Annotated in this window: 83 protein-coding genes and 1 pseudogene (1 of these 84 only partly in view); 47 read left to right on the forward strand and 37 right to left on the reverse strand. The window is 71.8% G+C overall.

Annotated features, from left to right (window positions below; translation table 11 throughout):
• The 3 genes from trpS to ACZ6JS_RS21005 form a co-directional block, all read left to right on the forward strand.
• A protein-coding gene (trpS, locus tag ACZ6JS_RS20995) for a tryptophan--tRNA ligase (protein ID WP_469299799.1) crosses the window boundary here: on the forward strand, window positions 1-876 show its 3' portion. Its footprint begins 138 nt before the window's first position; 876 of the gene's 1,014 nt are visible here — the last part of the coding sequence; its start codon lies off the left edge, out of view; its stop codon occupies window positions 874-876.
• A 96-nt stretch (window positions 877-972) separates the two neighbouring features.
• On the forward strand, window positions 973-1,578 hold the full coding sequence (locus tag ACZ6JS_RS21000; RefSeq protein WP_469299801.1) for a 2'-5' RNA ligase family protein: 606 nt from the start codon (window positions 973-975) through the stop codon (window positions 1,576-1,578).
• A gap of 178 nt (window positions 1,579-1,756) precedes the next feature.
• Window positions 1,757-2,686, forward strand: a complete 930-nt coding sequence (locus ACZ6JS_RS21005) for a YihY/virulence factor BrkB family protein (RefSeq protein ID WP_469299802.1) — start codon at window positions 1,757-1,759, stop codon at window positions 2,684-2,686.
• A gap of 115 nt (window positions 2,687-2,801) precedes the next feature.
• Here ACZ6JS_RS21005 and ACZ6JS_RS21010 read toward each other — a convergent pair whose 3' ends face one another.
• Window positions 2,802-4,052 carry a D-alanyl-D-alanine carboxypeptidase family protein gene (locus ACZ6JS_RS21010; RefSeq protein WP_469299804.1) on the reverse strand — a complete coding sequence of 417 codons (1,251 nt, stop codon included), beginning with the start codon at window positions 4,050-4,052 and terminating at the stop codon, window positions 2,802-2,804.
• A 121-nt stretch (window positions 4,053-4,173) separates the two neighbouring features.
• Here ACZ6JS_RS21010 and ACZ6JS_RS21015 point away from each other — a divergent pair, with 121 nt between their 5' ends.
• The 3 genes from ACZ6JS_RS21015 (at window position 4,174) to ACZ6JS_RS21025 (ending at window position 7,439) form a co-directional block, all read left to right on the forward strand.
• Window positions 4,174-4,443, forward strand: a complete 270-nt coding sequence (locus ACZ6JS_RS21015) for an SCO4848 family membrane protein (protein WP_351001639.1) — start codon at window positions 4,174-4,176, stop codon at window positions 4,441-4,443.
• Window positions 4,440-5,759, forward strand: a complete 1,320-nt coding sequence (locus tag ACZ6JS_RS21020; protein WP_469299805.1) for a metallophosphoesterase — start codon at window positions 4,440-4,442, stop codon at window positions 5,757-5,759. The genes ACZ6JS_RS21015 and ACZ6JS_RS21020 overlap by 4 nt, the downstream gene beginning before the upstream one ends.
• Before the next feature lie 123 nt (window positions 5,760-5,882).
• Window positions 5,883-7,439, forward strand: coding sequence for an ABC transporter substrate-binding protein (locus ACZ6JS_RS21025; protein WP_469299808.1), 1,557 nt, complete (start codon window positions 5,883-5,885; stop codon window positions 7,437-7,439).
• Here the strand turns inward: ACZ6JS_RS21025 and ACZ6JS_RS21030 are convergent.
• From ACZ6JS_RS21030 to ACZ6JS_RS21070, 9 genes are all read right to left on the reverse strand, one after another.
• Window positions 7,436-8,164: a TetR/AcrR family transcriptional regulator gene (locus ACZ6JS_RS21030; protein WP_469299810.1), complete on the reverse strand. Its 729-nt coding sequence runs from the start codon at window positions 8,162-8,164 to the stop codon at window positions 7,436-7,438. The genes ACZ6JS_RS21025 and ACZ6JS_RS21030 overlap by 4 nt on opposite strands.
• 11 nt (window positions 8,165-8,175) lie before the next feature.
• Window positions 8,176-8,604: a thiol-disulfide oxidoreductase DCC family protein gene (locus ACZ6JS_RS21035; protein ID WP_469299812.1), complete on the reverse strand. Its 429-nt coding sequence runs from the start codon at window positions 8,602-8,604 to the stop codon at window positions 8,176-8,178.
• A 3-nt stretch (window positions 8,605-8,607) separates the two neighbouring features.
• The gene (locus ACZ6JS_RS21040) at window positions 8,608-9,012 is read right to left on the reverse strand and encodes a hypothetical protein (RefSeq protein ID WP_469299814.1); all 405 of its coding nucleotides are present in this window, start codon (window positions 9,010-9,012) and stop codon (window positions 8,608-8,610) included.
• A gap of 159 nt (window positions 9,013-9,171) precedes the next feature.
• Window positions 9,172-9,723 (reverse strand): hypothetical protein, encoded by a 552-nt coding sequence (locus ACZ6JS_RS21045; RefSeq protein WP_469299816.1) that lies wholly within the window; start codon window positions 9,721-9,723, stop codon window positions 9,172-9,174.
• 438 nt (window positions 9,724-10,161) lie between these two features.
• On the reverse strand, window positions 10,162-10,920 hold the full coding sequence (locus ACZ6JS_RS21050; RefSeq protein ID WP_030663937.1) for a succinate dehydrogenase iron-sulfur subunit: 759 nt from the start codon (window positions 10,918-10,920) through the stop codon (window positions 10,162-10,164).
• A complete protein-coding gene (sdhA, locus tag ACZ6JS_RS21055) occupies window positions 10,920-12,674 on the reverse strand; it encodes a succinate dehydrogenase flavoprotein subunit (protein ID WP_075970877.1) in 1,755 nt (584 codons plus the stop codon). Before sdhA ends, ACZ6JS_RS21050 begins: the two co-directional genes overlap by 1 nt.
• A gap of 23 nt (window positions 12,675-12,697) precedes the next feature.
• The gene (locus tag ACZ6JS_RS21060; RefSeq protein WP_030663932.1) at window positions 12,698-13,180 is read right to left on the reverse strand and encodes a succinate dehydrogenase hydrophobic membrane anchor subunit; all 483 of its coding nucleotides are present in this window, start codon (window positions 13,178-13,180) and stop codon (window positions 12,698-12,700) included.
• 5 nt (window positions 13,181-13,185) lie between these two features.
• Complete coding sequence (gene sdhC / locus ACZ6JS_RS21065) at window positions 13,186-13,566, reverse strand: succinate dehydrogenase, cytochrome b556 subunit (RefSeq protein WP_075970878.1); 381 nt, start codon at window positions 13,564-13,566, stop codon at window positions 13,186-13,188.
• Window positions 13,567-13,718: 152 nt separating this feature from the next.
• Complete coding sequence (locus ACZ6JS_RS21070; protein ID WP_469299817.1) at window positions 13,719-14,324, reverse strand: 2-oxo-4-hydroxy-4-carboxy-5-ureidoimidazoline decarboxylase; 606 nt, start codon at window positions 14,322-14,324, stop codon at window positions 13,719-13,721.
• 333 nt (window positions 14,325-14,657) lie between these two features.
• Here ACZ6JS_RS21070 and ACZ6JS_RS21075 point away from each other — a divergent pair, with 333 nt between their 5' ends.
• Together ACZ6JS_RS21075 and ACZ6JS_RS21080 are read left to right on the forward strand one after the other, a co-directional pair.
• On the forward strand, window positions 14,658-15,410 hold the full coding sequence (locus tag ACZ6JS_RS21075; RefSeq protein ID WP_469299819.1) for an RNA polymerase sigma factor: 753 nt from the start codon (window positions 14,658-14,660) through the stop codon (window positions 15,408-15,410).
• Window positions 15,410-16,426, forward strand: a complete 1,017-nt coding sequence (locus tag ACZ6JS_RS21080; RefSeq protein ID WP_469299820.1) for a hypothetical protein — start codon at window positions 15,410-15,412, stop codon at window positions 16,424-16,426. The genes ACZ6JS_RS21075 and ACZ6JS_RS21080 overlap by 1 nt, the downstream gene beginning before the upstream one ends.
• 330 nt (window positions 16,427-16,756) lie before the next feature.
• Here the strand turns inward: ACZ6JS_RS21080 and ACZ6JS_RS21085 are convergent, their stop codons facing one another.
• Window positions 16,757-17,629, reverse strand: a complete 873-nt coding sequence (locus tag ACZ6JS_RS21085; RefSeq protein ID WP_469299821.1) for a L,D-transpeptidase family protein — start codon at window positions 17,627-17,629, stop codon at window positions 16,757-16,759.
• A gap of 179 nt (window positions 17,630-17,808) precedes the next feature.
• Between ACZ6JS_RS21085 and ACZ6JS_RS21090 the strand changes: the two genes are divergently transcribed.
• Both ACZ6JS_RS21090 and leuE read left to right on the forward strand, forming a co-directional pair.
• On the forward strand, window positions 17,809-19,389 hold the full coding sequence (locus ACZ6JS_RS21090) for an acyl-CoA mutase large subunit family protein (protein ID WP_469299823.1): 1,581 nt from the start codon (window positions 17,809-17,811) through the stop codon (window positions 19,387-19,389).
• A gap of 61 nt (window positions 19,390-19,450) precedes the next feature.
• Window positions 19,451-20,101 (forward strand): leucine efflux protein LeuE, encoded by a 651-nt coding sequence (gene leuE / locus ACZ6JS_RS21095; protein ID WP_469299825.1) that lies wholly within the window; start codon window positions 19,451-19,453, stop codon window positions 20,099-20,101.
• Window positions 20,102-20,127: 26 nt separating this feature from the next.
• On the opposite strand, the gene ACZ6JS_RS21100 is transcribed toward leuE, so the two are convergent.
• Both ACZ6JS_RS21100 and ACZ6JS_RS21105 read right to left on the reverse strand, forming a co-directional pair.
• Window positions 20,128-21,462, reverse strand: coding sequence for a polysialyltransferase family glycosyltransferase (locus ACZ6JS_RS21100; protein ID WP_469299826.1), 1,335 nt, complete (start codon window positions 21,460-21,462; stop codon window positions 20,128-20,130).
• The gene (locus ACZ6JS_RS21105; protein WP_469299828.1) at window positions 21,462-22,442 is read right to left on the reverse strand and encodes a glycosyltransferase family 2 protein; all 981 of its coding nucleotides are present in this window, start codon (window positions 22,440-22,442) and stop codon (window positions 21,462-21,464) included. The genes ACZ6JS_RS21100 and ACZ6JS_RS21105 overlap by 1 nt, the downstream gene beginning before the upstream one ends.
• Before the next feature lie 176 nt (window positions 22,443-22,618).
• On the opposite strand from ACZ6JS_RS21105, the gene ACZ6JS_RS21110 reads away from it, so the two are divergent.
• The 12 genes and pseudogenes from ACZ6JS_RS21110 (at window position 22,619) to ACZ6JS_RS21165 (ending at window position 36,431) form a co-directional block, all read left to right on the forward strand.
• Entirely contained in the window at window positions 22,619-23,992 is a 1,374-nt protein-coding gene (locus ACZ6JS_RS21110; protein ID WP_469299829.1) for a DUF6716 putative glycosyltransferase, read from the forward strand.
• Window positions 23,989-24,357 (forward strand): annotated as a pseudogene (locus ACZ6JS_RS21115) (acylneuraminate cytidylyltransferase family protein); the annotation flags it as partial. The gene ACZ6JS_RS21110 and the pseudogene ACZ6JS_RS21115, both read left to right, overlap by 4 nt.
• Window positions 24,358-24,786: 429 nt before the next feature.
• Complete coding sequence (locus ACZ6JS_RS21120) at window positions 24,787-25,686, forward strand: N-acetylneuraminate synthase family protein (protein ID WP_469299929.1); 900 nt, start codon at window positions 24,787-24,789, stop codon at window positions 25,684-25,686.
• Between the two features lie 367 nt (window positions 25,687-26,053).
• The gene (locus ACZ6JS_RS21125; RefSeq protein ID WP_469299831.1) at window positions 26,054-27,229 is read left to right on the forward strand and encodes a hypothetical protein; all 1,176 of its coding nucleotides are present in this window, start codon (window positions 26,054-26,056) and stop codon (window positions 27,227-27,229) included.
• A gap of 137 nt (window positions 27,230-27,366) precedes the next feature.
• Complete coding sequence (locus tag ACZ6JS_RS21130; RefSeq protein ID WP_469299931.1) at window positions 27,367-28,611, forward strand: amidohydrolase; 1,245 nt, start codon at window positions 27,367-27,369, stop codon at window positions 28,609-28,611.
• 229 nt (window positions 28,612-28,840) lie between these two features.
• Complete coding sequence (locus tag ACZ6JS_RS21135; protein ID WP_183066844.1) at window positions 28,841-29,902, forward strand: BMP family lipoprotein; 1,062 nt, start codon at window positions 28,841-28,843, stop codon at window positions 29,900-29,902.
• 231 nt (window positions 29,903-30,133) lie between these two features.
• The gene (locus ACZ6JS_RS21140; protein WP_469299933.1) at window positions 30,134-31,792 is read left to right on the forward strand and encodes an ABC transporter ATP-binding protein; all 1,659 of its coding nucleotides are present in this window, start codon (window positions 30,134-30,136) and stop codon (window positions 31,790-31,792) included.
• On the forward strand, window positions 31,789-32,904 hold the full coding sequence (locus ACZ6JS_RS21145) for an ABC transporter permease (RefSeq protein ID WP_469299833.1): 1,116 nt from the start codon (window positions 31,789-31,791) through the stop codon (window positions 32,902-32,904). The genes ACZ6JS_RS21140 and ACZ6JS_RS21145 overlap by 4 nt, the downstream gene beginning before the upstream one ends.
• Window positions 32,901-34,163: an ABC transporter permease gene (locus tag ACZ6JS_RS21150; protein WP_469299834.1), complete on the forward strand. Its 1,263-nt coding sequence runs from the start codon at window positions 32,901-32,903 to the stop codon at window positions 34,161-34,163. The genes ACZ6JS_RS21145 and ACZ6JS_RS21150 overlap by 4 nt, the downstream gene beginning before the upstream one ends.
• The gene (locus tag ACZ6JS_RS21155) at window positions 34,160-34,558 is read left to right on the forward strand and encodes a cytidine deaminase (protein ID WP_469299836.1); all 399 of its coding nucleotides are present in this window, start codon (window positions 34,160-34,162) and stop codon (window positions 34,556-34,558) included. The genes ACZ6JS_RS21150 and ACZ6JS_RS21155 overlap by 4 nt, the downstream gene beginning before the upstream one ends.
• A gap of 104 nt (window positions 34,559-34,662) precedes the next feature.
• Window positions 34,663-35,940, forward strand: a complete 1,278-nt coding sequence (locus ACZ6JS_RS21160; RefSeq protein WP_469299838.1) for a thymidine phosphorylase — start codon at window positions 34,663-34,665, stop codon at window positions 35,938-35,940.
• A gap of 122 nt (window positions 35,941-36,062) precedes the next feature.
• A complete protein-coding gene (locus ACZ6JS_RS21165; protein ID WP_469299935.1) occupies window positions 36,063-36,431 on the forward strand; it encodes an STAS domain-containing protein in 369 nt (122 codons plus the stop codon).
• Here ACZ6JS_RS21165 and ACZ6JS_RS21170 read toward each other — a convergent pair.
• Window positions 36,318-37,328 (reverse strand): sigma-70 family RNA polymerase sigma factor, encoded by a 1,011-nt coding sequence (locus ACZ6JS_RS21170; RefSeq protein WP_469299840.1) that lies wholly within the window; start codon window positions 37,326-37,328, stop codon window positions 36,318-36,320. The genes ACZ6JS_RS21165 and ACZ6JS_RS21170 overlap by 114 nt on opposite strands.
• A gap of 189 nt (window positions 37,329-37,517) precedes the next feature.
• Between ACZ6JS_RS21170 and ACZ6JS_RS21175 the strand changes: the two genes are divergently transcribed.
• The gene (locus ACZ6JS_RS21175) at window positions 37,518-38,873 is read left to right on the forward strand and encodes an MFS transporter (protein WP_469299841.1); all 1,356 of its coding nucleotides are present in this window, start codon (window positions 37,518-37,520) and stop codon (window positions 38,871-38,873) included.
• A gap of 2 nt (window positions 38,874-38,875) precedes the next feature.
• Here the strand turns inward: ACZ6JS_RS21175 and ACZ6JS_RS21180 are convergent, their stop codons facing one another.
• Both ACZ6JS_RS21180 and ACZ6JS_RS21185 read right to left on the reverse strand, forming a co-directional pair.
• Window positions 38,876-39,589 (reverse strand): L,D-transpeptidase, encoded by a 714-nt coding sequence (locus tag ACZ6JS_RS21180; protein WP_469299843.1) that lies wholly within the window; start codon window positions 39,587-39,589, stop codon window positions 38,876-38,878.
• A gap of 89 nt (window positions 39,590-39,678) precedes the next feature.
• The gene (locus ACZ6JS_RS21185) at window positions 39,679-40,962 is read right to left on the reverse strand and encodes an MFS transporter (protein WP_469299844.1); all 1,284 of its coding nucleotides are present in this window, start codon (window positions 40,960-40,962) and stop codon (window positions 39,679-39,681) included.
• 63 nt (window positions 40,963-41,025) lie between these two features.
• Here ACZ6JS_RS21185 and ACZ6JS_RS21190 point away from each other — a divergent pair, with 63 nt between their 5' ends.
• Together ACZ6JS_RS21190 and ACZ6JS_RS21195 are read left to right on the forward strand one after the other, a co-directional pair.
• Window positions 41,026-42,027, forward strand: coding sequence for a LysR family transcriptional regulator (locus ACZ6JS_RS21190; RefSeq protein WP_469299937.1), 1,002 nt, complete (start codon window positions 41,026-41,028; stop codon window positions 42,025-42,027).
• 69 nt (window positions 42,028-42,096) lie between these two features.
• On the forward strand, window positions 42,097-43,125 hold the full coding sequence (locus ACZ6JS_RS21195; protein ID WP_469299939.1) for a hypothetical protein: 1,029 nt from the start codon (window positions 42,097-42,099) through the stop codon (window positions 43,123-43,125).
• A 164-nt stretch (window positions 43,126-43,289) separates the two neighbouring features.
• Here the strand turns inward: ACZ6JS_RS21195 and ACZ6JS_RS21200 are convergent, their stop codons facing one another.
• The 3 genes from ACZ6JS_RS21200 to ACZ6JS_RS21210 all read right to left on the reverse strand — a co-directional run bounded on the left by ACZ6JS_RS21200 (window position 43,290) and on the right by ACZ6JS_RS21210 (window position 45,779).
• Window positions 43,290-44,354 carry a helix-turn-helix transcriptional regulator gene (locus ACZ6JS_RS21200; protein ID WP_469299845.1) on the reverse strand — a complete coding sequence of 355 codons (1,065 nt, stop codon included), beginning with the start codon at window positions 44,352-44,354 and terminating at the stop codon, window positions 43,290-43,292.
• A 228-nt stretch (window positions 44,355-44,582) separates the two neighbouring features.
• Entirely contained in the window at window positions 44,583-44,951 is a 369-nt protein-coding gene (locus tag ACZ6JS_RS21205; RefSeq protein ID WP_469299847.1) for a cupin domain-containing protein, read from the reverse strand.
• 93 nt (window positions 44,952-45,044) lie between these two features.
• A complete protein-coding gene (locus tag ACZ6JS_RS21210; protein WP_469299848.1) occupies window positions 45,045-45,779 on the reverse strand; it encodes an alpha/beta hydrolase in 735 nt (244 codons plus the stop codon).
• Window positions 45,780-45,892: 113 nt separating this feature from the next.
• Between ACZ6JS_RS21210 and ACZ6JS_RS21215 the strand changes: the two genes are divergently transcribed.
• From ACZ6JS_RS21215 to ACZ6JS_RS21225, 3 genes are all read left to right on the forward strand, one after another.
• Window positions 45,893-47,041 (forward strand): adenosine deaminase, encoded by a 1,149-nt coding sequence (locus ACZ6JS_RS21215; protein WP_469299850.1) that lies wholly within the window; start codon window positions 45,893-45,895, stop codon window positions 47,039-47,041.
• A gap of 139 nt (window positions 47,042-47,180) precedes the next feature.
• Window positions 47,181-47,429: a hypothetical protein gene (locus ACZ6JS_RS21220; protein WP_030964396.1), complete on the forward strand. Its 249-nt coding sequence runs from the start codon at window positions 47,181-47,183 to the stop codon at window positions 47,427-47,429.
• A gap of 131 nt (window positions 47,430-47,560) precedes the next feature.
• Window positions 47,561-48,328, forward strand: coding sequence for a hypothetical protein (locus tag ACZ6JS_RS21225; protein WP_469299852.1), 768 nt, complete (start codon window positions 47,561-47,563; stop codon window positions 48,326-48,328).
• Between the two features lie 7 nt (window positions 48,329-48,335).
• On the opposite strand, the gene ACZ6JS_RS21230 is transcribed toward ACZ6JS_RS21225, so the two are convergent.
• From ACZ6JS_RS21230 to ACZ6JS_RS21245, 4 genes are all read right to left on the reverse strand, one after another.
• Entirely contained in the window at window positions 48,336-48,536 is a 201-nt protein-coding gene (locus tag ACZ6JS_RS21230; RefSeq protein ID WP_469299853.1) for a PspC domain-containing protein, read from the reverse strand.
• Window positions 48,537-48,574: 38 nt separating this feature from the next.
• Entirely contained in the window at window positions 48,575-49,144 is a 570-nt protein-coding gene (locus ACZ6JS_RS21235) for a VanZ family protein (protein ID WP_469299941.1), read from the reverse strand.
• Window positions 49,145-49,244: 100 nt separating this feature from the next.
• Entirely contained in the window at window positions 49,245-49,880 is a 636-nt protein-coding gene (locus tag ACZ6JS_RS21240) for a PH domain-containing protein (RefSeq protein WP_469299855.1), read from the reverse strand.
• 465 nt (window positions 49,881-50,345) lie between these two features.
• The gene (locus tag ACZ6JS_RS21245) at window positions 50,346-51,350 is read right to left on the reverse strand and encodes a hypothetical protein (protein ID WP_469299857.1); all 1,005 of its coding nucleotides are present in this window, start codon (window positions 51,348-51,350) and stop codon (window positions 50,346-50,348) included.
• Window positions 51,351-51,601: 251 nt separating this feature from the next.
• Here ACZ6JS_RS21245 and deoC point away from each other — a divergent pair, with 251 nt between their 5' ends.
• From deoC to ACZ6JS_RS21260, 3 genes are read left to right on the forward strand one after another with little or no spacing between them, the layout of a single operon-like run.
• Entirely contained in the window at window positions 51,602-52,564 is a 963-nt protein-coding gene (gene deoC / locus ACZ6JS_RS21250) for a deoxyribose-phosphate aldolase (protein WP_030964387.1), read from the forward strand.
• 5 nt (window positions 52,565-52,569) lie between these two features.
• The gene (locus ACZ6JS_RS21255; RefSeq protein WP_469299858.1) at window positions 52,570-54,006 is read left to right on the forward strand and encodes an aldehyde dehydrogenase family protein; all 1,437 of its coding nucleotides are present in this window, start codon (window positions 52,570-52,572) and stop codon (window positions 54,004-54,006) included.
• Entirely contained in the window at window positions 53,999-54,895 is an 897-nt protein-coding gene (locus ACZ6JS_RS21260; RefSeq protein ID WP_469299860.1) for an aldehyde dehydrogenase family protein, read from the forward strand. Before ACZ6JS_RS21255 ends, ACZ6JS_RS21260 begins: the two co-directional genes overlap by 8 nt.
• 157 nt (window positions 54,896-55,052) lie before the next feature.
• Here ACZ6JS_RS21260 and ACZ6JS_RS21265 read toward each other — a convergent pair whose 3' ends face one another.
• The gene (locus ACZ6JS_RS21265) at window positions 55,053-55,400 is read right to left on the reverse strand and encodes a hypothetical protein (RefSeq protein ID WP_469299862.1); all 348 of its coding nucleotides are present in this window, start codon (window positions 55,398-55,400) and stop codon (window positions 55,053-55,055) included.
• A 51-nt stretch (window positions 55,401-55,451) separates the two neighbouring features.
• Here ACZ6JS_RS21265 and ACZ6JS_RS21270 point away from each other — a divergent pair, with 51 nt between their 5' ends.
• Entirely contained in the window at window positions 55,452-56,156 is a 705-nt protein-coding gene (locus ACZ6JS_RS21270) for a uridine kinase family protein (RefSeq protein WP_469299864.1), read from the forward strand.
• Between the two features lie 150 nt (window positions 56,157-56,306).
• Here ACZ6JS_RS21270 and ACZ6JS_RS21275 read toward each other — a convergent pair whose 3' ends face one another.
• On the reverse strand, window positions 56,307-57,005 hold the full coding sequence (locus ACZ6JS_RS21275; protein ID WP_469299866.1) for a SigE family RNA polymerase sigma factor: 699 nt from the start codon (window positions 57,003-57,005) through the stop codon (window positions 56,307-56,309).
• 199 nt (window positions 57,006-57,204) lie between these two features.
• Between ACZ6JS_RS21275 and afsQ1 the strand changes: the two genes are divergently transcribed.
• Genes afsQ1 through ACZ6JS_RS21290 form a run of 3 tightly spaced genes read left to right on the forward strand, consistent with a single transcriptional unit; the run spans window position 57,205 to window position 60,000 of the window.
• Window positions 57,205-57,882: a two-component system response regulator AfsQ1 gene (afsQ1, locus tag ACZ6JS_RS21280; RefSeq protein ID WP_063754818.1), complete on the forward strand. Its 678-nt coding sequence runs from the start codon at window positions 57,205-57,207 to the stop codon at window positions 57,880-57,882.
• Complete coding sequence (locus tag ACZ6JS_RS21285) at window positions 57,780-59,366, forward strand: sensor histidine kinase (protein WP_469299943.1); 1,587 nt, start codon at window positions 57,780-57,782, stop codon at window positions 59,364-59,366. The genes afsQ1 and ACZ6JS_RS21285 overlap by 103 nt, the downstream gene beginning before the upstream one ends.
• Window positions 59,359-60,000, forward strand: a complete 642-nt coding sequence (locus tag ACZ6JS_RS21290) for a hypothetical protein (protein ID WP_469299944.1) — start codon at window positions 59,359-59,361, stop codon at window positions 59,998-60,000. The genes ACZ6JS_RS21285 and ACZ6JS_RS21290 overlap by 8 nt, the downstream gene beginning before the upstream one ends.
• Before the next feature lie 355 nt (window positions 60,001-60,355).
• Here ACZ6JS_RS21290 and ACZ6JS_RS21295 read toward each other — a convergent pair whose 3' ends face one another.
• The 3 genes from ACZ6JS_RS21295 to ACZ6JS_RS21305 all read right to left on the reverse strand — a co-directional run bounded on the left by ACZ6JS_RS21295 (window position 60,356) and on the right by ACZ6JS_RS21305 (window position 63,450).
• Window positions 60,356-62,002: a phospho-sugar mutase gene (locus tag ACZ6JS_RS21295; RefSeq protein ID WP_469299868.1), complete on the reverse strand. Its 1,647-nt coding sequence runs from the start codon at window positions 62,000-62,002 to the stop codon at window positions 60,356-60,358.
• Between the two features lie 35 nt (window positions 62,003-62,037).
• Window positions 62,038-62,844 (reverse strand): purine-nucleoside phosphorylase, encoded by an 807-nt coding sequence (locus ACZ6JS_RS21300; protein ID WP_469299869.1) that lies wholly within the window; start codon window positions 62,842-62,844, stop codon window positions 62,038-62,040.
• Window positions 62,845-63,012: 168 nt separating this feature from the next.
• On the reverse strand, window positions 63,013-63,450 hold the full coding sequence (locus tag ACZ6JS_RS21305; protein ID WP_037919211.1) for a gamma-glutamylcyclotransferase family protein: 438 nt from the start codon (window positions 63,448-63,450) through the stop codon (window positions 63,013-63,015).
• 199 nt (window positions 63,451-63,649) lie between these two features.
• On the opposite strand from ACZ6JS_RS21305, the gene ACZ6JS_RS21310 reads away from it, so the two are divergent.
• Together ACZ6JS_RS21310 and ACZ6JS_RS21315 are read left to right on the forward strand one after the other, a co-directional pair.
• On the forward strand, window positions 63,650-65,089 hold the full coding sequence (locus ACZ6JS_RS21310) for an NAD(P)H-quinone dehydrogenase (protein ID WP_076043842.1): 1,440 nt from the start codon (window positions 63,650-63,652) through the stop codon (window positions 65,087-65,089).
• A 175-nt stretch (window positions 65,090-65,264) separates the two neighbouring features.
• Window positions 65,265-66,221 carry a DeoR/GlpR family DNA-binding transcription regulator gene (locus ACZ6JS_RS21315; protein ID WP_469299871.1) on the forward strand — a complete coding sequence of 319 codons (957 nt, stop codon included), beginning with the start codon at window positions 65,265-65,267 and terminating at the stop codon, window positions 66,219-66,221.
• A 90-nt stretch (window positions 66,222-66,311) separates the two neighbouring features.
• On the opposite strand, the gene ACZ6JS_RS21320 is transcribed toward ACZ6JS_RS21315, so the two are convergent.
• Window positions 66,312-66,782, reverse strand: coding sequence for a hypothetical protein (locus ACZ6JS_RS21320; RefSeq protein WP_469299873.1), 471 nt, complete (start codon window positions 66,780-66,782; stop codon window positions 66,312-66,314).
• Between the two features lie 345 nt (window positions 66,783-67,127).
• Window positions 67,128-68,891, reverse strand: coding sequence for an acetyl/propionyl/methylcrotonyl-CoA carboxylase subunit alpha (locus tag ACZ6JS_RS21325; RefSeq protein ID WP_469299875.1), 1,764 nt, complete (start codon window positions 68,889-68,891; stop codon window positions 67,128-67,130).
• A 492-nt stretch (window positions 68,892-69,383) separates the two neighbouring features.
• Between ACZ6JS_RS21325 and ACZ6JS_RS21330 the strand changes: the two genes are divergently transcribed.
• The gene (locus ACZ6JS_RS21330) at window positions 69,384-69,854 is read left to right on the forward strand and encodes a hypothetical protein (protein WP_469299877.1); all 471 of its coding nucleotides are present in this window, start codon (window positions 69,384-69,386) and stop codon (window positions 69,852-69,854) included.
• Here the strand turns inward: ACZ6JS_RS21330 and ACZ6JS_RS21335 are convergent.
• The 4 genes from ACZ6JS_RS21335 to ACZ6JS_RS21350 all read right to left on the reverse strand — a co-directional run bounded on the left by ACZ6JS_RS21335 (window position 69,835) and on the right by ACZ6JS_RS21350 (window position 72,543).
• A complete protein-coding gene (locus tag ACZ6JS_RS21335) occupies window positions 69,835-70,464 on the reverse strand; it encodes a Maf family protein (RefSeq protein ID WP_469299879.1) in 630 nt (209 codons plus the stop codon). The two genes, ACZ6JS_RS21330 and ACZ6JS_RS21335, sit on opposite strands and share 20 nt — an antisense overlap.
• Window positions 70,465-70,486: 22 nt before the next feature.
• The gene (gene mmpB, locus ACZ6JS_RS21340; RefSeq protein WP_257856429.1) at window positions 70,487-70,621 is read right to left on the reverse strand and encodes a morphogenic membrane protein MmpB; all 135 of its coding nucleotides are present in this window, start codon (window positions 70,619-70,621) and stop codon (window positions 70,487-70,489) included.
• 98 nt (window positions 70,622-70,719) lie between these two features.
• Complete coding sequence (locus tag ACZ6JS_RS21345) at window positions 70,720-70,932, reverse strand: acyl-CoA carboxylase epsilon subunit (RefSeq protein WP_469299881.1); 213 nt, start codon at window positions 70,930-70,932, stop codon at window positions 70,720-70,722.
• A gap of 18 nt (window positions 70,933-70,950) precedes the next feature.
• Window positions 70,951-72,543, reverse strand: a complete 1,593-nt coding sequence (locus tag ACZ6JS_RS21350) for an acyl-CoA carboxylase subunit beta (protein ID WP_469299882.1) — start codon at window positions 72,541-72,543, stop codon at window positions 70,951-70,953.
• A 379-nt stretch (window positions 72,544-72,922) separates the two neighbouring features.
• Between ACZ6JS_RS21350 and ACZ6JS_RS21355 the strand changes: the two genes are divergently transcribed.
• The 5 genes from ACZ6JS_RS21355 (at window position 72,923) to hutH (ending at window position 79,046) form a co-directional block, all read left to right on the forward strand.
• Window positions 72,923-73,786 carry a biotin--[acetyl-CoA-carboxylase] ligase gene (locus ACZ6JS_RS21355; RefSeq protein ID WP_469299884.1) on the forward strand — a complete coding sequence of 288 codons (864 nt, stop codon included), beginning with the start codon at window positions 72,923-72,925 and terminating at the stop codon, window positions 73,784-73,786.
• Window positions 73,787-74,007: 221 nt separating this feature from the next.
• Window positions 74,008-75,156: an adenylate/guanylate cyclase domain-containing protein gene (locus ACZ6JS_RS21360; protein WP_469299886.1), complete on the forward strand. Its 1,149-nt coding sequence runs from the start codon at window positions 74,008-74,010 to the stop codon at window positions 75,154-75,156.
• Window positions 75,157-75,338: 182 nt separating this feature from the next.
• Complete coding sequence (locus ACZ6JS_RS21365) at window positions 75,339-76,136, forward strand: enoyl-CoA hydratase/isomerase family protein (RefSeq protein ID WP_469299887.1); 798 nt, start codon at window positions 75,339-75,341, stop codon at window positions 76,134-76,136.
• A gap of 137 nt (window positions 76,137-76,273) precedes the next feature.
• Window positions 76,274-77,389 carry a GGDEF domain-containing protein gene (locus ACZ6JS_RS21370; RefSeq protein WP_469299889.1) on the forward strand — a complete coding sequence of 372 codons (1,116 nt, stop codon included), beginning with the start codon at window positions 76,274-76,276 and terminating at the stop codon, window positions 77,387-77,389.
• Window positions 77,390-77,504: 115 nt separating this feature from the next.
• Entirely contained in the window at window positions 77,505-79,046 is a 1,542-nt protein-coding gene (gene hutH / locus ACZ6JS_RS21375; protein WP_469299946.1) for a histidine ammonia-lyase, read from the forward strand.
• 82 nt (window positions 79,047-79,128) lie between these two features.
• On the opposite strand, the gene ACZ6JS_RS21380 is transcribed toward hutH, so the two are convergent.
• Window positions 79,129-79,467 carry a hypothetical protein gene (locus ACZ6JS_RS21380; RefSeq protein ID WP_469299891.1) on the reverse strand — a complete coding sequence of 113 codons (339 nt, stop codon included), beginning with the start codon at window positions 79,465-79,467 and terminating at the stop codon, window positions 79,129-79,131.
• A 155-nt stretch (window positions 79,468-79,622) separates the two neighbouring features.
• Here ACZ6JS_RS21380 and ACZ6JS_RS21385 point away from each other — a divergent pair, with 155 nt between their 5' ends.
• The 3 genes from ACZ6JS_RS21385 (at window position 79,623) to ACZ6JS_RS21395 (ending at window position 82,511) form a co-directional block, all read left to right on the forward strand.
• Window positions 79,623-79,916, forward strand: a complete 294-nt coding sequence (locus tag ACZ6JS_RS21385) for a hypothetical protein (RefSeq protein WP_031149761.1) — start codon at window positions 79,623-79,625, stop codon at window positions 79,914-79,916.
• A 132-nt stretch (window positions 79,917-80,048) separates the two neighbouring features.
• Window positions 80,049-81,326 (forward strand): L,D-transpeptidase, encoded by a 1,278-nt coding sequence (locus ACZ6JS_RS21390; protein WP_469299893.1) that lies wholly within the window; start codon window positions 80,049-80,051, stop codon window positions 81,324-81,326.
• A 192-nt stretch (window positions 81,327-81,518) separates the two neighbouring features.
• Window positions 81,519-82,511, forward strand: coding sequence for a GNAT family N-acetyltransferase (locus ACZ6JS_RS21395; RefSeq protein ID WP_469299895.1), 993 nt, complete (start codon window positions 81,519-81,521; stop codon window positions 82,509-82,511).
• A 31-nt stretch (window positions 82,512-82,542) separates the two neighbouring features.
• On the opposite strand, the gene ACZ6JS_RS21400 is transcribed toward ACZ6JS_RS21395, so the two are convergent.
• Window positions 82,543-83,469: a helix-turn-helix transcriptional regulator gene (locus ACZ6JS_RS21400; RefSeq protein WP_469299897.1), complete on the reverse strand. Its 927-nt coding sequence runs from the start codon at window positions 83,467-83,469 to the stop codon at window positions 82,543-82,545.
• A 161-nt stretch (window positions 83,470-83,630) separates the two neighbouring features.
• Here ACZ6JS_RS21400 and ACZ6JS_RS21405 point away from each other — a divergent pair, with 161 nt between their 5' ends.
• The gene (locus tag ACZ6JS_RS21405) at window positions 83,631-84,710 is read left to right on the forward strand and encodes an NAD(P)-dependent alcohol dehydrogenase (RefSeq protein ID WP_469299899.1); all 1,080 of its coding nucleotides are present in this window, start codon (window positions 83,631-83,633) and stop codon (window positions 84,708-84,710) included.
• A gap of 255 nt (window positions 84,711-84,965) precedes the next feature.
• Here the strand turns inward: ACZ6JS_RS21405 and msrA are convergent, their stop codons facing one another.
• Entirely contained in the window at window positions 84,966-85,634 is a 669-nt protein-coding gene (gene msrA / locus ACZ6JS_RS21410) for a peptide-methionine (S)-S-oxide reductase MsrA (protein WP_469299901.1), read from the reverse strand.
• Window positions 85,635-85,780: the final 146 nt, after the last annotated feature.

Below are 85,780 nucleotides of genomic sequence, written 5' to 3' on the forward strand. Positions count from 1 at the left end.
CTGCACGCGATCACCATGCCCCAGGATCCGAAGGACCTGCGCGCGAACACCCGCCTCTCCGCCGCGCAGCTGCTGGCCGCCGGCCTGGACCCCGAGCGCTGCACGCTGTTCGTCCAGAGCCACGTCCCCGAGCACGCGCAGCTCGGCTGGGTGATGAACTGCATCACCGGCTTCGGCGAGGCCAGCCGGATGACCCAGTTCAAGGACAAGTCCGCCAAGGGCGGCGTCAACAGCGCCAGCGTCGGCCTGTTCACGTACCCGATCCTCCAGGTCGCCGACATCCTGCTCTACCAGGCGAACGCCGTCCCGGTCGGTGAGGACCAGCGCCAGCACATCGAGCTGACCCGCGACCTCGCCGAGCGCTTCAACAGCCGGTTCGGCCAGACCTTCACGCTGCCCGCCGCGCACATCGTCAAGGAGGTCGCGAAGATCTACGACCTCCAGGACCCGGCGATCAAGATGTCGAAGTCGGCGTCGTCGCCCAAGGGCCTGATCAACCTGCTCGACGAGGCCAAGGTCACCGAGAAGAAGATCAAGAGTGCGGTCACCGACACCGAGGCCGAGATCCGGTTCGACACCGAGAAGAAGCCCGGCGTCAGCAACCTGCTCACGATCTACTCCACCCTCACGGGCGAGTCGATCCCCGCCCTGGAGGAGAAGTACGTCGGCAAGGGCTACGGCGCGCTGAAGACGGACCTGGCCGCCGTGATGGTCGATTTCGTCACACCCTTCAAGCAGCGCACCCAGGAGTACCTGGACGACCCGGAGACGCTGGACTCCATCCTGGCCAAGGGCGCGGAGAAGGCCCGCGCCGTCGCCGCGGAGACCCTCGCGCAGGCGTACGACCGCCTGGGTCTGCTGCCCGCCAAGCACTGACGAACGCAACTACGGAAAGACCGCTCTGGCACGAAGAGGGGTCCTGGCCCCACACTGGGGCGGCAGGAGTCACCAGGACAAGCGGAGGAGAGATTCGTGGGGACCGTAACGCTCGGCGTTTCGATCGCGGTCCCGGAGCCGTACGGCAGCCAGCTCCAGGAGCTGCGCGCGGGCTTCGGGGACGCCGCCGCGCACGGCATCCCCACGCACGTCACCCTCGTACCGCCGACCGAGGTGGAGGCGGACCGGCTCCCGGCGATCCGGGCCCACCTCACCGAGGTCGCCGCCCGCTTCCCGGCCTTCCCGATGCGGCTGAGCGGGACGGGAACCTTCCGGCCCGTCTCGCCGGTCGTGTTCGTGCAGATCGCCGAGGGCGCCGCGGGCTGCACCCGGCTCCAGGGCGAGGTACGCGACCCCGCCGGGCCGCTCAGCCGGGAGCTGGCCTTCCCGTACCACCCCCACGTCACCGTCGCCCACGGGATCTCCGAAGAAGCGATGGACGTGGCGTTCGCGACGCTCGCCGAGTACGCCGCCGAGTGGCTCTGCGAGGGATTCGCCCTCTACGAACAGGGCTCCGACGGGGTATGGCGCAAGCTGCGTGAATACCCTTTCGGGAGCGGGCCCATAGGCGTTCCGGCGCAGCCGGGCTCCCCCGTCGACCAGACCGCCGAGGCGGCGGGGAGGACCGTACGTCCTTCCTGACGGAGGGGACGCAGGGTCAGCCGGGCGGTGCGCCGGGCGCGGAACCTCAGCCTTCGCAGTACCAGGGTGTGGAACGGACGTCCCGTCGAGGGCGGTGGGCGAAAAGTCACAATCGACGACCGTAGTGCCTGAAAGCGGCAATCCTGGCTATTTCCGGTGCCTCATTTACGGTGACCCCATGGACTGGCTGACGAAACTCCCGGTGATCGGGCCGCTGGCGGGCCGTCTGATGCGGACGCACGCATGGCGCTCGTACGAACGCCTCGACCGCGTGCACTGGGCCCGGCTCGCCGCCGCCATCACCTTCATCAGCTTCCTCGCGCTCTTCCCGCTGATCACCGTGGCCGCGGCGGTCGGTGCGGCGCTGCTCAGCCAGGAGCAGCTGGACCGGCTGGAGAAGACCCTCGCCGAACAGGTCCCCGGCATCTCCGACCAGCTCGACATCAACGGGCTCGTCGCGAACGCGGCGACGATCGGCCTCGTCGCCGGCGCCCTCCTCCTCTTCACCGGCATCGGCTGGGTGGGCTCGATGCGGGACTGTCTGCGCGCGGTGTGGGACAAGGACGACGAGGACGAGGGGAATCCGATCGTCCGCAAGGGCAAGGACGGGCTCGTCCTGCTCGGCCTCGGCGCGGTGGGCCTGCTCTCCGCCGCGGCCTCGATCCTCGGCTCCAGCGCGGTCGGGAAGACCGCCGACTGGCTGGGCATCCCGCGCGAGGGCCCGGGCGGCGCGCTGCTGCGCTCCTTCGCCTTCCTGGTGGGTGTCGTGGCGGCCTTCCTGGTGCTGCTCTACCTCCTGACCCTGCTCCCCGGGGTCGAACCGCCGAAGGGCCGCCTGATCCAGGCGGCATTGATCGGCGCGGCCGGCTTCGAGCTGCTGAAGCTGCTGCTCAGCGGCTACATGAGGGAAGTCGCGGCAAAGAGCATGTACGGGGCCTTCGGCGTGCCGATCGCCCTGCTGCTCTGGATCAACCTCATGGCGAAGCTGCTGCTGTACGTCTCCGCCTGGACGGCCACCCGCGACGGCGAAGGCGGCGGGGACGGTGACGGCGCCGAGGGGTCCCCGGCGGGCGGCGGGGTGCGCGAAACCCCGGGTGAGGGCGCATAGGACCCTCGACCTCACCACCCCGTCCGCCGGGCGACCCGGCGCGACCGGACCGCGTTCCGACCGTCCGCGTCGCCGACCCCGCTCGCGCGGGGTCAGCGACGGCGCAGGACACGAGCTAGACGAGCTCCTCGTCACGGCCGCGGCTGCGGCGGCCGCGGGGCCAGCGGCGGTTGACCACATAGGCGCCGCCCGCGAGCACCACGAGCGCCCCGACCGCGACGCCCAGCGCGGTGCCCATGCCGCCGCCCGGGACCAGGCCGTCCGCCGACGGGTTGTTCTCGTGCGACTGGGCCGGCGAGCCGTGGGGGGAGGTGTCCGCGCTCTTCGGCGGCACCAGCTCACCCACCGGCTTGACCTTCCCGGCCGCGGCGAAGCCCCAGTCGAAGAGCGCGGCGGTCTCCTCGTAGACCGAGTTCGCGCCGCCCGCTCCCGGGTTCATCACGGTGACCAGCAGCTTGCGGGAGCCCTGCTGCGCCGCGCCCGTGAAAGTGGAGCCGGCCATGGTCGTGTTGCCGTTCTTCACCCCGGCGATGCCCTTGTAGGGGGAGAGCCCGCCCGCGCCCGTCATCAGCCGGTTGGTGTTCTGGATCTCGAAGTGGTCCCGCGGCTTCCCGGGTTCCTGCAGGCCGGGGAACTTCGCGCTCGCCGTGCCGCAGTACTCCCGGAAGTCCTGCTTCTGCAGCCCGGAGCGGGCGATCAGCGTGAGGTCGTACGCGCTGGACACCTGCTCCGGTGCGTCGTACCCGTCGGGCGACACCACATGGGTGTCCAGTGCCTGGAGCTCCTCCGCGTGCGCCTGCATGTCCTTGACGGTCTTCTCGACGCCGCCGTTCATGGCCGAGAGCACGTGCACGGCATCGTTGCCCGACCGCAGGAACACCCCGAGCCACAGGTCGTGGACGGAGTACTCGTGGTCCTCCTTGACGCCGACCAGGCTGCTGCCCGGGCCCACGCCCTCCATGTCCTTGTCGGTGACCTTGTGCACCTGCTCCTTGGGCAGGCCCGGCAGCAGGGTGTCCGCGAAGAGCATCTTCATCGTCGACGCGGGAGGCAGCCGCCAGTGCGCGTTGTACGCCGCCAGGACCTCGCCCGACTCGGCGTCCGCGACGATCCACGACCGGCCCGTGAGGTTCGTCGGCAGGGCGGGCGCGCCGGGCAGCAGGTTCACCTGCGTCCCCGGTTGGCCGAGCAGGGATCCGCCGACCGTGGACATCGACGCGGGCGGTGCGGGCGCCGCCGGAGCCTTGGCGGGCCGGCCCTTCCCGTCGGCCGGCGGGGTCGGCGCGGCGTGTGCGGGAGCCACCAGCACGGAGGGCACCAGCAACGCGGCGGTAAGGACCGTCAGAGCGGTCGTCTTGGCAGACACGCAGGTGAAAGTACATCCCGATGAGCTGGATGGCGTCGCGGACCGGCCATTTCGCCGCAACCAACCCCGGGACAGCCCACCCCGGCGCGTCCGTCCCGGGGACGAAACCGATACTGGGGACATGAAACTCAGCCGTGCCGCCTCCTGGTTCCTGCTCGCCTTCGGGGTGTGGACCTGGTTCATCTGGGTGTCTTTCGTCCGGAACCTGTGGAAGAACGGCAGTGGCCTGGCCTTCGACACCGCGGGCGACCCCACTGCCTACTTCTGGGTCCACCTGACGCTCGCGGTGACGTCCTTTCTCCTGGGGACGGCGGTCGGTGTGATCGGGTTGCGCGGGGTCCTGGCCCTGCGGCGAGCATCACGTTCCGGCGCCGAGGGCGGTGCGGCATGACGATCCTGGTCTTCGCGCTGGTCGCCCTGGCGGTCTGCGCCCTGCTCGTCGCGGTACACCGGTGGCTGTGGATCCGCCTGGTGAGGGACACCACCGCCCCCGGCGGCCTGCCCCGCCGCATCGGCACCGCGTCCGCCATCGCCCTGCCCCTCCTCTCCGTGGCCGCCCTGACCGCGGGCCGCGCCGGGGCCCCCTTCTGGCTTCAGCAGACGGTGTCCTGGCCGGGGTACCTGTGGCTCGCGGTGCTCCTGTACCTGACCCTGACGATGCTCGTCGCGGAGCCGATCCGCGCGCTGTTGCTCCGCCGTCTGGCCCACCGCGGCCCCTCCGGGGCGGTAGCCGCACCACCCGCGGCGCGATCCGGCGCCGGAACCGAGACGGCCGCGCCCACCGAGCCGTCCTCCACCGACGGCACCGAGCCGGAGCCCGGCGCGGTGATCGCCGCTGACGCTGCGCCCGGGGAGCCGGCCGCGGCCGCACCGGACGGCGGGCTCAGCCGGCGCACCTTCGTCGCCCGCGCCGTGGGCGGGGCGGCGGCCGCCGTCGCTGTCGCCACCGTCGGGGGCGGCGCGTACGGAGTGCTGCGCGGGCCGAGCGTGCGGCGCGTACAGGTCCCCCTGGCCAAACTGCCGCGCGCGGCGCACGGTTTCCGGATCGCCGTCGTCAGCGACGTCCACCTCGGCCCGGTGCTCGGCCGCGCCCACGCCCAGCGCATCGTCGACACGGTCAACCGCACCCAGCCCGACCTCATCGCGATCGTCGGCGACCTCGTCGACGGCAGCGTCCCCGACCTCGGTTCCGCGGCAGAGCCCCTGCGCGGCCTGACCGCCCGCCACGGCTCCTTCTTCGTGACCGGCAACCACGAGTACTTCTCCGGCGCCGAGCAGTGGGTCGGCCACGTCCGCGAGCTCGGCCTGACCCCGCTGGAGAACGCCCGTCGGGCCCTGCCGTACTTCGACCTCGCCGGCGTCAACGACATCCAGGGGGAGCGGGAGGGGAGCGGCCCCGACTTCCAGGCGGCCCTCGGCGACCGCGACCGGTCGCGGGCCGCCGTGCTCCTCGCCCACCAGCCGGTGGTCATCCACGACGCCGTCAAGCACGGCGTCGACCTCCAGCTCTCCGGCCACACCCACGGCGGCCAGCTCTGGCCCGGCAACTACCTCGCCGAGCTCGCCAACCCCACCGTCGCCGGCCTGGAGCGCTACGGCGACACCCAGCTCTACGTCTCCCGCGGGGCGGGCGCCTGGGGACCGCCGGTCAGGGTGGGGGCGCCGTCCGACATCACAGTCGTCGAACTCGCCTCATACCAGGCCTGAACCGCCCCAACCGCCGACCGGCCGCCCCCGAAACGATCTTCCGGTGGCTGATATTCCGTGATGGGATATCCGGTAATCGGACAGCGGGTCGCTGTCTCCGGTACAAGGGGTGGGGTTCACGGGATGCGGTCTGTCCGCTGGAAGATCATCGCGGCCGGGCTCGTCCTCGGCACGGCCGGCGCCGCCGCCTGGCAGCTGCTGCCCGAGGACGCCGAGAGCCGCGGCCCCATCCGCGTCGGAACCAGTGACGTCGTGTCCTCCCTCGACCCGGCGGGGGCGTACGACGCGGGCTCCTGGGCCCTGTTCAGCAACGTCTACCAGTCGCTGCTGACCATGAAGCCCGGCTCCGACACCCCCGTGCCGGACGCCGCGTCCTCCTGCGGGTTCGTGGGCCCGAAACTCACCGTCTACCGGTGCGAGCTGCGTGCCGACGTGACCTTCGGCGGCGGCCGCGCGATCACCGCCGAGGACGTCAAGCACTCCTTCGACCGCATCAAGGCGATCAACTCCGACCAGGGGCCGGCCCCGCTCCTCAACACCCTGGAGTCGGTCGAGGCCGAGGGCCGTACGGTCACCTTCAACCTGTCCGCGCGCGACGCCACCTTCCCCTTCAAGATCGCGACGGGTGCCGGCTCGATCGTCGACAAGGACAAGTACCCGGCCAGGTCGCTGCGCGAGGACGGCAAGGTCAACGGCTCCGGCCCGTACACGCTGAGCGCCTACAGGGCCGGTACGAGCGCCGAGCTCAAGCCGAACCCCGCCTACAGGGGGCAGGGCAGGCCCGCCCGCGCCGCCGTCACGGTCAGGTACTTCAGGGGCTCCGAACAGCTCGACCAGGCCTGGAACGACCGCCGGATCGAGGTCGCCCACCGGGAGATGCCCCCGGCGGTGCTCGCCGGCCTCAACCCCGGCATGAAGGACACCCGGTACCAGGCCTCCGGCGGCAGTGAGATCCGCTCGATCGTCTTCAACGTCCGCCCCGGCTCCGCCGCGGCCCCGCTCGCCGTCCGCCAGGCCGTCGCCGCCGTCCTGGACCGCGCCAAGGTCGCCGGCGACGTCTACCGGGGCACCGTCACCCCGCTGTACTCCCTGGTCCCGGCGGGCATCGCCGGACACAGCACGCCGTTCTTCGACGCCTACCCCGCCCCCGACGGGGCCACCGCCAAGAAGCTCCTCAAGGAGGCCGGGATCAACGGCCCTGTGCAGCTCAGGCTCGGCGTGAACGTGCGCGGCGCGAACACGCCCGAGGCCGAGGAGATCAAGCGGCAACTGGAGGCCACCGGCCTCTTCCAGGTGACGCTCAAGCCGGTGGAGGAGTGGAACGACTTCCAGAAGGGTTACGCGGCGGGGGAGTTCGACGCCTACACGATCGGGTGGATCGCGGACTTCCCGGACGCGGACAACTTCCTCGCCCCGCTCGTCGGCGCCGACTCCTCCATGAACAACGGCTTCTCGGACAAGCGCGTCGACGAGCTGATCACCCGTACCCAGTCCCACTCGGAGCGGTCCGAGGCCGCCGCCGAGTTCCGGGACCTGCAGAAGGCGGTCGCCCAGCAGGTCCCGATGGTGCCGATCTGGCAGAAGAAGGACTACGTGATGTCCCGCGAGGCCGTCACCGGTGCCCAGAACCTGTCCGACGGCACCGGCGTCTGGCGGCTCTGGGAGCTCAACTGGCTCTAGTCCTGCTCGGGAATCGGGTCCGAGGCCTTGCGCCGGCCCGCCGCCGTCTGCGCCATGCCCGGCAGGAAGTCCGCGAACAGCTCGTGGACTTCGCGCACCAGCGGCCGCAGCACCCGGAAGCGGGCCAGCACGATGCCCCGCGTCGTGAGCTGCGCGCCGCGCTCGGCGAGCCGCCGCGACTTCTCGCTGTCCGGGGAGCGGTCGAATACCCAGTAGAGCACCAGGCCCATCTGCGAGAGCCACATCAGCTCCGGCAGTACGTCGGCCAGCTCGGCCGGCACCTTGGTCTTCGCTCCGGCCAGCACCTCGCGGTGGATGTCGATCGCGGCCTTCCGGGCCGGCTCCGACTCCGGTGAGAAGGGGCTGAGCGGGCTCTCGGGGTCCGCCGCGTTCTTGAAGAACTGGGAGGCGAACTCGTGGTAGGGGGCGCCGATGTCCAGCCAGCTGGTCAGCACGCCCGCGAGCCGCTTCTGCAGGTCGGTCTCGTTGTCCAGGATGGGCCGGACCGCCGCCTGGTGGGCGGCGCTGATCCGGTCGTAGAACCCCTGGACCAGGTGTTCCTTCGACTCGAAGTAGTAATAGGCGTTGCCGACCGAGACACCGGCTTCCTTCGCGATGCCCCGCATGGTCGTCTTGTCGAAGCCGCGCTCCTGGAAGAGGCGGAGCGCGGTTTCGAGGATGAGCGTGCGGGTCTGCTCGCTCTTGGGAGCCTTCTGATCAGTCACGGTGTATGAGCCTATCGGGGCACGGGGCACTGGTCGTCACAGGCCGGTCCCTCGGCGGCCCCGGGCTGTCCTTCGGTGCGTACGGCCTGCCGCCAGGCGGAGGCCGTGAACATGGCGGCCCGGGCGAACGGGCGGCCGGCCGGCGTCGCCAGCCAGTTCGCCTTCGGCCGGTGTTCGGCCAGTGCCCACAGGCACACGATGAAGGCGTCGGTCCCGGTCCACACCTGCCCGGAGTCCCCGACGACGGTGATCTCCCGGAGCGTCGAAGCGTGGTCGAGCCGCGGGAACCGCCGCCGCGCCTCCCAGGACGCGGCGGGGACCAGGGCCATCGGGACGAGGCAGCGCTGCGCCAGCAGCCAGTGCCGGATGTGCACGCAGAGCGGGCAGTCGGCGTCGTAGAGGACGGTCAGCCGGTGCACGGCCCCGGTCGCGGGTGCCACGGCTCAGGCTCCGAGCGGCGCGGTCCACCCCTGCGGGGGGACGGGCGGGGTCTGCTGGCGCTCCATGATCCCGCGGCGGCGCATCCGGTTCAGCACCCACACGTTGCCGAGGTGCATGACACCCAGGACCAGCAGGACGACACCGAGCTTGACCGAGAGCGCCTCGAAGAGCGCGCGGGCGGTGCCGACCTCCTCGCTCGAGCGCAGGTAGAGGGTCACGAAGCCGATGTTGACGAGGTAGAAGCCGACCACGAGGAGCTGGTTGACGGCATCGGCGAGCTTCTCGTTGCCGTGGAGGACGTCCCCGATGAAGACACGGCCGTTGCGGCTGAGCGTGCGGGCCACCCAGACGGTGAGGCCCATGCTGATGAGCAGGTAGATGACGTATGCGACCACGGTGAGGTCCATCGCCCCAGCCCCCTTGAACGTGTTCAAATGCTGACGTCGATGACTCTAGAGAGTTTTTTGAACAAGTTCAAGCGAGTGGCTCCGCCCGGCATCGGCACCCCGGAAACACACGCGGGCCCCGGCCGTTCGGCCGGGGCCCGTCCGCGTCGCGCCGGATCCTCACATGCTCAGCGAACGCGCGTGACCGAGCTGCGACATCACCCAGTGGTAGGTGTTCGCGTCCACCGCCGGGATCATCGTGGAGTGGTGGCGGCCGCCGCTGGTCACCGTGACCTGGATGTAGCCGGTCGTGGTCTTCTCCTTCATCAGGAGGAAGAGCAGGCCGAGCAGGCAGAACAGGAAGAAGACGATCGCCAGCACGATCGCGTGGGGCGGGATCTTCTCCTCGGTGCGCGAGAAGTCCGTCGCGTTCCACATCGCGCCCCTGAGCGGCATGGCGCCCGACGGGGTCATGATCTGATCGCCTGCGATGGTGATGTCGCCGAGGGCGAAACCGGCACCGCCGACCGGGGCGGCGGGGTATCCGCCGGGGACGGACAGGCCCGCGCCGCCGATGGTCGGCTGGTAGGCCGGGGCCGCCGGGTAGGGCTGGGGGTACCCGTAACTGGCCTCACCGGGGCCCCACTTGTAGTCGCCCTGGCCGGGCGCGCCGGGCGGACCGCCCTGACCGGCGGGGTCGCTCGCGTACGGGTTCGGCTGCTGCTCGCTCATATGGCCGATCCTTCCACAGGCACCCCCGCTCTGTATCCCGGGTCCCGCAGCTCGGTGTCCCCCTTCGGAGGGCGGCGTCCGGCAGCCGTTCGATGTGCGTCCCCATCAACTCCCGTTCCCTGCTCGCCGGCAGGAGGCGGTGGACGACGGTGCGGCGGCCGCCCTCGGTGGCGAACGCCCACTGGTGGACGCGTCCCTGGAGCCGGTCCTGCCCCGCACGACGCCGGCGCCACCTCGGCGCGGCCGGTGGGCGGCCGAGAGGGACGAGGGGCACCCTCTTCGTCCTCCTCCCCGAGGAGGTGCTCCTCGCGGAGGACAGGCAGATCTCCGACCCTGCGGTCACCAGCCGGCCGAGCCGCCGCAAGGCCGCCGACGCACGAGGGCCCCGCCCCCGGAAGAACCGGGGACGGGGCCCTCGTACCGGCAGGGACCGGAAGGTCAGAAGCGGCGCGTGATCAGCGCACGCTTGACCTCCTGGATCGCCTTGGTGACCTCGATGCCGCGCGGGCACGCGTCGGTGCAGTTGAAGGTCGTGCGGCAGCGCCACACGCCGTCCTTGTCGTTGAGGATCTCCAGCCGCTGCTCGCCCGCCTCGTCACGCGAGTCGAAGATGAAGCGGTGCGCGTTGACGATCGCCGCCGGGCCGAAGTACTGACCGTCGTTCCAGAACACCGGGCACGAGGACGTGCACGCGGCGCACAGGATGCACTTGGTGGTGTCGTCGAAGCGTTCGCGGTCCTCGGCGGACTGCAGGCGCTCGCGCGTCGGCTCGTTGCCCTTGGTGACCAGGAACGGCATGACGTCCCGGTACGCCTGGAAGAAGGGCTCCATGTCGACCACGAGGTCCTTCATCACCGTGAGGCCCTTGATGGCCTCGACGGTGATCGGCTTCTCCGGGTTGATGTCCTTGATCAGCGTCTTGCAGGCGAGCCTGTTCTTGCCGTTGATCCGCATCGCGTCCGAGCCGCAGATGCCGTGCGCGCACGAGCGGCGGAAGGTGAGCGTGCCGTCCAGGTCCCACTTGATCTTGTGGAGACCGTCGAGCACGCGCTCCTTCGGGTCGATCTCGATCTGGAAGTCCTGCCACTGCGACTCGTCCGAGATCTCGGGGTTGAAGCGGCGGATCCGGAAGGTGACCGTGATGTACGGGGAGGCCGCGGCCGCCTCTTCCATCTTGTCCAGGGTGGGGGTAGCCATCAGTACTTACGCTCCATCGGCTGGTAGCGGGTCGTGACGACCGGCTTGTAGTCGAGCCGGACCGAGTCCGAGCCGTCGGCTCCGACCTCGCGGTACGCCATGGTGTGGCGCATGAAGTTGACGTCGTCGCGGTTGGGGTAGTCCTCGCGGTAGTGACCGCCGCGGGACTCCTTGCGCGCCAGGGCGGACACGGCCATGACCTCGGCCAGGTCGAGCAGGTTGCCCAGCTCGATGGCCTCCAGCAGGTCCGTGTTGAAGCGCTTGCCCTTGTCCTGGACGGACACGTTCTTGTAGCGCTCGCGCAGTTCCGCGATCTTCTCGACCGCGGTCTTGATGGTCTGCTCCGTGCGGAACACCATCACGTTCGCGTCCATCGTCTCCTGGAGCTCCAGGCGCAGGTCGGCGACCCGCTCCTTGCCCGTGGAGTTGCGCAGGTGCTCGACCAGGTCGGCCACCTGCTGCGCCGGGTTCTCGGGGAGCTCGACGAAGTCGTTCTCCTGCGAGTACTTGGCGGCCGCGATGCCGGAGCGCTTGCCGAAGACGTTGATGTCCAGCAGCGAGTTGGTGCCCAGGCGGTTCGCGCCGTGCACCGACACGCACGCGACCTCGCCGGCCGCGTACAGGCCCGGGACGACGGTGGTGTTGTCCGCCAGGACCTCACCCTCGACGTTCGTCGGGATGCCGCCCATGGCGTAGTGCGCGGTGGGCTGGATCGGGATCGGGTCCGTGTACGGCTCGATGCCCAGGTAGGTACGCGCGAACTCGGTGATGTCCGGGAGCTTCGCGTCGAGCTGCTCCGGCGGGAGGTGGGTGAGGTCCAGGTACACGTGGTCACCGGCCGGACCGCAGCCGCGGCCCTCGCGGATCTCGGTGTAGATGGAGCGCGAGACCACGTCACGGGACGCGAGGTCCTTCATGACCGGCGCGTACTTCTCCATGAAGCGCTCGCCGTCCTTGTTGCGGAGGATGCCGCCCTCACCGCGGGCGCCCTCCGTCAGCAGGATGCCCATGCGCCAGATGCCCGTCGGGTGGAACTGGAAGAACTCCATGTCCTCCAGCGGCAGGCCGCGGCGGTAGCAGGCCGCCTGACCGTCACCCGTGAGGGTGTGCGCGTTGGAGGTCACCTTGAAGAACTTGCCGGTGCCGCCGGAGGCGTAGATGACGGCCTTGGCCTGGAACACGTGGATCTCGCCGGTGGCGAGCTCGTACGCGACCACACCGGCCGACTTCTTGACGCCGTCCTCCTCGACCAGGAGCTGGTCCAGGACGTAGAACTCGTTGAAGAACTCCACGCCCTCCTTGACGCAGTTCTGGTACAGCGTCTGGAGGATCATGTGACCGGTGCGGTCCGCGGCGTAGCAGGACCGGCGGACCGGCGCCTCGCCGTGGTTGCGGGAGTGGCCGCCGAAGCGGCGCTGGTCGATGGTGCCGTCCGGGGTGCGGTTGAACGGCAGGCCCATCTTCTCCAGGTCGAGGACCGCGTCGATGGCCTCCTTCGCCAGGATCTCGGCGGCGTCCTGGTCGACCAGGTAGTCACCGCCCTTGACCGTGTCGAAGGTGTGCCACTCCCAGTTGTCCTCCTCCACGTTGGCCAGCGCGGCGGCCATGCCGCCCTGCGCGGCGCCCGTGTGGGAGCGGGTGGGGTAGAGCTTCGTCAGCACCGCGGTGCGGCTGCGCTTCGTCGACTCGATGGCGGCGCGCATGCCGGCGCCACCTGCGCCGACGATGACGGTGTCGTACTTGTGGATCTTCATTGGTTTCGCCTCAGCCCCGTTGCCTAGCGGATGTTCGGGTCGAAGGTGAAGATCACCAGCGTGCCCAGAAGGATGGTGAACACCGTGGCGGTGTAGAGCAGGCCCTTCAGCCACAGCCGCGTGTTGGCACGCTCCGCGTAGTCGTTGATGACGGTACGCAGGCCGTTCGCGCCGTGCAGCATCGCCAGCCACAGCATCAGCAGGTCCCAGACCTGCCAGAACGGGGACGCCCACCGGCCGGCCACGAAGGCGAAGCCGATCTTGGAGACGCCGCCGTCGAGGACCAGCTGGATCAGCAGGTGGCCGATGACGAGGACGACGAGCACGATGCCCGAGAGGCGCATGAAGAGCCACGCGACCATCTCGAAGTTGCCGCGCGTCGAGCGGGGCGTCTTGCCCGTGCGCTTGCGCGGGGCCTCGATGTACGGCGCGGGGTTGTCGACGTCGTAGAGGGAAACGCCCTCCACGTCGCCGATGACCTTGGCGGAAGAAGTGTCAGAGGACATGCGCGTCACTTCCCGAACAGTTCGAGGTAGGCGTGGCCGAGCACGGGGTAGAGAGCCCCGACCATCAGCACGACCCAGATGCCCACGACCCACCAGAGCATCGTCTTCTGGTGGCGCGGGCCCTTGGACCAGAAGTCCACGGCGATGACACGGAGACCGTTGAGCGCGTGGAACAGGATGGCGGCGACGAGGCCGTACTCCAGCAGCGCGACGATCGGAGTCTTGTAGGTAGCCACGACATCGTCGTACGCCTCGGGGGAGACGCGGACGAGAGCGGTGTCGAGGACGTGTACGAACAGGAAGAAGAAGATGAGGACGCCGGTGACTCGATGAGCCACCCAGGACCACATTCCTTCCCGGCCGCGGTACAACGTTCCAGCCGGCACGGAAAACCCTCCGGAAGCGGGGCGGGGGCCAGCCGGCTTCTTTGTCGGTCGGGCCCGGCCGGGTACGGTCCACCGGCCCCGGACATCGTAGCGACGAGTTGTCGGTTCCCTCGCCCGGGGTCCGGCTGTGTGATCAAACAGGCACGTACGGGCTATCCCACAGGGGCGAATAGCCCGATTTCAGCCGCGGACGCCCCCTCGGGGCGGGCCAGTCGGCGCGTCAGGTCCAGCAGCCGGGACTGTGCGACGCGGCGCAGCTCGTCCGCGGAGATCGAGCGCTCCTCGTCCACCTCGTGCCCCATCCTGCGGCGGATCGCCCCCAGCAGCTGGTCGGCCTGCTCCTCCGGCGGATGCGCGTCCAGGCAGATCACGAACGCGTGGCCGAACTTCCGTTCGTACTCCGCGTGGGCCGCGTCGAGCGCCAGCAGCGCGGCGTACGGCGCCCCGTGGTCCAGCTCCGCCGAGTGCTCCGCGGCCAGAGCTTCGCTCAGATCGGCCTGCGAGAGGTCGTACGAGGCCTCGTCCGCGGCGGCGAGCAGGGCTCCGGCGTCGGGGTAGGGGCGGTGGGCCGCCACCCGGTGCGCCCAGCGGCGGCTTCCGCAGCAGTGCAGCAGGACGACCCGCGCGACCTCGGGGGACAGGGCGTTGAACCGCGTCAGCCCCGGGCCGTGGGAGGGGTCGGAGCTGCCGCGGGCCTGTGCCGGAAGATGGCTGGACAGCAGGGGGCTCCTCGGGGCGTGGCGCGGGTGTGTCGCCACGCTATCGACGCAGGGTGGCGTGTGGCGTACTCATGCGGGTATTTCACCCGGAAGAGAGCCGAAAGGATGACGTGAGCGCCACGGGCAGGCATGGTGGGATGCCCGAAAGGGGGAGGGCGACCGAGGCCGCCACCCCCCACAGGAGAGGCCCCGGCCGCCATCCGTCACGGGCTCGTGCGACAAGCCCGTATCCCTGTCAGCGCCGCGGGTGCGTTTTGTGTCACACCTCGCTCCGCGCAGGATTGGTTGCACGTTGTATCACTCGTGGACGGGAGGTGCTTGAAAGCCGTAACGTGCTGATTTGCGCCACACGTACAGGACAGGTTGGGGACTTTGCTGGGGGACGACGCGGAGCTGACCGCCGCGGTGCTCGAGGCACAGGACGGCGACGAGAACGCGTTCCGTGCTGTGTACCGTGCCGTGCACCCACGCCTGCTCGGATACGTACGCACGCTCGTCGGGGACGGCGATGCCGAGGACGTGACCTCCGAGGCCTGGCTGCAGATAGCCCGCGACCTCGACTCCTTCACCGGTGACGCCGACCGCTTCCGCGGCTGGGCCGCCCGCATCGCCCGCAACCGGGCCCTCGACCACATCCGCATGCGCGGACGCCGGCCCGCCATCGGCGGAGACGACACCGAGCTGACGAGCTGGGCCGCCGAGTGCGACACCGCCGGGGCGGCGATGGAGTCCCTCGACACCGGGCGCACCATGGCGCTCATAGCCCAGCTGCCGCAGGACCAGGCCGAGGCCGTCGTCCTGCGGGTCGTCGTCGGCCTGGACGCCAAGAGCGCCGCCGAAACCCTGGGCAAGCGGCCCGGCGCCGTCCGCACCGCCGCCCACCGCGGCCTGAAGAAGCTGGCGGAGCTGCTCGCAGCGCAAGGTGCGGACGGCGGCTTCGAGGCAGGTCAGGGCACCGGCTCCAGGACGGGCGCCGCGGTCGGCCATAATGCCGATGGCCATGCGTGGGACGGCGGGGGCGGGAGGGATCTCGACGCCGTACCGGCACAGCGTGGCAGGGGCGGCAGCTATGCGGAAAAAACCGGTGTGACGCATTCACGTTGGCGGACGCAGAAGGACATGTGATGGCCGACGAGCGCGACAGGTGGCTGGACGAGGCCGCGGCGGAAGCATTCCTGCGCGGCGGGGCGACGGAACCTGTGGGGCCCGCCGCCGACACGCGTGCCGCGAGGGAGGCCGCCCGGCTGCGGGCCGCCCTGGACGCCCTGGCCGCGGTGGCGGCGGCGCCCAGCGAAACGGAACTGCCCGGTGAGGCTGCCGCTATGGACGCCTACCGCGCGGCGCGCGTCGCCGAACGCCGCGCCGGCGTGCCGTCCGGGGCCGGCGGATCCGCTGAACCCCTGGTCGACCTCGGCCGTGCCGTCCCCGCGCCCCTGGCCGCCCGCCGGCGCGCCCGGACCGTGAGCTTCGGCCTGGCCGCGGCCCTCGCGAGCGTCGCCGCCGGCGGACTGGCCGCCGCCGCGGGCGCCGGGCTGCTGGACCGGTCCCGGCACGACACGGCCGGACCCGGACCGGCGATGTCCGTCAGTGCCGGCGAGAGCCCGGTGCCGGGCATCGGCACCAGTGCCCCGACGCTCGCCCCGAAGCTGCTGCCCACCCCGCAGCCCGACGGCTCCGGCCCGGCGTCGGCTCCCATGGTGCCGTCGCCGAGCGCGGACGGGCGTACGGCCCCCGGGACCACAGCGGGCTCCGGCACCTCCTCGGGCACTTCGACGAGCGGCGGCTCGGGCAAGCACACTCCGGACGACCGGAGCGGTCCGGGAGACGGCGAAGGCGGCCGGGACACCCTGGGCACCGGGGAACTCGGCAAGGACCGCCAGCGCGAGCTGGACAGCCGGCTCAAGGCCGACCTCTGCGAGGAGTACCGCAAGGGCCGGCTCGACGACGACCGGCGCGAGCGGCTTTCGCGGCTGGCCGACGGGCTCCTGCGGATACCGGCCTACTGCGCCTCGGTGCTGGAGGGGGACTCCGACGGCACCACGCGCCGCGACTCACCGCTCGGGGGCGGCGGGATGCTCAGGGCGCCGAGCCTGACGCCCGCCGTTCCGGAGGGCTCCGCACCTTTGCGCGCCGGTCGCTGACACATGCGCTGACCCGCCTGTAACACTTTTCGAACCGGCGACGCAGTACGTAGCGAGCCGACTGGTCATCGGCCGCGCATGAGCCGGGGTTCCCCCCGTACCCCTGGGCTCTGCGCAACCGGCGCGGGCGGGGCACGTTCCCCCGGCCCTGCCCGCGCCCATTACTCGACCCGTTCGACGGGACGGCCGCTCAACGCGACAGGCCGCCCTTTTCGCAGCACGCCGGCGCGGTGTGCTGCGAAAAGGGCGGCCTGTCGGGTTTCACCGGCTCGAGGCCGGCTGCGCGGTCGGGGCCCGGAACCCGGGCCCCCGGCATCACCCTCTGCGGGCTCACCAGTAGACGACGACCTTGTCGCCGACCTTCACGTCGTCGAAGAGCTTCGACAGCTTGCCCTTGTCGCGGACGTTCACGCAGCCGTGCGAGGCCCCGTTGTAGCCGCGGGCCGCGAAGTCGGCGGAGTAGTGGACCGCCTGGCCGCCGCTGAAGAACATCGCGTACGGCATCGGCGTGTGGTAGATCGTCGACGTCCAGTCCTTGGCCTTCCAACCCACGTTGAAGACGCCTTCGCGGGTCGGGGTGTTCTCCGAGCCGAAGCGGACGTCCATCGTCGAGACGACCTTGCCGTCGATCATCCAGGCGAGGGTGCGGCTCTCCTTGCTGATGCACATGACGCGGCCGGTCATGCACCGCGGGTCCGGTGCCGCGACCTCGTTGGTGGTCGGCGGGCGCAGCTCGTCGGCAGTGGGCTTCTTGCTGGAGCTCTGGATCTTCTTCCAGGTCTTCTCGTCGACCCCGCCGGTCGCGTCCAGGCCGTTCTTCGACTGGAACGACTTCACCGCGGCCGTGGTCTTCGAGCCGTAGAAACCGGTCGGCGCGACCGTCATCAGCTTGAGCTGCTTCAGCCGTGCCTGGAGCTCGCGGACCTGCTCGCTCTCGTCGCCGTTGGCCATGATCTGCTTCACCGAGGGCGACGGCGAGGCCGACGCGGAGGCGGAGGCGGACGCCGAGGCCGACGGCGAGGGCTCGCCGGGCTTGTTGTCGGTGGACGGGGAGGCTTCGGGGGTGGCGCCCGCCGTGGGCGAGGACGGTGCCGCGGAGGAGGAGCCGGCGGACTCCGTCTTCTGCGGACCGCAGGCGGTCGCGGCGAGCGCGACGGCGGTGGCCACCCCGATCGTGCGGATTATGACTCTCTGGCGCTGCATTGCAGTCCCCCGGTTTCTACGTCGTGTATCTAGGTGATGCCTGGCGCGCGTGGAGAGTTGCACAGGGTTCCGGGATGTTGCGCCATTGTGACCAGCAACCGTCCGCGGTCCCGAGAAGCGACGCGCGGGCAAGGTTGTACCAGCCCCGGACCCGGTTGCTCCACGGAGGACTTCGTCACATGGCAAGCACGGAGAGCGGAATCCCGGTCGAACCGGTCTACGGACCGGGCGATCTGACGGAATGGGACCCCGAGGTCCAATTGGGTGTACCTGGTGACTTCCCCTACACCCGGGGGATTTATCCAAATATGTACACCGGTCGGCCGTGGACCATGCGGCAGTACGCCGGCTTCGGCACGGCCACCGAGTCCAACGCCCGCTACCGGCAGCTCATCGCAGGCGGCGGCACCGGTCTGTCCGTCGCCTTCGACCTGCCCACCCAGATGGGCCACGACTCCGACGCGCCCCTCGCCCACGGCGAGGTCGGAAAGGTCGGGGTGGCCGTCGACTCGCTCGACGACATGCGGACCCTGTTCGACGGGATCCCCCTCGACCGGGTCTCCACCTCGATGACGATCAACGCGCCCGCCGCGCTGCTCCTGGTGCTCTACCAACTGGTCGCGGAGGAACAGGGTATTTCGGGCGCGCAGCTGACGGGGACGATCCAGAACGACGTCCTGAAGGAGTACATCGCCCGGGGGACGTACATCTTCCCGCCCGAGCCCTCGCTGCGCCTGACGGCCGACACCTTCCGCTACTGCCGGGCCGAGATCCCCCGGTGGAACACCATCTCCATCTCCGGCTACCACATGGCCGAAGCCGGCGCCTCGCCCGCGCAGGAGGTGGCATTCACCCTCGCCGACGGCATCGCCTACGTCCGTACCGCCCTCGCGGCCGGGATGGCCGTCGACGAGTTCGCGCCCCGGCTCTCCTTCTTCTTCGTCGCCCGCACCACCCTGCTGGAGGAGGTCGCGAAGTTCCGTGCCGCCCGGCGGATCTGGGCCCGCGTCATGCGGGAGGAGTTCGGGGCGCGGGATCCGAAGTCGATGATGCTGCGCTTCCACACCCAGACCGCCGGCGTCCAGCTCACCGCGCAGCAGCCCGAGCTGAACCTCGTACGCGTCGCCGTGCAGGCCCTGGCCGCGGTGCTGGGCGGCACCCAGTCGCTGCACACCAACTCCTTCGACGAGGCGATCGCCCTGCCCACGGAGAAGTCGGCCCGCCTCGCGCTGCGCACGCAGCAGGTGCTCGCACACGAAACGGACGTACCGCACACCGTGGACCCCTTCGCCGGTTCGTACGCGATGGAGCGGATGACCGACGAACTGGAGGCGGCGGCCCTCGGCCTGATGCGGCGGGTCGAGGAGCAGGGCGGGGCGGTGGCCGCGATCGAGGCCGGCTTCCAGAAGGCGGAGATCGAGCAGAACGCCTACCGCATCGCACGGGAGACCGACAGCGGCGAACGGGTGGTGGTCGGGGTCAACCGTTTCGCGCTGGAGCGCGAGGAGCCGTACGAGCCGCTGCGCGTGGACCCGGCGATCGAGGAGCGGCAGTGCGCGGCGCTGGCGCGGCTTCGGGCGGAGCGCGACGGGGCGGCGGTGGCGGCGGCGCTCGGGGAGCTGCGCGAGGCGGCGGCGGGAACGGCGAACGTGCTGTACCCGATGAAGGAGGCACTGCGCGCGCGGGCCACGGTGGGGGAGGTGTGCGGGGCGCTTCGGGAGGTGTGGGGGGCGTACGAGCCCACCGGTTCCCCATGGTGACCGCGCCCAGGGGAAGAGGGCACTGGACTGTCAGGTGTGTCCTCATGGGACACTCCTGCACATGCTGGGTGTCATCGATCTGCCGACGTACCTCGCCGGCCTCGTCCTGATCATTCTCCTGCCGGGACCGAACTCGCTCTACGTGCTGTCCGTCGCCGCCCGCCGGGGTGTACGCACGGGCTACAAGGCCGCCGCCGGGGTGTTCACCGGCGACGCCGTCCTGATGGCGCTGACCGCCGTGGGAGCCGGCGCGCTCCTCCAGGCGAGCCCGATGGTCTTCACCGTGGTGAAGTTCCTCGGCGCCGGGTACCTGGCCTGGCTGGCCGTGGGGATGATGCGGGGCGCCTGGGCGCTGTGGCGCACCCGCCGGGAGCGGGACGAGGCGCGCGCCGCGGCCCCCGCCGACCCGGCCGGGAACGAGCGGCCCTACCGTCGGGCCCTGCTGATCAGTCTCCTCAACCCGAAGGCCATCCTCTTCCTGATGTCCTTCTTCGTGCAGTTCGTGGACCCCTCCTACGCCTACCCGGCGCTGTCGTTCCTGCTCCTGGGCGGTCTGCTGCAGACCGGCAGCTTCCTCTACCTGACGCTGCTGATATTCGGCGGCACCCGGCTCTCGGAGGCGTTCCGCCGCCGCAAGCGGCTGTCGGCCGGGGCGACCTCGGCGGCGGGCGTGCTGTTCCTGGGCTTCGCGGCCAAGCTCGCCGTCGGCTGAGAACCGCCGGGCGGGCCCGTTCGCCGTCAGCCGAGGACGCGGCGCAGTCTCCGGGCCGCGCGACGCACGGTCCGGCTGCGCGGCAGGAACGACAGCCGGGCGGGGATGCCGCCGGGCAGCCCCAGCGTGGTCAGCCGGCGCCGCGTGAAGTACCGCCGGGTGTCCGGGGTCAGGTGCGCGGCCAGGTACGCCTCGGCCGCGGCCCGCCGCGCGGACAGGATCTGCGGCTGCATGGTGAACCCGACGGCGGTCAGCAGCCCGGCCCGCTGCGCTCCCGCCCGCCCCACGGACGCGGGCGTCCAGGCGCCGACCGCCTCGGGGTCCGCCAGGTCCGGCAGCAGGGAGTCCACCAGCACCAGCGGCACCCGGTTGCTGTTCTGGTACGGCGCCAGGCGGGCCAGCACGGCCCCGGTGCCGGTCCGCGCGACGGGCAGCCCGTACAGCGTGGCGGCGGTCAGCAGCCCCGTGGAGAAGCAGCCGGCGACCAGCGCCGGGCGCAGCCGCCGGTAGAGGACCTCGGCCAGGACCGGGCTGCTCGTCACGGTGAGCCGGGCGCCGAGCCGTTCGGCCTCCGCCGCGGCGCGGCGGGCGTACTCGGCCGGCGCGCCGGGATGGGGCTTGAAGACCAGATTTCGGTGGCCGAGAGCGAAGGCGCCCCGGACCATCGAGGCGTGCAGCTCCTCCTCCTCGTCCGGGGTCACCAGGTCGAGCGCCGACAGGTACTGGCCCAGCAGCAGGGCCGGGGAGTCCCCGACCCCCTCCAGGTCCGAACCGTCCGCAGGGAGTTCCGCGAGCACCTTGAGGAAGGACCGCGCGGGCACCAGCTCCGGCCGGGCCCCGAACTCCGACAGCAGCAGCGGCTTCAGGCCGGGGACCAGGTCCAGGTGGAGCACCCTGCGCACCCGCATCCCGAGCTGCGGGTCGAGGCGGAAGCGGGTGGGGCCGTAGCTCATCAGCCCGTCGGCGTAGACGTCGACCGCGGCGCCCGGGAAGAGCCGGCACAGGGACTGGGCCGGCGGCACCTGGAGGGACTCCACGACGAGCTCGACCCGGTCCTCGCCGAGCCCCCACAGCGCGCGCAGGTGCCGCTCCCAGACCGGGACGTCCTCGGCGCGCGGGGCCCAGGTGCTCGGGTGCTGCGGCTCGATCACGGCGTTCCAGTCGAGCACCTCGTCGAAGCGGGTGCGCAGCGCGGCGAAACCCGGCATGTCGGCGACCCCCGGGGTCACCTCGGCGGTGACGGCGTGGTTGCTGGTCAGCAGGATCCGGCGGCCCGCGGGCGGGAAGGAGCCCGCGTCGACGCCCGCCGCGAGCGTGGCGGCGCCGTAGAGGGTGGAGGCCAGGAAGATCTGGGTGAGCATCAGACGGTCGCCCCCGACGCGGTGCGGCGGCCGCCGCGCAGACGGCGCAGCAGCGCGGAGCGTTCGGCGTCCATCGAGTCCAGGACCCGGTCCAGCACGTCCTGGGGCATGCGGCCGAGCGCGGCCGCGCTCATGAGGCGGAGTTTCTTGGCCACGACCGGTTCATACCTTTCGATGGATCCGAAATGGTGCGCGATGATTGCGCAATACGTTCGTACGGATTTCGGGAGGAGTAGATCCGATTCCCGGTCGGCGGCGACGCCGGCGAGGACCTCGTCGAATGCCCGGATGAAATCGAGCTGCCGTTCGTCCTTGATCTGTGTCAATGACGTGGAAACACCGCGCCGGTAGAAGATTCCGGGCAGTCCCACCGCGGCGAAGGACTCGGCCTCGCGGTGCAGCCGCCAGATCCACGGCCGGTCCTCGGCCGTGCGCAGCCCGTCGGTGAAGTGCAGCAGGCCGCGGTCCAGCAGCCGCCGGTGGTACATCCCGGCCCAGGCGTAGGGGTAGTCCACCGAGGTCGCCCGGTCGGCGGGCAGGATCGCGCCCCGCGGATCGGCGACGACGGACTGCGGGCCGAAGGGGACGCGCTGCACGCTCCGCGTCCGGCCTGTGCACCGCACATGGTCGGTGCGGATGAAATCGCAGTTCAGCGCCTCAATGGCGGCCAGCATCCGGGCCAGGTGGCCGGGCGCCAGCCAGTCGTCGCCGTCCAGGAAGGCGAGGTACTCGCCGCGGGCCGCGTCCAGCCCGGTGTTCCGTGCGGTCGCCAGGCCGCCGTTGCTTCCACGTCTGAGGTGCACCGCCCCGGGCAGCTCGCCCGCCGCCCGTTCCAGCAGGTCGGGCGTCCCGTCCGTCGAGCAGTCGTCGACGAGCAGGAACTCGAAGTCCTCCCGGGCGTTGCGTTCGAGACTCTTCAGGGCGTCCGGTGCGTACGTCTGCACGTTGTAGAACGGCACGACAACAGAGAGCTTGGGCACCCGCGAGACATTAGGACGCCGCCCGTCATTCACTGTGGCCCGGATGCGGATTCCGTGTGAACGGCGCGGGGCGGGCGGGTTAACCCGTGCGCTTTCGCGTTCAGTAGACGTTTTGTTAACCCGCTGTTGTGCGCTCGTTGGGCCGATCACCGAAATCGCCGAATAGCTTCTGCCGCGTGCCAGAACGCAAACGCGTCGCCGTACTCGCCGATTCCGACACGAGATGGAAATGGGGCGTCACCACCGCCCGCCGCCTCGTCCCCGACCACCAACTCGCCGGATACCTGCTGCGCGGCCGTGCCACGCCCACCGCGCGCCAGCTCGGCGAGGTGGGGGTGCGGGCCGACCGGCTGGCCGAGGTGACCTGCGCGCAGTTCCTCACCGAGATGGAACGGGAGCGCTACGACGTGGTCGTCCTCGCGCTCGTCGGCGGAGCCGTCCAGGCCGTCCTGCACGGCGCCCGGGCCCTGTGGCCGGCCCCCGCCAGGCGCCCCGTACTCGTCACCGGATACGTCGGAGTCGTGTACGAGAAGCTCGCCGACGGACTGCTGCTGCGGCACGGCGCAGACGTGGTCCTCGCCAACTCCCGGCACGACGCCGAGCGCTTCCGCGCCGTGTACGAAGGGGTCGGCGCGGACGCCGGAGCCGTCACCGAGACCGCACTGCCCTTCCTCGGCGGCGCGCCGTACGAGCCGGCCGACAGCCGCGCCCACACGGTGGTCTTCGCCGTGCAGCCCTCCGTGCCCGACAGCCGCGCCGACCGCGTCTACCTGCTGGAACGGGCCGCCGGCCACGCCCGCAAGCACCCCGACCGGGAAGTGCTGATCAAACTGCGCAGCAAGCCCGGGGAGCACACCACACACCTGGAGGAGCAGCCCTACCAGCGGCTCGCGGAGAAGATCCCCGGCGGGCTGCCCGCCAACTGCCGCCTGGTGTACGGGAACATGGGCGAGGTGCTCGACGGCGCCGACCTGCTGGTCACCGTCTCCTCCACAGCCGCCCTGGAATCCCTGCACCGCTCCATCCCCACGGCGGTCCTCACCGACCTCGGCATCCGCGAGGCCCTCGGCAACCACCACTTCCTGGGTTCCGGCTGCCTGGCCTCCTGGGACCAGCTCGACGGAGGGCTCCTCCCGGAGGGCGATCCGGTCTGGCTGGCCGCCCAGGGGGTACGTCCCGCCGGCGCTCCCCGCCCGGCGGACACCGGCCCGGCCGGCGGCCCTGCGCCGGCCGAACCCCCGGCCGCCGCGGGCGAGGACGCCTACACCGTCGCCCGGGCCAGGGTCGCCGGGTTGCTCGCCGCAACCCGGCTGCCCCCGCCCGCGCCCTACTACACGCTCACCACCGCCCCCGGATACCTGCCCGGCATCCTCGCCCGGCACCGCCTCGCACCCGACGGCACCCCCATGTCCGGCACCGGACGGCGGGAGTCGGGGGAGTCCCGGCTGCGCCGCCGGCTCCGCGCGCACCTGCGCGAGGCCGCCCGCGGTGCGTACCGCCACGGGGTGCAGCGCGTCGCCCCGGTGATCCGCAGGCTGGGGGAGCTGTGAGGGTCCTTGCCGTCGTCCCCGCCCGCGGCGGCTCCAAGGGGGTGCCCGGAAAGAACCTCGCCGAGGTCGCCGGCACCCCGCTCGTCGCCCGCGCCGTCCTGGCCTGCCGGGCCGCGCCGACCGTCACCGACGTGGTGGTCTCCACCGACTCCGAGGCCGTCGCCCGGGCCGCCCGCGCCGCCGGCGCCGACGTGATCGCCCGCCCCACCGCGATCTCCGGCGACACCGCGAGCAGCGAGGCCGCCCTCCTGCACGCCCTTTCCGCCTTCGAGGAACTGCACTCGCTCACCGTGGACGTGGTCCTCCTCGTCCAGTGCACCAGCCCCTTCCTCGCGACCTCCGACGTCGAGTCCGTCGCCCTGGCCGTCGCCTCCGGGGCGGCCGACTCGGCCCTGACCGTGGCCCCCTTCCACGGCTTCCTCTGGCGGGACGGCCCCGACGGCTCCGGGAGCGGGGTCAACCACGACCCGGCGTACCGGCCCCGCCGCCAGGACCGGCCGCAGGACCTGCTGGAGACCGGCGCCGCCTACGCCATGGACGCCGCCGGCTTCCGCGCCGCCCGCCACCGCTTCTTCGGCCGCACCCTGCCCGTCCCCACCGACCCCGCCAGGGTCCTGGAGATCGACGACCCCCACGACCTGGCCCGAGCCCGGCTGCTCGCCCCACTGCTCGACCCGCGCCCCGGCGGCGCCCACGCGGACCCGCAGCCCGCCACGGAGCCGGACCCGCACCCCGACCCGCAGCCCACACCCCGAACGCCCCCGCACCGAAGGACGCCCCCTGCCATGACCTCCCTGCCCGACCCCCGCCTGCGTACGTTCGGCTCCCGCACCGCGGGCCCCGGCCGCCCGGTCTACGTCGTCGGCGAGATCGGCATCAACCACAACGGCGACCTCGGCAACGCCTTCGCCCTCATCGACGCCGCCGCCGAAGCCGGCTGCGACGCCGTGAAGTTCCAGAAGCGCACCCCGGAGATCTGCACCCCGCGCGACCAGTGGGACATCGAACGCGACACCCCCTGGGGCCGCATGACCTACATCGACTACCGCCACCGGGTCGAGTTCGGCGAGGACGAGTACCGCGCCATCGACGAGCACTGCGCCAAGCGCGGCATCGACTGGTTCGCCTCCCCGTGGGACACCGAGGCCGTCGCCTTCCTGGAGAAGTTCGACGTCCCCGCCCACAAGGTGGCCTCCGCCTCCCTCACGGACGACGAACTGCTGCGCGCCCTGCGCGCCACCGGTCGCACCGTCGTCCTGTCCACCGGCATGTCCACCCCGCAGCAGATCCGGCACGCGGTCGAGGTGCTCGGCAGCGCCAACATCCTGCTCTGCCACGCCACCTCGACGTACCCGGCCAAGGCCGAGGAGCTCAACCTGCGGGTCATCGACACCCTGCGCGACGAGTACCCCAACGTCCCGATCGGCTACTCCGGCCACGAGACGGGCCTGCAGACCACCCTCGCCGCCGTCGCCCTCGGCGCGACCTTCGTCGAGCGCCACATCACCCTCGACCGCGCGATGTGGGGCTCCGACCAGGCCGCCTCCGTCGAGCCCGGCGGCCTGGCCCGCCTGGTCCGCGACATCCGCACCATCGAGACCGCCCTCGGGGACGGGATCAAGCGGGTCTACGAGTCAGAGCTCGGCCCCATGAAGAAGCTCCGCCGCGTCCGCGGCGAGCTGGCTGCCGTCTGAGGGCCGTCCCGCAACCCCCGGCGGGCGCACGACGACAGCCACGGCGCCGCGCTGCGTTGCCGCAACGCCCGGATACGCCCGGCATGAGGGCGCTCCTCCGCCGTGCGACGCACCGTCCGACGCCGCGCGCCGAATCCACCGGGGAGCACGGGACAGCCCCCAGGCCGTCTCTTCCGGATCTTGCCGGCCCCGCGCCGTCCGGCACCGCAAGTCGCCGCGTTGTCGGGTCGCCCGAGGACCCCCGTACACGGGAGCCCCTTCCGCCGTGCACGGCACCGGGCGACAGGGCCCGCCCTACGAGATCCGAAAGGGACGACCTGGGGCGTCCGGCGCGCACCGGTCCCGTCCACCCCGAGAAGGAGTACGTGTGAGCCCCTCCGCCTCCACCCTGGCGTTCGTCGAGAGCCCGGTCCAACTCCTCAACGTGCTGGAGTGGGCCCACGCGCGCGCCGCCGCCGACGGCAGACCGCTGGACGGCGTCCCGAGCCAGCGCGGGCGCCGCGCCGCCGGACCCGGGGCGGAGCCCGAACCGCGTCCGGCGCCCGCGCACGCGCCGGTGCGGATCGTCGTCCTGCCGCCGACCGACCCCATGTCCCGCGGCCAGCTGCGCCGGATGGCGGCGCTGGCCCGGGACGAGGGGTGCGAGGTGCAGTGGCAGGAGGCGCGCGGCAGCCGGCTCGCGCCGCTGAAGGCGCTCGCCGCACTGGCGCGCGACGTCCGCGCGGCCTGCACCGTCGTCGTCGGCGACCCCTTCTCGCGCTACGTCCAGCTCCTGCTCACCCTGGTGCGGGCCGAGGAAATCGTCGTGGTCGACGACGGCACCGCCACCATGGAGTTCGTCGACCAGACCGCCCGCGGCGAACGCCTCGTCCGCTGGCACCGCGTCGGCGGCGGCGGGCTGCCCGGCCGCGTCCGCGAGCTCGCGTACGCGCCCGTCTCGGCGGCCGCGCGGCGCCGCTTCGCCCCGGACCGGGCCGCCGGTCCGGGGAAGGCCCGCCGTGTCGAGGTGTTCACCTCGATGCCGGTCGCCCCGCACGGCGGGATGACGCTGCGGGCCAACGAGTTCGCCTGGACCCGTGCCCGTTTCGGCCCGCCCCGCCTGACCAGGGGCACCGACCTGGTCGGCACCTCGCTCGTGGAGACCGGCGTCGTCGACCCGGACCGCTACCTCGACGCGGTCCGCTCCCTCACCCTGGAGCACGGCGCCACCCGCTACTTCGCGCACCGCCGCGAGTCCCCGGAGAAGCTGCGCGCGCTGAGCCGGGAGACCGGGCTGGAGATCGTACGCCCCGACCTGCCACTGGAACTGATCGCCCGTCGGGGTCCCGTCGGCCGGACGATCCTCAGCTTTCCGTCCACGGTCGTCCACACCCTGCCGTACGCCCTGACCGGTACCGGTGTCACCGTCGCCGTATGCGATGTGGACCCGGCGTGGCTCACCGGGTCCGCGTCCCCGCGTGCGAAGAGCTTCCTCGCGGGGGTCACCGACACCGCGCGTGATGTGCACAGACTGCCTGCCCAGGCGGCGCCCACGGCCGGATGAGCGCGCGAGTTTACCCCCGGGCTCACCCGGTCATGCGTCCAGAGGCTGGGTTTCTTTCCCCTAACGGCATGAACTTTTCGTGATCCCCGGTCAGTTGAGCCATCCGTGCGCCTACCCTTCAACGGGTGAACCAGTTGATGTCCCGCGAGTCCCAGACCCTCCAGCCCGTCGCGTCCGACCGGCCCGAGCTGCCCGGCAAACTTCCGGACCACCTGCGCACCGAACTGATCGCCTTCCGCCGGGACTTGCACATGCACCCGGAGCTCGGACACCAGGAATTCCGCACCACTGCGGCGATCAAGGCCAGGCTCGAGAAAGCCGGCCTGCGACCACGGGTCCTGAAGTCCGGGACGGGCCTGATCTGTGACGTAGGCACCTGGGACGGGGGCCGGCCGATGCTGGCCCTGCGCGCGGACATCGACGCCCTGCCCATTCCGGATGCCAAGACGCACGTCTCGTACCGCTCGACCTTCCCTGACCGCGCCCACGCCTGCGGCCACGACGTGCACACGGCCGTCGTCCTCGGAGCCGGCCTCGTCCTCGCCGACCTCGACCGGCAGGGACTCCTGCCGAGGCCCGTGCGGCTGCTCTTCCAGCCCGCCGAGGAGGTCCTCCCCGGCGGGGCCACCGACGCCATCGAGTCCGGGGTCCTGGACGGCGTGGGGCGGATCGTCGCCGTGCACTGCGACCCCAGGGTCGACGCCGGCCGGATCGGACTGCGGCCCGGACCCATCACCTCCGCCTGCGACCGGCTGGAGGTCAGCCTCACCGGCTCCGGCGGGCACACGGCACGGCCGCACCTGACCACCGACCTGGTGACCGCCGCCGCCCGGGTGGCCGTGGACGCCCCCGCCCTGCTCGCCCGCCGGATGGACGCCCGCTCGGGCATGTCGGTCACCTGGGGCCGGATCGAGGCGGGGCACGCCTGCAACGTGATCCCGATGCACGCCGAGCTGTCCGGAACCGTTCGGTGCCTGGACCTGGCCGCCTGGCACGAGGCGCCGGACATGATCCACGCGGCGATCGACGAGATCGCGACCATGCACGGGGCGAAGTTCGAGATCAACCACGTGCGGGGGGTGCCGCCGGTGGTCAACGACCCGGTGATCACCGAGCTGCTGCGCGAGGCGATGGCGGTCCGCTGCGGCGCCGAGTCGGTCGAGGACACCGAGCAGAGCCTGGGCGGGGAGGACTTCTCCTGGTACCTGGAACACGTCCCGGGCGCCATGGCCCGCCTCGGCGTGCGCGCCCCCGGCGACAGCGCCAAGCGTGATCTGCACCGCGGGGACTTCGACGTGGACGAGGACGCGATCGCCGTCGGCGTCGAGTTCTTCACCGCCGCCGCCTTGATCGACGGCCGCCGTACGCCGCCTTCCAGGTAGCGACCGGACCGCACCCCTTACAACATCGGCGAGCCTCCCCGCGGACGCGTCCGGCCCTTGGTACACAAGGGCTGGACGCCTTGGCAGTTACCGATCGGTCACTGTCCGGTTCGCGACGATCCGATAACGACTCATGAACGGGCCTTTAACTGACATCTACGCGCGTTACGATCGCCGCGAAACCAGCGCCGGTCGTGGCGCTTCGGTCAGGTTTTGAAGGAGCCTCCCCTTGCGCCGGATCACCAGGATCGCCACCGTGGGCATCGCGTCCGCGGCGCTGGCCCTCTCGGCCACCGCCTGTGGCGGTAAGAAGTCCTCTGACGCTGCCGCCTCCCCCTCGGAGTCCGGCGGTCAGAAGTCCGCAGCCATCGCGTACGACATCGGTGGCCGCGGCGACCAGTCGTTCAACGACGCCGCCTACGCCGGTCTGAAGAAGGCCGAGACGGACCTCAAGATCAAGGGCGCCGAGGCGGAGCCCACCGACGGCGAGGGCGAGGCCGACAAGGTCCAGCGCCTCACCGAGCTGGCCCGCAAGGGCAACAACCCGGTCATCGGCGTCGGCTTCGCCTACGCCCCGGCCATCAAGAAGGTCGCGCCGAAGTTCCCGAACACCACGTTCGGCATCATCGACGACACCTCGGTGACCGGCCCGAACGTCGCCAACATGGTCTTCAACGAGGAGCAGGGCTCCTACCTGGCCGGCGTCGCCGCCGCCAAGGCGTCCAAGACCGGCACGGTCGGCTTCATCGGCGGTGTCGAGGTCCCGCTGATCAAGAAGTTCGAGGCGGGCTTCGCCCAGGGCGTCAAGGACACCAACCCCAACGCCAAGGTGCTCTCCGCGTACCTGACCCAGCCGCCGAACTTCGACGGCTTCGCCAAGCCCGACCTGGGCAAGGCCGCCGCGCAGGGCCAGCTCGACGCGGGCGCCGACGTGATCTACGCCGCCGCCGGTCTTGCCGGCTCCGGCGCCATCGAGGCCGCCTCCGCCAAGGGCAAGTGGGCCATCGGCGTCGACTCCGACCAGTACAACCAGGCCGGTCTGGCGAAGTACAAGGACTCCATCCTGACCTCGGTCACCAAGGACGTCTCGGACTCCGTCTTCAACCTGATCAAGTCGGTCGAGGACGGCAAGCCGACCACCGGTGAGATCCGCTACGGCCTGGACAAGGACGGCGTCGGCCTGGCCGACTCCAACCCGAAGTACAAGGAGATGACCGACCTCATCGCCGCGGTGGAGAAGGCCAAGGCCGACATCATCGCCAAGAAGATCACCGTCAAGACCGCCCCGTAAGGCAGTCCCTGACGTGTAGTCCTGGTCTCCGGGGTCCGGGAAGCGGTCGACATCGCTCCCGGGCCCCGAGCCTCGTTCTGTGATCACTAGTCTGTGACCAAGCAGCCTTCGTGGCCGCGAGTTTTCACTTCCGACAGTGCTACGCGCGTAGAAGCATCGTGGACGCGATACTTTCACTCCCCGCCCTGTCCCCCCTGCCTTCCGCTCCTTTCGCGCCAAGGAGAGTGCGTCATCAACGCGTCCAGCCCGCCCCACGCCGTAGAACTGCACGGCATCACAAAGCGCTTCCCCGGCGTCGTCGCCAACAAGGACATCGCGATCACCGTCCGCAAGGGCACGGTCCATGCCCTCATCGGTGAGAACGGCGCCGGCAAGTCGACTCTGATGAAGATCCTCTACGGCATGCAGAAGCCGGACGAGGGCACCATCGCCATCGACGGGGAGCAGGTCGCCTTCAACACCCCGGGCGACGCCATCGCCCGCGGCATCGGCATGGTGCACCAGCACTTCATGCTCGCCGACAACCTCACCGTCCTGGAGAACGTGGTTCTCGGCGGCGAGAAGCTCTACGGCATCGGCGCCAAGGCCCGTAAGAAGATCATGGAGATCTCGGACGCGTACGGCCTCGGCGTGCGCCCGGACGTGCTCGTCGAGGACCTCGGTGTCGCCGACCGCCAGCGCGTGGAGATCCTCAAGGTCCTCTACCGCGGTGCGAAGATCCTCATCCTCGACGAGCCGACCGCCGTGCTCGTGCCGCAGGAGGTGGACGCTCTCTTCGACAACCTGCGCGAGCTCAAGGCCGAGGGCCTGACCGTCATCTTCATCTCGCACAAGCTGGGCGAGGTCCTGAAGGTCGCCGACGACATCACCGTCATCCGGCGCGGCACCACGGTCGGCACCGCCGACCCGAGGACCGCCACCCCCAAGCAGCTCGCCGAGCTGATGGTCGGTGCGGAGCTGCCGTCGCCGGAGACCCGCGAGTCCACGGTGACCACCACCCCGATGCTGCAGGTGAAGGGCCTGACCGTGGCCGCGGGCGACGCCGTCGTCGCCGAGCCGGAGGTCCTGGTCCCCGCGGGCGCCCAGGACTCCGCGACCCTGGAGAAGGTCGAGGCCGGCCGTCTCCTGCTGGACGACATCAACCTCACCATCCACAAGGGCGAGATCCTCGGCATCGCCGGTGTCGAGGGCAACGGCCAGACGGAGCTGATCGAGGCCCTCATGGGCATGATGGCCCCCGACGCGGGCGTCATCACCCTGGACGGCGCGGACATCACCAAGATGTCGGTGCGCAAGCGCCGTGAGGGCGGCATCGGGTACATCCCCGAGGACCGCCACCGCCACGGCCTGCTGCTGGAGTCCCCGCTCTGGGAGAACCGCATCCTCGGCCACGTCACCGAGGCGCCCAACTCCAGGAAGGGCATCCTCGACCCCAAGGCGGCCCGCAAGGACACCGAGCGGATCGTGCGCGAGTACGACGTGCGCACGCCCGGCATCGACGTCACCGCGGCCTCGCTCTCCGGCGGCAACCAGCAGAAGCTGATCGTCGGCCGCGAGATGAGCCACAACCCGAAGTTCCTCATCGCCGCCCACCCCACCCGCGGTGTGGACGTCGGCGCGCAGGCGCAGATCTGGGACTCGATCCGCGAAGCCCGCCGCGAGGGCCTGGCCGTGCTGCTGATCTCCGCCGACCTGGACGAGCTCATCGGCCTGTCCGACACCCTCCGTGTGATCTACCGCGGCCGCCTGGTCGCGGACGCCGACCCCGCGACCGTCACCCCCGAAGAGCTCGGCACCGCCATGACGGGCGCCGCTTCGGGGCACCTGGAAGCAACCGACAACCACTCCGCCGCTGCCGACGGTGACACGACGGAGGACGAGGCCCGATGAAGAAATTCGACAAGGACCGGCTGCTGCTCGCCATCGCCGGGCCCCTGCTCGCGCTGGTCAGCGCCTTCGTGCTGACCATGATCGTGCTGGCTGCGACGGGCATCAACCCGATCGAGCCGCTGCGCATCATGGTGGAGAACGGCGGCTACGAGGACGTCCAGATCCTCATCGTCAACCAGGCCGGCACGTACTACCTGGCAGCCCTGGCCGTCGCCATCGGCTTCCGGATGAACCTCTTCAACATCGGCGTCGACGGCCAGTACCGGCTCGCCGCGATGATCTCCGCCGTGGTCGGTGGCGCCATCGCGCTGCCGGGCCCACTGCACATCCTGCTGATCGTCCTCGTCGCGATGCTGACCGGTGCCTTCTGGGCAGGTATCGCGGGTGTCCTCAAGGCCAAGCGCGGCGTGAGCGAGGTCGTCTCGACGATCATGCTCAACGCCATCGCCACCAGCCTCATCGCCTGGCTGATCCTGCCGAAGAACCTCGGCGTGCAGGTGGAGGGCTCCAACGACCTCACCACCGGTGAGATCGCCGAGTCCGGCTGGTTCCCCGCCCTCTCCATGGGCGACTCGGGCGAGATCTACGGCTTCACCTTCATCGCCTTCGCCCTCGGCGTCGTCTACTGGTTCGTGCTCAACCGCACCCGCTTCGGCTTCGACCTGCGCGCCAGCGGCGCGAGCGAGTCCGCCGCCGCGGCCTCCGGCGTCGACTCCAAGAAGATGATCATCACGGCGATGCTCATCTCCGGCGCCGTCGCCGGCCTGTCCGGCATGCCCGTGCTGCTCGGCGAGAGCCACACGTACACCCTCGTCTTCCCCGTGGGTGTGGGCTTCACCGGCATCACCATCGCCCTGCTCGGCCGCAACAGCCCCGTGGGCATCTTCTTCGCCGCCCTCCTGATGGCCTTCATCGACAAGGCGTCCGCCGGCCTCGACACGGAGGGCTACGCCAAGGAGATCGGCACGATCATGAAGGGCCTGATCGTGATCGCGGTGGTCGTGTCCTACGAGCTGATCCGCCGCTACGGCATCCGCCGCCAGCAGCAGAAGGTCGGCGAGGAACTGGCTGCGGGCCACGCCATGAAGACCGAGAAGGAGGTCGCGGCGTGAGCGCCAGCACCGTTTCCACGAAGAAGGCGGCACCCGCCCCGGGCGCCCGCAAGAAGCTCACCCTTCCCTGGATCCTGCTGATCATCGCGGGCGGCCTCGCGCTCGTCTCCCTGGTCCGCCTGGTCTCCGGGGCCAACGACCTGACGTCCGTCGGCCAGGTCTCCGGCGCCCTCTCCCTCGCCGTGCCGATCGGTCTCGCCGGTCTCGGCGGTCTGTGGGCCGAGCGCGCGGGCGTCGTCAACATCGGCCTCGAGGGCATGATGATCCTCGGCACCTGGTTCGGTGCCTGGGCCGGCTACCAGTGGGGCCCCTGGACCGGTGTGCTCGTCGGCATCGCCGGCGGCGCCGTCGGCGGCCTGCTGCACGCGATCATCACGGTGACCTTCAACGTCAACCACATCGTCTCCGGCGTGGCCATCAACATCCTGGCGCTGGGCTTCACCCAGTACCTGTCGAACTTCACGTTCGCCGAGGCGCCGGGCGGCTCCTCCAAGCAGTCCCCGCAGGTCGAGCCGATCACCAAGATCACCATCCCGGGGCTCTCGGACTGGATGGCCGAGCTCCAGGCCAAGCACTGGTTCTTCGTGTCGGACCTCGCCGGCGTCATCGGCGGCCTGACCACCGAGATCTCGCTGCTGACCATCGTGGCCCTGCTGCTGATCCCCGCCACCTGGTGGGCGCTGTGGCGGACCTCCTTCGGTCTGCGCCTGCGCTCCTGCGGTGAGAACCCGATCGCCGCCGAGTCCCTCGGCGTCAACGTCTACAAGTACAAGTACATCGCCGTGATCGTCTCGGGCGCCCTCGCGGGCCTGGGCGGCGTGTACCTGTCCGAGGTCGCCAGCCCCATCTACCAGGAGGGCCAGACCGGCGGCCGCGGCTACATCGGCCTCGCCGCGATGATCTTCGGCAACTGGATGCCGGGCGGCATGGCGCTGGGCGCGGGCCTGTTCGGCTTCATCGACAGCCTCAAGCTGCGCGGTGGCGCCGAGAACGTCCACGCGATGCTGCTGCTGATCGCGATCCTGCTGGTCATCGTCTGCGTCTGGCAGCTCTACAAGAAGAAGTACATCCAGGCCGGCATCTCGGCGGCCTTCGCCGTGCTGCTGTTCGTCTGGTACGCGGTGACCGACTCGGTGCCGAGCCAGTTCGTCGACGCGGCCCCTTACCTGACCACGCTGCTCGTGCTCGCCCTGTCGGCGCAGCGCCTGCGGATGCCCAAGGCGGACGGCATGCCGTACCGCAAGGGCCAGGGCAAGTGACCGCGGAGCACACGGTGGACTGGGAAGCCCTGCGGACGCACGCCCGGGAAGCGATGACCCGGGCGTACGCCCCCTACTCGGGCTTCCCGGTCGGGGTCGCCGCCCTCGTGGACGACGGCCGCATCGTGACCGGCTGCAACGTCGAGAACGCGAGCTACGGGCTGGGCCTGTGCGCCGAGTGCGGCCTGGTCTCCTCCCTCCAGGCGACGGGCGGCGGCCGCCTCACCCACTTCACGTGCGTGGACGGCAAGGGCGAGATCCTCGTCCCGTGCGGGCGCTGCCGCCAGCTGCTGTACGAATTCGGCGGCGACGAGCTGCTGGTGGACACCCCCGACGGGGTCCTGCCGCTCGCGGCGATGCTGCCCCAGGCCTTCGGGCCCGGTCACCTGAGATAGCCGTGCCGACGGCCCTCCGCCCCTGCCGGGGCGGAGGGCCGTCGCACTTCCGTTCCCTGAACCCCTCTCCTCCCTCTCTCTATGCGCGTAGAAGGAAGCACCTCATGGACGTCATCTCCGTCATCCGGACCAAGCGGGACCGTGGTGAGCTGAGCCCCGAGCAGATCGACTGGGTCATCGACGCCTACACCCGCGGCGTCGTGGCCGACGAGCAGATGTCCGCCCTGGCCATGGCCATCCTGCTCAACGGCATGAACCGGACCGAGATCGCCCGCTGGACCGCCGCGATGATCGCCTCCGGCGAGCGCATGAACTTCGACGCCCTGTCCCGCCCGACCGCGGACAAGCACTCCACCGGCGGCGTCGGCGACAAGATCACCCTGCCGCTGGCCCCGCTCGTCGCCGCGTGCGGCGCGGCCGTGCCGCAGCTGTCGGGCCGGGGCCTGGGCCACACCGGCGGCACCCTCGACAAGCTGGAGTCCATCCCCGGCTGGCGCGCGCTGCTCTCCAACGAGGAGATGATGCACGTCCTCGACACCACCGGCGCCGTCATCTGCGCGGCGGGCGACGGCCTGGCCCCGGCGGACAAGAAGCTCTACGCGCTGCGCGACGTCACCGGCACGGTCGAGGCGATCCCGCTGATCGCCTCCTCGATCATGTCGAAGAAGATCGCCGAGGGCACCGGCTCGCTCGTCCTGGACGTCAAGGTCGGCACCGGCGCCTTCATGAAGAACCTCGCGGACGCGCAGGAGCTGGCCCACACGATGGTCGGCCTCGGTACGGACAGCGGCGTGAAGACGGTCGCGCTGATCACCGACATGTCGACCCCGCTCGGCCTGACCGCCGGCAACGCCCTGGAGGTCCGCGAGTCGGTCGAGGTCCTGGCCGGCGGCGGCCCCTCGGACGTCGTGGAGCTGACCATCGCGCTGGCCAAGGAGATGCTGGACGCGGCGGGCATCAAGGACGCCGACCCGGCCAAGGCACTGGCCGACGGCTCCGCGATGGACCACTGGCGCCGGATGATCGCGGCCCAGGGCGGTGACCCGGACGCGCCCCTCCCGGTCGCCCGCGAGCAGCACGTGGTCACCGCCCCCGAGTCGGGCGTCCTGACCCGCCTGGACGCGTACGGGGTCGGCGTCGCCGCCTGGCGCCTGGGCGCCGGCCGCGCGCGCAAGGAGGACCCGGTGCAGGCGGGCGCGGGCGTCGAGCTCCACGCGAAGCCGGGTGACATGGTGACGGCGGGCCAGCCGCTGATGACCCTGCACACGGACACCCCGGAGAAGTTCGACTACGCCCTCGCCTCCCTGGAGGGCACGTACGACATCGCCACGGCGGGTACGGCCTTCTCGGCCACGCCGATCATCCTGGACCGCATCGCCTGACCTGCGGTTTCCGTTTCGGGTGAACGGGACCGGCGGACCCCCGCCGGTCCCGTTCGGCGTGCCGGGGGTCGGTGACGAGCCGACCGGGGAGCACACCGCGAGGTCCTTGCCCGGCCGTGCCGATGAGTTCCGGCGGGCCGGGGAGTCATCCCCTCGTGGAGACCACCCGACTCGTGCTGCCCGGACCCGCCCCGACCGCGCGTGACGCCGCATCTCTGTGCGCGCGCCTGGCCCGGCTGTACGAGGACGGGGCGCGCGCGGTGGAGTGCGACGCGCGCGCCGTCACCGCGCCGGGCCTGGGCGCCGTGGAGGTGTTGGCCCGGTTGCGGCTGACCGCACGGGGGCGGCCGCTGCGGGTGTCCGGGGCCGCGCCCGCCCTACGCGCCCTGCTGGGCCTCGTCGGACTCGTCGAGCTGCTCGGGGAGGCCGAAGAGCGGGAACCACCGGGCCGTGTCCAGGAAGGCGTTGAGGCCGACGATCCGGCCGTCTGAGACCTCCAGCACCTGCAGCGCCCACGGCGTGTGCCCCGGCTTTCCGTCCTCGCGCGGGCGGTACTGGCCGAAGGCGGGCATGCCGTTCGCGGTCGTCGGGATCAGGCGGGAGCCCTTGCAGCCGATGCCCTGGTCGAGGTGCCACGCCGCGATGTCCGACTTGCCCTGCAGCCACAGGTCGAACGGCGGCATGGACAGCACGGCGTCCTCGTGCAGCAGCGTCGTGAGGCGCGAGATGTCGTAGGACTCGAAGGCGGCGAGGTACTGCTCCAGCAGCCTCGCCTGCTCCGCGTCCAGCGGGTCGGCCGACTCGCTCTCGCGCATCCGCTGCCCTGCCAGCGTCGCCCGCGCCCGCTGGAGCGCGCTGTTCACCGACGCCACCGTGGTGTCCAGCAGTTGCGCGACCTCGTCCGCCTTCCACGCCAGCACCTCGCGCAGGATGAGCACCGCGCGCTGCTTGGCCGGCAGGTGCTGGAGGGCGGCGACGAAGGCCAGCCGCACGGACTCCTTCGCGAGCGCCATCTCGGCCGGGTCCGCTGTCTGCGGCAGCACCCGGCCGTCCGGGACGGGCTCCAGCCAGGTGACCTCGGGCCGCTGGTTGAGCACGGCGGAGGACTGGTGCTGCGGGGCGGTCAGGTCCATCGGACGCGCCCGCTTGTTCCCGGCGTTCAGCAGGTCCAGGCAGACGTTGGTGGCGATCCGGTAGAGCCACGACCGCAGCGAGGAGCGGCCCTCGAACTTCTCGTGGCTGCGCCAGGCGCGGATGTAGGTGTCCTGCACCGCGTCCTCGGCGTCGAAGGCGGAACCGAGCATCCGGTAGCAGTAGCCCGTGAGTTCGACCCGGTACCGGTCCATTGCCGCGTCGAGGTCGCTACTGGTGGTGGCGAGGTCGCTCATGTCGGTCCATCTCCCTGACGTTCGTGGCTACTTCGGAACCTACCCGAGGGGTCCGACAACGGCAGCCGGAAGCAGGCGGACCCCCAGATGTATCGATGTCAAGTATCTTGACGTCAAGATTAATGTCCGGCAGGCTTCCCCTGTATCTCGACCTCGAGATACTTGACTCGGCGGGCGAGGAGGCCTGGGATGCGGCGCGGCAGGGAGATCCGGAAGGCACGGACGGGGGACCGGGAGCCCGGCCTGGTGGCGCAGCTGCGGCGGCCCCCGGGCGGACGCGATGCGCGGATCATGCTCCTCGCCCAGGCACTGGACCGCGCCGGCACCGGCGTCTGGGCCGCGGCCTGCGTCCTCTACTTCACCTTCGTCGTCGGACTCGACGCCGGGAAGGTCGGCATCCTGCTGGGAGCGTCCGGTGTGGCGGGCATCGCCGGATCGCCCCTGGCGGGCCACCTCGCCGACCGCTTCCCGGTGCGCTCCCTGCTGATCAGCGCCCACCTGCTGCGCCTGCTCACCCTCTGCCTGCTGCTCGTCGTCACCGACTTCGCGCTGCTGCTGCCCGTCGTGGCCGCCACCCACCTCGGCGACCGCGCGGCCAAGACCCTGGAGATGCTCTTCGCCACCCGGGTCGCGGGCGATCGACGCGCCACCTACCAGGCGCTGTCGCGCAGTTCGGCGAACGCCGGCTACGCGCTCGGCGCCGGCCTCGCCGCCATCGGCCTCGCCGTCGGCACCCGCGACGCCTACCACGTGCTCATCCTGGCCGACGCGCTCTCGTTCCTCGTGGCCGCCGCCCTGGTGTGGCGTACCCGGGAACCGCGCGGCCGCGGGTTCGTGACGGCACCCGCACCCGCGCCCGCACCCGCCGCCGACACCGCCCCTCAAGCCGCCTCGGCCGCCGTCGCGGCCGGGGGATCGAGCCCGTGGCGCGACCGCGGATACCTCCGCTTCGTCCTGCTGGACATCCCGATGAACCTCGACGACTCGATCCTGGGCATCGGCATCCCCCTGTGGCTGGTGACCCACACCACCGCGCCGCACGAACTGGTCCCGGCCTTCCTGGTCATCAACACCGTGCTCGTCGTCGTCCTCCAGCTGCGCGTCTCGGCCAGGGTCCGGAACCCGCGGCAGGCGGCGGGAGCCGTCACCCTGTACGGGCTGGCCATGCTCCTGTGCTGCGCCCTCCTGGCCGCCGCGACCGGCGGCGGGGCCTGGGCCGCCTCGGCCGCCCTGCTCGCCGCGGCGGTGCTGGCCACCGCGGCGGAGCTGATGCGCTCGGTGAGCTCGTGGGAGCTCGCCGTCTCCCTCGCGCCGCGGGAGGCGCGCGCCTCGTACCTCGGGGTGGCCGGCATGGCGCAGTCCGTGCAGAAGTCCGCGGGGCCGATGCTGCTCACCGGCGCGGTCATGGCCGCCGGCCCGGCCGGCTGGGTCGCCCTCGGCGCGGCGGTGGCCGGCCTGTCCCTCGCCCAGCGCCGCGCCAGTCTGCGCAGGTTGGACGCCCTGGCCGGGGCGCCGGCCCCGGCTGCCGCCGCCGCGCCGGCCTGAGGCTACGTGCCGGGCTTGCGGCCGTACACGTAGACGTCCTCACCCTTGCCGAGCAGGTTCCAGTACGCCTTGGCGTCTGCGGCCCGCATGTTCACGCACCCCCCCGAACCGGGAGGGCTCCACATGCTCCTTGCGGTCGAGTGGAAGGCGATGCCGCCGTCGAAGAACTGGGAGTACGGCATGGAGACGTCGTAGAGCGTCGACCAGTGGTCGATGCTGCGGTGGTAGATCTTCTTCAGGCCGGTCCGCGTCTCCGTGCCGTCCTTGCCGGTGCGGACCGGCACAGGACCGTACTTCAGGGCGGAGCCGTCCTGGATCCAGCTGAGCTGCCGCGTCAGGTCCACGCAGGCGATCCGCCCCCGGTTCACCGGGCAGTCACCCGCCCTGTTCGGGGTGCTGCCCGCCGCCCGCTGGGCCAGCATCGTGTTCATCGCCTGCCAGGTCAGCGGCCCCGCGTAGCCCTGGGCCGGCCTGATCCCGTGCTCGGCCTGGAACCTGCTGGCGGCGGTGCAGTCGGCCACCGACTGCCTGCCGTCCACGGGCCGCCCCAGGAACGTCTCCACCTGGCGCTGGTACGGGCCGGTGGACAGGTTGCACGAGGCGGCCTCTGCCGTTCCGCCTCCCGCGACCACCGCCAACGGCAGTGCCAGCGCCGCCGCCCCGCCCCACACCGCCGCCCGCCGTCCCGCCCGCCCGCGCGCCTTCCGCGTCCCCATCCGGTCCTCCCCTGCTCACCGCACTTCGTTCTCCGTGTTCAATGCCCGGAAAACGAGCAGGGGTTGCCTTTGGTGGAAGCGAATTCCCGTCAGCGCGCGCCCGCCGCGGAAGCCGGTATGCGCCGCTGAGCGCGGGCCGCGTGCGTCCCGTACAGGGTGATCGAGACGACGCCGAGCACCGCGAGCAGCGCGATGGCGACCGTGGCCGCCCAGCCGGCCTCGTGGTAGGCGAGGGCGCCGAGGGTGCCGCCCGCGCTGGAACCGAGGTAGTACGCCGACTGGTAGAGGGCGGAAGCCTGGGCGCGGCCCGTCCTCGCGGTCCGGCTCACCGCGGCCGAGGCCACCGCGTGCCCGGCGAAGAAGCCCGCCGTGATCAGGACCAGACCCAGCACCACCGTCGCCAGGGAGTCCGACAGCGACAGCAGCAGCCCCAGCGCCGTGGTGGTCACGGCCAGGTAGAGCGCGCCGCGCCGCCCCGTGCGGGCAACCAGCTTGCCTGCGGCGGCCGAGGAGACCGTACCGACCAGGTAGATCAGGAAGATCGACCCGATCACACCCTGGCCGAGCGAGAACGGCTCGTCCACCAGGCGGTAGCCGATCACCGTGTAGACCGCGCCGAACACCGTCATGAACAGCGCGCCGATCCCGTACAGCCGCAGCAGCAGCGGATCGCGCAGATGACCGGCGACGGTACGGCCCACCGCGCGCGGGTTCAGCGACGCCGGGCGGAAGAACCGCGCCCGCGGCAGCATCACCAGGAAGGCCACCGCGCAGGCCAGCGCCAGCACGGCCACGGCGGCCAGACCCGCCCGCCAGCCTCCCAGCTGCGCCGCCCAGCCCGTGACGAGGCGGCCGCTCATGCCGCCGATGGAGTTGCCCGCCACGAACAGGCCGATCGCACCCACCAGCGCCCGCGGCTGCACCTCCTCCGCCAGGTACGCCATCGCGGAGGCCGGAATACCGGCGATCGCCGCACCCTGCACGGCGCGCAGCACGACGAGCCACTGCAGGTCGGGCGCGAAGGGGATGAAGAGCGCGACGCCGACGGCGATCGCCATCGACCACGTCATCATCCGGGTGCGGCCGAACCGCTCGGAGAGCGCGCTGAGCGGCAGGACGAACAGCGCGAGGGCGCCGGTGGCTGCGGACACCGTCCAGCTGGCCCGACCCGCCGTCACCCCGAGGTCGTCGGAGATCGCGGGCAGCAGGGCCTGGGTGGAGTAGAGGAGGGCGAAGGTCGCCAGTCCGGCGGCGAAGAGCGCCAGGCTCATCCGGCGGTAGCCGGGGCGGCCGGGGGTGTGGGGTTCCGGTGCGGGGGACGACGCGGTGGAGGCACCCGGGATGACGGGTGCCCCGGTATGAACGGGAGGCATGCCTTCGACGGTAGGCTCCCGCTTTTCATGCGTCCAATGCACAGAATCGCGATAATCGATGCACTGCTGCATCAGCACAGGTCAGGAGTGTGGATGTCGACGAACCGTTACGTAGAAGACATGGCAGTGACAACTTCGCTGGCGCCCCGGCTGGCGTATTTCGTCGCGGTCGCCCGACACGAGCACGTCACCCGTGCCGCCCAGGAGCTGGGCGTGCCGCAGTCCACCCTGTCCCGGGCCATGGTCCGCCTCGAACAGGACCTGGGCGTCGGCCTGTTCGCCCGCAAGGGCCGCACCGTCGCCCTCACCACGGCGGGCCGCACCTTCCTCGCCTCCGCCGAACAGGCCCTCGACGGCATCGCCCACGCCGCCGAGTCCGTCCAGCAGGACGCCGACGCGGCCTACGGCAAGGTCGCCTTCGGCTTCCTGCACACCCTGGGCCCCGAGACCGTGCCCGGCCTCATCCGCGCCTTCCGCGCCGACCACCCGCGCGTGCGTTTCTCCCTGGTCCAGAACTACGGCGAGGCCATGCTGGAGAAGCTGCGCGCCGGCGAACTCGACCTCTGCCTCACCTCGCCGCTCCCGGACGCCCCCGACCTCGTCGCCCGCCGCCTCGACGAACAGCGGCTGCGCCTGGTCGTCCCCGACGACCACCGCCTCGCGGGCCGCAAGCGCATCCGCCTCGCCGAGGCCGCGGAGGAAACCTTCGTCACCCTGGAGGCCGGCTACGGCCTGCGCCGCATCACCGACGACCTGTGCGCGGAAGCCGGGTTCACCCCGCGCGTCGCCTTCGAGGGCGAGGAGGCGGAGACCCTGCGCGGGCTGGTTGCCGCCGGCCTCGGCGTGGCCCTGCTGCCGCCCCCCGCGGTGGCCCGCCCCGGGGTGGTCGAGCTGAACGTCACCGCCCCGCGCGCCGTCCGCGAGATCGGCGTCGCCTGGCTCGACGGCCACCCCGACACCCCGCCGGTCGCCGAGTTCAAGCGCTTCCTCCTCTCCCGCCGCGGACGCCTCATCCCGGAACTGGAACCGCCCGTGGCGCAGGAGGGCCACCAGCCCGAAAAGTGATGGCCGTCCGCGGCCCCGGGGAGCAGAATTCGCCCAGGTCGCCGGGTCCGAGGGAGATGCTGTTTGGACGTGTTCGCATGCGCCGGGTGCGGTGCGGAGCTGACGGCGCCGGTGGCCCGGGCCGCCCTCCCCGACCACACCCACCACCGGGCGTGGGAGCAACTGCACCCCCCGCTGATGGAGCCGGCGACGTACGCCGTCGAACCCCTGCCGACCGGACCGCCCTGGCGGTTGTGGGAGGAGGTGGGAGAGGAACTTGCCGCCGAGCAGGGGATCCACGCACCGGTGTACTCCGTTTCGTTCGGGGCGCGGGACAGGATCGTCATCGCACCCGGCGACTCCCGGGGCATGGCGTTCATCCCCGGGAAGTGCGAGGGCTACTGCAGGGGCGTGGACGGCCGGGACGGCCCCAACCTCGCCTGCACGGCCTGCGGGAGCGCGGTCGCGACCCGTGTGGACGACTGCGGGCTGTGGCAGGCGGTGTGGCTGGAGCCCGAGGTCGTGCGGCGCGTCCCCTGCGGTCCCCCGGCCGGTCCGCCGCCCGGCTGGGACGACCTCGATCCGGCGACGTACGCCGTCGCACCCGTCGAGCTCGACGGGTCCTGGAACCGTCGCTGGGAGGCCGCGGTCCCCGTGGCCCTCGCGCACCTGGTGGCCACCTGCGAGGCCCGCCCGGTGGCGCTGCCCCGCCCCTTGGCCGACCTGCTGGGCGACGCCGTCGCCCGCTACCTGCCCGCCGGGCTCCCCGCCCTGACCCTCGGCCTGGCCGGGCCGGGGATGCCCGAACCCCGGCCCGGCCCCGACATCCTCCTCGTCCCGCGGCATCCGTTCACGGGGGAGCCGTGGCGGCCGCCGCACGGCGGGGAGCCCGTCGTCCCGCTGGACATCTGGGTCTGGGCGCACCTCGCCGCCCCCGGTGAGACCTCGCCCATGCCTGCGACCGGCAGGGTGCCCGAAGGGGTCCTGCGGGACGACTATCCACTGCCGCTCGACCCCTGGCGGCCCTTCGTCCCCCACCCCTACGCCTTCTGGCACACCCTGGCCAGGCTGCCCGCCGCGCGCAGGCCCGCGCTGCGCGCGTACCGCGACAGGTTCTGAGGTCAAGGGCTGTCCCCTGAGCCCCGGAGGACGCACGACGACAGCCACGGCACCTCGCCGGGTCGTCGCAACGCCCGGATACGCCCGGTACGGGGTGCTCCTCCGCCGTGCGACGCACCGTGTCCGCCGCCGCGCGCCGCTCCACGGGGATCACGGGACAGCCCTCAGGAGCCGTCCTGCGGATCCGCCGGGGCCGGCGCCCGCGTGGCGGGCGCGCCGAGCAAGTAGCCTGCCTGGAAGCGGGACTTGGCGCCCACCACCCGCATGATCTCCGCGATGTGGCGCTGGCACGTCCGCTCGGACATGCCGAGGCGGCGTGCGATCACCTTGTCCTCCAGCCCCTCCGACAGCAGCCGCACGATCGTCTGCCGCAGCTCGTCCGAGATCGACCGGGCCGCCTCCGGACTCACCGACGTGGGGAAGGGCTCCGCACCCAGCCACGACCGCTCGAAGGCCGACGTCATGAAGTGCACGACGCTCGGCTCCCGCACCACCAGCGCCGCCCCGCTGCGGTCCGGGACCGCCATCAGCCCCGTCCGCCCGTCGAAGACGAGCATGCGCATCAGCCCGTCGCCCAGCGTCCGCACCTGCGCGCCGAGCGCCGTCACCCGCTCCACGTACGCGGCCGTGGGCCGCGAGTACCGGGCCGTGTGCTGGTAGATCGTCCGCATCCGGACCCCGCGCGCCAGCAGCGATTCGTCCCGCCCGATCGACTCCTCCAGGGTCTCCGGCGGGCGGCCGCCCCCCGGCTGCGAGGTCAGCAGCTCGTGCTCGCACGCCGCCGCCAGCTCGGCGATCAGCCCCCGTACGGCGCCGAGGTCCGTCACCAGCTCCAGGTGCCCCGCCCCGCTCAGGTCCCGCTGCGCGGTCCCCGCCTCGTACGCGGGCACGAGCGCCTCCAGCCGCCCCCGCAGCCGGTCCATCTCGTCGTGGGTCTCCCGTACGAGCAGGGCCAGCGGGGCCAGGGCCCGGGCCGCGGCCGCACGCGGCGCCACGGCGCTCCACCGTTGCGGCCCGCCACCCGGCGCCCGCTGGAGCAGGTGCGCGGCGGCCAGCTCCGTGATCGCGGCGGCCGCGCGCACGCCGAGGGCCCGCGCGGCCTCGTCCGCGTCGAAGGCGTGCCGCTCGACGGCGTACGCGTACAGGCGCCGGGCGGCTGGGGTCAGCTCCCCGGACGCACCGGCTGCCCCGGCCGCCGCTCCCGACGCTCCGGTTCCCTCGGCTGGCATGTGCGTATTCGTCCCGATCTGCACCTGTTCGTAAACCCCTCGTGTTCCCGCAAGGCGGCAAGACGACGCCTGATAGGACCCATTCGGCATATGCCGAGGAGGCACAGTGGTCGCACGGCGTGAAGGGGGAGCGCGGTCGCGCCGGTCCATCCGTGCCATCCGACCGAGAGGGGGCGGAACGGCGGGTACGGGCGGACCGGCGCGCAACGAGTTCCCGGCCGGGAGCCGTCAGCCGGAGGGCTTCGCGTAGTCGGCGAAGCCGGTCCAGTCCAGCGTCACGCAGGGCTCGTCGCCCACCACCCAGGCGTCGTGCCCGGGGTGCACCCGCATGTAGTCACCGGGGCCGAACTCGGCGCTCTCCCCGCTCTCCATCACGATCTTCATCCGGCCGCTGACGACGTACCCGGTGTGGTCGGCCCGGCAGCTCTCCGTCCCGGCCAGCGGCTTGACGTGCTCCGACCACTTCCAGCCCGGCAGGAAGACGGCCCGCCCGACGGCTCCGTCCCCCGTGTCCACCAGGTCCAGCCTGCCCATGCCGCCGACGAACGGCCTGGTCTCGTCCGGTGCGTCGAAGTTCCTGCAGTCGATTGCGGCCATGGCCAATCGCCTCCGGGAGAGGAGCGGGCACCCCGAGTCCACTTCTCACGGTACGCCGCGAGCCCGCTCCCGGTCGGAGTCCCGGCCGGACCCTCACCCCCGCAGCGATCTCCCGAAGCCGGAGGCCAGCGGCATCCGCAGGCCCAGCGGCGGCGGCGCGGCCAGGGCGTCCGTGACGGGACGCGAGTACCGGCCCGAGAAGACCGCGCCCAGGACGAAGTCCACGCCCAGCGCCACCACTTCCGCCTGGTGCTCGCGCAGCGCGTGTCCGTCCGAGTGCACCTCGAACCGGCACGTCGCACGGTTCGCCTTCTTGGCCCGCTCCGCCAGCCTGAAGGAGACTTCCGGGTCGCTGCGCGCGTCGTTGGTGCCGTGCACGATCAGCACCTGCCGGCCCGACAGCTGTTTCACCGGTTCAGGGGAGTCGGCGGGAGTCGCCTCCCCCAGGCAGGGGGCCAGTGCCAGAACCGAGTTGACGGCCCCGTGCCCCGCCGCCCGCAGCGCGGCCAGGGCGCCGGCGTCGTAGCCGGCCAGGCACACCGGAACGTCCCCGTACCGCCGCACCACCTCGTCCGCCGCCCACCGCGCCTGCTCCTCCCGGGCGGACCCCCCGCCGTGGATGACCGTGTGCGCCACCAGGCCGTCCGTACCGCCCGCCCGGGCCAGGGCCCGCGCGAGCGGACGCATGGGGCCGGGGGAGAATCTGGACGCCCCTGGAAGCAGGAGCACCACCCCGTTGACCGGGCTTTCCGTCGGACCCGAGCCGGTTCTCGCGCCGGCCGCCCGCCCCAGGCGGGCCCCGCGCGCCGGCGGCGCATGCTGTGCCATGGCGGAACAGTCTCAGACCCCCGGGTGTACGCCATCCGTCCGCGCGGTCTCTGTTACATATCGACGCCCGCACGGGACACGACACTCTACGCGCGTAGGAGTAGAGTGCGCAGATGACGAGCGAGACCCCCAACCTGCCGACCCCGGACCAGATCCGTCGTTCCCCGAAGGTGCTCCTGCACGATCACCTCGACGGTGGACTTCGTCCCGGGACCATCATCGAGCTGGCCCGCGAGGTCGGCTACGAGAATCTCCCCGAGACCGACGCCGACAAGCTCGGCATCTGGTTCCGCGAGGCCGCCGACTCCGGCTCCCTGCCGCGATACCTGGAGACCTTCGCGCACACCTGCGCGGTCATGCAGACGAAGGCGGCCCTCTTCCGCGTCGCCGCCGAGTGCGCCGAGGACCTGGCCGAGGACGGCGTCGTGTACGCCGAGATCCGCTACGCCCCCGAGCAGCACCTGGAAGCCGGCCTCACCCTCGAAGAGGTGGTCGAGGCCGTGAACGACGGCTTCCGCGAGGGCGAGCGCCGCGCCAAGGCCAACGGCCACCGCATCCGCGTCGGCGCCCTGCTGACCGCGATGCGTCACGCGGCCCGCGCGCTGGAGATCGCCGAGCTGGCCAACCGCTACCGCGACAACGGCGTGGTCGGCTTCGACATCGCCGGCGCCGAGGCAGGGTTCCCTCCCACCCGCCACCTCGACGCCTTCGAGTACCTCAAGCGCGAGAACAACCACTTCACGATCCACGCGGGCGAGGCCTTCGGCCTGCCGTCGATCTGGCAGGCCCTGCAGTGGTGCGGCGCCGACCGCCTCGGTCACGGCGTGAAGATCATCGACGACATCGAGGTCGCCGAGGACGGCTCGGTCAAGCTGGGCCGCCTGGCCAGCTACGTCCGGGACAAGCGCATCCCCCTGGAGATGTGCCCGACCTCGAACCTGCAGACGGCCGCGGCCGCCTCGTACGCCGAGCACCCGATCGGCCTGCTGCGCAAGCTGCACTTCAGGCTCACGGTCAACACCGACAACCGCCTGATGAGCGGCACCAGCATGAGCCGCGAGTTCGAGCACCTCGTGGACACCTTCGGCTACACCCTCGACGACATGCAGTGGTTCACCGTCAATGCAATGAAGTCCGCGTTCATTCCTTTCGATGAACGACTGGCCATGATCAACGAGGTCATCAAGCCGGGCTATGCGGAGCTGAAGTCGGAGTGGCTGTTCCGTCAGACCGCCTCCATCAGCGGTTCTGTCTCGGCCTAGGCCATGGCGTGACGTACTGAAAGCGCCCGGGAGAGGCAATTTCCGGGCGCTTTCTCATATGAGCGGATGTTTGCGGGCGGGGGTTGGGAGTGACTAGTTTGCGGAGCCGCTCAATTCCCCGTCGCAAGGAATATCTTTCATGAAGCAGTCAGCTGCCAAGTTCCTCGGTGCCGCCGCCGTCGGTGCCGCCCTCGCCGCCGTCGCCGCCGGTACCGCCTCCGCCGCCGTTCCCGCCATCGGCATCACCGACGCGCTCGGCACCGCCACCGGCGCGCTCGAGGGCGTCACCAGCCAGCAGCAGATGAAGGCCGAAGAGGGACAGCCGAGCGACCCCACCGCCGCGGTCACCGGCCTGCTGGGCCCGGTCACCGGCGCCCTCAACGGCTGACGCCCACGCGAGACGGACGAACGCACGCGCGGCGGTCGCACGCCCCTTCGACGAGGTGTGTGCGCCGCCGTGCGGTGTGCCACGATCACCACCAACTGCCCGCCGACGCACTGGGTATGAGGTTCTCGGTCATGCGCATGAAGGCACGAGCGACGCTGGTCGCACTGGTCCCCGCCCTGCTCGTCGCCGCGGTGGGGTGCAGCAGTACGGACGCCCCCGCGACGGGCAGGTCCCCCGACCCCAAGGGGTCCGAGGTCGGCGCCGGCGGCGCGCCCGGCGCCTCCGCGGCGTCCCCGGACCCGGCCGGATCGGCCCTTCCGAAGACCGGCGGCACCGCGCTGGAGCGGTCCGCGCTCGCCCAGGGCGACCTGCCCGGCTACCAGGTCTCCGCCCAGGGGAAGAACCCGGGCGCCCCGGACGGTCAGCCACAGGCCGACAAGAAGGCCTGCCAGCCGCTCGCCGACATCATGGGAGACAAGCCGGACCCCGCCGCACGCGAGACCGTCAACCGGGGCATCGGATCCCAGAAGCAGATGGGACTCGCGGTCTCCGCCTCCGTCAGCTCCTACTCCGAGAGCGACGCGAAGGCGCTGATCGCACGGCTCAAGGCCGCCGTCGCCGCCTGCGGTTCGGGTTTCTCCGCCACGGTCGACAAGCAGACCGGCAGCTACCGAGAGGTCCGCACCGCCGAGTACCGCACGAGCGGCGACGAGAGCGTCAGCTGGACCACGACCGCGGCGGGTCAGGGCGTCTCGGCGCAGGTGCACCTCGTCGTCGTACGCGAGGGCGACACCGTCGTGCGGCTGATGGCCCTCAACGTGGCGGAGGGCCGGCAGAACGTCCTGGTGCCGCAGGAAGTGACCGACAAGCAGTTGGAGAAGGTCCGGAAGGCCGGTTGAGCGGCCGCTACCAGGCGGCCGAGGTGGACTTCTCGTTCGGCAGCAGCACCCACAGCGCGATGTAGATCAGGAACTGCGGGCCGGGCAGCAGGCACGAGACGGCGAAAATGGCGCGCATCGCGTTCGTGGAAATTCCGAAACGCCGTGCGAGTCCGGCGCAGACTCCGCCGATCCAACGGCCGTCACGAGGGCGGACCAGGGCGCTCATGGGGTTCTCCTTCGTCGGGATCGCTTTCTTGCGATGCCTCAATACTCCCGCTGGACCGCCGACAGAACGTCGGTCCAGGGGCCGAGCCCAACCCTGGAAATCTTCGGGGTGTCCCCCTGATAAACGGCATGTGAGCGGCGCAGCCGCGCCCGCAGCGCCGGTACGACGGCCGCGTGCGCCAGCAGCACGCCGAGGGTGTTGAGCAGCACCGAGTCCACGTCGACGACCCGGCCCGGCACCCCGCTCTGGAGCATCTCGACGCTGAGCGAGACCAGCGCGCCCGCCGCGGTGGTCCGCACCAGGGAGGACCACTCGGCCAGCCTCGAAAGCCAGAGCCGACCGCTGACGAGCGGTACCAGCACTCCGAGCGGGGCCAGCAGCGCGACTCCCTCGCCGATCCGCCGGGCGGCCTCCAGCGGCCCGAGCGCGAGGTCCGCCCTGATCCCCTCCAGCGGGGTCAGATTGCCCGCGGCGGCCCAGGGAACGTCGAGGGGGCGCAGGGTCAGCCAGCCGACGACCAGGAGATGGGCGGCGAGGAGGACCCCGGCCAGGAGTCGGAGACGGAGGGGGATCGCGGGGGCGCCGGCGGGAGCGCCGTCGGCCTCAATACGCTGCACACCTGCGAGGACGCATCACCTGGTAGCCCTGGTTCCGCCCCGGGCGTGTGGCGGTGGGCACGCTCCCTGTCGGGCGCCGACCGCCGGCCGGTCAGCGGGTGGCGACCAGGACGATCAGCAGCAGCGCGCCGGCCACGGCGGGCGCGATGATCTCGTACGACCAGTGCACCCGCACGCTGCCCTGGGCGCCGGGCCGCTCTGCCCCGCGCTCGGCCAGCCTCTGGAGCTCGTCGACGATCCGGTCCGCGCTGGCCCGCATCGGCTCGGCCGGGACCCGGACCTTCTCGCCCGGGGAGCGGCCCTCCCGGTCGCGGAGCCCTTCGTAGCGCAGGCGCTGGCGGTTGGCCTTCTTCCGCTCGCGCAGCGAGACGGGCACGGACCACAGCTGGTACTTCGACCCCTCGGCCAGCACCTCCGCCGAGTAGCCGGAGCGCACGGCGTCCACGGCGGCCCAGGGCAGCTCGATGATCCGGAAGGGGTTGCGTACGCGCATCCGGTCGTCATTGGCGAAGACGGCCGGGCGGATCGTGAACGCCACGATCAGCGGTACGGCGCACAGCGCCGCCGCCAGCGCGATCCACGGGGTGTTCCCCGAGCCGCGCACCACGGCGTCCCCGCAGAGCCATGCCGTCAGCGCGAGCAGCAGCACCCCCGAGACGACGCCCATGGAGGAGCGGTAGACCCGGTCGTCGTAGACCGGTTCATCGGTCGGCTGCTGGCTGCTCATGGGGTCGATTCTGCCCCACCGCGCCGCCCGGGCGTATCGGCCGGCGAGATCGGCGTACAAGAGGACGTCGCCGGACCGGCGGCCGTCTGTGATCTCCCCGCCGCAGGGGATGGCCCACAGCTGGGGGCGAATGGTGGCGCCGTACACCTTGGCGGTCGGGAACCGGTCCTTGCCGACCTGCTCCGGCTCGCGGACGCGGAGGACAGCGCTGGTCCCGTCGGCCCGGGAGACCGTGATCTCCTCGCCGGTGCGGCACGCGCGAGACGTCCCTGAGCAGGCCGGGCCGCGGGCGGGGCGGCGGCCGCGGGAGGCGGCGCGTCGGAGCCGGCCGAGCCGCAGCCTGCCAGGGCGGTGCGGAGGAGGACCGCGGCGAGCACCGGCGGAGGCACGCGGTGGGCCATGGGGCGCGCCGGGAACGGGTCCGGCGGGCCACCGTGTCGGTGGCCCGCCGGCGGAGGGGCCGGGTCAGCGCTGGGTGCAGCCGCGGTGGCGGGCGAGGGAGGCGGCGCCGAGGCCTGCGACGACGGCGGCGAGGCCCGCGCCGGCGTAGGCGGTCGTGGAGTTGTCGGTGTCCTCGGCCGCGTGCTCGGCCCCGGCGGCCACCCCGTCCCGGCGTACGCCGGCGGTCTGGCCGGCGGCCTGCGCCTTCGGGGCAGCCGGGGCGGTGGAGGGCGCGGACGACGGCTTCGCGGACGGCGCGGTGGACGGCGCTGCCTCCGGCTCCGGGGCGGGGGCCGCCTCCTCGACGGGGTAGGTGAACCCGCAGCCCGCGGGCAGCTCCGGGAAGAGCGCGGACCCGAGGGGGTTCTCCCCGCGGGGGGTCTCGTACGCGAAGGACGGCAGGGCCGAGTCCGGGTTCACGATGCGGGCGGCGGTCGGGTCGCCCTTCGCCGGTGCGGGGCGGGTGCGGGTCAGCTTCTCGCGGGGCTCCTTGGTGATCCCGTCCACCAGCTGCACCTGCGGCCCGTCGGGAGTCGTCGTCAGGTCGGCGACCAGCGTCCCGTGCAGGCCGAGCCGCTTCGTGGCGGAGACGCACCGGGCGCCGTGGGTGCGGCCCGCCTGGGACAGCGGCAGCGGGAAGGACTCGGTGACGCCGGCCTTCGTGACGGTGAGGGCGGGGGCGGCCGAGTTCACCTCGGTGATCTCCAGGTCCAGGCCGTTCACGGTGTCGCCGGTGTTCGCGCGGTCGAGCACGGTCAGCACCCGGAACATGTGGTTGTCACCGGGCTTCCAGTCCGGTCCGACGGCGCGGATCCAGGCCTCCGGGCCCTCCGCCTCGTGGCGCAGCACCGCGACGAGGCCCTCGCCGATGTAGGCCGGGGTGCCCGAGAACCGGTCGGCGGCGGTCTGCGAGGTGACCGCGGCAGCCTGCCGTCCGGTCGTCGCGGCCTGCGCGGCGCCAGCGGCGGGGGCGAGGAGCGCGCCGGTGAGGACGGCGGCGGCGAGGCAGGCACGGAGGGCGGTACGCATAACGACTCCTTGAAGCGTTGTCCGGGGAGTGGAGGAGAGCCGCATGCCGCGTCCTTCCCTGTCGGGTTTTCGTCCGGTGAGGTCTGGCGGGCTGCTGGGAGGAATCTATGGATCTTGTGCGCGTGGGCGATCGCCTTCGTGTCATGGCCGGGTAACAGGAGGCGGAGGTGTCGATTCCGCAGCGGATCGCCCGGAATCGGGGGAGGGGGGTGACAGGTCGCTACGCGCGTAGATATGCTCATCTGGTGACCATGCCCACCACCCTCACCGCATTCGCTGACGTGACGACGTCCGACAGTGCGCTGCGCCGCTTCCTCCACGGGCTGCCCGGCGTCGACGCTGTCGGTCTGGAGGCCCGCGCGGCCTCCCTCGGCACCCGTTCGATCAAGACGACGGCCAAGGCGTACGCCATCGACCTGGCCATCTCGATGATCGACCTGACGACGCTGGAAGGCGCGGACACCCCGGGCAAGGTCCGGGCGCTCTCCGCCAAGGCCGTCCATCCCGATCCGACCGACCGCACGACCCCGATGACGGCCGCCGTCTGCGTCTACCCCGACATGGTGGCCACCGCCAAGGCCGCGCTGAACGGCGCCGACGTCAAGGTCGCCTCCGTGGCCACCGCCTTCCCGGCGGGCCGTGCCGCGCTCCCCGTCAAGCTCGCGGACACCCGTGACGCCGTCGCCGCAGGCGCCGACGAGATCGACATGGTCATCGACCGTGGCGCCTTTCTCGCCGGCCGCTACCTCGAGACGTACGAGCTGATCAAGGCTGTCAAGGAGGCCTGCGCCCGCCCCGACGGCAGCGCCGCCCGCCTGAAGGTCATCTTCGAGACCGGAGAGCTGTCGACCTACGACAACATCCGCCGCGCCTCCTGGATCGGCATGCTTGCGGGCGCCGACTTCATCAAGACGTCGACGGGCAAGGTGGGCGTCAACGCCACCCCCGCGAACACCCTGCTCATGCTCGAGGCCGTCCGCGACTTCAAGGCGCAGACCGGAATCCAGATCGGCGTGAAGCCGGCCGGCGGAATCCGCACCACCAAGGACGCGATCAAGTTCCTGGTCCTGGTCAACGAGACCGTGGGCGAGGACTGGCTGAGCAACACCTGGTTCCGCTTCGGCGCCTCCAGCCTGCTCAACGACCTGCTGATGCAGCGCCAGAAGCTGAGCACCGGCCGTTACTCCGGTCCCGACTACGTGACGGTGGACTGATCACCATGGCATCCCTCTTCGAGTACGCACCGGCTCCCGAGTCCCGCTCGGTCGTCGACATCGCGCCCTCCTACGGGCTCTTCATCGACGGCGAGTTCACCGCCGCCGCCGACGGCAAGGTCTTCAAGACCGTCTCGCCCAGCAGCGAGGAGGTCCTCTCCGAGGTCGCCCAGGCAGGCGCCGCCGACGTGGACCGCGCCGTGAAGGCGGCCCGCAAGGCCTTCGAGAAGTGGTCCGCGCTGCCCGGCACCGAGCGCGCCAAGTACCTCTTCCGCATCGCCCGGATCATCCAGGAGCGCAGCCGCGAGCTCGCCGTCCTGGAGACCCTGGACAACGGCAAGCCGATCAAGGAGACCCGCGACGCGGACCTCCCGCTGGTCGCTGCGCACTTCTTCTACTACGCGGGCTGGGCCGACAAGCTCGACCACGCTGGCTACGGCGCGAACCCGCGCCCGCTCGGCGTCGCCGGCCAGGTCATCCCGTGGAACTTCCCGCTGCTCATGCTCGCGTGGAAGATCGCCCCGGCGCTCGCCACCGGCAACACGGTCGTCCTGAAGCCCGCCGAGACCACCCCGCTCTCCGCGCTCTTCTTCGCGGACATCTGCCGCCAGGCGGGCCTGCCCAAGGGCGTCGTCAACATCCTCACCGGATACGGCGACGCGGGCGCGGCTCTCGTCGAGCACCCGGACGTCAACAAGGTCGCCTTCACCGGCTCGACCGCGGTCGGCAAGGCCATCGCCCGCTCGATCGCCGGCACCGACAAGAAGGTCACCCTGGAACTGGGCGGCAAGGGCGCCAACATCGTCTTCGACGACGCCCCCATCGACCAGGCCGTCGAGGGCATCGTCAACGGCATCTTCTTCAACCAGGGCCAGGTCTGCTGCGCGGGCTCCCGCCTCCTGGTCCAGGAGTCGATCCACGACGAGCTGCTGGACTCCCTCAAGCGCCGCCTCTCCACGCTGCGCCTGGGCGACCCGCTCGACAAGAACACCGACATCGGCGCGATCAACTCCGCCGAGCAGCTCGCCCGGATCACCGCGCTCGCGGACACCGGCGAGGCCGAGGGTGCCGAGCGCTGGTCCCCGGCGTGCGAGCTGCCGTCCGCCGGCTACTGGTTCGCCCCGACCCTCTTCAGCAACGTCACCCAGGCGCACACCGTCGCGCGCGACGAGATCTTCGGCCCGGTGCTGTCCGTGCTGACCTTCCGTACGCCCGACGAGGCCGTCGCCAAGGCCAACAACAGCCAGTACGGCCTGTCCGCCGGCATCTGGACGGAGAAGGGCTCGCGCATCCTCGCGGTCGCGAACCAGCTCCGCGCCGGCGTCGTGTGGGCCAACACGTTCAACAAGTTCGACCCGACCTCGCCCTTCGGCGGCTACAAGGAGTCGGGCTTCGGCCGCGAGGGCGGCCGCCACGGTCTGGAGGCCTACCTCGATGTCTGAGTCCTCTGTGCGTCTGAACGTCTTCAAGACCTACAAGCTGTACGTCGGGGGCAAGTTCCCCCGCTCCGAGAGCGGCCGGGTGTACGAGGTGAGCGACTCCAAGGGCAAGTGGCTGGCCAACGCCCCGCTGTCGTCCCGCAAGGACGCGCGTGACGCCGTCGTCGCCGCGCGCAAGGCCTTCGGCGGCTGGGCGGGCGCGACCGCCTACAACCGCGGCCAGATCCTCTACCGCATCGCCGAGATGCTGGAGGGCCGCCGCGAGCAGTTCGTCCGCGAGGTCGGCGAAGCCGAGGGCCTGTCCAAGTCGAAGGCCGCCGCCGTCGTCGACGCGGCCATCGACCGCTGGGTCTGGTACGCCGGCTGGACCGACAAGATCGGCCAGATCGTGGGCGGGGCCAACCCGGTCGCGGGCCCGTTCTTCAACCTCTCCACCCCGGAGCCGACCGGCGTCGTCACCGTCGTCGCCCCCCAGGACTCCTCGTTCCTGGGCCTGGTCTGCGTGATCGCCCCGGTCATCGCGACGGGCAACACCGTCGTCGTGATCGCCTCCGAGAAGTCCCCGCTGCCCGCGCTGTCGCTGGGCGAGGTACTCGCCACCTCCGACCTGCCCGGCGGCGTGGTCAACATCCTGTCCGGCAAGGCCGGCGAGATGGGCCCGCACCTGGCGTCCCACCAGGACGTCAACGCGATCGACCTGGCCGGCGCCGACGCGGCGCTCGCCAAGGAGCTGGAGATCGCGGCGGCCGACAACCTCAAGCGCGTCCTTCGTCCACAGCCTGTGGACGACTGGAGCGCCGACCCGGGCACCTCCCGCATGACGGCGTTCCTGGAGACCAAGACCGTCTGGCACCCCACCGGGTCGCTGGGCGCGGGCGGCTCGTCCTACTAGCCCCCACGAGACCGGCCCCGGCAGCGTCCCCCGCGCTGCCGGGGCCTCCTTCCGCGGTTCGGTCGGCCTCCGGTGGCCTCCTGTGGGCTCCGGGCGGGCGTACGTCCTCGCTCGCCCGCCTTCGCCGACGCTCGGCCGGCGGCTCACGCGCCCGCGGTCAGCGGGGGGCCAGGGGGCCCAGGAGGGACGAGAGCGCCGCTGCGGGGAGTTCACCCACCGACGGGCCCTGGGTGAGGATTCCCGTGACCGCCGTCGTACCCACCGCCGGGAAGTCCGCGACCTTGGTGGCGACCCCGTTGTCCAGCGGATCCACACCGGTGTGGGCCAGCGGGTTCACCTTGAGGTTCGCGATCGGATCCGTGACCCCTGCCACGGCCGCCGGAACGTCCAGCTCACCGGCCTGCGCACCGCCCGCCGCCATCGCCAGCGCGGCGCCGGCCATCGAGAGGGTCAGACCCGCGCTGCGGAGCCGGTTCGGTGCCGAAGGGGCTGCGTGACGTGCCATGGAGATCCCACCTGTGGTCGTGGTCGCGTGCGCACGCAGCGTAGTGGAGGTGTGTTCCTGGACACCAACCGGTCACCGGGAGGATCCCCTACCCGGGGGAATGGTTCAGACTGGTGTCCCGTGAGCTCTTCCTCTCCTTCGCCGACCCGAGTCGTCCTGCTGACCGGTCCGTCGGGCTCCGGAAAATCCTCGCTGGCCGCCCGCTCCGGGCTGCCCGTGCTGCGCCTCGACGACTTCTACAAGGAAGCCGACGACCCCACCCTTCCGCTGGTGGAGGGCAGCTCCGACATCGACTGGGACTCCCCGCTCTCGTGGGACGCCGACACCGCCGTCGCCGCGATCGCCGAGCTGTGCGCGTCGGGACGGACGGACGTGCCGGTGTACGACATCGCCACCAGCTCCCGCACCGGCTGGGACACCCTCGACATCGCCCGCACCACGCTGTTCGTCGCGGAGGGCATCTTCGCCGCGGACGTGGCCGCCCGCTGCCAGGACCTCGGCCTCCTCGCGGACGCCATCTGCCTGCGCGGCCGCCCCTCGACGACGTTCCGCCGCCGGCTCGCCCGCGACCTGCGCGAGGGCCGCAAGTCCGTGCTGTTCCTGCTCCGGCGCGGCTGGCGCCTGATGCGCGCCGAGCGGGGCATCGTGGCGCGCCACGTGGAACTGGGCGCCCACGCCTGCGGCCCCGACGAGGCACTCGGCCAGCTCGCCGCCGCAGCCGGCCGACACCGCTCCACGACCCCCGCCGCCGCGTAGGAGGGCGCCTCCCGGCCCGGAAACGGGTGCGCGGGACCGGTCGGACCCCCGGCCGACCGATCCCGCGCCTTCTCCCCCGTTGGCCGCCGCCTCACCCCCGCAAGACGGTCCCCCGTGGCCGGGGTGGTTCATGTGGTGAGCTGTCCGCCGTCAGGCGACCAGCTCCTCGAAGGACTCCGCCTCGTCGCTGCCGAAGCTCAGCGCCTCGTCCTCCCGCAGGCGCCGCAGCGAGCGCCAGATGCTCGACTTCACCGTGCCGACGCTGATGCCGAGGATCTCCGCGATCTCCGGGTCCGTACGGCCCTCGTAGTAGCGCAGCACGAGCATCGTGCGCTGCGGCTCCGGGATGCGGGTCAGCGCCTGCCACAGCACGGCGCGCAGCTCCGTACCGCGCATCGCGTCCGTGTCGGAGGCCGTCTCCGGCAGTTCCTCCGTCGGGTACTCGTTCAGCTTGCGCCGACGCCACGCGCTGATGTGCAGGTTCGTCATCGTGCGGCGCAGGTAGCCGCCGACCGCGGCCTTGTCGCTGATCCGGTCCCAGGCGCGGTACGTGGAGAACAGCGCGCTCTGCAGCAGGTCCTCGGCCTCGTAACGGTCACCGGTGAGGTGGAAGGCCGTCGCGTACAGGGCGGCACGCCGCTCCTGGACGTACGCGGTGAACTCCGCCTCGGACGTCGAGGACGGGGTCTGCTGCTGGGCGGGAACCGCCTGGTACTGGTTTGCGTCAATGGCTACGACGTGGGCCGGCCGGGGCCGGGCGACCGCCACCGAACGGACACCCGCCCGGCGGTTCACATCGTGCAGCCGCGTGACAACCGCGCTGGTGGTGGTGCTGTGCAGCGTGTTCATCTCGCGCCCCCCGTCGTGGAGTGTCTCTGCTTCGGATCGCTGTGCGTTGAGAAGAAGACTGCCCGGCCGACTTAACCGGGGTGTCCGTCGACTGTCACAGCACTGTCACAGCGGCCGTCGGGAGGATCCGGCGGACTCCCGCAGGATCTCGTCCGCCTGACGGTCGAACTCCCGACTGCCTATGGGACAGAATGAGCCCGTGCCTTTCCTGTTGCTGATCGAGGACGACGACGCCATCCGCACGGCCCTCGAACTCTCCCTGTCACGCCAGGGCCACCGTGTGGCCACCGCGGCGACGGGCGAGGACGGCCTGAAACTGCTGCGCGAGCAGCGGCCGGATCTGATCGTGCTGGACGTGATGCTGCCCGGGATCGACGGTTTCGAGGTGTGCCGGCGGATCCGCCGCACCGACCAGCTGCCGATCATCCTGCTCACCGCGCGCAGCGACGACATCGACGTGGTCGTAGGCCTGGAGTCCGGAGCCGACGACTACGTGGTCAAGCCCGTCCAGGGGCGCGTCCTCGACGCCCGCATCCGCGCCGTACTGCGCCGCGGCGAACGTGAGTCGAGCGACTCGGCGAGCTTCGGCTCCCTCGTCATCGACCGGGCCGCCATGACCGTGACGAAGAACGGCGAGGACCTCCAGCTCACGCCGACCGAGCTGCGACTCCTCCTCGAACTGAGCCGCCGGCCCGGACAGGCGCTCTCCCGCCAGCAGCTGCTGCGCCTGGTCTGGGAGCACGACTACCTCGGCGACTCGCGGCTCGTCGACGCCTGCGTCCAGCGGCTGCGCGCCAAGGTCGAGGACGTGCCCTCCTCGCCCACCCTGATCCGTACGGTCCGGGGCGTCGGCTACCGCCTGGACTCCCCGCAGTGATCCGGTCGTTGCTCGCGGGCCGGCGCTGGACCAGCCTGCGGCTGCGGCTCCTCGTCGTCTTCGCACTGGTCGCCCTGACGGCCGCCGTGTCCGCGTCGGGCATCGCCTACTGGCTCAACCGCGAGGCCGTGCTCACCCGCGTCCAGGAGGCCGCCCTCGGCGACTTCCGGCAGGAGATGCAGAACCGTGCCGCCGCACTGCCCGCCGACCCGACGCCCGAGGAGCTGCAGCGCACCGCCGAGCTGATGGCGGGCAGCAGCCCCGGCTACAGCGTGCTGCTCGTGCAGGAGGGCAAGGACGACCGCCAGATGTACGGGGCGGCCGGGCCCGACAACTTCCGGCTGACCGACGTGCCGAAGTCCCTGCAGAACGCGGTGAACGACCGGCAGAAGACGACCGCGGCGAACGACGCCGAATACCACGTGTACTGGCAGCGCACGAAGCCGCGCGGCAATCCGTACCTGGTCGGCGGGACGCGGATCGTGGGCGGCGGGCCGACCGGATACATGTACAAGTCGCTCGCGCAGGAACGGGACGACCTGAACGCGCTCGCCTGGTCGCTGACCATCGCGACGATCCTCGCCCTGCTGGGCTCGGCGCTGCTCGCGCAGGCCGCGGCCCGCACCGTGCTCAAGCCCGTACAGCGGCTGGGCGACGCGGCGCGGCGGCTGGGCGAGGGCGAACTGGACCACCGCCTCGACGTGTCCGGCACCGACGAACTCGCCGACCTGTCGCGCACCTTCAACAAGACGGCCGAGGCGCTGGAGAAGAAGGTCGCCGACATGAGCGCGCGAGAGGAGTCGAGCCGCCGCTTCGTCGCCGACATGTCGCACGAACTGCGCACGCCGCTGACCGCGTTGACCGCGGTGGCCGAGGTGCTGGAGGAGGAGGTCGACGACCTCGATCCGATGATCGCACCGGCGGTGACCCTGGTCGTCAGCGAGACCCGGCGCCTGAACGACCTGGTGGAGAACCTGATGGAGGTCACCCGCTTCGACGCGGGTACGGCCAAGCTGGTGCTGGACGACGTCAACGTCGCAGACCAGGTCACGGCCTGCATCGACGCCCGGGCCTGGCTCGACGCGGTCGAACTCGACGCCGGACGCGACATCGTGGTGCGGCTCGACCCGCGCCGCCTCGACGTCATCCTGGCCAACCTGATCGGCAACGCGCTCAAGCACGGCGGCTCGCCGGTGCGGGTGTCGGTGGCCGTGGAGGGGGACTGGTTGGTGATCGCGGTCCAGGACAACGGGCCGGGCATCCCCGAGGAGGTCCTGCCGCACGTCTTCGACCGCTTCTACAAGGCGAGCGCGTCGCGGCCGAAGTCGGACGGCAGCGGGCTCGGACTGTCGATCGCCGTGGAGAACGCGCACATCCACGGCGGCGACATCACCGCGGCCAACGTGCCGGGCGGCGGGGCGCTGTTCACCCTGCGACTGCCGGTGGACGTGGGAAAGGCGATCACTGGTGACCTGGATGCGTAGGGTCCTGCCGGCGGTGCCGGCCGTACTGGTACCGCTCGTCGGGATCGCGCTGCTCGCGACCGCGGGCTGCGGGATCCGGGCGACGACCGTGCCCGTGGACGTGGGCGCGGCGCCGTCGCGCGTCTCGTGCGACACCCCGGCGCAGCCCGGCGGGCAGAGTGGGGAGCCGGGCTTCCCCGCCACGGTGGAACTGGTCTGCGGGTCACAGCTCGTGGGCGTGGAGCGGACCGTTCCGATGCCGGAGAAGGGCACCGTACGGGATCCCGTCGCGCAGGCCGCGCAGGCGCTGCTGGAGGCGCTGGAGCGGACGCCGAGCGCGGAGGAGCGGGACGCCGGCTTCTCGACCGGTGTGCCGGCCGGGCTGACGGCGGGCGCGCCGAAACCGGGCGACCCGGCCGGCACGGTGCGGCTCAGCCGCAAGCCGGAGGACCTGCCGCCGGTGGCGCTGTCGCAGATCGTGTGCACGCTGGCGGGCAGCGAGACGGTGTCGGCCGGGCCGGGACCGGTGGTCCTCGGCGGACCGGACGCCGATCCGCCGCGGGCGTGGGAGTGCACGGAGGCGGTCCGCTCGCGGCCGGAGTCCGTGCCGACACTGGGCGAGATCGTCCGGCCGACCGCAGCCCCGTCCCCCTGAACGCTGAGGACGCGCGCGGGCGCGCAGCGCCGACCGGCTCCCGCCAACAGGGGCGCCGAAGTCCGTACGCGGGCGGAGCCGCCGGTGCGGGGCCCCCACCCCGGCGCCCGAAAGGCCGGCGGGGCCGGCTCGCAGCCCGGGAAACGGTGCAGGGGCGGCCTGGGAGAAGGGCTCCGCGCAGCGGAGCGGCCCCGGTACGCCGACGGCCCCCTGAGCCGGGGGCTCGGAGGGCCGGGGGAAGCGGGTGGCCGGGTCCCCGCCGGACGGGGCGGGAACCCGGCCGGACGGAGTCCGGCGCAGCGGGCGAGGCCGCAAAGAGCCGCCGGGCCGGGTCGCGCGGGGGGCGACGAAAGGGTCAGAGGCCCATCGCCGCCGCGAGGTCCTTCTTGATCGCGTCCAGGATCTCCTGGCCGGTCGCGCGGGCCGACGCCAGGTCGGAGGACTCGGCCACCGGGACGACGACCTCCAGGTAGCACTTCAGCTTGGGTTCCGTGCCCGACGGGCGGCAGATGACCCGGGCCTTGTACGCGCCGTCCAGGTAGTAGCGCAGGCCGTCGGTGGGCGGCAGCGACTGCGTGCCCTTGGTCAGGTCCTCCGCGGAGACGACCCGCAGGCCCGCCAGCGAGACCGGGGGCTCCGCGCGCAGCGCCGCCATCGCGGAGGCGATCACCGACAGGTCCGAGACGCGGACCGAGAGCTGGTCGGTGGCGTGCAGCCCGTGGGCCATCGCCAGGTCGTCCAGCAGGTCGGTCAGGGTGCGGCCCTGCTCCTTGAGCTCCGAGGCCAGCTCGGCCACCAGCAGGGCGGCGGTCACGCCGTCCTTGTCACGGACGCCCTCGGGGTCCACGCAGTAGCCGAGCGCCTCCTCGTAGCCGTAGCGCAGGCCCTCGACGCGGGCGATCCACTTGAAGCCCGTCAGGGTCTCCTCGTGGCCGACGCCGGCCGCCTCCGCGATCCGGCCCAGCAGGCTGGAGGAGACGATGGACTCGGCGAAGACGCCGGTCGCGCCCTTGTGGACCAGGTGCGCCGCGAGCAGCGCGCCGACCTCGTCGCCGCGCAGCATCCGCCAGCCGTCCGCGGTGGGGACGGCCACCGCGCAACGGTCCGCGTCGGGGTCGTTCGCGATGACGATGTCCGGCTGGACCTCGGCGGCCCTGGCGAAGGCCAGGTCCATCGCGCCCGGCTCCTCCGGGTTGGGGAACGCCACCGTGGGGAAGGCCGGGTCCGGTTCGGCCTGCTCGGCGACCAGGACCGGCTCCGGGAAGCCGTGCCGGGCGAACGCCGCCAGCACGACGTCCTTGCCGACGCCGTGCATGGCCGTGTAGACGGTCCGCACGCCCCGCGGGCCGCCGGGCGTCAGGACGGCGTCCGTGCGGGCCAGGTAGGCCTGCAGGACCTCGTCGCCGAGGTCCTCCCAGCCGGATTCCGGGCGGGGGACCGAGGCGAGCGTGCCGATGCGGGCGATCTCCGCCGCGATCTCCGTGTCGGCCGGGGAGACGATCTGCGAGCCGTCGCCGAGGTAGACCTTGTAGCCGTTGTCCCGGGGCGGGTTGTGGCTCGCGGTCACCTCGACGCCGGCCACGGCGCCCAGGTGCCTTATGGCGTACGCGAGGACGGGAGTGGGCAGCGGGCGGGGCAGGACGGCCGCGCGCAGCCCGGCGCCGGTCATGACGGCCGCCGTGTCGCGGGCGAAGTCCGCCGACTTGTAGCGGGCGTCGTAGCCGACGACGACCAGGCCGCCGGCGTGGCCCTGGGCCTTCAGGTAGGCCGCGAGGCCCGCCGCGGCCCGGATGACCACGCTGCGGTTCATCCGCATCGGGCCCGCGCCGATCTCACCGCGCAGTCCGGCGGTGCCGAACTGGAGGGTGCCGGAGAACCGGTCGGAGAGCTCCGCCGTGTCGCCCGCCCCGATGAGGGCGTCGAGCTCGGCCGCCGTCTCCGGGTCGGGGTCCTCCGCCAGCCAGGCGCGGGCCCGGGTGATCAGGTCGTCCTGTTCCTGCACTACTTCCGCCTTACCTCTCGTACGGTCCCGGAGCCTCAGATGCGGGCGAGGACCTGGGTCAGCAGCTTGCCCATGCGCGCGGCCGAGTCGCGGCCGGCCTGGAGAACCTCTTCGTGGTTCAGCGGCTCGCCGGAGATGCCCGCCGCCAGGTTGGTGACCAGGGAGATGCCGAGCACCTCGGCGCCGGCCTCACGGGCGGCGATGGCCTCCAGCACGGTGGACATGCCGACCAGGTCGGCGCCCATGACGCGGATCATGTTGATCTCGGCCGGGGTCTCGTAGTGCGGGCCGGGGAACTGGACGTACACGCCCTCCTCGAGGGAGGGGTCGATCTCCTTGCACAGCGCGCGCAGCGCGGGCGAGTACAGGTTCGTCAGGTCCACGAAGTTCGCGCCGATGATCGGCGAGGTGGCCGTCATGTTGATGTGGTCGCTGATCAGGACCGGCTGGCCGGGCTGCATGCCCGCGCGCAGTCCGCCGCAGCCGTTGGTCAGCACGACGGTCTTGCAGCCCGCCGCGACGGCGGTGCGGACACCGTGGGCGACGGCGGCGACGCCGCGGCCCTCGTAGTAGTGGGTGCGGCCCAGGAAGACCAGCGCGCGCTTGTCGCCGATCTTGTACGAGCGGACCTTGCCGCCGTGTCCTTCGACGGCGGCCGGGGGGAAGCCGGGCAGCTCGGTGACGAGGAACTCGGCCTCGGGGGCGCCCAGGGCCTCGGCGGCGGGGGCCCAGCCGGAGCCCATGACGAGGGCGACATCGTGGGTCTCGGCGCCCGTGAGCTCCCGCAGGCGGGCGGCTGCGGCGTCGGCGGCGGCGGTGGGATCGGTAACAGATGCGTTCACGCAGACGAGCGTAGCCGCTCATTGCCTACGCGCGTAGATGGCACAGCTCACCATGCTCGGATCGTTGTCTTGTCGTTTCCGACCAAATGTCCGTCGCCACCGACCGCGACCTGCGATGACCTTCGGTGATCGGCCGCAGGACATGCCCGTACGGCCCCGGCGCGGAATTCAGCAGGGGCGCTTGCGCAGCTCCATCACGTAGTCGTGCGGGGCGCCCGCGGACTCGGCCGCGTCGGCGATCTCGCCCAGGTAGCGCGCCGAGGGCAGACCGCCCTCGTAGCCGTTGAGCACGTAGCACCAGGCGGCCTCGTCGCCGTCCAGCGTGTGCACCCGGATCCGCATGCGCCGGTAGATGTCGAGCCCGACACCCTCCCAGCGGTCCATCGAGTCCTCGTCGAGCGGGGCGATGTCGTAGAGGGCGACGAAGACCTGCTGGCGGGGCGCCTCGACGATCGTGGCGAGGGAGCCCTCCCAGCCCATCTGCTCGCCGCCGAAGGTCAGCCGCCAGTCGTTGATCCAGCCCGTGCCGCGCAGCGGCGAATGGGGAGCGCGGCGCGTCATCAGCCGCGGGTCGAGGTTGCCGGCGTACGCGGCGTAGAGCGACATGAGGTCGAGAGTACGGGAGGGGCGGCCTTGGAGGTGTGCCCGGCCGGGCGTACCCCCGGACGGAGTCCCGCGGCGGGACCGGGCGCGAAGCACCTTGAAGCGTGCGGGACAATGGAGCACGGAATGCATCCCCCGGGGAGAACCCCCGGAACACCGGCCGGGGCGGCAGCCGGCCGGGTAGACGTGAGGCGGACTTTTCGTGACCCGGATCGTGATCATCGGCGGCGGACCCGGCGGGTATGAGGCGGCCCTCGTGGGGGCCCAGCTCGGCGCGGAGGTGACCGTCGTGGACTGCGACGGTCTGGGCGGGGCCTCGGTCCTGACCGACTGCGTACCTTCCAAGACTCTGATCGCGACCGCCGAGGTGATGACCACCTTCGACTCCTCCTACGAGGAGCTGGGGATCATCGTCGCGGACGACACCCCGCACATCGAGCAGGCCGCGCGCGTCGTGGGCGTGGACCTCGGCAAGGTGAACCGGCGCGTCAAGCGCCTCGCGCTCGCCCAGTCGCACGACATCACCGCCTCCGTCACCCGCGCGGGCGCCAAGGTCATGCGAGGCCGCGGCAAGCTGGGCGGCCCGCAGGGCATCGACGGCACCCGGGACGTCATCGTCACCGCTGCGGACGGCACGGAGACGATCCTGACGGCGGACGCCGTCCTCATCGCCACCGGCGGCACCCCGCGCGAGATCCCCGACGCCCAGCCCGACGGCGAGCGCATCCTGAACTGGACGCAGGTCTACGACCTGGACGAGCTCCCCGAGGAACTCATCGTGGTCGGCTCCGGTGTGACCGGCGCCGAGTTCGCCGGCGCGTACCAGGCGCTCGGCTCCCGGGTCACCCTGGTGTCCTCCCGCGACCGCGTGCTGCCGGGTGAGGACCCCGACGCCGCCGCCGTGCTGGAGGACGTCTTCCGGCGCCGCGGCATGAACGTGGTCGGGCGCTCGCGCGCCGAGTCCGCCAAGCGGGTGGGCGACCGGGTCGAGGTCACCCTGTCCGACGGGCGGGTGCTGACCGGTACGCACTGCCTGATGGCGGTCGGCGCGATCCCGAACACCGCGAACATGAACCTCGAGGAGTCCGGGGTCCGGCTGAAGGACTCCGGGCACATCTGGACCGACAAGGTCTCCCGCACCTCCGCGCCGGGCGTGTACGCAGCAGGTGACGTCACGGGCGTCTTCGCGCTCGCGTCCGTCGCCGCCATGCAGGGGCGCATCGCGATGTACCACTTCCTCGGCGACGCGGTTGCCCCGCTGAACCTGAAGACGGTGTCCTCCAACGTCTTCACCGACCCGGAGATCGCCACCGTCGGCTACACGCAGGCGGACGTGGACGCCGGCAAGATCGACGCCCGGGTCGTGAAGCTTCCCCTGCTGCGCAACCCGCGCGCGAAGATGCAGGGCATCCGGGACGGCTTCGTGAAGATGTTCTGCCGCCCGGGCACCGGCATCGTGGTGGGCGGCGTGGTCGTCTCCCCGCGCGCGAGCGAGCTCATCCACCCGATCTCGATCGCCGTCGACAACAATCTGACGGTCGAGCAGATCGCAAACGCGTTCACCGTGTACCCCTCCCTGTCGGGGTCGATCGCCGAGGTGGCGCGCCAGCTGCACACGCGGAAGGCCGGCGGGGAGGCCTAGCCTTCCCCAACCGCCCCACACCCCAAGGGTGTTGGGGCGGTACGCCGTAGCGTGGCCGGACGTTCACCCAGACATCGGGCCGCGTATACCACTAGTCGCCCCGCCATATGGACAACTTCGGTATTCCGGCGCAAAGAGCTGAAACCAGACGGTCGTTGGGGTTACTGTCAGTTTCGTGTTCGCTGCAGAACGTCGCCAATTGATCCTCGAAATGGTGCGGGCCAACGGAGCGGTTTCGCTCCGGGAGCTCGCCCGCGTCGTCCAGACCTCCGAAGTGACCGTACGGCGGGACGTGCGGGCACTGGAGGCCGAAGGACTCCTCGACCGCCGACACGGCGGTGCGGTCTTGCCGGGCGGTTTCACGCGGGAGTCCGGCTTTCCGCAAAAGTCCCATCTCGCGACGGCGGAGAAGACCGCCATCGCCGATGTCGCGGCCGGCCTCGTCGAAGAGGGCGAGGCCGTCGTCGTCGGCGCGGGCACCACGACGCAGGAGCTGGCCCGCCGGCTCGCCCGCGTGCCCGGCCTGACCGTCGTCACCAACTCCCTCCTGGTCGCCCAGGCGCTGGCCCACGCCAACCGGGTCGAAGTCGTCATGACGGGCGGCACCCTGCGCGGGTCCAACTACGCCCTCGTCGGCAGCGGGGCCGAGCAGTCCCTCCAGGGGCTCCGGGTCTCCCGCGCCTTCCTGTCGGGCAGCGGTCTGACGGCGGAGCGCGGCCTCTCCACGTCCAACATGCTCAGCGCGAGCGTGGACCGGGCGCTAGTGCAGGCGGCCGCGGAGGTGGTGGTCCTGGCCGACCACACCAAGCTCGGCACGGACACGATGTTCCAGACGGTGCCGACGGACGTGATGACCCGCCTGGTCACGGACGAGCCCCCGCCGCACGACGACCGCGCGGCCACCGAGCTCCAGGCCCTGGCGGACCAGGGCGTCCAGATCACCGTGGCCGGCGGCCCCGTGGCCTCCGGCGGCGTGGACGGCATGGGCCCCCGTCGCCCCCGCCGCGACTCCCCCCTCCCGGTCCAGCGCCGGGGCGGCCCGACGGCGCAGCTGCGCAGCGCGTCGGCCCTGTCGGACCCGGGCGAACGGGAGCGTGAACGGGCCCGGGTCGCCGACATGCGGCGGCGGTAGCTCTCTTCCTGTTCCGCCGACTGCGGCCTCCAAGCCCCCGATGCGGGGCTGACATGGAGGCCGCAGCCCGGTCGCGCTGACGGTGCCCCGTCACACGATGTCGATCTTCACTCCGAACCGGCTTCCGATGTCATCTGCGAACTCCGCTCCGGCTTTGTCGGGCACACGTGTGTGCCACCAGCCGAGAGCGCTGGGATTCGCTACTTCGATGACTACGGGAGTGGCATCGCGAAAGTTCTGATCCGTAGCGGAAACTGCGGCCTGAAACGCTTCGTACTCGGCTTGCTGCTGCAGCATCGGACTGTCGAGAGCTTTCTGCAGTCGGTCTCTCACGTACAGCTCGAAGTTGTACTCGGGCAGGGAGTCTCCGTAACCCGAGCGGCATTCTTCCGTGAACCCTGCCCAGGATGCGACGTCCCGTGACGGGTGGATGTTCTCAGTTTCGTTTTCGGCGCCCCAGATGCTCCGGTACGCCTCGATGAATGCGGGGCCGAAGGTTGTCTCCATCTGACGGAGCTCCTCGTGTCGGTTGTCTCCGAACCGCTCCGTCTTGGCGTCCATCCGGTACAGCCAACCCGTCGATGACGGGGTCGACCGACAGCAGTCTGCCGGTTGCGGGGCCGTGCTGTCACGTGCTCCGAGGTGCACCGTTTCGATGGGCTCGTCGAGTTCTCCGCCGGCGAACGACGTCCTTCCCGGCAGGACAGCCGGAGCCGCGCCGCGGACTTCGCCGGTTGCCGGAGGCCTGTGCGGGAGTGCCTGGCCCGGCCCGACGGCGGATTCAACGACCACCTGAGGAGCTGGGAGGCAACGGCGGGCACCTGGTAGCCAGAAGGCCCGCACATGACACCGGCCCCCAGGACCCGAACGGGTCCTGGGGGCCGGGTGCGTTCCGCGGGCCGGGCGTCAGTCCTTGATCTCGCAGATCGTGGCGCCCGAGGTGACCGAGGCGCCGACCTCCGCGGTGAGGCCGACGACGGTGCCGGAGCGGTGCGCGTTGAGCGGCTGCTCCATCTTCATCGCTTCGAGTACGACGATCAGTTCGCCCTCGGTGACCTGCTGGCCCTCCTCGACCGCGACCTTGACGATCGTGCCCTGCATCGGGGAGGTGAGCGTGTCGCCGGAGGCGGCCGGACCGGACTTCTTGGCCGCGCGGCGCTTCGGCTTCGCGCCGCCCGCGGCGGCCGTACGGGCCAGGGTCATGCCGAGGGAGGACGGCAGCGAGACCTCGAGGCGCTTGCCGCCGACCTCGACGACGACCGTCTCGCGGCCCGGCTCGTCGTCGGTCTCCTCGGCGGCGGGAGCGGTGAACGCGGGGATCTCGTTGACGAACTCGGTCTCGATCCAGCGCGTGTAGACCGTGAACGGGCCGCCGTCGGTGGGGGCGAACGCCGGGTCGGCGACGACCGCACGGTGGAAGGGGATGGCCGTGGCCATGCCCTCGACCTCGAACTCGGCGAGTGCGCGGGCGGCGCGCTGCAGCGCCTGCTCGCGGGTGGCGCCGGTGACGATCAGCTTGGCCAGCAGGGAGTCCCAGGCCGGGCCGATGACGGAGCCGGACTCGACGCCCGCGTCGAGGCGGACGCCCGGGCCCGTCGGCGCGACGAACTTCGTCACCGTGCCGGGCGCCGGGAGGAAGCCGCGGCCCGGGTCCTCACCGTTGATGCGGAACTCGATGGAGTGGCCGCGCAGGACCGGGTCGCCGTAGCCGAGCTCCTCGCCGTCGGCGATGCGGAACATCTCGCGGACGAGGTCGATGCCGGCCACCTCTTCGGTGACCGGGTGCTCGACCTGGAGGCGGGTGTTGACCTCGAGGAAGGAGATCAGGCCGTCCGCGGAGACCAGGAACTCGACGGTGCCGGCGCCGACGTAGCCGGCCTCCTTCAGAATGGCCTTGGACGCGGCGTACAGCTCCGCGTTCTGGGCCTCGGTCAGGAACGGCGCGGGGGCCTCCTCCACCAGCTTCTGGTGGCGGCGCTGCAGGGAGCAGTCACGGGTGGAGACGACGACGACGTTGCCGTGCGAGTCGGCCAGGCACTGGGTCTCGACGTGGCGCGGCTTGTCGAGGTAGCGCTCGACGAAGCACTCGCCGCGGCCGAAGGCGGCGACGGCCTCGCGGACGGCGGAGTCGTAGAGCTCCGGCACCTCTTCGAGGGTGCGGGCGACCTTCAGGCCGCGACCGCCACCGCCGAAGGCCGCCTTGATGGCGATCGGCAGGCCGTGCTCCTTCGCGAAGGCGACGACCTCGTCGGCCCCGGAGACCGGGTCCGGCGTGCCGGCGACCAGCGGCGCACCGGCGCGCTGGGCGATGTGACGGGCGGCCACCTTGTCGCCGAGGTCGCGGATGGCCTGCGGCGGCGGGCCGATCCAGGTCAGACCGGCGTCGATCACGGCCTGGGCGAAGTCGGCGTTCTCGGACAGGAAGCCGTATCCGGGGTGGATGGCGTCCGCACCGGAGTCGGCGGCGGCCTGGAGGACCTTGGAGATGTCCAGGTAGCTGGCGGCCGGGGTGTCACCGCCCAACGCGAAAGCTTCGTCGGCCGCGCGGACGTGCAGAGCGTCCCGGTCCGGATCGGCGTAGACGGCTACGCTCGCGATCCCGGCGTCCCGGCAGGCCCGAGCAACGCGGACAGCGATTTCGCCACGGTTGGCGATGAGCACCTTGCGCACGATGGCTCCCTCCTTGAAACAAGCTGAGTTTAGGGACAGCCCACACGGCCTTTCGACCCTTCCCCGGTGGTGACCTTGCCCACACAGAGTGTGATGCGAGGCCCGATCCGCCGGAGAACCCTTGTGGCGCCCCAGGTCAGGGGGATCCCCGACTGCACAGTAACCCCGTCATGTATCCAAGGTCTCTGTCTCCCCGGTCAGCGGCCCCGGGTGATTCTTTGTCGAGTCCCTACGAACGGCCCACATTTTCTTTGCTGGCGAGCGAGGAGTTGTCCCCTTGTTTACTGATTGGTAGCTCCGTCGTCCGGCGGGGCGAACCGGGACAACACCGTACCCACAGCGGGTCGGCCGACAGTGGTGTCGCCGGGCCGCAGCGCGCCGGGCGTGTACCCCGGACGGGCGATGCGGGCGCATCTATTGCCCACCGGGCTACCCGTTAGTAGCCTCCAGGCGTCGAACGGGCGTATGGCGCTTGGGGGGTGGGTGCACGTGATGCGAAGACTCGTGGCCGGACTGGCCGCGATCGTGCTGGTCGCGGAAGCCGCCGTGCTGGTGCTCGTCCACATCGTGCTGGGCCGGACCACGGCCAACCAGTCGATGTCCATCGCGGGCAGCGATCCGGACGTCATGTCCAAGGCCACCTACGCCATGGGCGCGGGCATGGGCGCCTTCCTCCTGCTGTGCGCCGTGCTCACCGCCCTCGCCGCGCTGCGCGACCGCACGCCGGGCCGGTTCGCCCGCGTCGTGCTCATCGGTGCCGCCGTCACCCACGCGGTGCTCGGCATGCTCGCCGTCGGCCTGGTCGGCTGGGCGGCCTTCGCGGCGCTGATGCTGATCCTGTGCCTGCTCGTCCTGGTTCTGACGCTCTACCCCACCGCCCGGGACGGCGACGGCGCAGACCCGGTCCGGGACGCCTCGCCGCCGCCCCCGGCGCTCGGGGAGATCAAGCCCACAAGTCCGTGATGGACACGTCCAGTTCGCCGAGCAGGGAGCGCAGCAGCGGCATCGACAGGCCGATCACGTTGCCGTGATCCCCGTCGATGCCGTCGATGAACGGCGCCGACAGCCCGTCCAGGGTGAACGCCCCCGCCACGTGCAGCGGCTCGCCGCTCGCCACGTACGCCGCCACCTCCGCGTCCGTCGGCTCGCCGAAGCGGACCGTCGTCGAGGCCGTGGCCGAGACCTGCCGCCCGGTCACCGTGTCGATCACGCAGTGCCCGGTGCGCAGCACGCCCGCCCGGCCGCGCATCGACTTCCAGCGTGCGGTCGCCTCCTCGGCGTCCGCGGGCTTGCCCAGCGCCTCGCCGTCCAGTTCCAGCACCGAGTCGCAGCCGATCACCAGGGCGCCCGCGGCCTCGTCCAGGGCCGCCACGACGGCCGCCTTCGCCTCGGCCAGCGCCAGCGCCAGCCGGGCCGGCTCGTCGTGGTCCAGGGTGTCCTCGTCGAAACCGCTGACGATCACGTGCGGGGCGAGACCGGCCTGCCGCAGCAGGTTCAGCCGGGCGGGGGAGGCGGAGGCGAGGACGAGCTTGCGCACGCTCGCGGGTTGGGGTGTGGCAGTCATGCCCGCCATCGTAGGTGCGCCCCGGGGCGGCTCAGAAGTGGCTCACACCGAGGACGTAGACCACCACGAGCATGGCGAGGGCGAGCACCACGGTGAGCCGCCGGATCATCGCCTGCGCGTCGCGCATGTCCTTGGGCGGCTCGTTCTTCGGGTCGGACCAGAGCATGTTCCGATCCTGGCCCCGAGGACGGGTGCGGCGCCTGAGTACGGGTACTCAGGCGCCACCCCGCGTTCACGCCATCCCGGCTGCCCGGCCCGGCCCGGTCACCCGGGCCAGTACGTCCGGCCCCAGGCCCGCGGGCCCGGCTGCGGGAGCCGCCGCCGTGCCACCCGGGCCGGCGTCGACCACTCGTCCGCGACCTGCGGGGCGCCCGACGGCGCCGACGAGGCCAGCAGCGCCGCGCGCGCCTGGACCACCGCCAGTGCGGCGGCCAGCTCCTCCGGGGTCGGATTGCCCTTGACGACCTTGATCACCACGGTGACCTCCTGGAGGGACTAGAGGGGGATGTTGCCGTGCTTCTTCGGCGGCAGGGACTCCCGCTTGGTGCGCAGCTGCCGCAGCCCCTTCACCACGTGCGCGCGGGTCTCGGACGGCATGGTCACCGCGTCGATGTAGCCGCGCTCCGCCGCCGTGTACGGGTTGAGCAGCGCGTCCTCGTACTCGGCGATGAGCCGGGTCCGGGTCGCCTCCACCTCCTCGGGAGCGGTCTCGGCGAGGGTGCGGCGGTGCAGGATGTTCACCGCGCCCTGGGCGCCCATGACGGCGATCTGGGCGGTCGGCCAGGCGAGGTTCAGGTCCGCGCCGAGGTGCTTGGAGCCCATGACGTCGTACGCGCCGCCGAAGGCCTTGCGGGTGATGACGGTGATCAGGGGCACGGTGGCCTCCGCGTACGCGTAGATCAGCTTGGCGCCGCGCCGGATGATTCCGTTGTACTCCTGGTCGGTGCCCGGGAGGAAGCCCGGCACGTCCACGAACGTCAGCACCGGGATGTTGAAGGCGTCGCAGGTCCGCACGAAGCGGGCCGCCTTCTCGGAGGCGTCGATGTCCAGGCAGCCGGCGAACTGCATCGGCTGGTTGGCCACGACGCCCACCGGATGGCCCTCGACCCGGCCGAAACCGGTCAGGATGTTCGGCGCGAAGAGCGACTGCGTCTCCAGGAACTCCGCGTCGTCGAGCACGTGCTCGATCACGGTGTGCATGTCGTACGGCTGGTTGGCGCTGTCCGGGATCAGCACGTCGAGCTCGCGGTCGCTCTCGGAGACCTCGGTGTCGGCCTCCTCGGGGAAGGCGGGCGGCTCGGAGAGGTTGTTCGAGGGCAGGTACGACAGGAGCGACTTCACGTACTCGATGGCGTCCTTCTCGTCGCCCGCCATGTGGTGCGCGACGCCGGACGTGCTGTTGTGCGTGCGCGCACCGCCCAGCTCCTCGAAGCCGACGTCCTCGCCGGTGACCGTCTTGATGACGTCCGGGCCGGTGATGAACATGTGCGAGGTCTGGTCCACCATCACCGTGAAGTCGGTGATCGCGGGCGAGTACACGGCGCCGCCGGCGCAGGGCCCGACGACCAGGCTGATCTGCGGGATCACGCCGGAGGCGTGGACGTTGCGGCGGAAGATCTCGCCGTACATGCCCAGTGCGCTGACGCCCTCCTGGATGCGGGCGCCGCCGGAGTCGTTGATGCCGACGAGCGGGCAGCCGGTCTTCAGCGCGAAGTCCATGACCTTCATGATCTTCTGGCCGAAGGTCTCGCCGAGGGCTCCGCCGAAGACCGTGAAGTCCTGCGAGAACACGGCGACGGGGCGGCCGTCGACCGTGCCGTAACCGGTGACGACGCCGTCGCCGTAGGGTCGGGTCTTCTCCAGCCCGAAGTTGGTGGACCGGTGCCGGGCGAACTCGTCCAGCTCGACGAAGGATCCCTCGTCCAGCAGTAGGGCAACCCGCTCACGCGCCGTCAGCTTGCCCTTGGCGTGCTGCTTCTCCACGGCGCGGGCGGAACCGGCGTGGGTGGCTTCGTCGATGCGGCGCTGCAGATCCGCGATCTTGCCCGCGGTGGTGTGCATGTCGATCGGCTCTGACGGATGTGACATCGGGGTCGCGGCTCCCTGCATGGTGTCAACTGCCTGGTCAATTGATTGACTACTGCTGGCTACTGGTGCGTAGCGTATCGGCGGGCATGGCGCTCGGCAGTGCGGCGTTTGACACACCTGCATTGGGTTGCTTGGCCTCGTCGCCTTCCCTAAGGGGAAGCCTTCCCGCCCTCACGGACGGCTCTCTCGGGTCATGGACCTTCGGCATGCAGTCGAATGTCTCGGAGGGTCCCGTCGCCCGCGCGTCGTAGGGGTGGACACGGAACGTGAATGACCGATTTACCGCAGAATTCCCCACAGGGGGGAAGTTAGGGTCAGTCAGGGTCCGACCACGAACCCGGGTCAGAGGATCACACACGGCGACATAAGGAATCCGACCATGTCATCAGACGCCTCAGCAGGAGCATCCGCAGGTCGCTGGTCGAGCCTGGACCGGCCGCCGCTCAATGCCGCCGCGCTCCGGCGGGCCCTCGTCACCGGGGACGGGCTGTGGACCTCTCTGGAGGTGGTCGCCTCCACCGGGTCCACCAACACCGACCTCGCCGCCCGGGCGGCGGAGCTGCCCGAGGGGGCCGTGCTCGTCGCCGAGGAGCAGCGCGCCGGACGCGGCCGGCTCGACCGGAGCTGGGTCGCTCCGGCCCGGTCCGGGCTGTTCTTCTCGGTGCTGTTCAAGCCGGGGGACGCGGTGCCGCAGGAGCGGTGGGGGTGGCTGACCCTGCTGGCCGGCGTGGCCACCGCGACCGGGCTCTCCCGGGCGGCCGGCGTGGACACCGCCCTCAAGTGGCCCAACGACCTGCTGGTCACCGTCGACGGCGAAGAGCGCAAGACCGGCGGCATCCTCGCCGAGCGGGTCGAGGACGGCGTGATCGTCGGGATCGGGCTCAACGTCACCCTGACCGAGGAGGAGCTCCCGGTGCCTGCCGCCGGGTCGCTGCTGCTGGCCAAGGCCACCGTGACCGACCGCGAGCCCCTGCTGAAGGCCGTGCTGCGGTCGCTGGAGGAGTGGTACGGGAACTGGCGCGCCGCCGGTGGCGACCCGGCGGCCAGCGGCCTCCAGGAGACCTACGCGGCGGGCTGCGCCACGCTCGGCCGCCACGTGCGCGCGGAGCTCCCGGGCGGGCGCACCCTCACCGGAACGGCCGAAGCCGTCGACACCGATGGCCGCCTGGTGATCCGTACGGCCGAAGGCACCCACGAGGCGGTGGGGGCCGGCGACGTCGTCCACCTGCGGTCCGTGCACTGACGGGGTGGGGCCGGGCGGGCGGCGAAATGCTCGGAATTTTGCCTTTCGGGTGCGTGCGGCCTTGAGCGGAGCCCTGGGGAGCCCGGGGCCTGCGCCGGATCGAAGCCGGGGAGGGGGAGTGAGCTACGGCACACCTGCCGTATGGTTTAGGCGATCCCGCTGCTCGTGGTGATCAACCGGTTCGGCAGGGCAGTGCGCACGGAATGGACAGGAGGCGGCCCTTGACCGTCGACGACTCTGCTTCCGGCGCGTCCGCCCCCGGCCCCAGCGGTCCGGGCACCCCGATCGGGCGCGACCAGCACACCCCCCACCACGAGGTCGACCACACCGTGCAGCCGACGGCGGACCCTCTCGCGATCCGCCTGGAGCAGCTGATCCTGGGCGCCGAGCGGCGGTACACCCCCTTCCAGGCCGCCCGCAGCGCCGGCGTGTCGATGGAGCTCGCGTCCCGCTTCTGGCGGGCCATGGGCTTCGCCGACATCGGCCAGGCCCGGGCGCTTACCGAGGCGGACGTACTGGCCCTGCGCCGGCTCGCCGGCCTGGTGGAGGCCGGGCTGCTGTCCGAGCCCATGGCGGTGCAGGTGGCACGGTCCACCGGGCAGACCACGGCGCGGCTGGCGGAGTGGCAGATCGACTCGTTCCTGGAGGGGCTCACGGAGCCGCCGGAGCCGGGGATGACCCGCACGGAGGTCACGTACCCCCTGGTCGAGCTGCTCCTGCCCGAGCTCGAGGAGTTCCTCGTCTACGTGTGGCGGCGCCAGCTGGCGGCGGCCACCGGGCGCGTGGTGCAGGTCGCGGACGACGAGGAGATGGTCGACCGGCGGCTCGCGGTGGGCTTCGCCGACCTGGTCGGGTTCACCCGTCTGACGCGTCGGCTGGAGGAGGAGGAGCTCGGCGAGCTCGTCGAGTCCTTCGAGACGACCGCGGCGGACCTGGTGGCCGCGTACGGCGGCCGGCTGATCAAGACGCTCGGTGACGAGGTGCTGTACTGCGCAGACGACGCGGCGACCGCCGCGGAGATCGCGCTGCGGCTCATCGAGACGATGGAGGCCGACGCGCAGATGCCCGAGCTGCGGGTCGGGATCGCCTTCGGCACGGTGACGACGCGGATGGGCGACGTCTTCGGGACCACGGTGAACCTCGCGAGCCGCCTGACGTCGATAGCCCCCAAGGACGCCGTGCTGGTGGACGGGGCGATGGCCGAGGAGCTCTCCCGGACCGGCGCCGCGCCGGTGTCGGAGAAGGAGGCGGAGGCGGAGCCCGGCGAGGGCGCGGCCTACCGGTTCGCCCTCCAGCCGATGTGGCAGCGGCCGGTGCGCGGTCTGGGCGTCGTGGAGCCCTGGTCCCTGACCCGCCGCAAGCGCCGCTGACCCGCGGCGCGCCCCGCGCGGCCGCCCGGTGGCGCGGGCCGTGCGCACGGGTGTGTGTGCCCCCACGCGCGGCGGTCGGGCCCGGCGACGTCACGACCGGACTGCAATGCGCCGCGGGCCGTCCCGATCCGACGGAGACCCCCTAATATCCCGGGGTAACGTTCGTTAACCGGGAGGGTCCTATGGCGTCCGAGTTCGAGTCGGAGTTCGTGGCGGTACGCCGCCACGAGGGCGGGGTCGCGGAGCTGGTCCTGGACCGCCCCAAGGCCATGAACGCGGTCTCGACCGACATGGCCCGTGCCATCGGCGCGGCCTGCGCCGCGCTGGCGGCGGACCGTTCCGCGCGGGTGGTCGTGCTCTCCTCCGCCGCGGAGCGGGCCTTCTGTGTGGGGGCCGACCTCAAGGAGCGCAACTCGCTCTCCGACGCCGAGCTGGTGCGGCAGCGGCCCACCACGCGCGGGGCCTACGGCGGCGTGCTGGAGCTGCCGATGCCGACGGTCGCGGCGGTGCACGGTTTCGCGCTGGGCGGCGGCTTCGAGCTCGCGCTGGCCTGCGACGTGATCGTGGCCGACGAGACCGCGGTGGTGGGCCTGCCCGAGGTCTCCGTGGGTGTGATCCCGGGCGGCGGCGGTACGCAGTTGCTGCCGCGCCGCGTGGGCGCGGCGCGCGCCGCCGAGCTGATCTTCACCGCACGCCGGGTGGAGGCCGCCGAGGCGCTCTCCCTGGGACTGGTCGACTCCGTGGTGCCGGCGGGCCGGGACACGGCCGAGGCGCTGGCCCTGGCGTCGCGGATGGCCGCGAACTCGCCGGTGGGCCTGCGGGCCGCCAAGCGCGCACTGCGGCTGGGGCACGGCATGGACCTGGCGGCCGGCCTGGAGATCGAGGACGCCGCCTGGCGGACGGTCGCTTTCTCCGGCGACCGGGCAGAGGGCGTGGCGGCCTTCAACGAGAAGCGCAAGCCGAACTGGCCGGGGGAGTAGCACCTCGGGGGCGGACCCGCGACGCGGGCCCGCCCGGAGGCCCGGGAGGGCCTGCGGGCGCCCCGGTGGCGATCTTGGTGGGATCGAAACTCGCGCCAATTATCTCAAAATCCGACAAAACTCCCTAACCTGGGGTGATGGGAGCTGACGGGCGGCTGCGAGCCGTGGTGGGCCTCGCCCAGGCGATGGCCGCGGCGAGCACGCCGCGCGACAGTGTGCGTGCGGCCGCGCGGGGCGCGCGCCTGGCGATGGACGGCTCGTTCGCGGCGATCTCCGCGTGGGAGCGGGAGCGCGGGTGCCTGCGCGTGCTCGTCAACGAGGGCGAGCGGCGCGCGGGCGAGGAGGAGTTCCCCGAGGACGAGTCCTATCCGGTGCACGACTTCCCCGAGATCACCGAGTTCCTGCACGAGCGGTGGGTGGGCGGCGGCGGCCCGCACGCCTGGGTCGAGAGCGCCGTCGGCGACCGGCCGGGGCGGCGCGGCGAGGCCCTGCGCCGCCGGGGTCGCGGCACGTGCGTGGTCGCGCCCGTCGTGCTCAGCGGGCGGGCCTGGGGCGAGCTGTACGTCGCCCGGGACGAGGGGCTGCCCGACTTCGACGACGACGACGCGGAGTTCGCCACCGTGCTCGCCGCCGTGGTCGCGGCCGGCCTCGCGCAGAACGAGCGCCTGGAGGAGGCGCGGCGACTCGCCTTCACCGACCCGCTGACGGGGCTCGCCAACCGCCGGGCCGTCGACATGCGCCTCGACGAGGCCCTGGACGAGCACCGGCGGACCGGTGTCGTCGTCAGTCTCGTCGTCTGCGACCTGAACGGCTTGAAGAAGGTCAACGACACCCTCGGGCACGCCATGGGCGACCGGCTGCTGGAGCGCTTCGGCTCCGTGCTGAGCCTGTGCGGGGCCATACTGCCGGGCGCGCTGGTCGCTCGTCTGGGCGGCGACGAGTTCTGCCTGGTCGGGGTCGGCCCGCCGGCGGACGACGTCGTCCGGGTCAGCGAGGAGCTGTGCACGCGCGCCGCCGAACTGGAACTGGGTGAGGGCGTGGCCTGCGGGGTGGCCTCCACCGGCGACCCGATCGGGCCGGTGAAGTCCTCCCGGCGGCTGTTCCGCCTCGCGGACGCCGCCCAGTACAAGGCGAAGGCGGCGCGCTCGGCCGCGCCGGTGGTGGCGGGCCGGGACACGGCGGTGGTGCGGCTGGCGGACGCCGCCGCCCAGGAGGCTCCGGGTGAGCGGCGGCGCTTCCGGGGCCGCCAGTGACCGCGGGGCCGGATGCCGGCGCCTCGTTCGAGTAAGGGGTCCAGTGGCTGCGCGATCGTGACAGTTCCAGCTAGTGACATGTAGCGATTCAATCCGTAGGGTGCTGAATATGGATATGCACACTGTCGTGGTGGGGACGTCCGGTACCACCGCCGAGGACGTCATCGCCGTTGCCCGCGGCAACGCACGGGTCGAGCTGTCCGGCGAGGCGCTCGACGCACTCGCCCGCGCCCGCGAGATCGTCGACGCGCTGGCCGCCAAGCCCGAACCCGTCTACGGGGTGTCCACCGGGTTCGGCGCCCTCGCCTCCCGGCACATCAGTCCCGAGCTGCGCGCCCAGCTCCAGCGCAACATCGTCCGCTCGCACGCCGCCGGCATGGGCCCGCGCGTCGAGCGCGAGGTGGTCCGCGCACTGATGTTCCTCCGGCTCAAGACCGTCGCCTCCGGCCACACCGGAGTGCGCCCCTCCGTGGCGCGGACCATGGCCGCCGTGCTCAACGCCGGGATCACCCCCGTCGTCCACGAGTACGGCTCCCTCGGCTGCTCCGGCGACCTCGCACCCCTGTCCCACTGCGCGCTCGCGCTCATGGGCGAAGGCGACGCCGAGGGCCCCGACGGCACCGTCCGCCCCGCCGGCGAACTGCTCGCCGAGCACGGCATCGAGCCCGTCGAGCTCCGCGAGAAGGAGGGCCTCGCCCTCCTCAACGGCACCGACGGCATGCTCGGCATGCTGGTCATGGCCCTCGCCGACCTCGACCGGCTCTACAAGTCCGCCGACATCACCGCCGCCCTCACCCTGGAGGCGCTGCTCGGCACCGACAAGGTCCTCCAGCCCGAGCTGCACGCCATCCGCCCGCACCCCGGCCAGGGCGCCTCCGCCGCCAACATGGCCGCCGTGCTGAAGGGCTCCGGGCTGACCGGGCACTTCCAGGAGGAGTCCGCGCCGCGCGTGCAGGACGCCTACTCCGTGCGCTGCGCCCCGCAGGTCGCCGGCGCGGGCCGCGACACCATGGCGCACGCCGCCCTGGTCGCCTCGCGCGAGCTGGCCTCCGCCGTCGACAACCCCGTGGTGCTGCCCGACGGCCGCGTGGAGTCCAACGGCAACTTCCACGGCGCCCCGGTCGCCTACGTACTGGACTTCCTCGCCATCGCCGCCGCCGACCTCGGCTCCATCGCCGAGCGGCGCACCGACCGGCTGCTCGACAAGAACCGCTCGCACGGCCTGCCCCCGTTCCTCGCGGACGACGCCGGCGTGGACTCCGGTCTGATGATCGCCCAGTACACGCAGGCCGCCCTGGTCAGCGAGATGAAGCGGCTCGCGGTGCCGGCCTCGGCCGACTCGATCCCCTCCTCCGCCATGCAGGAGGACCACGTGTCGATGGGCTGGTCGGCCGCGCGCAAGCTGCGCACCGCCGTCGACAACCTGACGCGGATCATCGCCATCGAGCTGTACGCGGCCACCCGCGCCATCGAGCTGCGCCACGGCCTGACGGCCGCCCCGGCCAGCCTGGCCGCGATCGCCGCCGCCCGTGCCGCAGGCGTGCAGGGCCCCGGGCCGGACCGCTTCCTCGCGCCCGACCTGGCCGCCGCCGACGAGTTCGTCCGTACGGGCGGGCTGCTCGCCGCGGTGGAGACCGTGACGGGTCCGCTCGTCTGACGAGCGGCACCTGCGCAGCACGGCGACGGGCCGCCCCGGGATCCCCCGGGGCGGCCCGTCGCCGTCGTACGCGTCCGCGGGGCTACGACCCGGGGGAGCGGCGCACCGAGAAGGCCACGAACGCGGCCCCGACGCCGAGGCAGAAGGTGCCGCCCAGGAGGTACGGGGCGGTCTCGACGGAACCGGTGTCGGCGAGCGAGAGGGACGAGGGCCGCGAGCCCGAAGCGGAAGGCGCCGAGCCCGTGACCGTCCCGCTGGCCGCCGCCCCGTCGGCCGCCTCCGCGGTGTTCGCGCCCACGGGCACGGCGGAGGTGCGCTGCGCCGTTTCCGGGGCGGTCGCGCCCGCCGAGGGCACGAACCACAGGGCGGCGAGGAGGGTGGTCGCTCCGAGAGCGGTGAGCAGCGGACGGCGTGCGGACACGGTGCGATCCCCCTTGTGGCAGCAGCGAATTGGCCGTGTGCGCCGATGCTACGGAAAGGGGCGGGTCGTGGGAAAGTCAGGGCTTCCGCGGGCTTACTCTCCGTCGTATGAACCCTTCTGAGACATCACGATATGTACGACTTCGGGTGGATCTGGTGCTTGAAGTGCCGGACGCCCAGGCGCTGACCGGTGCCGCGCTCGCCCACATCAAGGCCGACGAGTTCATGCCGGACGAGGAGCGCAGCCATGCGGAAGCCGCCGTCCGGGAAGACGAATCGGAAGCCCTCGCCTACCTCGTCGACCCCACTGACCTGGTCCTCGACATCCCCGGGGTGGAGCTGGCACAGGCCTCCTGGAGCAGCGAGCCCGTCGAATACGACCCCGAGTCGATGGAGTGGGACCTCGACGAGGAAGATGGGGACTTCGACGAAGAACCCGACAACGCCTGACCGTGTGGTTGCCCACATCCCAACGGAATGTGGAACCGGCCAGCGTCGTTAACGCGTTGTCAGGACCGGGCAGGGGGGTGCGCCCCCTGCCGGGCCAACCCCGGGACGGCGGTCTCGGGGTTACCGGCAACGATGGAGTGGCGTGTGAGGACGGACAGCAAGCGACGGAGAAGGTCCCTGGCGGCCATATCCGTCATGCTCGGCGGCGTACTGGTGCTCTCGGCGTGCAACGACGGGGGCGGCGGGGGCGGGGACCCGAAGAGCAACGGGGAGGCCAGCAAGTCCCAGGCGGACGTGGACGCGGCAGCGGCCAAGGACGCCTCGAAGGCCAAGATCACCATCGCGCCGAAGGACGGCGCGACCAACGTCGGTCTCAACGACGCGGCGAACGTCACCGTCGCCGACGGCACGCTCACCAAGGTCGAGCTCAAGACGAGCGAGGGCACGGCCGTGGCCGGCGACATGGCCGCCGACGGCAAGAGCTGGAAGCCCAAGGGCGCGCTCAAGCGCTCCACCAAGTACGCCCTCTCGGCGACGGCCAAGGACGCGGACGGCAAGGAAGCGCACGAGAACGCCTCCTTCACCACCATCTCCCCGGAGAACAGCTTCGTGGCCTCGTTCGTGCCGGAGGAGGGTCAGACCGTCGGCGTCGGCATGCCGGTCTCGATCACCTTCAACAAGGCGATCAAGGACAAGAAGGCCGTCCAGGCGGGTATCACGGTCTCCTCCAGCAGCGGCCAGGAGGTCGTCGGCCACTGGTTCAGCGCCCAGCGCCTGGACTTCCGCCCCGAGCAGTACTGGCAGGCGGGCTCCACCGTCACGCTGAAGCTCGCGCTGGAAGGGGTCCAGGGTGCTCCCGGCGTCCAGGGCGTCCAGAGCAAGACCGTCACCTTCAAGATCGGCCGCAGCCAGGTCTCCACGGTCGACGCGAAGACGAAGAAGATGACGGTCACCCGCGACGGTGCGGTCATCAAGACCATCCCGATCTCCGCGGGCGCCCCGGCCACCCCGACCTACAACGGCCAGATGGTGATCTCCGAGAAGTTCAAGGAGACCCGGATGAACGGTGCCACCGTCGGCTTCACGGACGCCGACGGCAAGGGCGAGTACGACATCAAGGACGTTCCGCACGCCATGCGCCTGTCGAACTCCGGGACCTTCCTCCACGGCAACTACTGGGGCGCGGACTCGATCTTCGGCAGTGCCAACACCAGCCACGGCTGCGTGGGCCTGAACGACGTCAAGGGCGCGGGCGACCCGAACCAGCCGGCCGCCTGGTTCTACGACAACTCGCTCATCGGCGACGTCGTCACCGTGGTCAACTCCCCGGACAAGACGATCAAGCCGGACAACGGCCTCAACGGCTGGAACATGAGCTGGGCCGACTGGAAGGCCGGCTCGGCCGCCTGACGCCTAACGCCTGACGCCTGACGCCTGACGCGCGGGCGCGGCACGCGGCACGCCGCACGAACGCCAACGGCGGGGAACCCCACGGGTTCCCCGCCGTTCGGCGTTCCCGAGGGGACGGCGGACCCGGTCGTGCCGGACACGGTGACCGAAAACCCCCGGGCGGCGCGCCCGGGCGCGCCCTAGGGTCGGGCCATGATGATCCACTCTCTCGCCCTGCCCCCGTCCGACGCCGAGGTGGACGCCTGGCTGGCGGTCCTGACCGCCGCCGCGGCCACCGACCTGCCGCAGCTGCCGCCGCCCTCCCGGGTGGAGGTCGCCGGGCGGCTGCGCGTGACGCCCGTGCGCGGCCGGCCCCTGCTGTGGACGGCCGGCGAGGGGGAGTGCGAGGGTGTCGCCGCGCTGCTCCTGTTCACCGAGGAGGGCAACACGCACACCGCGTTCCTGGACGCGCTGACCGTGCGTCCCGGGGCTCGCCGCCGGGGCATCGGCACCGCCCTGTGGGAGCGGGTCCGCGAGGAACTGCTCGCGGACGGTCGGACCTCGGTCGCGGTCATGCTCGACCTCGGCGGTCCCGGCCAGGCCTTCGCGGAGGCGATGGGCTTCGAGAACGTCCTGCCGATGGCCTGGTACGCACAGGACATCCCGGCCGGCGGCGCGCAGGCGGGCGTCATGGCGGACAGTTCCGCGCAGGCCCTCGCCATACCCGGATACGAGCTGCTGACCTGGTACGGCCTCGTGCCCGACGCGTGGGCGCCGGCCGCCGCCGCGGCCCGCGCGGCCATGGAGGACGCGCCGACCGGGGACATGGACGAGCGGATCCAGACCTGGTCGGCCCAGCGGCTGCACACCCTCCAGCAGCTGATACTCGACCGGGGCGGGGACATGATCACGGTCGCGGCGGTGACCCCCGGGGGCGAGGTGGCCGCGTACACGGAGATCGTCCTGCCGGATCCCACGGGCACGAGCGCCCTCCAGTACGACACGGTGGTCGTACCCGCCCATCGCGGCCACGGCCTCGGACGCGCCGTGAAACGCCACATGGCCGCGCAGGCCGCCGCCCGCCACCCGCGACTGCGCCGCATCGCCACCACGGTGGCGGACGAGAACGGCCCCATGCGGGCGGTCAACGAGGCGCTCGGCTACCGGCGGGAGCGCGGCGTCGGCATCTACCAGACCAAGCTGTAGCCGGATCCGGGATGCGGGCCGCCGCCGCGGGTCACACGGCCTGCCCGGCGGCTCTCCCGGCAGCCTGCCCGCCGGCCTCCTCGCCGGGCTTTTCGCCGGCCTTTTCGGCGGTCCTCTGCGCGTCCCAGGACGCCAGCAGGCGCAGTGCGTCCTCGGAAGCCGAGCCCGGCTCCGCATGGAAGGTCACCAGGGACTGCGTCGGATCGTCGGGGAGCGTCAGCGTCTCGAAGGACAGGCGCATCTCCCCCACCAGCGGGTGGCGCAGCAGCTTCACGCCGTGCGTCTTGTCCGCCACCGTGTGCGCCGCCCACAGCCGCCGGAACTCCTCGTTCTTCACGGACAACTCCCCGACGAGCGCCGACAGCTGCTCGTCGTCCGGGTGCTGGCCCGCGTACAGCCGCAGGTTGCTCACGACCCAGCACGCCTGGCACTCCCACTCCCCGTAAAGCTCCGCGGTTGCCGGGTCCAGGAACATCAGCCGGACCAGGTTCCGCTCCGCCGCGGGAAGCGCCCCGAAGTCCCCGAAGACCGCGGCGGCCAACCGGTTCCAGCCGATGACGTCCTGGCGGTGCCCGACGAGGTAGGCCGGGACGCCCTCCATCGCGTCCATCAGCGTGCGCAGCGCCGGACGCACCTGCTGCGGCCGCCGGCTCTGGCGGCGCCTGCGCGCCTTCGGCCGGGCCAGGTCCATCAGGTGCGCCCGCTCGGTCCCGTCCAGGCGCAGGGCCCGCGCGATGGCGTCCAGCACCTCCGCCGACACGTTGTGCCCGTCGCGCTGCTCCAGACGCGTGTAGTACGCGACCGACACCCCGGCCAGCTGCGCCAGTTCCTCTCGGCGCAGCCCCGGCACGCGCCGCCGGCGCCCGTAGTCCGTCATGCCCACGTCCTCCGGGCGCAGCCGTGCGCGGCGGGAGCGGAGGAACTCGCCCAGGCATGCTCGCTGATCAAGCTGGTCCATGCCGCCCAGTATCACCGGGCGGCACGCCGCCCGGAGGGCGTGAGCCTGACCCCACCAGTAGTAGGTTCGCCAGTCGTAGGAAGGACAGGGGTCTGGGTGCCGGCGCGGCGGACCGGCAGCGTGGGGGCACCGCAGACACCACCGCTTCGAGGAGCGCCCCCATGTCCGTCACCGCCACCGCGCACACCCCCGCCGCCCCGATCACCCGGGTCGCCGCGTACGCAGCCACCGCCCCCGGCGCCCCGCTGGAGCGCACCACGGTCCCGCGCCGTCCCGTCGGCCCGCACGACGTCCTCGTCGACATCAAGTACGCGGGTATCTGCCACTCCGACATCCACCAGGTGCGCGACGGATGGGGCGAGGGCATCTACCCCATGGTCCCCGGCCACGAGATCGCCGGAATCGTCGCCGAAGTCGGCCCGGACGTCACCCGGTTCAGCGTCGGGGACCGGGTGGGCGTCGGCTGCATGGTCGATTCCTGCCGCGTCTGCGAGCACTGCCGAAACGGCCAGGAGCAGTACTGCGCGCAGGGCATGACCGGCACCTACAACGCCCTCGGCCGGGACGGCGAGCCCACATACGGCGGATACTCGACCCACCTCGTCGTCGACGAGAACTACACCGTCCGCATCCCCGAGGGCCTCGGCCTGGACGAGGCCGCCCCCCTGCTGTGCGCCGGCATCACCCTCTACTCGCCGCTGAGGCACTGGCAGGCGGGCCCGGGCAAGAAGGTCGCCGTCGTCGGCCTCGGGGGCCTCGGCCACATGGGCGTGAAGATGGCGCACGCACTGGGCGCGGAGGTCACCGTCCTGTCGCAGACCCTCCGCAAGGAGGCCGACGGCCGACGACTGGGCGCCACCCACTTCCACGCCACCGGCGACGACACCACCTTCGAGGAGCTCGCCGGCACCTTCGACCTGATCCTGTCCACCGTCTCGGCCCCGCTGGCCCTGGACGCCTACCTGGGCCTGCTGAAGGTCGACGGCGCGCTCGTCAACGTGGGCGCTCCGGAGGAGCCGGTCTCCCTCAACCTCTTCTCCGTCATCGGCGGCCGCAAGACCCTCGCCGGATCGATGATCGGCGGGATCGCCGAGACCCAGGAGATGCTGGACTTCTGCGCGGAGCACGGCCTGGGCGCGGAGATCGAACTCATCGACGCCGACCGCGTCAACGAGGCCTACGCCCGCGTCCTGTCGAGTGACGTCCGCTACCGGTTCGTGATCGACGCCTCGACGATCTGACCGGCTCACTCCGACGGGTTCTTCTCGCGCCGCTCGGCGCCCCGTTCAGGTCGCGGGCCGACGAGCCTCGCTGAGGGGCCGTCAAGGGGCGCAACGGTAAGGGCGGCGCTGGCCGCCGACGGGGCAGCGACGACGCCGGCAGCCACGCCGGTCATCGCGCGGCCCCACAGCGCGGGCAGCAGCAGACCACCTTCGTCCAGCCGTCCGCGCCGGCGCCGTCCGCGCCGGCGGCCCCTGCAGGCAGCAGGGCGCCGCTCACTCTCCGGGCGCCGCGGCCACGCCGATCGGGCAGGAGACGCCCGTGCCGCCGATGCCGCAGTAGCCGCCCGGGTTCTTGTCGAGGTACTGCTGGTGGTATGCCTCCGCCGGCCAGAACGGGCGCTCTTCCGCAGGGAGTACGGCCGTGGTGATCCGGCCGTAGCCCGAGGAGCCGAGGACCTGCTGGTACGCCTCGCGGGAGGCCTCCGCCGTCGCCTGCTGGGCGGGGGAGTGCGTGTAGAGCGCCGAACGGTACTGGGTGCCGACGTCGTTGCCCTGGCGGAAGCCCTGGGTGGGGTCGTGGGACTCCCAGAAGAGCTTCAGGAGAGTGGCGTAGGAGACCTGCGCGGGGTCGAAGACCACGCGGACGACCTCCGTATGGCCCGTCAGGCCCGAGCACACCTCCTCGTACGTCGGATTCTCGGTGAAGCCGCCCTGGTAGCCGGCCAGTGTCGTCCACACCCCGGGCGTCTGCCAGAACTTGCGCTCCGCGCCCCAGAAACAGCCCAGCCCGAAGTCGGCGACCTCCAGGTGCGCCGGATACGGGCCGGCCAGCGGGTTGCCCAGCACGGTGTGCTTCTCCGGCAGGGCGAACAGCGGCTCCGCGCGGCCCGTCAGGGCCTCCTCGCGGGTGGGGAGCTCGGGCGTGCGGCGGTACGAGAACATGGATTCCCTCCTTGTGGAGTGACAACGCGGCGGGGGGGGGGGGGGGGGGCGCCCCCCCCCCCCCCCCCCCTCTCCCCCCCCCCCCCCCCCCCACGACCGCTCATCGCCGACTGCTGGCTGCCGGTCAGCCCTGGGTTCCGCCCTGG

The organism is Streptomyces sp. NPDC046349, from assembly GCF_055587885.1.

Excerpts from the sequence above, each read along its gene's own strand:
- deoC (WP_030964387.1), top strand. The coding sequence starts at position 51,602 with ATGCCCACCACCCTCACCGCATTCGCTGACGTGACGACGTCCGACAGT.
- ACZ6JS_RS21225 (WP_469299852.1), top strand. The coding sequence starts at position 47,561 with ATGCGCATGAAGGCACGAGCGACGCTGGTCGCACTGGTCCCCGCCCTG.
- ACZ6JS_RS21335 (WP_469299879.1), bottom strand. The coding sequence starts at position 70,464 with ATGGCGGGCATGACTGCCACACCCCAACCCGCGAGCGTGCGCAAGCTC.
- ACZ6JS_RS21085 (WP_469299821.1), bottom strand. The coding sequence starts at position 17,629 with ATGCAGCGCCAGAGAGTCATAATCCGCACGATCGGGGTGGCCACCGCC.
- ACZ6JS_RS21350 (WP_469299882.1), bottom strand. The coding sequence starts at position 72,543 with ATGTCACATCCGTCAGAGCCGATCGACATGCACACCACCGCGGGCAAG.
- ACZ6JS_RS21080 (WP_469299820.1), top strand. The coding sequence starts at position 15,410 with ATGGCCGACGAGCGCGACAGGTGGCTGGACGAGGCCGCGGCGGAAGCA.
- leuE (WP_469299825.1), top strand. The coding sequence starts at position 19,451 with ATGCTGGGTGTCATCGATCTGCCGACGTACCTCGCCGGCCTCGTCCTG.
- ACZ6JS_RS21355 (WP_469299884.1), top strand. The coding sequence starts at position 72,923 with ATGTCATCAGACGCCTCAGCAGGAGCATCCGCAGGTCGCTGGTCGAGC.
- ACZ6JS_RS21405 (WP_469299899.1), top strand. The coding sequence starts at position 83,631 with ATGTCCGTCACCGCCACCGCGCACACCCCCGCCGCCCCGATCACCCGG.
- ACZ6JS_RS21005 (WP_469299802.1), top strand. The coding sequence starts at position 1,757 with ATGGACTGGCTGACGAAACTCCCGGTGATCGGGCCGCTGGCGGGCCGT.
- ACZ6JS_RS21145 (WP_469299833.1), top strand. The coding sequence starts at position 31,789 with ATGAAGAAATTCGACAAGGACCGGCTGCTGCTCGCCATCGCCGGGCCC.
- ACZ6JS_RS21130 (WP_469299931.1), top strand. The coding sequence starts at position 27,367 with ATGTCCCGCGAGTCCCAGACCCTCCAGCCCGTCGCGTCCGACCGGCCC.
- ACZ6JS_RS21185 (WP_469299844.1), bottom strand. The coding sequence starts at position 40,962 with ATGCCTCCCGTTCATACCGGGGCACCCGTCATCCCGGGTGCCTCCACC.
- hutH (WP_469299946.1), top strand. The coding sequence starts at position 77,505 with ATGCACACTGTCGTGGTGGGGACGTCCGGTACCACCGCCGAGGACGTC.
- ACZ6JS_RS21040 (WP_469299814.1), bottom strand. The coding sequence starts at position 9,012 with ATGGACCTCACCGTGGTCGCATACGTCATCTACCTGCTCATCAGCATG.
- ACZ6JS_RS21050 (WP_030663937.1), bottom strand. The coding sequence starts at position 10,920 with ATGGCTACCCCCACCCTGGACAAGATGGAAGAGGCGGCCGCGGCCTCC.
- ACZ6JS_RS21160 (WP_469299838.1), top strand. The coding sequence starts at position 34,663 with ATGGACGTCATCTCCGTCATCCGGACCAAGCGGGACCGTGGTGAGCTG.
- ACZ6JS_RS21240 (WP_469299855.1), bottom strand. The coding sequence starts at position 49,880 with ATGAGCAGCCAGCAGCCGACCGATGAACCGGTCTACGACGACCGGGTC.
- ACZ6JS_RS21290 (WP_469299944.1), top strand. The coding sequence starts at position 59,359 with ATGCGTAGGGTCCTGCCGGCGGTGCCGGCCGTACTGGTACCGCTCGTC.
- ACZ6JS_RS21205 (WP_469299847.1), bottom strand. The coding sequence starts at position 44,951 with ATGGCCGCAATCGACTGCAGGAACTTCGACGCACCGGACGAGACCAGG.
- ACZ6JS_RS21400 (WP_469299897.1), bottom strand. The coding sequence starts at position 83,469 with ATGGACCAGCTTGATCAGCGAGCATGCCTGGGCGAGTTCCTCCGCTCC.
- ACZ6JS_RS21255 (WP_469299858.1), top strand. The coding sequence starts at position 52,570 with ATGGCATCCCTCTTCGAGTACGCACCGGCTCCCGAGTCCCGCTCGGTC.
- ACZ6JS_RS21170 (WP_469299840.1), bottom strand. The coding sequence starts at position 37,328 with ATGAGCGACCTCGCCACCACCAGTAGCGACCTCGACGCGGCAATGGAC.
- ACZ6JS_RS21090 (WP_469299823.1), top strand. The coding sequence starts at position 17,809 with ATGGCAAGCACGGAGAGCGGAATCCCGGTCGAACCGGTCTACGGACCG.
- ACZ6JS_RS21365 (WP_469299887.1), top strand. The coding sequence starts at position 75,339 with ATGGCGTCCGAGTTCGAGTCGGAGTTCGTGGCGGTACGCCGCCACGAG.
- ACZ6JS_RS21305 (WP_037919211.1), bottom strand. The coding sequence starts at position 63,450 with ATGTCGCTCTACGCCGCGTACGCCGGCAACCTCGACCCGCGGCTGATG.
- ACZ6JS_RS21330 (WP_469299877.1), top strand. The coding sequence starts at position 69,384 with ATGCGAAGACTCGTGGCCGGACTGGCCGCGATCGTGCTGGTCGCGGAA.
- ACZ6JS_RS21210 (WP_469299848.1), bottom strand. The coding sequence starts at position 45,779 with ATGGCACAGCATGCGCCGCCGGCGCGCGGGGCCCGCCTGGGGCGGGCG.
- ACZ6JS_RS21060 (WP_030663932.1), bottom strand. The coding sequence starts at position 13,180 with ATGTCCTCTGACACTTCTTCCGCCAAGGTCATCGGCGACGTGGAGGGC.
- ACZ6JS_RS21260 (WP_469299860.1), top strand. The coding sequence starts at position 53,999 with ATGTCTGAGTCCTCTGTGCGTCTGAACGTCTTCAAGACCTACAAGCTG.
- ACZ6JS_RS21215 (WP_469299850.1), top strand. The coding sequence starts at position 45,893 with ATGACGAGCGAGACCCCCAACCTGCCGACCCCGGACCAGATCCGTCGT.
- ACZ6JS_RS21265 (WP_469299862.1), bottom strand. The coding sequence starts at position 55,400 with ATGGCACGTCACGCAGCCCCTTCGGCACCGAACCGGCTCCGCAGCGCG.
- ACZ6JS_RS21320 (WP_469299873.1), bottom strand. The coding sequence starts at position 66,782 with ATGGACGCCAAGACGGAGCGGTTCGGAGACAACCGACACGAGGAGCTC.
- ACZ6JS_RS21175 (WP_469299841.1), top strand. The coding sequence starts at position 37,518 with ATGCGGCGCGGCAGGGAGATCCGGAAGGCACGGACGGGGGACCGGGAG.
- ACZ6JS_RS21245 (WP_469299857.1), bottom strand. The coding sequence starts at position 51,350 with ATGCGTACCGCCCTCCGTGCCTGCCTCGCCGCCGCCGTCCTCACCGGC.
- ACZ6JS_RS21180 (WP_469299843.1), bottom strand. The coding sequence starts at position 39,589 with ATGGGGACGCGGAAGGCGCGCGGGCGGGCGGGACGGCGGGCGGCGGTG.
- ACZ6JS_RS21370 (WP_469299889.1), top strand. The coding sequence starts at position 76,274 with ATGGGAGCTGACGGGCGGCTGCGAGCCGTGGTGGGCCTCGCCCAGGCG.
- mmpB (WP_257856429.1), bottom strand. The coding sequence starts at position 70,621 with ATGCTCTGGTCCGACCCGAAGAACGAGCCGCCCAAGGACATGCGCGAC.
- ACZ6JS_RS21390 (WP_469299893.1), top strand. The coding sequence starts at position 80,049 with ATGGAGTGGCGTGTGAGGACGGACAGCAAGCGACGGAGAAGGTCCCTG.
- ACZ6JS_RS21045 (WP_469299816.1), bottom strand. The coding sequence starts at position 9,723 with ATGAGCGAGCAGCAGCCGAACCCGTACGCGAGCGACCCCGCCGGTCAG.
- ACZ6JS_RS21230 (WP_469299853.1), bottom strand. The coding sequence starts at position 48,536 with ATGAGCGCCCTGGTCCGCCCTCGTGACGGCCGTTGGATCGGCGGAGTC.
- msrA (WP_469299901.1), bottom strand. The coding sequence starts at position 85,634 with ATGTTCTCGTACCGCCGCACGCCCGAGCTCCCCACCCGCGAGGAGGCC.
- sdhA (WP_075970877.1), bottom strand. The coding sequence starts at position 12,674 with ATGAAGATCCACAAGTACGACACCGTCATCGTCGGCGCAGGTGGCGCC.
- ACZ6JS_RS21275 (WP_469299866.1), bottom strand. The coding sequence starts at position 57,005 with ATGAACACGCTGCACAGCACCACCACCAGCGCGGTTGTCACGCGGCTG.
- ACZ6JS_RS21020 (WP_469299805.1), top strand. The coding sequence starts at position 4,440 with ATGACGATCCTGGTCTTCGCGCTGGTCGCCCTGGCGGTCTGCGCCCTG.
- ACZ6JS_RS21395 (WP_469299895.1), top strand. The coding sequence starts at position 81,519 with ATGATGATCCACTCTCTCGCCCTGCCCCCGTCCGACGCCGAGGTGGAC.
- ACZ6JS_RS21165 (WP_469299935.1), top strand. The coding sequence starts at position 36,063 with ATGAGTTCCGGCGGGCCGGGGAGTCATCCCCTCGTGGAGACCACCCGA.
- ACZ6JS_RS21220 (WP_030964396.1), top strand. The coding sequence starts at position 47,181 with ATGAAGCAGTCAGCTGCCAAGTTCCTCGGTGCCGCCGCCGTCGGTGCC.
- ACZ6JS_RS21025 (WP_469299808.1), top strand. The coding sequence starts at position 5,883 with ATGCGGTCTGTCCGCTGGAAGATCATCGCGGCCGGGCTCGTCCTCGGC.
- ACZ6JS_RS21100 (WP_469299826.1), bottom strand. The coding sequence starts at position 21,462 with ATGCTCACCCAGATCTTCCTGGCCTCCACCCTCTACGGCGCCGCCACG.
- ACZ6JS_RS21200 (WP_469299845.1), bottom strand. The coding sequence starts at position 44,354 with ATGCCAGCCGAGGGAACCGGAGCGTCGGGAGCGGCGGCCGGGGCAGCC.
- ACZ6JS_RS21015 (WP_351001639.1), top strand. The coding sequence starts at position 4,174 with ATGAAACTCAGCCGTGCCGCCTCCTGGTTCCTGCTCGCCTTCGGGGTG.